Annotated in this window: 94 protein-coding genes, 2 tRNA genes, 2 pseudogenes and 1 riboswitch (2 of these 99 cut by a window edge); of the genes and pseudogenes, 68 read left to right on the forward strand and 30 right to left on the reverse strand. The window is 58.9% G+C overall.

The genetic code is table 11. From position 1 onward, the window contains the following. The 9 genes from QWJ34_RS02690 to QWJ34_RS02730 all read left to right on the forward strand — a co-directional run. On the forward strand, positions 1-185 hold the end of the coding sequence (locus QWJ34_RS02690; protein WP_302725498.1) for a type 2 periplasmic-binding domain-containing protein. The gene continues 1,426 nt to the left of window position 1, outside the view; only the last 185 of its 1,611 coding nucleotides appear in the window; its start codon lies off the left edge, out of view; its stop codon occupies positions 183-185. 342 nt (positions 186-527) lie between these two features. Further along, positions 528-2,699, forward strand: a complete 2,172-nt coding sequence (locus tag QWJ34_RS02695) for a glycoside hydrolase family 3 N-terminal domain-containing protein (protein WP_302725499.1) — start codon at positions 528-530, stop codon at positions 2,697-2,699. Between the two features lie 23 nt (positions 2,700-2,722). Continuing rightward, positions 2,723-6,076: a GH36-type glycosyl hydrolase domain-containing protein gene (locus QWJ34_RS02700; protein WP_302725500.1), complete on the forward strand. Its 3,354-nt coding sequence runs from the start codon at positions 2,723-2,725 to the stop codon at positions 6,074-6,076. 107 nt (positions 6,077-6,183) lie between these two features. Continuing rightward, positions 6,184-7,152 (forward strand): LacI family DNA-binding transcriptional regulator, encoded by a 969-nt coding sequence (locus tag QWJ34_RS02705; RefSeq protein WP_302725501.1) that lies wholly within the window; start codon positions 6,184-6,186, stop codon positions 7,150-7,152. A 172-nt stretch (positions 7,153-7,324) separates the two neighbouring features. Beyond that, the gene (locus QWJ34_RS02710; RefSeq protein WP_302725502.1) at positions 7,325-8,788 is read left to right on the forward strand and encodes a carboxylesterase/lipase family protein; all 1,464 of its coding nucleotides are present in this window, start codon (positions 7,325-7,327) and stop codon (positions 8,786-8,788) included. A 348-nt stretch (positions 8,789-9,136) separates the two neighbouring features. Then, positions 9,137-11,155, forward strand: coding sequence for a transketolase (gene tkt / locus QWJ34_RS02715; RefSeq protein WP_302725503.1), 2,019 nt, complete (start codon positions 9,137-9,139; stop codon positions 11,153-11,155). Positions 11,156-11,443: 288 nt separating this feature from the next. After that, positions 11,444-12,799 (forward strand): glucose-6-phosphate isomerase, encoded by a 1,356-nt coding sequence (locus QWJ34_RS02720; RefSeq protein WP_302725504.1) that lies wholly within the window; start codon positions 11,444-11,446, stop codon positions 12,797-12,799. Between the two features lie 201 nt (positions 12,800-13,000). Continuing rightward, a complete protein-coding gene (locus QWJ34_RS02725) occupies positions 13,001-13,633 on the forward strand; it encodes a YigZ family protein (RefSeq protein WP_302725836.1) in 633 nt (210 codons plus the stop codon). 5 nt (positions 13,634-13,638) lie between these two features. Beyond that, complete coding sequence (locus tag QWJ34_RS02730; protein WP_302725505.1) at positions 13,639-14,241, forward strand: TetR/AcrR family transcriptional regulator; 603 nt, start codon at positions 13,639-13,641, stop codon at positions 14,239-14,241. A 169-nt stretch (positions 14,242-14,410) separates the two neighbouring features. On the opposite strand, the gene QWJ34_RS02735 is transcribed toward QWJ34_RS02730, so the two are convergent. Continuing rightward, positions 14,411-15,436, reverse strand: coding sequence for an Rpn family recombination-promoting nuclease/putative transposase (locus QWJ34_RS02735; protein WP_483314234.1), 1,026 nt, complete (start codon positions 15,434-15,436; stop codon positions 14,411-14,413). A gap of 33 nt (positions 15,437-15,469) precedes the next feature. After that, on the reverse strand, positions 15,470-15,871 hold the full coding sequence (locus QWJ34_RS02740; protein ID WP_302725507.1) for a secondary thiamine-phosphate synthase enzyme YjbQ: 402 nt from the start codon (positions 15,869-15,871) through the stop codon (positions 15,470-15,472). A gap of 292 nt (positions 15,872-16,163) precedes the next feature. On the opposite strand from QWJ34_RS02740, the gene cysT reads away from it, so the two are divergent. The 4 genes from cysT to QWJ34_RS02760 all read left to right on the forward strand — a co-directional run bounded on the left by cysT (position 16,164) and on the right by QWJ34_RS02760 (position 20,095). Further along, complete coding sequence (gene cysT / locus QWJ34_RS02745; protein ID WP_302725508.1) at positions 16,164-16,997, forward strand: sulfate ABC transporter permease subunit CysT; 834 nt, start codon at positions 16,164-16,166, stop codon at positions 16,995-16,997. Between the two features lie 3 nt (positions 16,998-17,000). Then, positions 17,001-17,798: a sulfate ABC transporter permease subunit gene (locus QWJ34_RS02750; protein ID WP_302725509.1), complete on the forward strand. Its 798-nt coding sequence runs from the start codon at positions 17,001-17,003 to the stop codon at positions 17,796-17,798. 1 nt (position 17,799) lies between these two features. Then, positions 17,800-18,867: a sulfate/molybdate ABC transporter ATP-binding protein gene (locus QWJ34_RS02755; protein WP_302725510.1), complete on the forward strand. Its 1,068-nt coding sequence runs from the start codon at positions 17,800-17,802 to the stop codon at positions 18,865-18,867. A gap of 64 nt (positions 18,868-18,931) precedes the next feature. After that, entirely contained in the window at positions 18,932-20,095 is a 1,164-nt protein-coding gene (locus QWJ34_RS02760; RefSeq protein WP_302725511.1) for a sulfate ABC transporter substrate-binding protein, read from the forward strand. Positions 20,096-20,507: 412 nt separating this feature from the next. On the opposite strand, the gene QWJ34_RS02765 is transcribed toward QWJ34_RS02760, so the two are convergent. Then, a complete protein-coding gene (locus QWJ34_RS02765; RefSeq protein WP_302725512.1) occupies positions 20,508-20,717 on the reverse strand; it encodes a hypothetical protein in 210 nt (69 codons plus the stop codon). A 188-nt stretch (positions 20,718-20,905) separates the two neighbouring features. On the opposite strand from QWJ34_RS02765, the gene QWJ34_RS02770 reads away from it, so the two are divergent. The 8 genes from QWJ34_RS02770 to QWJ34_RS02805 all read left to right on the forward strand — a co-directional run bounded on the left by QWJ34_RS02770 (position 20,906) and on the right by QWJ34_RS02805 (position 31,006). Next, positions 20,906-21,706 carry an MBL fold metallo-hydrolase gene (locus QWJ34_RS02770; RefSeq protein ID WP_302725513.1) on the forward strand — a complete coding sequence of 267 codons (801 nt, stop codon included), beginning with the start codon at positions 20,906-20,908 and terminating at the stop codon, positions 21,704-21,706. A 142-nt stretch (positions 21,707-21,848) separates the two neighbouring features. Then, positions 21,849-22,169, forward strand: coding sequence for a hypothetical protein (locus QWJ34_RS02775; protein WP_302725514.1), 321 nt, complete (start codon positions 21,849-21,851; stop codon positions 22,167-22,169). Between the two features lie 225 nt (positions 22,170-22,394). Then, a complete protein-coding gene (locus QWJ34_RS02780) occupies positions 22,395-24,617 on the forward strand; it encodes a helix-turn-helix domain-containing protein (RefSeq protein WP_302725515.1) in 2,223 nt (740 codons plus the stop codon). Positions 24,618-24,901: 284 nt separating this feature from the next. After that, the gene (locus QWJ34_RS02785; protein ID WP_302725516.1) at positions 24,902-25,795 is read left to right on the forward strand and encodes an ABC transporter permease; all 894 of its coding nucleotides are present in this window, start codon (positions 24,902-24,904) and stop codon (positions 25,793-25,795) included. An 18-nt stretch (positions 25,796-25,813) separates the two neighbouring features. Further along, positions 25,814-26,689 (forward strand): carbohydrate ABC transporter permease, encoded by an 876-nt coding sequence (locus tag QWJ34_RS02790; RefSeq protein ID WP_302725517.1) that lies wholly within the window; start codon positions 25,814-25,816, stop codon positions 26,687-26,689. A gap of 24 nt (positions 26,690-26,713) precedes the next feature. Next, complete coding sequence (locus QWJ34_RS02795) at positions 26,714-28,339, forward strand: extracellular solute-binding protein (protein WP_302725518.1); 1,626 nt, start codon at positions 26,714-26,716, stop codon at positions 28,337-28,339. Between the two features lie 20 nt (positions 28,340-28,359). Next, the gene (locus tag QWJ34_RS02800; protein ID WP_302725519.1) at positions 28,360-29,268 is read left to right on the forward strand and encodes a family 43 glycosylhydrolase; all 909 of its coding nucleotides are present in this window, start codon (positions 28,360-28,362) and stop codon (positions 29,266-29,268) included. Between the two features lie 979 nt (positions 29,269-30,247). After that, entirely contained in the window at positions 30,248-31,006 is a 759-nt protein-coding gene (locus QWJ34_RS02805; RefSeq protein WP_302725520.1) for a hypothetical protein, read from the forward strand. 150 nt (positions 31,007-31,156) lie between these two features. Here QWJ34_RS02805 and QWJ34_RS02810 read toward each other — a convergent pair whose 3' ends face one another. Next, a complete protein-coding gene (locus QWJ34_RS02810) occupies positions 31,157-31,960 on the reverse strand; it encodes a Cof-type HAD-IIB family hydrolase (RefSeq protein ID WP_302725521.1) in 804 nt (267 codons plus the stop codon). Positions 31,961-32,005: 45 nt separating this feature from the next. Further along, positions 32,006-33,010, reverse strand: coding sequence for a lipoate--protein ligase (gene lplA, locus QWJ34_RS02815; RefSeq protein WP_302725522.1), 1,005 nt, complete (start codon positions 33,008-33,010; stop codon positions 32,006-32,008). A 261-nt stretch (positions 33,011-33,271) separates the two neighbouring features. Here lplA and QWJ34_RS02820 point away from each other — a divergent pair, with 261 nt between their 5' ends. From QWJ34_RS02820 to QWJ34_RS02835, 4 genes are all read left to right on the forward strand, one after another. Beyond that, on the forward strand, positions 33,272-33,460 hold the full coding sequence (locus tag QWJ34_RS02820; RefSeq protein ID WP_302725523.1) for a hypothetical protein: 189 nt from the start codon (positions 33,272-33,274) through the stop codon (positions 33,458-33,460). A gap of 343 nt (positions 33,461-33,803) precedes the next feature. After that, positions 33,804-33,989: riboswitch (cobalamin riboswitch) on the forward strand. A gap of 386 nt (positions 33,990-34,375) precedes the next feature. Further along, on the forward strand, positions 34,376-35,386 hold the full coding sequence (locus QWJ34_RS02825) for an ABC transporter substrate-binding protein (protein ID WP_483314239.1): 1,011 nt from the start codon (positions 34,376-34,378) through the stop codon (positions 35,384-35,386). Then, positions 35,383-36,426 (forward strand): FecCD family ABC transporter permease, encoded by a 1,044-nt coding sequence (locus tag QWJ34_RS02830; RefSeq protein ID WP_302725525.1) that lies wholly within the window; start codon positions 35,383-35,385, stop codon positions 36,424-36,426. Before QWJ34_RS02825 ends, QWJ34_RS02830 begins: the two co-directional genes overlap by 4 nt. Then, positions 36,423-37,469: an ABC transporter ATP-binding protein gene (locus QWJ34_RS02835; RefSeq protein WP_302725526.1), complete on the forward strand. Its 1,047-nt coding sequence runs from the start codon at positions 36,423-36,425 to the stop codon at positions 37,467-37,469. Before QWJ34_RS02830 ends, QWJ34_RS02835 begins: the two co-directional genes overlap by 4 nt. A 256-nt stretch (positions 37,470-37,725) precedes the next feature. Here QWJ34_RS02835 and QWJ34_RS02840 read toward each other — a convergent pair whose 3' ends face one another. Next, positions 37,726-39,411, reverse strand: coding sequence for a methyl-accepting chemotaxis protein (locus tag QWJ34_RS02840; protein ID WP_302725527.1), 1,686 nt, complete (start codon positions 39,409-39,411; stop codon positions 37,726-37,728). A gap of 484 nt (positions 39,412-39,895) precedes the next feature. Here QWJ34_RS02840 and QWJ34_RS02845 point away from each other — a divergent pair, with 484 nt between their 5' ends. From QWJ34_RS02845 to QWJ34_RS02855, 3 genes are all read left to right on the forward strand, one after another. Then, positions 39,896-41,290, forward strand: a complete 1,395-nt coding sequence (locus QWJ34_RS02845) for an L-cystine transporter (RefSeq protein WP_302725528.1) — start codon at positions 39,896-39,898, stop codon at positions 41,288-41,290. Positions 41,291-41,744: 454 nt separating this feature from the next. After that, positions 41,745-42,464: a queuosine precursor transporter gene (locus QWJ34_RS02850; RefSeq protein WP_302725529.1), complete on the forward strand. Its 720-nt coding sequence runs from the start codon at positions 41,745-41,747 to the stop codon at positions 42,462-42,464. Between the two features lie 33 nt (positions 42,465-42,497). Beyond that, positions 42,498-42,800, forward strand: coding sequence for a Dabb family protein (locus QWJ34_RS02855; protein ID WP_302725530.1), 303 nt, complete (start codon positions 42,498-42,500; stop codon positions 42,798-42,800). Between the two features lie 622 nt (positions 42,801-43,422). Here QWJ34_RS02855 and QWJ34_RS02860 read toward each other — a convergent pair. Continuing rightward, entirely contained in the window at positions 43,423-44,517 is a 1,095-nt protein-coding gene (locus QWJ34_RS02860; protein ID WP_302725531.1) for a M24 family metallopeptidase, read from the reverse strand. Continuing rightward, a complete protein-coding gene (locus tag QWJ34_RS02865) occupies positions 44,517-45,245 on the reverse strand; it encodes an MBL fold metallo-hydrolase (RefSeq protein ID WP_302725532.1) in 729 nt (242 codons plus the stop codon). Before QWJ34_RS02865 ends, QWJ34_RS02860 begins: the two co-directional genes overlap by 1 nt. A 548-nt stretch (positions 45,246-45,793) precedes the next feature. Between QWJ34_RS02865 and QWJ34_RS02870 the strand changes: the two genes are divergently transcribed. Together QWJ34_RS02870 and QWJ34_RS02875 are read left to right on the forward strand one after the other, a co-directional pair. Further along, complete coding sequence (locus QWJ34_RS02870; RefSeq protein WP_302725533.1) at positions 45,794-47,308, forward strand: RtcB family protein; 1,515 nt, start codon at positions 45,794-45,796, stop codon at positions 47,306-47,308. 106 nt (positions 47,309-47,414) lie between these two features. Beyond that, a complete protein-coding gene (locus tag QWJ34_RS02875) occupies positions 47,415-48,641 on the forward strand; it encodes an ATP-binding protein (RefSeq protein WP_302725837.1) in 1,227 nt (408 codons plus the stop codon). 83 nt (positions 48,642-48,724) lie between these two features. Here the strand turns inward: QWJ34_RS02875 and QWJ34_RS02880 are convergent, their stop codons facing one another. The 5 genes from QWJ34_RS02880 to QWJ34_RS02900 form a co-directional block, all read right to left on the reverse strand. Then, on the reverse strand, positions 48,725-49,279 hold the full coding sequence (locus QWJ34_RS02880; RefSeq protein ID WP_302725534.1) for an AAA family ATPase: 555 nt from the start codon (positions 49,277-49,279) through the stop codon (positions 48,725-48,727). A gap of 6 nt (positions 49,280-49,285) precedes the next feature. After that, positions 49,286-50,083, reverse strand: a complete 798-nt coding sequence (gene phnE, locus QWJ34_RS02885; protein ID WP_302725535.1) for a phosphonate ABC transporter, permease protein PhnE — start codon at positions 50,081-50,083, stop codon at positions 49,286-49,288. Then, positions 50,080-50,934 carry a phosphonate ABC transporter, permease protein PhnE gene (gene phnE, locus QWJ34_RS02890; RefSeq protein ID WP_302725536.1) on the reverse strand — a complete coding sequence of 285 codons (855 nt, stop codon included), beginning with the start codon at positions 50,932-50,934 and terminating at the stop codon, positions 50,080-50,082. Before phnE (QWJ34_RS02890) ends, phnE (QWJ34_RS02885) begins: the two co-directional genes overlap by 4 nt. After that, positions 50,931-51,722 (reverse strand): phosphonate ABC transporter ATP-binding protein, encoded by a 792-nt coding sequence (gene phnC / locus QWJ34_RS02895; protein WP_302725537.1) that lies wholly within the window; start codon positions 51,720-51,722, stop codon positions 50,931-50,933. Before phnC ends, phnE (QWJ34_RS02890) begins: the two co-directional genes overlap by 4 nt. Before the next feature lie 198 nt (positions 51,723-51,920). Beyond that, entirely contained in the window at positions 51,921-52,886 is a 966-nt protein-coding gene (locus tag QWJ34_RS02900) for a phosphate/phosphite/phosphonate ABC transporter substrate-binding protein (RefSeq protein WP_302725538.1), read from the reverse strand. A 413-nt stretch (positions 52,887-53,299) separates the two neighbouring features. Between QWJ34_RS02900 and QWJ34_RS02905 the strand changes: the two genes are divergently transcribed. From QWJ34_RS02905 to QWJ34_RS02920, 4 genes and pseudogenes are all read left to right on the forward strand, one after another. Next, the gene (locus QWJ34_RS02905) at positions 53,300-55,192 is read left to right on the forward strand and encodes a bifunctional 2',3'-cyclic-nucleotide 2'-phosphodiesterase/3'-nucleotidase (protein WP_302725539.1); all 1,893 of its coding nucleotides are present in this window, start codon (positions 53,300-53,302) and stop codon (positions 55,190-55,192) included. Between the two features lie 197 nt (positions 55,193-55,389). Further along, positions 55,390-56,071 (forward strand): annotated as a pseudogene (locus QWJ34_RS02910) (HAD family hydrolase). 20 nt (positions 56,072-56,091) lie between these two features. Beyond that, positions 56,092-57,600 carry a methyl-accepting chemotaxis protein gene (locus tag QWJ34_RS02915; protein WP_302725540.1) on the forward strand — a complete coding sequence of 503 codons (1,509 nt, stop codon included), beginning with the start codon at positions 56,092-56,094 and terminating at the stop codon, positions 57,598-57,600. A gap of 314 nt (positions 57,601-57,914) precedes the next feature. Beyond that, on the forward strand, positions 57,915-58,124 hold the full coding sequence (locus QWJ34_RS02920) for a hypothetical protein (RefSeq protein WP_302725541.1): 210 nt from the start codon (positions 57,915-57,917) through the stop codon (positions 58,122-58,124). Positions 58,125-58,237: 113 nt separating this feature from the next. Here QWJ34_RS02920 and QWJ34_RS02925 read toward each other — a convergent pair whose 3' ends face one another. Together QWJ34_RS02925 and QWJ34_RS02930 are read right to left on the reverse strand one after the other, a co-directional pair. Beyond that, positions 58,238-59,290 carry an FAD:protein FMN transferase gene (locus QWJ34_RS02925; RefSeq protein ID WP_302725542.1) on the reverse strand — a complete coding sequence of 351 codons (1,053 nt, stop codon included), beginning with the start codon at positions 59,288-59,290 and terminating at the stop codon, positions 58,238-58,240. 149 nt (positions 59,291-59,439) lie between these two features. Next, on the reverse strand, positions 59,440-60,438 hold the full coding sequence (locus QWJ34_RS02930) for a Gfo/Idh/MocA family protein (protein WP_302725543.1): 999 nt from the start codon (positions 60,436-60,438) through the stop codon (positions 59,440-59,442). A gap of 232 nt (positions 60,439-60,670) precedes the next feature. Here QWJ34_RS02930 and QWJ34_RS02935 point away from each other — a divergent pair, with 232 nt between their 5' ends. Together QWJ34_RS02935 and QWJ34_RS02940 are read left to right on the forward strand one after the other, a co-directional pair. Continuing rightward, entirely contained in the window at positions 60,671-62,086 is a 1,416-nt protein-coding gene (locus tag QWJ34_RS02935) for an MBOAT family O-acyltransferase (protein WP_302725544.1), read from the forward strand. Next, complete coding sequence (locus QWJ34_RS02940) at positions 62,061-63,164, forward strand: hypothetical protein (RefSeq protein WP_302725545.1); 1,104 nt, start codon at positions 62,061-62,063, stop codon at positions 63,162-63,164. The genes QWJ34_RS02935 and QWJ34_RS02940 overlap by 26 nt, the downstream gene beginning before the upstream one ends. A 48-nt stretch (positions 63,165-63,212) precedes the next feature. Here QWJ34_RS02940 and QWJ34_RS02945 read toward each other — a convergent pair whose 3' ends face one another. Further along, a complete protein-coding gene (locus tag QWJ34_RS02945) occupies positions 63,213-64,997 on the reverse strand; it encodes an ABC transporter substrate-binding protein (RefSeq protein WP_302725838.1) in 1,785 nt (594 codons plus the stop codon). Positions 64,998-65,157: 160 nt separating this feature from the next. On the opposite strand from QWJ34_RS02945, the gene QWJ34_RS02950 reads away from it, so the two are divergent. After that, on the forward strand, positions 65,158-66,093 hold the full coding sequence (locus QWJ34_RS02950) for a DMT family transporter (RefSeq protein ID WP_302725546.1): 936 nt from the start codon (positions 65,158-65,160) through the stop codon (positions 66,091-66,093). Here QWJ34_RS02950 and QWJ34_RS02955 read toward each other — a convergent pair. From QWJ34_RS02955 to QWJ34_RS02970, 4 genes are read right to left on the reverse strand one after another with little or no spacing between them, the layout of a single operon-like run. After that, positions 66,088-66,996 carry an ABC transporter permease gene (locus QWJ34_RS02955; RefSeq protein ID WP_302725547.1) on the reverse strand — a complete coding sequence of 303 codons (909 nt, stop codon included), beginning with the start codon at positions 66,994-66,996 and terminating at the stop codon, positions 66,088-66,090. The genes QWJ34_RS02950 and QWJ34_RS02955 overlap by 6 nt on opposite strands. A gap of 45 nt (positions 66,997-67,041) precedes the next feature. Further along, on the reverse strand, positions 67,042-67,941 hold the full coding sequence (locus QWJ34_RS02960) for an ABC transporter permease subunit (RefSeq protein WP_302725548.1): 900 nt from the start codon (positions 67,939-67,941) through the stop codon (positions 67,042-67,044). Between the two features lie 17 nt (positions 67,942-67,958). After that, positions 67,959-68,861 (reverse strand): ABC transporter permease, encoded by a 903-nt coding sequence (locus QWJ34_RS02965; protein ID WP_302725549.1) that lies wholly within the window; start codon positions 68,859-68,861, stop codon positions 67,959-67,961. A gap of 46 nt (positions 68,862-68,907) precedes the next feature. Continuing rightward, positions 68,908-69,852: an ABC transporter permease subunit gene (locus QWJ34_RS02970; RefSeq protein ID WP_302725550.1), complete on the reverse strand. Its 945-nt coding sequence runs from the start codon at positions 69,850-69,852 to the stop codon at positions 68,908-68,910. Between the two features lie 209 nt (positions 69,853-70,061). Here QWJ34_RS02970 and QWJ34_RS02975 point away from each other — a divergent pair, with 209 nt between their 5' ends. From QWJ34_RS02975 to QWJ34_RS02985, 3 genes are all read left to right on the forward strand, one after another. Then, complete coding sequence (locus QWJ34_RS02975) at positions 70,062-70,709, forward strand: cyclodeaminase/cyclohydrolase family protein (RefSeq protein ID WP_302725551.1); 648 nt, start codon at positions 70,062-70,064, stop codon at positions 70,707-70,709. A 177-nt stretch (positions 70,710-70,886) separates the two neighbouring features. Further along, the gene (locus tag QWJ34_RS02980) at positions 70,887-71,360 is read left to right on the forward strand and encodes a hypothetical protein (RefSeq protein ID WP_302725552.1); all 474 of its coding nucleotides are present in this window, start codon (positions 70,887-70,889) and stop codon (positions 71,358-71,360) included. A 22-nt stretch (positions 71,361-71,382) separates the two neighbouring features. Continuing rightward, positions 71,383-73,026 (forward strand): hypothetical protein, encoded by a 1,644-nt coding sequence (locus tag QWJ34_RS02985; RefSeq protein WP_302725553.1) that lies wholly within the window; start codon positions 71,383-71,385, stop codon positions 73,024-73,026. Between the two features lie 383 nt (positions 73,027-73,409). On the opposite strand, the gene QWJ34_RS02990 is transcribed toward QWJ34_RS02985, so the two are convergent. Beyond that, positions 73,410-74,393, reverse strand: coding sequence for an RluA family pseudouridine synthase (locus QWJ34_RS02990; RefSeq protein WP_302725554.1), 984 nt, complete (start codon positions 74,391-74,393; stop codon positions 73,410-73,412). A gap of 581 nt (positions 74,394-74,974) precedes the next feature. On the opposite strand from QWJ34_RS02990, the gene recQ reads away from it, so the two are divergent. Then, positions 74,975-76,921 (forward strand): DNA helicase RecQ, encoded by a 1,947-nt coding sequence (gene recQ, locus QWJ34_RS02995; protein ID WP_302725555.1) that lies wholly within the window; start codon positions 74,975-74,977, stop codon positions 76,919-76,921. Positions 76,922-77,703: 782 nt separating this feature from the next. On the opposite strand, the gene QWJ34_RS03000 is transcribed toward recQ, so the two are convergent. The 3 genes and pseudogenes from QWJ34_RS03000 to mnmL all read right to left on the reverse strand — a co-directional run bounded on the left by QWJ34_RS03000 (position 77,704) and on the right by mnmL (position 79,486). Beyond that, positions 77,704-78,138, reverse strand: coding sequence for a tRNA (mnm(5)s(2)U34)-methyltransferase (locus tag QWJ34_RS03000; RefSeq protein ID WP_302725839.1), 435 nt, complete (start codon positions 78,136-78,138; stop codon positions 77,704-77,706). A gap of 186 nt (positions 78,139-78,324) precedes the next feature. After that, positions 78,325-78,522, reverse strand: a pseudogene (locus tag QWJ34_RS03005) (SAM-dependent methyltransferase); the annotation flags it as partial. Positions 78,523-78,529: 7 nt separating this feature from the next. Beyond that, positions 78,530-79,486 (reverse strand): tRNA modification radical SAM protein MnmL/YtqA, encoded by a 957-nt coding sequence (mnmL, locus tag QWJ34_RS03010; protein ID WP_302725556.1) that lies wholly within the window; start codon positions 79,484-79,486, stop codon positions 78,530-78,532. Positions 79,487-79,831: 345 nt separating this feature from the next. On the opposite strand from mnmL, the gene QWJ34_RS03015 reads away from it, so the two are divergent. Together QWJ34_RS03015 and trmB are read left to right on the forward strand one after the other, a co-directional pair. Beyond that, positions 79,832-80,017 (forward strand): hypothetical protein, encoded by a 186-nt coding sequence (locus QWJ34_RS03015; protein WP_302725557.1) that lies wholly within the window; start codon positions 79,832-79,834, stop codon positions 80,015-80,017. Between the two features lie 360 nt (positions 80,018-80,377). After that, positions 80,378-81,148 carry a tRNA (guanosine(46)-N7)-methyltransferase TrmB gene (gene trmB / locus QWJ34_RS03020; RefSeq protein ID WP_302725558.1) on the forward strand — a complete coding sequence of 257 codons (771 nt, stop codon included), beginning with the start codon at positions 80,378-80,380 and terminating at the stop codon, positions 81,146-81,148. Positions 81,149-81,200: 52 nt separating this feature from the next. On the opposite strand, the gene QWJ34_RS03025 is transcribed toward trmB, so the two are convergent. Together QWJ34_RS03025 and QWJ34_RS03030 are read right to left on the reverse strand one after the other, a co-directional pair. Beyond that, positions 81,201-82,340, reverse strand: a complete 1,140-nt coding sequence (locus QWJ34_RS03025) for an MGDG synthase family glycosyltransferase (RefSeq protein WP_302725559.1) — start codon at positions 82,338-82,340, stop codon at positions 81,201-81,203. A gap of 141 nt (positions 82,341-82,481) precedes the next feature. Then, positions 82,482-83,009, reverse strand: a complete 528-nt coding sequence (locus QWJ34_RS03030) for a phosphatase PAP2 family protein (protein WP_302725560.1) — start codon at positions 83,007-83,009, stop codon at positions 82,482-82,484. Positions 83,010-83,627: 618 nt separating this feature from the next. Between QWJ34_RS03030 and QWJ34_RS03035 the strand changes: the two genes are divergently transcribed. The 12 genes from QWJ34_RS03035 (at position 83,628) to QWJ34_RS03090 (ending at position 97,197) form a co-directional block, all read left to right on the forward strand. Then, positions 83,628-84,866 carry a glycosyltransferase family 2 protein gene (locus QWJ34_RS03035; protein WP_302725561.1) on the forward strand — a complete coding sequence of 413 codons (1,239 nt, stop codon included), beginning with the start codon at positions 83,628-83,630 and terminating at the stop codon, positions 84,864-84,866. A gap of 301 nt (positions 84,867-85,167) precedes the next feature. Further along, on the forward strand, positions 85,168-85,665 hold the full coding sequence (infC, locus tag QWJ34_RS03040) for a translation initiation factor IF-3 (RefSeq protein ID WP_302725562.1): 498 nt from the start codon (positions 85,168-85,170) through the stop codon (positions 85,663-85,665). A gap of 12 nt (positions 85,666-85,677) precedes the next feature. Continuing rightward, positions 85,678-85,878 carry a 50S ribosomal protein L35 gene (rpmI, locus tag QWJ34_RS03045; protein ID WP_087799971.1) on the forward strand — a complete coding sequence of 67 codons (201 nt, stop codon included), beginning with the start codon at positions 85,678-85,680 and terminating at the stop codon, positions 85,876-85,878. A gap of 34 nt (positions 85,879-85,912) precedes the next feature. After that, a complete protein-coding gene (gene rplT / locus QWJ34_RS03050; RefSeq protein WP_302725563.1) occupies positions 85,913-86,272 on the forward strand; it encodes a 50S ribosomal protein L20 in 360 nt (119 codons plus the stop codon). Positions 86,273-86,659: 387 nt separating this feature from the next. Continuing rightward, positions 86,660-87,661, forward strand: a complete 1,002-nt coding sequence (locus QWJ34_RS03055) for a BMP family lipoprotein (RefSeq protein ID WP_302725565.1) — start codon at positions 86,660-86,662, stop codon at positions 87,659-87,661. A gap of 104 nt (positions 87,662-87,765) precedes the next feature. Next, the gene (locus QWJ34_RS03060; RefSeq protein WP_302725566.1) at positions 87,766-89,313 is read left to right on the forward strand and encodes an ABC transporter ATP-binding protein; all 1,548 of its coding nucleotides are present in this window, start codon (positions 87,766-87,768) and stop codon (positions 89,311-89,313) included. Beyond that, entirely contained in the window at positions 89,297-90,385 is a 1,089-nt protein-coding gene (locus tag QWJ34_RS03065; protein WP_302725567.1) for an ABC transporter permease, read from the forward strand. Before QWJ34_RS03060 ends, QWJ34_RS03065 begins: the two co-directional genes overlap by 17 nt. Further along, positions 90,386-91,360 (forward strand): ABC transporter permease, encoded by a 975-nt coding sequence (locus tag QWJ34_RS03070; RefSeq protein ID WP_302725568.1) that lies wholly within the window; start codon positions 90,386-90,388, stop codon positions 91,358-91,360. 731 nt (positions 91,361-92,091) lie between these two features. After that, the gene (gene ilvB / locus QWJ34_RS03075; RefSeq protein ID WP_302725569.1) at positions 92,092-93,852 is read left to right on the forward strand and encodes a biosynthetic-type acetolactate synthase large subunit; all 1,761 of its coding nucleotides are present in this window, start codon (positions 92,092-92,094) and stop codon (positions 93,850-93,852) included. Positions 93,853-93,854: 2 nt separating this feature from the next. Next, a complete protein-coding gene (ilvN, locus tag QWJ34_RS03080) occupies positions 93,855-94,352 on the forward strand; it encodes an acetolactate synthase small subunit (protein ID WP_302725570.1) in 498 nt (165 codons plus the stop codon). Positions 94,353-94,551: 199 nt separating this feature from the next. Then, positions 94,552-95,544, forward strand: a complete 993-nt coding sequence (gene ilvC / locus QWJ34_RS03085; RefSeq protein ID WP_302725571.1) for a ketol-acid reductoisomerase — start codon at positions 94,552-94,554, stop codon at positions 95,542-95,544. A gap of 105 nt (positions 95,545-95,649) precedes the next feature. After that, complete coding sequence (locus tag QWJ34_RS03090) at positions 95,650-97,197, forward strand: 2-isopropylmalate synthase (RefSeq protein ID WP_302725572.1); 1,548 nt, start codon at positions 95,650-95,652, stop codon at positions 97,195-97,197. Between the two features lie 121 nt (positions 97,198-97,318). Here the strand turns inward: QWJ34_RS03090 and QWJ34_RS03095 are convergent, their stop codons facing one another. After that, positions 97,319-98,299 carry an aldo/keto reductase gene (locus tag QWJ34_RS03095; RefSeq protein ID WP_302725573.1) on the reverse strand — a complete coding sequence of 327 codons (981 nt, stop codon included), beginning with the start codon at positions 98,297-98,299 and terminating at the stop codon, positions 97,319-97,321. Between the two features lie 301 nt (positions 98,300-98,600). Between QWJ34_RS03095 and leuB the strand changes: the two genes are divergently transcribed. The 8 genes from leuB to QWJ34_RS03135 all read left to right on the forward strand — a co-directional run bounded on the left by leuB (position 98,601) and on the right by QWJ34_RS03135 (position 107,297). Then, positions 98,601-99,680, forward strand: coding sequence for a 3-isopropylmalate dehydrogenase (gene leuB / locus QWJ34_RS03100; RefSeq protein ID WP_302725574.1), 1,080 nt, complete (start codon positions 98,601-98,603; stop codon positions 99,678-99,680). 140 nt (positions 99,681-99,820) lie between these two features. Then, positions 99,821-100,366 (forward strand): peroxiredoxin, encoded by a 546-nt coding sequence (locus QWJ34_RS03105; RefSeq protein WP_302725575.1) that lies wholly within the window; start codon positions 99,821-99,823, stop codon positions 100,364-100,366. A gap of 247 nt (positions 100,367-100,613) precedes the next feature. Continuing rightward, the gene (locus QWJ34_RS03110; RefSeq protein ID WP_302725577.1) at positions 100,614-101,036 is read left to right on the forward strand and encodes a hypothetical protein; all 423 of its coding nucleotides are present in this window, start codon (positions 100,614-100,616) and stop codon (positions 101,034-101,036) included. Between the two features lie 239 nt (positions 101,037-101,275). Then, complete coding sequence (locus tag QWJ34_RS03115) at positions 101,276-102,250, forward strand: AAA family ATPase (protein WP_302725578.1); 975 nt, start codon at positions 101,276-101,278, stop codon at positions 102,248-102,250. After that, entirely contained in the window at positions 102,251-103,402 is a 1,152-nt protein-coding gene (locus tag QWJ34_RS03120; RefSeq protein ID WP_302725579.1) for a DUF58 domain-containing protein, read from the forward strand. Further along, positions 103,399-104,742 (forward strand): DUF4129 domain-containing protein, encoded by a 1,344-nt coding sequence (locus tag QWJ34_RS03125; RefSeq protein WP_302725580.1) that lies wholly within the window; start codon positions 103,399-103,401, stop codon positions 104,740-104,742. Before QWJ34_RS03120 ends, QWJ34_RS03125 begins: the two co-directional genes overlap by 4 nt. Before the next feature lie 138 nt (positions 104,743-104,880). Then, positions 104,881-106,020: a DUF58 domain-containing protein gene (locus QWJ34_RS03130; RefSeq protein WP_302725581.1), complete on the forward strand. Its 1,140-nt coding sequence runs from the start codon at positions 104,881-104,883 to the stop codon at positions 106,018-106,020. Continuing rightward, complete coding sequence (locus QWJ34_RS03135; protein WP_302725582.1) at positions 106,017-107,297, forward strand: hypothetical protein; 1,281 nt, start codon at positions 106,017-106,019, stop codon at positions 107,295-107,297. Before QWJ34_RS03130 ends, QWJ34_RS03135 begins: the two co-directional genes overlap by 4 nt. Positions 107,298-107,492: 195 nt before the next feature. Here QWJ34_RS03135 and QWJ34_RS03140 read toward each other — a convergent pair whose 3' ends face one another. The 3 genes from QWJ34_RS03140 to QWJ34_RS03150 are packed head-to-tail and all read right to left on the reverse strand — an operon-like array spanning position 107,493 to position 110,029. After that, positions 107,493-107,714, reverse strand: coding sequence for a FeoB-associated Cys-rich membrane protein (locus QWJ34_RS03140; protein WP_302725583.1), 222 nt, complete (start codon positions 107,712-107,714; stop codon positions 107,493-107,495). Between the two features lie 36 nt (positions 107,715-107,750). Beyond that, positions 107,751-109,775, reverse strand: coding sequence for a ferrous iron transport protein B (gene feoB / locus QWJ34_RS03145; protein WP_302725584.1), 2,025 nt, complete (start codon positions 109,773-109,775; stop codon positions 107,751-107,753). Further along, positions 109,772-110,029, reverse strand: coding sequence for a FeoA family protein (locus QWJ34_RS03150; protein WP_302725585.1), 258 nt, complete (start codon positions 110,027-110,029; stop codon positions 109,772-109,774). Before QWJ34_RS03150 ends, feoB begins: the two co-directional genes overlap by 4 nt. Positions 110,030-110,411: 382 nt before the next feature. On the opposite strand from QWJ34_RS03150, the gene QWJ34_RS03155 reads away from it, so the two are divergent. The 5 genes from QWJ34_RS03155 to abc-f form a co-directional block, all read left to right on the forward strand. Then, positions 110,412-112,505 (forward strand): putative bifunctional diguanylate cyclase/phosphodiesterase, encoded by a 2,094-nt coding sequence (locus QWJ34_RS03155; RefSeq protein ID WP_302725586.1) that lies wholly within the window; start codon positions 110,412-110,414, stop codon positions 112,503-112,505. A gap of 129 nt (positions 112,506-112,634) precedes the next feature. Then, a tRNA-Pro gene (locus QWJ34_RS03160) sits at positions 112,635-112,711 on the forward strand. Positions 112,712-112,761: 50 nt separating this feature from the next. Then, positions 112,762-112,832 (forward strand) — tRNA-Gly (locus QWJ34_RS03165). A 249-nt stretch (positions 112,833-113,081) separates the two neighbouring features. Further along, positions 113,082-113,279 carry a hypothetical protein gene (locus QWJ34_RS03170; RefSeq protein WP_302725587.1) on the forward strand — a complete coding sequence of 66 codons (198 nt, stop codon included), beginning with the start codon at positions 113,082-113,084 and terminating at the stop codon, positions 113,277-113,279. 629 nt (positions 113,280-113,908) lie between these two features. After that, positions 113,909-115,343, forward strand: partial view of a ribosomal protection-like ABC-F family protein gene (abc-f, locus tag QWJ34_RS03175; protein WP_302725588.1) — the 5' portion only. Its footprint extends 461 nt past the window's final position; the window shows 1,435 of its 1,896 coding nt (coding positions 1-1,435); the start codon lies at positions 113,909-113,911; its stop codon lies beyond the right edge, outside the window.

Here is a 115,343-nt window from a genome sequence, read left to right on the forward strand (position 1 = left end):
ATTGGGATTTCCAACTGTACAGCTCCAAAGCGAAAGATCAGGCCAACTTCACGTACGAAACGGAATACGCCAACCTGATCCTGCAAAAAGGCGATCTCGAAACCAACTGGAAAAACTGGGTAGCCAGCAAACAGTCGATCGTGCAGCCGCTGATCGACGAGCTGAACAGCGAATTCGCTAAGTAACACAAGCGCAGGAACAAGAACAACCCGGGCCCGGACGGCACCTCGCCTATAGGTCCGGCCGCAATTCGAACCCGGTGCGCGCGGAACTTCCGCACGAACCGGGTTCTTCTCTTCCAACGGGCGAAGAAGGTTTTCGCCCGCATGAAGAGATTCGCTTCGATTATTTTTGCAAAAAACGTGAAAAACAAAGACTTGTCTCAAACGGTTGTATGGAAGCGAGGCAGGCTATTAAAGAAAGAGATTTGGCGGTTTCATGAATTTCGCCGGTTCCTCTTAGGCCGTACACGTCCTAAATAAAGCCGGGAAATTGGTGAAGTCCCTAAATGTCATGGAGGATTGGATATGGACAACCAGCAGCTCTTGGATCTGATCGACCGGATGACGCTTGAAGAGAAAATCGCGCAGCTGCTTCAGTTGGCTGCTCCTTTCTACGAAGGTGTGGAAGACGAAGGGCAGATTACGGGCCCGATGCAGGCGATGGGGATCACCGATCCCATGATCGCCAGCAGCGGCTCCATTCTGGGCTATGCAAGAGCGGCCGGCGCCGTTCGGGTGCAGGAAGCGCATTTGAAGAAAAATCCGCACGGCATTCCGCTGCTGTTCATGGCGGATATCGTGCACGGCTTCAAAACGATTTTTCCCGTGCCGCTCGCAATGGGCTGCTCCTGGGATATGGAACTGGCCGAACGCAGCGCGGAGATCGCGGCGCGCGAAGCGGCCGTATCGGGCGTGCACGTTACCTTTGCGCCGATGGTCGATCTGGTGCGCGATCCCCGCTGGGGCCGCGTCATGGAATCGACGGGCGAAGATCCGTACCTGAACAGTTTGTTCGCCAAAGCGTTCGTCCGAGGACTTCAAGGCGACAATCTGAAAGAAGAAACCGAGCGCGTAGCGGCGTGCGTGAAGCACTTCGCCGCTTACGGGGCGTCGGAAGCGGGCCGCGATTACAACACGGTCGACCTGTCGGAACGCCAACTGCGCGAATATTACCTGCCCGCTTACAAAGCGGCGCTGGACGAAGGCTGCGAGATGGTCATGACGTCGTTCAATACGATCGACGGGATTCCGGCCAGCGGCAACGAGAAGCTGATGCGCGGTCTGCTGCGCGAAGAATGGGGATTCGACGGCGTGCTGATCTCGGACTGGGGCGCGGTCAAAGAACTGATCCCGCACGGCGCGGCCGAAGACGAACGCGAAGCGGCTTACCGCGCGATCCGGGCGGGCGTCGATATCGAAATGATGACGTCGTGCTACGTGCACGGGCTGCCCGAACTGGTGCGCGAAGGCCGTGTGGACGAAGCGCTGATCGACGAATCCGTGCTGCGGATTCTCCAGCTCAAAGAAAAGCTGGGCCTGTTCGACAATCCGACCCGGGGAGCGAGCCCCGAGCGGGCGGCGGAAGTGATCTTCAGCCGGGAGCACCGCGACGCGGCGTACGAAGCGGCGATCAAGTCGATCGTGCTGCTCAAGAACGAAGGCGGCGTGCTGCCGCTTTCTCCCGAAGCGAAAGTCGCTTTGATCGGACCTTTTGCAAGCAGCGGCGATATTCTCGGCCCGTGGTCGTGGGACGGCTCGACGGAAGATGCGGTGAAGCTGGACGCGGCGCTGTCCGAACGTCTGGGCAAGGACCGTCTGATCGTCGCCGAAGGCTGCGGAATCGAGCGCGGCACGGACGAACACCTTCTGGCGGCGCTCAAAGCGGCGGCCGAAGCCGACGTGATCGTGCTCGCGCTCGGCGAAGCGTCCGAGATGAGCGGGGAAGCCGGCAGCCGCAGCGATATCCGGCTGCCGCAGGCCCAGCTTGAACTCATCGACAGCATCGCAGGCCTGCGCAAGCCGACGGCCGCCGTACTGTTCAACGGCCGTCCGCTCGATCTGCACGGCGTGTACGACAAGACCGGCGCGGTCGTCGAAGCCTGGTTCCCGGGCAGCGAAGGCGGAGCCGCCGTCGCCGATATTCTGCTCGGCGCGGTCGATCCGTCCGCGCGGCTGACCATGTCGTTCCCGCACTCCGTCGGCCAGGTGCCGGTATACTACAACCATTTCAACACCGGACGCCCGCTCGGCGCCGCGGACGCCCAGGTCCGCTATGTGTCGCAGTACCTGGACGCTCCGAACGACCCGCTGCTGCCGTTCGGCTTCGGCTTGTCGTACACGACGTTCGGCTACGACGGACTCAAGCTGTCCTCGGACGAGATGACGGCGGACCGCCCGATTACGGTCAGCGTGAACGTGACCAATACCGGCGCGCGCGCCGGCACGGAAACCGTCCAGCTTTACGTCCGCGATATCGCGGGCGAGGTGGTTCGTCCGGTGCGCGAGCTCAAAGGCTTTGTCAAGCTGGAACTTGCTCCGGGCGAACGCGGCACGGCCGTGTTTACGCTGGGCGAAGAGCAGCTTCGCTATCATCATTCGGATCTGAGCTTCGGCAGCGATCCGGGCCGGTTCGAAGTGTTTGTCGGACGCAGCAGTCTCGATACGCTTAAATCCTCGTTTATTTTGAAGGAAAACTGATTGAAATAGGAGTGATTGCAAGCATGACCACTATCGCCAACCCCAATTCGAAATTCAGCGTTCAGGCGGGAGACCTGAACTTTACATTCTGGCCGAGCGGAGACTTGTATCAGGCGCTCGGCGGCCAAACGATGCTGAACCAGCTGCTGTCTTCTCCGCTGGACGGCTCGCTGAACAATCTGTATCTGCGCATCCACCAGGAATCGGGCATTTCGTTCTTCCCGCTGCTCGGCATCCGCTCGGCAAGCAAAGTCCGCTTCGGCGCCAAGCGCGTCGTCTGGGAAGGCAGCGCGGCCGGTGTCGATTACAGCGTGACTTTCGCGGTAACGGACCGCGGCGTCTGGTTCTGGGACGTGACAGCGCGCGGCGAAGGCGTCAATATCGATCTGATCTACGGCCAGGACGTCGGCGATGCCGATCCGGGCGCGGTGCGCAGCAACGAAGCGTATCTGTCGCAGTATATCGACCATACCGTGTTCGACGACGGTGACAAAGGCTATGTGGTCTGCTCCCGTCAGAACCAGCCGCAGGGCGGAATGTTCCCGTACATGCAGCAGGGTTCGCTGACGCGCGCGGCCGGCTACTCGACGGACGGCTTCCAGTTCTTCGGCCAGTCGTACAAAGAAACGAACGTGCCGGAATCGCTGACACGCGGGCAGCTGGCCAACGAAGTGTACCAGTACGAATTCGCGTACACCGCGCTGCAATCGCAGTTGGTCGCGCTGAGCGGCGAAGAGCGTTTCGTATTCTACGGCTTGTACCGCGCGGATCATCCGTCGGCGATCGCCGAACTGGAATTCGCAAGCGACGTGCAGGCGGCGTGGGAAGCTTACGAAGCCGAAGAAGCGGGCGAGCTGCGCGAACTGCCGCAGGTATCGCTTAAACCGGCAATCGGCGAACCGCTGCAAACGCTGGACCTGACGGACGAAGAAGTGGCGGAGCTGTTCCCGGTCCGTCATCAGGAAGAGTATGCGAACGGCAGGCTGCTGGCCTTTTTCACGGAAACGTACGAACATATCGTATTGAAGGAAAAAGAACGCCTCGTCGAGCGGCCGCACGGCCATATCCTGATGAGCGGAGGGAACGTCGAGTTCGGCGTGCCGGTGCTGGCGACCACTTCCTATATGTACGGCATTTTCAACTCGCAGCTCGTCGTGGGCAACACCAACCTCAACAAAATGATGAGCAATGCGCGCAGCGCGCTCAACGTGCCGAAAACGGCCGGTCAGCGCATCTATATCGAAATCGAAGGGCAGTACCGTCTGCTGACGCTGCCGTCGCTGTTCGAGATCGGCTTCAACTACGCGCGCTGGATCTACAAAACGGAAACCGATACGATCGTCGTCACCAACTTTACGACCGTCGATACGCCGGAAGTCCGGCTGAACGTGCGCTCGGCGAGCGGACGGGCTTACCGCTACCTGGTCACGACGCAGGTGACGATGGATGTGAACGAGTACGCTTTCCCGCTCCATATGACGGAAGAAAACGGAACGCTGACGTTCCGCGCGGACCCGGCTTCGCCGACCGTCGGCGCTTATCCGGAACTTTCTTACCGGATGCGGGTGGACGGCGCGCAAACCGAGACCGGCGGCGAATCGGCGCTTGCGGACGGGGTGAACGACGGCGACGCGTCGCTGGTGGCGCTGACGCTTGCGTCCTCGCCGGAATGGACGATGACGCTGCAGGGGCTGCTCGGCGGCGGAGATCTTCCTTTTGCCGAACGTTCCGTCGAACAAGAAGCCGGCAGATACCGCGAATTCTATAAAGAAGTCATGAACGGATTCCGGTTGTCGCTCGGCGGCAGCGCCTCGGACGCCAAATTGTTCAAAGTCAACGCGCTGTCCTGGTGGTACACGCACAACATGCTGGTTCATTACTCGTCCCCGCACGGTCTGGAGCAGTACGGCGGCGCGGCGTGGGGAACGCGCGACGTCTCCCAGGGACCGGTCGAATACTTCATGGCGACGCAGAAATACGATCAGGTCAAAGACATTATCAAAACGGTATATTCGCACCAGTACGAAGACGACGGCAACTGGCCGCAGTGGTTTATGTTCGACAACTATTTCAAGATCCAGCAGGAAGAAAGTCACGGCGATATCATCGTTTGGCCGCTGAAAGTACTGGGCGATTACCTGACGGCGACGCGCGATTACGGCATCCTGAGCGAAACGGCGCCGTATACGATCAAGCACGAATTCGGCTTTACGCCGGAAGAAAGCACGATCCTCGACCACGCGAAAAAAGAAATCGAATATATCAAAACCCATTTCCTGCACGATACGTTCCTGTCTTCGTACGGCGACGGCGACTGGGACGATACGCTCCAGCCGGCGAACGCGCAGCTCAAGCAGTACATGGTGAGCAGTTGGACCGTGGCGCTGACGTACCAGACCGTAAACGTGCTGTCGGCGGCGCTTGAAGAAGCGGACTCGGCATTCGCGCAGGAATTGGCCGGACTTGCGGACGGCATTCGCGCCGACTTCGGCCGTTATATGCTGAACACGGACGTGATCCCGGGCTTCGTGTATATGGAAGAAGCCGACAAGCCGAAGCCGATGCTGCACCCGAGCGACAGCGAGACGGGCATCAACTACCGTCTCCTGCCGATGACGCGCAGCATGATCGGGGAACTGCTGACGCCGGAACAGGCCAAGTCGCATTACGAGCTGATCAAACGCGAGTTCTTCTGCCCGGACGGCGTGCGCCTGATGAACCGTCCCGCGCAGTACGCGGGCGGCGTAAGCACGCACTTCAAGCGCGCCGAGCAGGCGTCGAACTTCGGCCGCGAGATCGGGCTCCAGTACGTGCACGCCCATATCCGCTACGTCGAAGCGATGGCGAAGCTGGGCCTGACGGACGAAACGTGGAACGGACTGGCGATCATCAATCCGGTCGGTATCCAGGATGTGGTGCCGAACGCGGAACTGCGCCAAAGCAACTCGTACTTCAGCAGCTCGGACGGCAAGTTCAACGACCGTTATGAAGCGCAGGAGCGCTTCGGCGAGCTGAAAAGCGGCGATGTGGCGGTCAAAGGCGGATGGAGAATCTATTCCAGCGGCCCGGGGATCTATATGAACCAACTGATCGGCAACGTGCTCGGCATCCGTCAGGAAGGCGGAGACCTGATCGTCGATCCGGTGCTGCCTGCGGAACTGGACGGACTGAATCTGGACTTCGAGTACGACGGCATTCCGGTGACGTTCGTCTACCGCCTCGGCGGAGAGGCCCGCGGCGTCGTCAAATTGAACGGCGAAGACATTGGCGAGCGGACCGGCGGCAACCGGTACCGGGACGGCGGCGTGCGCGTGAAACGGACCGATTTTGAGGCCCGGGCCGCGAAACAAAGCAACACAATCGAAGTTTTCGTATAAAATTCACCGAAAATCACCAAAAAACGAAAGGCGATCTTGACGGATCGCCTTTTTTGTCTGTTAGATGTAGATATAGAAAAGGGCAACCAGACAGGGGAGCGAGTGGATTGGTAAGTATTAAGGATATCGCCAAGAAGGCGGGGGTGTCGATTTCGACGGTTTCCTACGCGCTAAACGGCAGCAGCAAAGTGACGGACGAGACGAGTTCGAGGATTCTGGCGATCGCCGAGGAACTGAATTATGTGCCGAACGCCGCGGCGCGCACGCTGAAGAAGCGGGAGTCCCGCATTATCGGCGTATTCCTGACCAGTTTTCGCGGCGACGTCTACGGCGATCTGCTGGACGGCGTGAAAGATGTGCTGAACCGCAGCGGCTACGATTTGATCGTATGCAGCGGCATTCAGTCGCACCGGATGCTGCCGGAGCGAATGATCGACGGGGCCGTCATTTTGGATTCGGGCTTCGACAGCGAAGAAATTCTGCGTTACGCCGACCGGGGACACCGGATCGTCGTGCTGGACCGGGAACTGATTCATCCGAATATCAACCGGGTGCTGCTCGACAACCAGGCGGGCGCGGCGGCGGCGGCGAATTATGCGCTGGACCGCGGCCATCGCAAACTGTACGTGGTGACGGGGCCGGAAGATTCTTACGATTCCAACCAGCGGCTGGCGGCGGCGCGGCAGGTCGCGCAGGAACGCGGCGGAGTCGAACTGATCGAGATTCCCAGCAATTTCGAAAAGAAAGGCGGCGCCGCGGCGGCGAAGCAAATCGTCGACGAATACGACGGTCCGGCCGCCGTGTTCTGCCTCAACGACGAGATGGCCGTCGGCATCCACGACGCGCTGTCGGGCACGGAGCTTAAAGTCGGCGAGCATATTCATCTGCTCGGCTTCGACAATATCGAACTGACCAAATATTTGCAGCCGCGTCTGGCTACCGTCGATTACTCCCGCGCCAGGTGGGGAGCGGTCGCGGCCGAGCATCTGCTCAAGATTTTGGCCGGCGAGCCGGTCGAACACGAACGCCTCCAGGTCAAGCTGATCGAAGGCGGATCGGTCGGAAGCGCAGAATAATCTTTACGTTGACTTTGAAACCTCGGCGCCCGCCGAATACGCGGGTACCGAGGTTTTTTGCCGCGCGATCCCGCCGCCGGCCAGCGCGGATTTGAATCCCGTCTCGGCGATATGTTTAAATAGAAATATCGAAAAAGATCACACAAGCGTGCCGAAGCGGAGGTAAAAAACGATGGAGCAAACCATAATCGAAACGAAACAGGGAACGCTGCGCGGAGCGGAAGGCAACGGCGTCTTGTCCTGGAAAGGCGTGCCTTACGCGCAGCCGCCGACCGGCGATCTGCGTTTTCGCGCCCCGCAGCCGCCGGAAAAATGGACGGGAATCCGGGACGCGCTGGCATTCGGGCCGATCTGTCCGCAGCCGCTGTACGGAGAAGCTTCGATGTTCGGCTCGGAAGCGCCTCCCATGTCCGAAGACTGTCTGTATTTGAACGTCTGGGCGCCCGAAGGCGAGCGTTCGAAGCTGCCCGTGACGGTCTGGATTCACGGAGGCGCTTTCGTGACCGGCGCGGCCAGTATTCCGCTGTACGAAGGCACCCAGTTCTCGCTGCGCGGAGACTGCATCGTCGTGTCCGTCAACTATCGGCTGGGCCCGTTCGGGTTCCTGCACCTGTCCCCGCTGGGCCAGGGATTCGCCTCGAATACGGGACTGCTCGACCAGGTGCTCGCGCTGGAGTGGGTGCGGAGCAATATCGCCGCGTTCGGCGGCGATCCGGAGAATGTGACCGTATTCGGCGAATCCGCCGGAGCGATGAGCATCGCCGCGCTCTTGGCCATGCCGGCCGCGCGCGGATTGTTTCGCCGGGCCGTGATGCAGAGCGGAGCGGCGCAGTCCATGAGCGCCGCGCAGGCCGAAAGCGTGGCGGCTTCGTTTATCCGCCTGCTCGGCGTGGACGGCGGCAATCTGGAACGGTTGAACGAACTGCGGGCGTCCGAACTGCTCGCGGCGGCGGACGGCGTGAGCCGCGAAAGCGAAGGCGGATTTCTGGCGCTGCCGTTCCAGCCGGTCGTCGAGCCGGGCAGTCTGCCGGCCGATCCGCTTGCGGCGGTGTCCGGCGGTTCGGCGGCGGGCATTCCGCTGCTGATCGGCACCAACAAAGACGAAGGCGCATTCTTTTTCCGCGACGAAGCCCACTTGATGGGCCCGGAGGAAATGGACGCCGCGCTGCGCAGCATGACGGGCTCGGAAGACACCGGTGCCTGGCTGGATCTGTACCCGGCTACGCTCGAAGGCCAGGGGCGGATGATGACCGAGCTGTACTTCTGGCGCTCCGCGCTGGCGTTCGCCGAAGCGCAGTCGCGGCACGCGCCGGTCTGGATGTACCGGTTCGACTGGAGTCTGCCGGGACATCCGTTCTTCGGACAGGCCGTGCACAGCGCGGAGATCGCGTTCGTGTTCGGCAACCTGGTGCTGCTGCCGAGAATGGGCGTACGCATCGAACCGGCGATGCAGAATCTGTCGGATGCCATGCGCAGAGCCTGGCAGACCTTCGCCCGCTCCGGCAGCCCGGACACGCCGGAACTTTCGTGGCCGGCTTACGGGGCGCAGGACCGGACGACGATGATCTTCGGCGCGGACACGCTGCCCGAGCACGATCCCGAGCGCGAGAAACGGGAGCGGCTGTCCGCTCCGTGAAGGTCCGGAACGTCCGCTTCTTGAGGTACAAGGCTTTTAGCGAAGTCTAAACTTTTCCCGCCTGTCCTCCGCCGGGTTTCGCCCCGCCGATTCGCATGCGGCCGACACAAATCGGCCCGCGCGCGAATCGGCGGGGCTTTTTGCGGGTAAAGGTCTCTGTAGGCCGCGGCTGCGGCTCGCTTTCGACGAGTCGGCGCGCGGTTCGCGCTCGGCGGCAGCAAATTTCCGCCATTGTTCCGAAGCCTATGGAAATGAATGTTTCAAAATGATATACTGGATGATAGGAGTCTTCACAATCCGGTTCAAGCATTGATGTATGCCGGAACCGACCGAGGAGGATATTTGAACATGGCTAACAATATCAAGATCGACGATCTGTCGATTGCTACAATCCGTACCCTTTCGATCGACGCGATCGAGAAAGCGAATTCCGGTCACCCGGGCATGCCGATGGGTTCGGCGCCAATGGGCTACCAGCTTTTCGCCAAAACGATGAATCATAACCCGTCGAACCCGACCTGGGTCAACCGGGACCGCTTCGTGCTGTCCGCGGGACACGGTTCGATGCTGCTTTACAGCCTGCTGCACCTGACGGGCTACGATCTGCCGATGGAAGAACTCAAGCAGTTCCGCCAATGGGGCAGCAAAACGCCGGGCCACCCGGAATTCGGCCATACGGCCGGCGTGGACGCGACGACCGGACCGCTCGGCCAGGGGATCGCGATGGCGGTCGGCATGGCGATCGCGGAAGCGCACACGGCGTCCGTGTACAACCAGGGCGACTTTAACCTGATCGACCACTATACCTATGCCATCTGCGGCGACGGCGACCTGATGGAAGGCGTTTCGCACGAAGCGGCTTCGATGGCCGGCCATATGCAGCTCGGCAAGCTGATCATGCTGTACGATTCCAACGATATTACGCTCGACGGCGAAGCTTCCCTGTCGTTTACCGACAGCGTGATGAAGAGATTCGAAGGCTACGGCTGGCAGGTGCTGCGCGTCGAAGACGGCAACGACCTGGACGCCATCTCCAAAGCGATCGAAGAAGCGAAGCTCGACACCGGCCGTCCGACGCTGATCGAAGTCAAAACGATCATCGGTTACGGCAGCCCGAACAAACAGGGTAAAGGCGGACACGCGGGTCCTCACGGCTCCCCGCTGGGTTCCGACGAAGTCAAGCTGACCAAAGAATTCTATAAATGGGTCTACGAAGAAAACTTCTACGTACCGGACGAAGTCCGCGAGCATTTCTCCACAGTCAAAGAAAAAGGCGAACTGGCCAACAAACTGTGGGATGCCGAATTCGATAAATTCCAGTCCGCCAACCCGGAACTGGCCGCTCAATTCCTGATGGCGTTTAACAGCGACCTGCCGGTAGGCTGGGACAAAGAACTGCCGAAGTACAAGGCGGAAGACAAAGACGTGTCGACCCGCGTCGCTTCCGGCAAAGCGCTGAACGGCGTCGTGCACAACGTGCCTCAATTGTTCGGCGGATCGGCCGACCTGGAAAGTTCGACCATGACGCACCTGAACGATATCACGGTATTTACGCCGAGCGACCGCAAAGGCCGCAATATTTATTACGGCGTGCGCGAATTCGGCATGGCCGGCGCCATGAACGGCATCGCGCTGCACGGCGGCGTCAAAGTATTCGGCGGCACGTTCTTCGTGTTCACCGACTACCTGCGTCCGGCCGTTCGCCTGGCTTCGATCATGAAGCTGCCGGTCACTTACGTGCTGACGCACGACAGCATCGCCGTCGGCGAAGACGGACCGACGCACGAGCCGATCGAACAGCTGGCTTCCGTGCGCATCATCCCGGGACTGACGGTTATCCGTCCGGCGGATGCGAACGAAACGTCCGCGGCCTGGTCTTACTCGCTGCAAAATAAAGAAAATCCGGTCGCGCTGGTACTGACCCGTCAGAACCTGCCGATTCTCGAAGGTTCGGTAGAAGGCGCCTGGGAAGGCGTGGCGCGCGGCGCTTACGTCGTATCCGACGCCAAAGACGGCAAACCGGCCGCGCAAATCCTGGCGACGGGTTCCGAAGTTCAGCTGGCCGTCAAAGCGCAGGCCAAACTGGCCGAAGAAGGCATCCAGGTTCGCGTGATCAGCTTCCCGAGCTGGGATCTGTTCGACAAGCAGGATCAGGAATATAAAGATTCCGTAATCCTGCCGGACGTCAAAGCCCGTCTGGCCGTCGAAATGGCGCATCCGTTCGGCTGGCACCGTTATGTCGGCGACGGCGGATCCGTGCTGGGCATCGAAACGTTCGGCGCTTCCGCTCCGGGCGGCAAAGTGATCGAAGAGTACGGCTTCACGCCGGAAAACGTCGTTTCCAAAGTCAAAGAACTGCTTAAATAATAAAAGAGCGCGGGTGTAAAGCCCGTTTCTTCGCCCCTGCGGCGTCCGTGCACAAGAGAGCATCCGGTGAGGAACTCCGGCCGGGCGGCGTCAGGGGCGTTTTCAATAGGGTTCGGCGGTTCGACGGGCGCCTGCCGACGCGGCTTTGAGCCGGATTTTTTCTCTTCGCAGTGTGACCGACCAAGCTTGTCAGTAACCCCGAAATCCAGTATGCTGGTTCTGGATGTTTGACAGCAATACGCATGAGTAGGCACCGCAAGCCGCAAATTTAGAGGAGGCTTTTCCATTATGTCCAAAAACGTTCATTTCGATTACAGCAAAGCGCTCGGATTCGTCGCGCAGCACGAAGTCGACTACTTCGCGGAACCGATCAAACTCGCGCACGAGCAGCTTCATAACAAGACCGGCGTAGGCTCGGATTTCCTGGGCTGGATCGATCTGCCGAAAGAATACGACAAAGAAGAATTCGCCCGCATCAAGAAAGCGGCGGAGAAGATTCAAAGCGACTCCGAAGTGCTGATCGTAATCGGTATCGGCGGTTCGTACCTCGGCGCGCGCGCCGCGATCGAAATGCTGACAAACTCGTTCTACAATACGCAGGATAAATCCCAACGCAAGACCCCGCAGGTCTTTTTCGCCGGCAACAGCATCAGCTCGACGTATATCGCGCATCTGCTGCAGCTGATCGAAGGCAAAGACTTCTCCGTAAACGTCATTTCCAAATCCGGCACGACGACGGAACCGGCGATCGCCTTCCGTATTTTCCGCGCCGCTCTGGAGAAGAAATACGGCAAAGAAGAAGCCCGCAAACGCATCTACGCGACAACGGACAAAGCCCGCGGCGCGCTGAAAAAGCTGGCGACCGAAGAAGGCTACGAATCGTTCGTGATTCCGGACGACGTGGGCGGACGCTACTCCGTGCTGACGGCTGTCGGCCTGCTGCCGATCGCGGCTGCCGGCGTGGACATCGACGCCATGATGCAGGGCGCGGCCGACGCGTCGGACGAATTCTCGAATCCGAACGTGGCCGAGAACGAAGCGTACCAGTACGCCGCCGTCCGCAACGCGCTGTACCGCAAAGGCAAAGGCACGGAAATCCTCGTGAACTACGAGCCGTCGCTGCACTTCGTATCGGAATGGTGGAAACAGCTGTTCGGCGAAAGCGAAGGCAAAGACTTCAAAGGCATCTACCCGTCTTCCGTGGACTTTTCGACCGACCTGCACTCCATGGGCCAATTTATCCAGGAAGGCAGCCGGAACATTTTCGAAACGGTCATCCAGGTTGAAAATGTAGCCGAGCAGATCACGATCGAAGAAGATGCGGACGATCTGGACGGTCTGAACTTCCTTGCCGGCAAAACGATGGACTTCGTCAACAAAAAAGCGTTCCAGGGCACGATGCTGGCGCACACCGACGGCCAGGTGCCGAACCTGATCGTCAATATCAAAGACTTCAGCCCGTACACCTTCGGCTATCTGGTCTACTTCTTCGAGAAAGCGGTCGGCATCAGCGGCTACCTGCTGGGCGTCAACCCGTTTGACCAGCCGGGCGTCGAAGCGTACAAGAAGAACATGTTCGCGCTGCTCGGCAAACCGGGCTTCGAGAAAGAAAAAGCCGAACTGGAGTCGCGCCTGTCCGAATAATTCTGCGGAATAATTCTGACATGAATCTTTACGGAAACGTGAATTCCTGTTTTAATAAGAGAATAACCACCGGTTAATTCGTTTTCGGACGAGCTGCCGGACCAAACAGAGGAAAGCAGTTCACCCATCCGAATCGCGGATTTATCGCGCATGCGGACCAGGGGAACTGCTTTCTACTATAAGGAAAGGTTCGAGTCGTTTATGCTGGAACGTTACAAGACTGTCAGGCAGGAAGGGCAGCGGGAGATTGTGATTCGCAAGTCGCGCTTTATCGGTCACATCCGGCCGGTGCAGACGGAAGAAGAAGCCGCAGCTTTTATCGAACAAATCAAGAAACGCCATCGCGACGCTACTCACAACTGTTCGGCTTATCTGCTCGGCGAGCGCGATGAAATCCAGAAACAGTCGGACGACGGGGAACCGAGCGGCACGGCCGGCAAGCCGATTCTGGAGGTCTTAAAGAACCGGGAACTCAAAAATGTGGCGGTCGTCGTTACCCGGTATTTCGGCGGGATTATGCTCGGCGCGGGAGGATTGATCCGGGCTTATGCGGACGGAGCCGTGGCGGCGGTCGAAGCCGGCGGTGAGATTGCGAGAGTGCTGCATACCGAAGTATTCGTTACGATCGATTATACGTGGCACGGCAAAGTGGAAAACGAGCTGCGCAGCCGCGAAGTCCGTACGGGAGAGACGCAGTTTACCGATAAAGTGACACTGCTCTGCCTGCCGCTTGCGGCGGAGACGGACCGCTTCGTTTCCTGGATCACGGATATTACCCAGGGACAGGCCGACGTATCGAAGGGAGAACCGGTTTACTACATCGAAGGGGAATAACGACTATGGCGAGAAGAGCAGTGGAGCAGGAATTGTCGCGTGAGCGAATCTTGGAAGCGGCCAGGCATTTGTTCATCACCAAAGGGTACCGTGCCATCTCCATGCGCAGTATCGGTCAGCATCTGGGATACAGCCATGGTTCGCTCTACTATCATTTCAAAGAAAAAGCGGAGCTGTTTTACGCCATCGTCGTCGAGGATTTCGGTTATTTGTCCAGCTGTCTAAACAGCGTCGTGACGGGACCGGAAACCGGAGGGTTTACACGCACGGAGCTGCTGCTGCTGGAATTTATCCGTTTCGGGTTGGACCGGCCGCATCAGTACGAGATTATGTTTATGACGCGCGACGAAGAGCTGCTGGCATACTGCCGCAGCGAACAGGGCCGATGTCTGGAGCTGTTTGCTTCGATCGTACGCGGACATCTGGACCCCGGCCTGCATACGGAAGAATCGCTCAAGAGCGTTCCGCTGAGTCTGTTTTTGTCCGCGCACGGTTTTATCTCGTATTACATTCAGGAAAAAGCAACCTTTGAAGAAGTCCGTTCCGCCGCCGTGACGCATGTGCGCATTTTATGCGAAAGTCTGCATCTGGCCGCTTCAAGGCGTTGAAAGGTTAATCTGGAAACGCTTTGCTGCGTTCTTGTGCGGGTGTGCACGATCTTCGCTGTGCCGTTCCGCAGGAACTATTGCAAAAAGCCGCTTTCCCGTATCCGGTTCTAAAACCGGGTAACGCGGAAAACGGCTTTTTGCGCGCGCGGTTTGCGTAAAGGGCCAAAGGTCAGTCTTCGGCTTGCAGCTGTTCGATTCGCTCCAGCGGCAGTCCCGAAGCTTCGGCGGCTTCCTGCGGAGTCATGCCCATTTTCAGCAGACGGCGCGCCGTATCTTCAATCCCTTTTTGAATGCCCCGTTCGATGCCCTGTTCGATGCCCTGTTCGATGCCCTGTTCGATGCCCTGCTCAATGCCCCGTTCAATGCCTTGCTCAATGCCCTGGCGAACCCCTTGCTCCAGTCCGGTTTTGAATCCGTAGATCTCTGCGTTTTTGGCCGCGTTCATTAAGGAAGCCTGATCGCGAAGAAACTTTTGCCGGGCTTCGTACTCCATTCGCAGCTGTTTATCCTGGCTCAGAAATTCCAGAGTCGTCATCACCTTTTTCAGTTTCGGTTCGTTCATCGTAAGCACCTCCCATTGATCATGATCGACGCCTTTCAGAAATAAAAGCCAGTTGGATAGTCCACCTTCTTCCAAAACAATCTGCCGTTCTTCAAGCTTGGGAAGTTCCAAAAAGTGAATCTCGATATCATCGGTCAACGAAATATCCGAACGATCTTCGCGCAGATGAAATACACTGTGGTACAGATCGTTAGGCAGCATTGTGAAATCCACGATATTGATCGTTACGCAGCGTTTGAGCGAATCGTAAGACTGACCTTCAACCAGCTGCCCGCCGTACTGCTTGCTCCAATAGAAGAGCGTTCTTTTCTCCATATCGTAACGGTTAAACAGCTGCATTTCAACATTAATCAATTCGCCTTCCGTCGTGCGGGCTCGGATGTCGAGAATCGATTGTTTATCGCTCGGCGAATCTTTGTCCGTATAAGGGTTCAGCAGGATAATTTCGCTTAGAGGAGGCTGCCCCGATTCCGTAAAAGTCCGATTTAGGAAAGCCAACAGGACATCCCGATTCTCTTCGCTGCCGAAAATACGTTTAAACAAAAAGTCGTTGCGCGGATCGAGCAGTTCCAACTTAATCAGCTCCGTTTTCTTTTTATTATAAAAGAAAAGCGGTGAAAAGGGAACATTCATTCGTATTTTTTGGTTTGTATCTATATTCGAAATCTACCCCTCCACAATCTTCACCTGAAACGTCCGCGAGCGCGGCCCGTCGAACTCGCAGAAGTAAATGCCCTGCCAGCGTCCGAGCAGCAGCCTTCCGTTCTCGATGATAACCGTCTGCGACGAACCGCAGGTGATTGCTTTGAGGTGGGAAGCGGTGTTGCCTTCGGCGTGGCGGTACTTCGGGTGCTCCCATGGATAAACCTCGTCCAGGATCATCAAGATATCGCGCTTGACGTCCGGATCGGCATTCTCGTTGATCGCGATCCCGGCGGTGGTATGCGGACAGTACACGACGGCGAGGCCGCTTTTTACGCCGCTCTGGCGCACCAGATTCGAGACCTGGGGCGTAATATCCAGAATCTCGTCGCGGCGGGAAGTCGAAAGTTCCAGCTTATGCAGCATAATAAATTCCTCCTTTTCGGACTCTTGTATTGCTTTGCTTCTTTATCTATACCCGCCAGCCGGGAACCTGTTTCGAACCGAAACGCAGATCGAAACAGACTTCCGGCTCCCGCAATCGTTTGCGTTCCCGCCGCAATGTTTATTCCTTTTTGAAAAAAAGTGTTTGACGCCCGATGGTTAACCCTGATACATTATGCAATAAGTTAAACCGACTAGACTAATGGGAATAATGAAAAGAAATCAGGCAAACGATTGCGGAACCGGCGGATGCCGAATTTCGGCTCGTTTCCAAATGGAGGAGTATCCGGTGCAAACGTCATGGCTGCGTCACAAAGGCTGGACCTACGGTTTCCGTACGACGGTCCTGCTGTACTTTGTTATTCTGATCGTGCTGCCTATCGCTGGCGTGTACGTGTATTCCTTTTCGGAAGGCTGGGGACCGTTCTGGGAAAATGTCTCCGACCCCATCGCCTGGAAAGCGGTGCTGCTGACGATCAAACTTGCGCTTATCGCCACCGTAATCAATATTTTGCTCGGGACGATGATCGGCTGGGTGCTGGTGCGCTACCGGTTCGCCGGGCGGGCGGTGCTGAACAGCCTGGTCGATCTGCCGTTCGCGCTGCCGACGGCTGTCGGCGGGCTGATGATCCTGCTGCTGCTCGGTCCGAACAGTTGGGCGGGAAGCGTCGCCGAGCGGCTCGGCTTCGATATCGTGTTCCACCAGCCGGCGATCGTGATCGCGATGGTGTTCGTCACGTTTCCGTTTGTAATCCGCGCGATTCAGCCGCTGCTGGAGGAGATGGACGCGTCGGCGGAAGAAGCTTCGTATACGCTGGGCGCTTCGCGGGCGGCGACTTTTTGGCGCGTTATCCTGCCGCAGATCGCGCCGGGCATCGCGGGCGGCGGCATGCTGGCGTTCTCGCGGGCGCTGGCGGAATTCGGGGCCGTCGTGCTGGTCGCGGGCAATATTCCGGCCAAAACGCTTACCGCGTCCGTGTTTATCTACGGCGAGGTCGAGAGCGACAACAATCTGGGCGCGGCCGCCGTATCGGTGCTGCTGCTGACTTTGTCGCTGCTGATCCTTTGGCTCATTAACCGGGTGCAGCGCAGAGGAGGTCGGGCGTAAACGATGAAAAAACTGTGGATTGTGCTGACTTACCTCGTATTCGCCGTTCTGCTGGTTGCGCCGCTGGTCAAAATGACGCAAAGCGCGTTCGCGGAAGGATGGAGAGGCTTCGTAGAAGCCGCGACCCGTCCCGAAGCGCTGCACGCGCTGATGATGACGGGATTCGTTGTCGTATGCGTAACGCTGCTCAACGGCATTTTCGGTATTATGACGGCGCTCTATCTAGTGCGCGGCAAATGGCTCGGACGCCGTCTGCGCGCGATGATGAACAGCATCGTCGATCTGCCGTATGCGGTCTCGCCGGTGATCGGGGGGCTGATGATCGTGCTGCTGGTCGGACCGGATACGGCGATCGGCGCTTTTTTCGAAGGGATCGGTTTCAAGATCGTCTACGCTTTTCCGGGCATGGTGATCGCGACGCTGTTCGTGACGTTTCCGCTGATGGTGCGCGAGATTATGCCGGTGCTCGAAGAAATCGGCGACGATCAGGAGCAGGCTTCGGCCACGCTCGGCGCGTACGGCTGGACGACGTTTCGCCGCGTGACGTGGCCGTCGATCCGCTGGGGCGTCGCCTACGGGACGGTGCTGACGGTGGCGCGTTCGATGGGCGAATTCGGCGCGGTGCTGGTCGTGTCGGGCAACATCATCAACCGGACGCAGACCGCGACGACGCTGGTGTACCAGGACGTGGAGAACTTCGATATCGCGGCGGCCGGAGGCATCGCGCTCATCCTGGCGGCGTTCTCGGCGGGTCTGCTGCTGCTGATGGAATGGACGAAGAAAAGAAGGGAAGTGCACTGAGATGCAGCATGTGGAGGTACGCGGTCTCGATAAACATTTCGGCGGGTTCCATGCGGTCAAGGACGTGTCGTTCGATATTCAAAAAGGACATCTGATCGGCCTGCTCGGCCCGAGCGGCGGCGGCAAAACGTCGATCCTGCGCATGCTGGCGGGACTGGAAAGTCCGGACGCCGGCGAGATTCTGTTCCACGGCACAAAGGTCAACGATCTGCCGCCGCAGGAACGGGGCATCGGATTCGTATTCCAGAATTACGCGCTGTTCAAGCATATGACGGTATTCGAGAATATCGCGTACGGATTGAAAGTCAAAAAAGCGCCGAAAGCGCAGATTCGCGAGCGGGTGGCGGAACTGGTCGAACTGACCGGCTTGAAAGGCTTCGAGCAGCGCTATCCGCAGCAGCTTTCCGGCGGACAGCGGCAGCGGGTGGCGTTCGCCCGGGCGCTCGCGCCGGAGCCGCAGCTGCTGCTGCTCGACGAGCCGTTCGCGGCGATCGACGCCAAGATCCGCCAGGAGCTGCGTTCCTGGCTGCGCGAATTGATCGAGCGGGTGGGCATCACCTCGATCTTCGTCACGCACGACCAGGACGAAGCGATCGAAGTCGCCGACGAGATCATGGTGATCGGTCAGGGCCGGGTCGAGCAGAAAGGCACGCCGTGGGATATCTACAAAGAACCGGCGACGCCGTTCGTCGCTTCGTTCATCGGCGAATCGACACGGATCGAGCACGCCGCGGAGCTGCACGGATTCGACCGGGCGGCGGCCGCGCCGGGCACGCAGGCGCTGATTCGCCCCGAATACGTCGAAGTCGGACGGCCGAGCGAGTTCAGCCTGCTGTCGGCGACGGAAGAAGGCACGGTGCGGCACCTGCATTTCCGCGGCAGCCAGTGGCTGGTCGAGGTGCAGGTCGGGCAGCAAAGCCTGATTACGTACCGCTCGCTGGAGAAAGAAGCGCTTCAAGTCGGCGATCCGGTTCGCGTCATGGTGCACCGGGCTTATCTGTACAACGACGAGCGAAGCTGGATCGCCGAGAACCGGTTCAAAGCCGATCCGATGTCGATGATGATCTGACATGCCGGGATTATATTCGCAGGACGCGGGGCCAGGAACCACTTTAAACAAGGGTGTGAAGCGGATGACACGCAAAGATATACAGCAAAAAGTCAAAGCGGGGCTGCGTGCGGACCGCGATAATTCCGCCGCGGCGTTTGCGCAAAAAACGCGGGAATCCGGACGCGCTCTGCCGCTCAAGCGCCTGCCGACGCTGCTGGGCGTGCTGGCGCTGCTCGGCTCGCTGCTCGCGGGCTGCGCCGGTTCGGGATCGGCCGAAGAAGACGGCAGCGGCGCGCAGGCGCCCAAAGGCGATGTGACGCTCGTCGTCGGCGCCTACAGCGTGGTGAAAGATTCGGTGCAGGATATCATTCCGCTGTTCCAGCAAAAATGGAAAGAAGAAACCGGCCAAACCGTCGTATTCCAGGAATCGTACGAAGCGTCCGGCACGCAGGCGCGGGCGATCGTCGGCGGCTTCGAAGCCGATGTGACTCTGCTGTCGCTCGAAGGCGATATCGACAAGCTGACCAAAGCGAAGCTGGTAAACGAAGACTGGAAAAATAAACCCGACAGCGGCATGATTACCCGCTCCGTCGCTGTGATCGGCACGCGAGAAGGCAATCCGCTGGGCATCAGAAGTTTCGCCGATCTGGCGAAGCCGGGCGTCAAAGTGCTGTACCCGAATCCCAAAACGTCGGGCGGGGCCCAGTGGGACATCAACGCTATCTACGGCGCAGGATTGAAGGAATCGGAACGCGAAACCGGCCGAAAAGACCCGGCGTTCGCCAAAAACTTTCTGAAGGCTGTGCACGCCAATATCGAGTCGCTGGACAAAAGCGGCCGCGCTTCGATGGCCGCGTTCGAATACGGCGTGGGCGACGCGCTGGTCACGTACGAGAACGAGCTGCTGGCGCGCATCGCCAAAGGCGCGAAATACGAAGTCGTCGTGCCGGACGATACGATCCTGATCGAGAATCCGGCCGCGGTGGTCGACGCCAACGTGGACAAGCACGGCACGCGCGAAGTCGCGGAAGCGTTCCTCGATTTCCTCTGGTCCGCCGAAGCGCAGCGGGTATTCGCCGAGAACGGGTTCCGGCCGGTGGACCCGGAGGTTTATAAAGAGTTTGCTAAAAATTACCCGAACCCGAAAGGGATGTTCGATATTGAGTATCTTGGGGGTTGGGGGGAAGTGCGGGAAGAGTTGTATTCGAAGCGGGGGGTATGGTATCAGGTGTTGGCGGGGGTCTGAGGGGCGCTCGCTGATTCCGCTTTGTCACTCCGGCTCGTTTTCCTCCCCCTTGATTGGAATAAGAGATTTAGAGGAAGGGGAGGAAAGCCGAAAGTCGTTCCAAATCGGAATCAGCTCGCTGCGCAGTCCCCGCGAGGAGGGGCGGGGAAGGCAGGCACGCTCTATCCGCTCCGCCGGCAAGGACGTGGGCTCGCGTGCCGCATTGCCGAGATCAAGGGCAAGGACGTGGGCTCGCGTGCCGCATTGCCGAGATCAAGGGCAAGGGCAAGGGCAAGGGCAAGGGCAAGGGCAAGGGCAAGGGCAAGGGCAAGGGCAAGAGCGTGGGCTCGCGTACGCATCGCCGAGATCAAGGGCAAGGCAAGGATCAAGACATGGGCTCGCGTACGCATCGCCTGGAGAGAAGGCGATGCGTTTATTTTCTGCGTTTACCGCCGTTGAGGGCCAGGGTTAGGTAGATAATACCGCCGATGATCGCGCCGGCGATCAGGGCAGCGACGAGGGAAGAGGTAAGGATGCTCAAGAATCCGGCAATTCCGGGGTGTTTGGCAATTTCGGTCAAGCCCAGGAAGAAGACGAGTACGGTCGGGATCAGGAAAGATTTGGACTTCAGGAAATTTTTCATGCGGGCTCCTTTCGAGCGGCGGGAATTCGGATGATGCGGCGAAAGCCGCTTTTTCCATTATAGCGTAGAGAGGGAAGTTCGTCTGAGGGAGTTTTTCGGGCGGGAAAAGGTGGGGTATAATCGGGGGATGATACAATGGAAAGAAGATAAGAGTCCTAACAGTATAAGTTTGGGAAGGTGAAGGGTAGATGACGGGAGAACGGCTGGTATTCTGGGGGACCGGGGACGCGATGGGCGTGCCGAGGGTATACTGCGGCTGCGGGGTTTGCGAAGAAGCGAGAAGCGGAGGCGTCAACCGGAGGATGAGATCGCTGGTGCGTGTGGAGAACGGGGAAGGAGGCTTTCTGATCGACTGCGGGCCGGACTGGAAAGCACAGATGGAGATGAACGGGCTCCGGACGGTGGATACGATTCTGGTGACGCATGCCCATTTCGATCATATCGGCGGGCTGCCGGAGTGGGCGGATCAATGCAGATGGACGGGAATGCGCGGGAAGCTGTTTGCGCCGGCGGAAGTGCTGGAAGCGATCCGGGAGCGCAATCCGTGGCTGGACCGGAATCTGGAGCTGAAAGAAACGGAGCCGGGGTTGAATTTGGGCGGTTGGAGCGTGTTTGGCTGGAAAGTCAATCACGGGCAGAACGGTTACTCATATGCGTACCGGCTGGAGAAAAGGAACTTCGTCTGGGCGTACTGTTCGGATTCGATCGGGCTGTCCGAAGAAGAGATCGAGCCGCTGCGCGGACTGGATCTGCTGGTGCTGGGGACGAGCTTTGTTCGGGAAGACGCAGAGTACGCCACGCGTTCGGTGTACGATATGCGCGAAGCGGCGGAACTGCTGGCGGAGATCCGGCCGAAGCGGGCGCTTTATACGCATATGTCGCACGACGTGGACCTGACGAATCCGCCGGAGCTGCCCGGAGGAGCGGCGCTGGCCCGGGCGGGGCTGGAGGTTGGGCTGGAACGGCATGATCGCAAGGAAGGGCAGTAAGAACAATGGTGGCCGGACGCCTCGTGCGGGTAAATAACCGTATATCCCCGCGGAGCAGGCGGATACGACGCAGGGCACGAAGCCGCTAAAGCGGCCCGACGCCCGCGCCGCCTGCTTCGCTTTGCAAAAAGGAGGGCCGATCATGTGGCTCGTTAATCCGGCGGAAACTTTTTCCGATCCGACCTTCCGCTTTGTCTGGCTGCTTGAGTTGATCGTTTTACTGGCTTTGATCGTAACGGCGATGCGCTTTACCCGCCGCGCCTGGATCAGCGCCGCCGTTCTGCTCGGTATCGGGCTGCTCGCGACGCTGCCCGGCTTGGTCTACCGGCTGTTCAATCCCGATCCGCAAGGGGCGTTGATCGATATTCCGCTGCTGTTCATGTTTCCGCTGATGGCGGTAAGCCTTGTATGGGCGATTGCCGCCTGGGCGGTTCGATTGTCGAGAAAAAGAACGGCGCATTAAAAAGATCCCAACGAAAGCCCGCTTCGAACGGGAAGGCGCAAAGCCGAATCGAAGCGGGCTTTTTTTGCGTATTCGCAAGTTCAGCCCCGCCGGCGGATGGTATAATGTTTCCAACAGTATACGGCGGTACGGCCCGCGCGCCGACCGGCACGGCTGCGCGCCGCCGCCGGCTTTCGGTGCCCAAACAGAAGCTGCCGGCCGCGAAAGGGGTTCGTCCGATCCGGAATGAAAAGAAAATGGTTTTACCGCCTGCTGCTGTCCTACGCGCCGATTCTGCTGCTGATCGTTCTGGCGCTGATTGTGTTCTTCTATTTGAAATGGAACGCCGAAACCAAAGTGCGCATGCAGAATACGAACGAGCTGTTCGCTTCCCATGTAGTCAGCGTGCTGGATTCGCCGATGAAAACGATCGAGCGTTTCGTGGTCCAGCAGATGCTGACCGACGAGCGGGTCCAGGAGTATCTGTACAGCACCGATCCGGCGACGCCTTACGAAGTATCGCAAATTTCCGAGCGTTTGACGAATATGAAAACGCTCTTTCCGATCACCGGCGACGTCTATTTGTATAAAACGTCCGCGGACGAAGTCATTACGACCAGCGCGCTGTTCAAATCCGGGACTGCGTTCGCGGATCGCGAATTTCTCCGCCGGGCTATGGACGGCGGCGGAGCGCGCTGGTCCGCGCCGCGTTCTTTCCGCCAGTTCGAAGCGGAAGCGCCGACCGAAGTCGTATCGCTGGTCAAACGCGTGCCCGTGACTTCGGCTGCGGGCAAAGGGCTGATCGTCGTCAACGTGCAGATCGACGCGGTCCGGCGTTCGCTGCAAACGATCAATCGGGACGCGCCCGGCTATCTGGCGCTGAGCGGCGCGCTGGAAGAACCGATTTACGCCGCGGACGAGCCGATGCCGGAAGAATGGGAGCTCAGCGGGGCGGAATCTTCGTATACCGGCTGGCATCTGTCCGCCGGTATTCCCCAGTCCGATGCGCGCCTGGCTTCGATCTTTCTCAACACCTGGGCGCTGCCGACGCTGGCCGTGATCCTGCTCGGCATTCTCGTCCTGACTTACGTCACCCATCGCAACTACAAGCCGATCGAACAGATCATGATGCAGCTCGACCGGTATACGCTGAAGCGCAGCCTGCAGATCGGGCGAAGCGACAGCCATAACGAATTTCATTTTATTTCGACCGCGCTCGACAATCTGATGGAGCGCTCGAACGAATTCGAAGCCCGGCACCGCGACGATCTGATGATCCGCAAACGCTACTGGTTCTACGAGCTGCTGGACGGAAACTTCTCCCTGTCCGGCGCGGAATGGAAGCGGGAAGCGCAGGAACTCGGGCTGCCGGACGCGTTTGACTCCACTCTCGTCGCCGTTACGGTGCTGGATAACCGCGAACGGTTCGATTCCGCCTACAGCAAACGCGACCAGACGCTGCTGAAGTTCGTCGTGCAGGGCGTCTGGGACGAGATTTGCGGCAATCACGGCATGAAAGCCTGGTCGGAGTGGAAAGAAGACGAGCAGCTGTGCTCCATCTTGTATCTCGGCGAACGAAGCGACGCGGCGTCGGTGCTGCGGGTGGCCGGCGAACTGAAAGACTGGGTGGAAAACAACCTCCAATTCACCGTTTCGCTGTACCTCGGCACAACCGCCGAAGGCAGCGAAGAGATTCCGCGTTCGTACCTGGCCGCTTTGCAGGCGGGACAGTACCGGACGGTGCACGGGTACAACCGGATCTATCCGGCTTCGGAATGGCGGCTGGCCGCCAAAGGCGATCTGCACGCGCATCTCACGGCGGTCAAGCGGCTCGTCCAGGCGATCCGCGCCGCCGACGCGGGCTGGACGGAGCTGCTGCACAGTTTGTTTGCGAATATCAAGCGAGACGAGCTGCCGCGCGAGCGGCGGGGCGAGATCATCGGCTACTTGTTTTATTTGCTGGACAAAGAAAGCGAAGAACTGCCGGAGAAACTGCGGACCGGCTGGACGGAAGCGCTCGGCCGCTACCCGTCCGCCGCGATTCAAAGCCGGGAGCTGAACGACGATATGGAGCACAGTCTGCTTCCGCTGCTGCGCGATCTGGCGGATGCGGTGCGTCGGTGGCGCGAAGCAGACAGCGGATCGGCGCCCGTGGAGCAGATCGTCGATTACCTGAACCGCGAATTCGCCAACTCGGCGCTTTCGCTCGATCATCTCGGCGATGTGTTCGGCATGTCTCCGCGCGCGGTGAGCAAGCTGTTCAAAGCGGGGACGGGCATCCGCTTCGTGGATTACGTCATGGAACTGCGGATGAAGAAAGCGGAGCTGCTGCTGCGGGAAACGGGACTGCCCGTCCAGACCGTCGGCGAGCAGGTGGGCTATCCCCAGGTGATTTCGTTTATCCGCACGTTCAAACGCTATGCGGGAGTGACGCCGGGCGAGTACCGCAAGCTTCCGGAGCGCCCGTGACGCAAAAGTTTAGCGGGGAGAAATGTTTATCGGCCGGCGAAAGGCGCGCAAAGACGGGGCGCGCCCGCCGGCTTTTTAACGTCTTTTTTCAGGAAGAAACCGCGCCGCGTAAGCGTATGAACGCAAATGCTTATCCCGGGAAAATTGAAAATTGTTCCTCCGGCCGCCTTCCCCTATAGTCAAAGTGTGCCCGGAACGATCCTGCAGGAGTCCGCACATTTCCGATACTTATCCGGCGAGGGAGCGTATGCGCCCCGCTTGCCGCGATCGAAGGAGGCGGTTCCATGAGCCGGACCTGGAGGCGGAATCTTCCCCTCTTGCTGATGTTCGTGCCCGTTATTTTATTTTTCGTCGTATTCAAGTACGTACCGATCGGCGGAGCGATTATCGCATTCAAGAAATACAATCTGATGGAAGGCGTTCTGCACAGCCCGTGGGTAGGCATGGACAATTTCCGCATGCTGTTCAGCACGCCGACGACGCTGGAGATCATCCGCAATACGCTGATGCTGAGTCTGCTGTCGATCGTGGTCGGGTTTCCGTTTCCGATCGTTCTGGCGATTCTGCTCAACGAAGTGGGCCGCATGTGGTTCAAACGGATCGTCCAAACGCTGGTATATCTGCCGCACTTTTTCTCCTGGATTATTGTAAGCGGCATCATCGTGACGGTATTCTCGCAGCAAAACGGGCTGGTGAACGGAATCTGGGAAAGCCTGACCGGCCAATCGTATCCGTTTCTGTACCGCGAAGGCTCGTGGCTGTCGATCTTCGTCGGCTCGGGCGTCTGGAAAGAAGCCGGCTTCAGCGCCATTATTTATCTGGCCGCGCTCAGCGGCATCGATCCCACGCTGTACGAAGCGGCCGAGATGGACGGAGCGTCCAGATGGAGGCAGATGTGGCATGTGACGCTTCCCGGTCTTCGGGTAACGATCGTGCTGATGCTGATTCTGTCGCTCGGACGAGTGATGGAAGTCGGTTTCGACCAGGTGTATATGCTGCAAAACTCGTCGGTGTCGGACATCTCCGAGGTCATCAGCACCTATATTTACAAAGTCGGTCTGATGGGCTCGCAGTTCAGCCTGACCGCCGCGATCGGACTGTTCGAGTCGCTGGTGGGTCTGGTGCTGGTGCTCGGCGCCAACGCCGTCGCCAAGAAGTTCGGCAGTGGATTATGGTAAAAGAAAGGAGCGGCCGCTATGAGAAAATCGCTCGGTGAGCGTATCGGCCAGGCGGGTGTCTACATCGTATTGAGCGCGGCCGGGCTGCTGTGCCTGCTGCCGCTTGTGCATATCGCGTCGATGTCCCTCAGTTCGCTGCAGGCCGTATCGGCGGGCAAAGTTACCCTGTACCCGGTGGACTTCTCTTTCTCGGCGTACCGGCAGCTGTTCGAAGGAACCTCGATCGTGAACGCTTTCGTCAACAGCGTGGTCATCACGGTGGTCGGCGTCGCGCTCAGCATGCTGTTTACGATCCTGGCGGCTTATCCGCTGACCCGGTCTTACTTCTGGGGCCGCCAGGCGTTTACGATGGGCATCGTATTCACGATGCTGTTCGGCGGCGGGTTGATCCCGACTTACTTGACCGTGCGCAATCTGGGTCTGATCGACAGCTACTGGGCGTTATGGCTGCCGGGTCTGGTCAGCGTGTTCAATCTGTTGGTGCTGCGCAGTTTTATGCAAAATATCCCGGAAGAAGTCGACGACGCCGCCCGGATCGACGGGTGCGGAGAATGGCGCTATCTGCTGCGGATCGTGCTTCCTCTGTCAACTCCCGTGCTTGCGACGCTGGCTTTGTTCTACGGCGTGGGCTACTGGAACTCGTTTTTCAACGTGCTGATGTATATCAATACGCCGGACAAATACAATATCGCCGTGCTGGTCCAGCAGATGATCCAGAGTCAGATGATGCTGGCGCAGATGAGCACGTCGAGTTCGTCGGAGAATCTGGTCCTGTCGCCGGACATGGTCAATTCGGCCGCCATTATCGTGATGGTCCTGCCGATGCTGGTCGTTTACCCGTTTTTGCAAAAGCATTTTGTCAAAGGTGTCATGATCGGCGCCGTGAAAGGATAATTGATAATCGGGGAGGCATATGCGATGAAAATGGCGAAGTCCGCAAAAGCCGCGGCATTGGCCGCGGCGCTGCTGACAGTGACGGTGCTGTCGGCATGCAGTAAAGACGAAGTAACGGCCGACAAAGCGGCTAAGGAAGGCGAGAAGCCGAATCTGACCGTATCGATGTACGACCGGGGCAATGTGCCGAAAGAGATGGGCACGATCGACAATAACCGCTGGACGAAATGGCTAAACGAAAACGTTCCGGTCAATGCGCAGTATATCCCGATCCCGCGCGGCGAATCGGTACAGAAACTGAATCTGCTGTTCGCGTCGGGGGACGCGCCGGACGTGGTATTCGAATTCGATACGGGCTTTCGCAACCAGCTCTATCAGCAGAAGCAGCTGCTGCCCGTGGACGACCTGATCGAGAAATACAGTACCAACTACAAAGAACTGATGGAGAAATATCCGGTCATGAAGAAAGCCGCCGTCAAACCGGACGGGAAAATGTACGAATTCGGCCGCGTCGGCTACCTGACAGGCTTCCAGGCGCTGTTTATCCGGCAGGACTGGCTGGACAATCTGGGTTTGAAAGCGCCGGAAACGGCGGAGGAATTTTTTGAAGTCGCCAAAGCGTTTACCGAGCAGGACCCGGACGGCAACGGCGTGAACGATACCTTCGGCACCGCGCTGAGCGGCGAGACCGGCGGCACGATCGGCACCATGTTCCAGAGTGTCGGCTGGGTGCTGCAGGACGGCAAACTGGTGCGCGCCTGGGACCAGGCGAACGCCGCCAACGACTTCAAGAAGCGTTTATACGACGCCGGCACGGTGGACAAAGACTTCCTCGCCGACAAGAACGGGCAGAAAGCGCAGCAGGACTGGAACAACGGCAAGATTGGCATCTTCGTCGGCCGCACCATCGATCTGGCGAACGTCGGCCAGTACTATGAGCAGCTGAAGAAAAACGTGCCGGAAGCCGAAGTCAAAGCGATCAAACTGCCGAGCTCCGAATTCGGCCGCTTTGCGATCGGGGTCAACAATCCGGTGCAGATGACGACCGTGATCAACGCCAACGCCAAAAACCCGGAAGCCGCTATGCAGTATATCGACTTTATGGCTTCGAAAGAAGCCGTGGACATGCTTCGCTTCGGCGAAGAAGGCGTCGATTCGGTCAAAGGCGAAAACGGCTGTCTGCGCCCGATCGACGGCGAGAAATTCAATCAGGAAGTCGCCTGGAATCTCGACTTTCAGCTGCTGCTTTCCCGGGTCGAAATGGGCGAATGCGGCAGCATCCTGAGCCAACTGGACCCTTCCAAGCCGCTGGAGAAAGAATTTATGGAGCTGGTCAAAGAAAACGACGAAGCCAACCTGAGCCCGGATGTGGAATATGCGTCGATCACGCACGGCGAGCATATGCCGACGCTGCCGGACGATCTGAGCGTCATCAACGCCAACGTGTCCAAGATCGACGATATTTACAATAAGGCGATCACGTCCGGCTCCGCTTATACGGTGGACCAGGCGTATGCGGATGCGCTGAATTTGTGGAAGAAGTCCGGGGGCGAACAGCTTGAGACGTTCTACGCCGACTGGTACGACACCAATAAAGACACGGCTTTCCTGGCCAAAGACATGTGGGAATTTATCGAACCGAAGAAATAAGCGAAACGAGGAGGAACGGCATGAAGTTTACGGATACCGACCGCGGGCACGCGCACGCCAAAGACCCCGCGGTCGTCAGGCTGAACGACGTTTATTATCTCTACTATACGCTGATCCTGCACGATTCCGCCGGCGAATGGTCAGGCCGGGGAATCGGGATCGCGCGCAGCGGCAATCTGCAAGATTGGGTCAAGATCGGCGAGGTGCCGATCGAACAGGAATGCGAGCGAAACGGCATCTGCGCGCCCGGCGCCATCGTGCTGGACGGCCGCGTGCACCTATTCTACCAGAGCTACGGCAACGGGCCCAAAGACGCGATCTGCCACGCGATTTCCGAAGACGGCGTTCATTTTGCCAAAGACGCTTCGAATCCCGTATTCTCCCCGCACGGAGACTGGAATAACGGCCGGGCGATCGACGCGGACGTGATCGTCCGGGAAGACCGGCTGCTGCTTTATTTCGCCACGCGCGATCCGCTGGGCAAAGTACAGATGCAGGGCGTGGCCGGCGCGGCGCTGGATTCCGGCTTCGGACGAGCAGCCTGGACGCAGCTGTGCTCGGAATCGATCCTGAAGCCCGAGCTTGCATGGGAACAGGATTGTATCGAAGCGGCGGCCCTGTGCGAGCACGGCGGCAAATTGTATATGTTCTACGGAGGCGCCTACAATAACGCTCCGCAGCAGATCGGCTGCGCGGTCAGCGAAGACGGCGTGCGCTGGGAGCGGATTTCCGACGAGCCGTTTCTGCGAAGCGGCGAGCCGGGCAGCTGGAACTCCAGCGAATCGGGCCATCCGTTCGTATTCGCGGACGACGACGGCCGGACGTATCTGTTCTTCCAGGGCAACAACGACGGAGGACGCTCCTGGTATTTGTCGATGGCGGAGATCGGGTGGGAGAATGGGCTGCCGTACATAAAACCGGCTGCTTGATTGTAGAGAAAGTCCTATTCGTAAAAAAAGCATGGGGTCTGTGGGAGAGATTCGTTCGCATGTACTTTCGATATGTCTTTCTTCGAAAGTCTTGACTGCATTGAATTTCTCTCTTCGCTTAACGGCTTTACTTTAAATCGTACTTCCTCAGCACCGAAACAGCCGGATATAAGTCCGGCTGTTTTGGTGCTGTCAGATTGTCGAGAACGATTGGATGTAAACCTGATTAGACAATACTTTGTCGACTCTTGATCCGCGGTTTATGTTCGCCTGAAACGCACACGCTTTAGGTGCGATTCCATCCTGAGACTTCGTACACGGATTGGGTACGAATCTCAGGCGAATATAGCCTTACCTTTGGCGCTGACAAGGCAGCAGGTTCGATTGGAAGGAAAGGCCGGGGAATAGGCTGGAGCAATAAAGCGAGCGGCAGGGCGAATCCAAATAGCTGCGTATAGGCCCTTATTCCGGCTTAATCTTACGTTTTTGAGAAAATAACTGCGCTGATACAATTATTTCGAGCATTTCCGCTTCGATTCGGCTTTTGGCTCCCGAATAGCTGCACCAGCGTCGCTATTTGAAAAAATCGAAGAGTTTCGCCCAAAATAAGTGTACCTGTGCCGCTATTTTCCGTTTGGGACACCGGCTGTTTTGGTGTTGGGGTAGGCCGTGCATGCAAACGCAGCGACGTGCATCTTTACCTGCCTTTTCGGCCTCTAATGAACCGTACCTAAAGCGTGTACGCTTCATTCAACGAATGAACCGTACCTAAAGCGTGTACGCTTCATTCAAAGGCGGGGTCTCTTTCCCTAGACGTGTCCCGGCCCGCCTTCGGAAAAGTTCCTTGCCGAAAACCAAAATTCAACTAAATCTGCATCTTTCGAAGTTTGAAGACACTCCCTGGAAAGCGAAAAGAACATCCTTAATGTATAATATGGAAGATACATAAAAGATTGAAAGAAGGAGAGTGAGTTCGACGATGAATATCTATTCGCATCTTGAAGAGAAGAAGGATAAACGGAAAAATCGTTTTCGAGGCGGGGTTGGGAGATTGGCGGGGCTGCTGCTGGTTCTATTGCTTCTGGGCACGGCCGTGCTGCCGGCCGGAAGGTCGGAGGCCGCGGAAACGGAGATCGATGCCGCCAAGGCGAAGTCGATCAGCCGGCTTTCGTTTCCGATACGGGACGACAAGAAGCATCTTTACAGGATTTATATTTTTGCGTCCGACGAGAAGAAAAGCGTAACGACGCAGGACGATGCCTGGGCGGGGGCTTCGCCGGGAGACGTGATCTATTCCGGTTCTTATCGGGCGGCGCTGGTGAAAAACGGCCGGAAGACCGGCGTCGTGCAGAAAGTGAATTTGAATCTCCGCACAATCAATACGACAAGAAACGAAAGCTTCCGCCTGCAGGGCGACGGGAAAAGCCGGCCGGATCTACTGTTTCTTTCGCAGGCGGCCGCTTCCAATGTCAATGAAATTTACGGTTTTGTCATTACCGGCGGCACACTGCATTCGCTCGACTTTGCCAGCGAGACCGGCGTCAGCCGGGGCAGGGACGGTTACGCGGCGCCTAAAGAAGCAATGCGAGGACTCAGCGGGAACCGGATACAAACCCGTTTTTACAACAATGCGACGTGGAATTACTCTTTCGATACGTACAAGCTCGATATAAAGTCGCTGCAGCTGCGGCATGTAGGCAGTGTGAGTCGTCCCGATTACGAATGGCCGAACGTCTAGGCGACGCGGGCGCAGCCGGATACGCATTGAAAAAAAGCTGCAACGATATACAAATACGCAAATACAAAAATAAGCAAAAGCCCGGAAGCCGATAGGCTCCCGGGCTTGTTTCGTTATAGGCGTTTATTTCCGGCAAGCCGCCGCTCCGGCTCAGTTCTTGCCCAGCACGAACTTGTCGATGACCACTTTCACGCCGTCGTCGTTGTTGCCCAGCGTGATATAATCGGCGATCGCTTTGAGTGGTTCGATCGCGTTGCCCATGGCGACGCCGAGGCCGGCGGCTTCGAGCATTTCGTGGTCGTTCCACGAGTCGCCGATGGCGATCGTTTCTTCGAGTGTGCAGCCGAAATAGTCGGCCAGGAACGCCAGCGCGTGTCCCTTCGTGCCTTCATGGTGCATGATTTCGAGAAAATGCGGCTTGGACTTGGTGATATGCACCTGGTCGCCGAGCAGTTCGCGCAGCTTCGGCGCCAGCTCGTCGAGGAATGCCGGATCGTCGATAATGAGCATTTTCGGCGTCGGCTGCGAGAACAATTTTTCAAAGTCCGGTTCGATGTAGTAGCGCGTGTTGTTGAGCTGCGAGTAAGCGGTCAGCCGCTCGTTCTCTTCGCGCGCGTACAGTTTGTCGTCGATATACGTTTGCAGATGCAGATTGTGGTCCAGGCAGTATTTGCCCAGCTTCAGCGCGGCTTCGACCGGCACATGGCGCTCCAGCAGCACTTTGCCGTCGAGCAGATTCTTGACCAGCGCGCCCTGGTAGGTGATGATCGGGACGTTGAGGCCCGTTTGCGCGGCGAGCTGTTTGGCGGAAGCGTAAGCGCGGCCGGTGGCCAGCGTTACGACCGCACCGGCTTCGACCGCCTGCTCCAAAGCGGCCTGGGTCGCCGGCGTGACCTGTTTGTCGTCGTTGATGAGCGTGTCGTCGATGTCGATGGCAATCAGTTTATAAGTCATGGTTTCTCTCCCGTTCTATGTCTGTGTCTTGGTTGGTTCCGACGTTCAGTCTTCCAGGAATACCAGGCCGACGAAGTCGTCCGTTTCGATACTGCCGAAGTAATGCTTGAGGTTGACGCCTTCCAGCGCCGCGCGGATCTCCGACTCTTCATAGCGCTTGCCGCGCAGCAGGTCCGCTACTTCCGACGCGTCGCCCACGCCGAAGAAATCGCCGAAGATGGTGATATCCTCGATGCGGCCGTTTTTGACGTCCATGCGCAGATCGATGATGCCCACCGGGAACTTCTTGGCGTGCTTGACGTTGTATTCCGGCGACTGGCCGTAGTTCCAATCCCAGTTTTTGTAGCGTTCCTCGGAGATTTCATGGATTTTTTTCCAATCGTCTTCGGTCAGCTTGTACTGCGGCACTTGATCCGGCTCGGTCTTGAAAATATGCCGCAGGATGCTGCCTCGGAATTGCTCCAGCGTCATCGGCTGGTTCAGGAATTCGGAGATGTTGGCGACGCGGCTGCGGACCGATTTGGTGCTTTTGGATTTGAATTTTTCCGGGTTCGCTTTGAGCGCCGAATGCACGTTGTCCAGCTCCGAGTCGAACATCAGGGTGCCGTGGCTGAACATGCGTCCGCGCGTGGAGAACTGGGCGTTGCCCGAGATCTTCTGTTCGCCGACCTGCAGGTCGTTGCGGCCCGACAGCTGGGCGTCGACGCCCAGTTCGCGCAGCGCTTCGACCATCGGCTCGGTGAATTTGCGGAAGTTATGAAAAGATTGTCCGTCGTCCTGGGTCAGGAAGCTGAAATTCAGGTTGCCCAGATCGTGGTAAACCGCGCCGCCGCCCGATAAACGACGCACGACGTGGATATGGTTGTCTTTGACGTACTCCGCATTGATCTCCTCGACCGTGTTCTGGTGCTTGCCGATAATGATCGACGGTTCGTTGATATAGAACAGCAGATAGCTGTCGCCGTCCATCGGCAGATGGCGCAGTACGAACTCTTCGATGGCCAGGTTGATCCGCGGATCGTGAATGCCCTGATTGTCGATAAAAAGCATGATTTTGCCTCCCGTTTCGTTTTCTTGCCTGCTTATTGCCTCATTCTATTGTAAACCAAACAAATTGCCGAACACCAGCAAAGAACGCCGGCCGCGGCATAAAAATGCAGGACGATCGGCCGCGAAGCGCGGACGGAAGCGGGCAAAAGGGGCTTTTTTTCGTTTAACGGGCCCGGAAGGCGGGTAAAGCATAACTATCCTCACCAACACCAATAAGCGAAGCGCCGGAAACGGCGGCTGGCGAATAGGAGGTTGAACACGATGGACGAGAAAGCCAAAGCGCTGCTGGATCAGAAGAAAGAACACGACCAGGGCGGACAGCTGAGAAATTTCGTGGAGAATCAGGTGGAAGGCACGGGCAAGTCGGTTCCGGAAGGAATCGAGGCGACCAAAGACCAGCACCAGGATCAGCAGAACCGGCTCAAAGACCAGCAGAACATGCGGAAATAAAGCGCAGCTGTAGGATTCGGGCCATTAGGGCATCATCGACAAAGACAACGACGTTTGGATATGAAAACACACGACAAAAACCGTTTTGCGGGACTCCGTTGCAGGAGAGGCGCAGAACGGTTTTTTATATGGACGAAAAATGCGGCGGAGCGGAAAGGTATACCCAAAAGCGGAGCGTGCCGGCGCGCCGTTTCGCGTTTGCGGGGCGGGCTCGGCTGTTGTGCGGTCCGGCGCGATCCTCTATAATCGGGAAGAGCGGGTTTCGCCGAGGCGAAGCTCCCGAACCCAACCCTATCCAGTACAGCTGCCGAGGTCCCGCACGGCGGCGGATGCGGCCGACCGGCGGAACCGGCCGGAGCCGCGCCGCTCTGCGGGTGAAAAGGGAAGCCGGTGCAAATCCGGCGCGGTCCCGCCACTGTAACACGGAAGGAATCCACGATGCCATTGCGTAAACGCGAGAAGGCGGGTTCCGTCGTCTGATGCCGGACGTTCCGTGAGCCAGGAGACCTGCCCGGCAGCCCCGATGTCGGATTCCGTTCTTCGAGGAAAGAGCGTCCGTGCACGTATGCCTGTTTTGAAGCGGTCCTCCCGCCGATTTTTTTCGATGCGGGTCGGGGCTCTCTTGGCGTGCGTCCCGAACGAAGCCCTTCCCGACGCTTACGGTGCGGACAAGGGCTGTTCGGTCTGCCTGGGACGCGAGCTGTACGCTGGAGACGGAAGCGGTCAACGTACTAGAGGGGGAAACGAAAGATGAACGAAAGCGGTACAATCCGCGGCATGCGGGAAACAGAAGCGGCAAAAAAAGAAACGGAAACGATCGGACGCGTCCAAGCCGGCGGAAACGCGCGGCTTGAAGCGCCGATGCGCGTAGATGAAAACTCGGCCGGTCCGGCGCAAAGCGGCGGACTGCGCCGCATGCTGCTGACCGGAGCGTCCGCGCTTCTGCTGTCGCTCGGCCTTGCCGCGTGCGGCGGACAAAGCCCGACCGCGGAAGCGCCGGCGCCGTCGGTATCCGAAAGCCAATCCGCGCAGGAAGGGCCGGCCGATTCGGACGCGGCGGAGAAGGCTGCGGACGCAAACTCGGCGGACGCCGGCGAAGAAGCGGCGCACACCGTTTACCCGCTGACGCTCAAAGACGCGACGGGCGAAGAAATCGCGTTCGACGCCGCGCCGACGAAGATCGTATCGCTGGCGCCGTCGGAGACCGAAGCGCTGTTTGCGCTCGGTCTGGACGAGCAGATCGTCGGCGTGTCGGACAACGACGATTATCCGGAGGAAGCGAAAAACAAGCCGAAGATGGGCGGCTTCGAATTGAACACCGAAGCGATCGTGGCTGCGCAGCCGGATGTGGTCTTCGTCGCCGACGTCACCGACGACGCGACGGTCGAGTCGCTGCGCGGGCTGGGGCTGAACGTGTTCAAGTTCAATCCGGACACGCTGGAAGACGTGATGGACGATATCGCCGTGTACGGCGAAATCACCGACCGGCAGGCCGAAGCGAAGACCGTGACCGACAAGATGCGGGCGGATATCGAGCAGGTGCGCACGGCCGCCGCCGCGATCGACGAAGCCGACAAGCAGACGGTCTACCTGGAGTTCTCGCCCGGCTGGACGGTCGGCGGCGGCGAATTCATGAACGAGCTGATCGAAACGTCGGGCGCGGTCAACGCGGCCGCCGATACGCAGGGATGGAGCGAAGTGGATTCCGAAGCGATCATCGGGAAAAATCCCGACGTGATTCTGTACAGCAAGCTGTCGGTCGATCCGCAGACGATCAAAGACCGCAGCGGCTGGGCCAATCTGAAAGCGATCCAAAACGACCGGCTGGTCGCGCTCAACGACAACCTGGTCAGCCGCCCCGGACCGCGCATTACCGACGGCCTGATCGAAGTCTTCAACGCGGTTTATCCGGATAAACTGAAGTGATCCGCAGACTGGGCGGTTACGGGGCGGCGGGGATTCTTCTTCTGCTGCTCAGCCTGGTGCTGACGCTGCGGATCGGTTCCGTCCCGCTTCCGGCCGGCCGGATCGCCGCCATTCTGCTGCACGAACTGCCGGGCTTGGGGCGGCTTATCGCGCAGAGCTGGGACGATTCGGCGGCGCAGATCGTGCTGCGCGTGCGGCTGCCGCGCATCGTGCTGGCGGCGCTGGTCGGCGCGGCGCTGGCAGTGGCCGGCGCGGCTTTCCAGGGCGTGCTGCGCAACCCGCTGGCCGATCCGTTTACGCTCGGCGTCTCGTCCGGCTCCTCGCTGGGCGCCGCGGTGCTGATCTTCTTCGGGCTGCGCACCGCGTGGATCGGGCAGTGGACGCTGCCGCTGACGGCGTTCGTCACCGGCGCGCTGACCCTGCTGGCCGTGCTTGCGCTTGCCCGCGACCGCGGCAGGCTGCCCGTGCACGGCCTGATTCTGGCCGGCGTGGTGATGCAGTCGTTTCTCGGCGCCTGCGTCACGTTCCTGTCGGCGATGTCCGACCGCCCGGTCAACGAAATCCTGTTCTGGACGATGGGCAGCCTGAACCTGCGGGGCTGGGGCTACTCCGGCCTGCTGCTGCCGTATCTGGCGGTCGGCGGCGTTTTTCTCTGGGCGAATGCCGGCGCGATGAATCTGTTCGCGCTCGGCGAGCGCCGGGCCGGGCAGCTCGGGCTCGATACCGAGCGGACCAAGACCGCGGTGCTGCTGGTCGCGACGCTGGTTGCGGCGGCGGCCGTGTCGGTCTCCGGCGTGATCGGCTTCGTCGGCCTGGTGGTGCCGCATATGATCCGGCTCGTCATCGGGCCGGATTACCGGCTGCTGGTGCCGCTGTCCGCGCTCGGCGGCGCGCTGTTCCTGATGTGGGCCGACACATTGGCCCGCTCGCTGGTCGTCGGAACGGAGATTCCGCTCGGCGTGGTCACGGCTTTCGTCGGCGCTCCGTTTTTCGCGCTGCTGCTCTACCGCAGCAAGAAAGGGAAGGGGGCGCTGCTGTGAAGTGGTGGAAGCCGGGAAGCGGGGGAAAAGCCGCCCGGGGTTGGAAGGCCGGACGAATCGTCGGCGGTAAAGAGACTGGCGGAGGCGGAGCGGACAGCCGAAGCGAAGCCGCCGGGGAGCGGAAGGCCGGACGAACAGCCGGCCGGGAGAAGCCGGGTGAATACGGCGGAGACGCGCCGGAAAGCGGCGGAGCGCGAATCGTCGGCCGGACTTCGGCCGACGATTCGCCCGCGATCGAGCTGCGCGGCGCGGTCTGCCGTTACGGCGGCTTCCGCGCCGTCGGCCCGCTGGACTGGACCGTGCGGCGCGGCGAGTTCTGGGCCGTGCTCGGGCCCAACGGCAGCGGGAAATCCAGCCTGCTCGGGCTGGTGTCCGGCGCAGAGCGCCTGGCCGCCGGCGAAGTCCGGCTGCTGGGCCGGCCCGCGGCCGGTTACGGCCGCCGCGAGCTGGCGCGGCGGCTGGCCGTGCTGCCGCAGGAAGGCCTGCCGCCGCTCGGCGTTACCGTACGGGACGCGCTGGAGCTGGGGCGCTTCCCGTACCGGGACCGGTTCGGCCGCGAGCGGAATCCCGCGGCCGCCGAAGAACTGCTCGCCCGCATCGCCGGGCGATTGGAACTGACGGCGCTGCTTGAGCGCCGCCTCGACGAACTGAGCGGTGGACAGCGGCAGCGCGCCGCGCTCGGCCAGGTCATGGCGCAGCAGCCGGAGATCCTGCTGCTGGACGAGCCGACGGCTTATCTGGATATTTATTATCAGCTCGATGTGATGGAGCTGGTGCGGGAATGGCGCGCGGAAGCGGGTCTTACGGTCGTGGCGGTGCTGCACGACCCGAACCTGGCCGCCCAGTACGCCGAGCGGCTGCTCCTGCTGCGCGAAGGCCGGGCCGCCGGTTCCGGTCCGGCGCAAAGCGTGCTGACCGCCGAAGCCGTCGGCGCCCTGTACGGCGTAGCGCCGCCGATCGTTGTGCGGCGCGAAGACATCGGCGCGCCGCAGCTGCTGTTCCGAGCGGCGCGCCGGCCAGGCGCGGAGCCGCCGCGGGAATAGCGGTACCCGCAGCGTTGGAGCGCTTGCGCGGAAAAGCTTTTTGCGGTCCGCACGACGCCGCCCGGAATGCCGAAAAAACCGGCTTTTGCATCTCTAACGGATACGATAACCGCCGGCCGCCCGTAACGCGCGCATAAGCGGCGTAACAAAAAGCCGAAGGCAGAAGCCTTCGGCTTTTTTTCGCATATTCGTTTCTGTATTCCCGCATCCATACGGCGAAGCCTCGGTTCCCGGCCGGGCTCCGCCTGCATCTTGGTCAGATCTTGAACTGCCGAACCGCTTGTTCCAGTTCGTCGGCCTGGCGGCTCAGTTCGCCGACGGTGCGGGCGTAGGATTCCATTTCTTCCATTTGCCGCGCGCTGTTGCCGGAAACGTCCTGAATGCGATCCTGCACATTTTGCGTGATATAGGCGGTCTGTTCGACCGAAGCGCTGACCTGCTGGCTGCCGGCCGATACCTGCTGGGTCGAAGCCGAGACTTCTTGTACGGAAATATTGACCTTCTGGATCAAACCCATCAGCTGTCCGAAAGCGCCCCCGGCGCTGCGCACCACTTCGGCGCCCGACATGATTTCGTGGTGCACCTTGCCGATCGCCTGCACCGAACGCTCGGAATCTTCGCGCAGCGCGCCGAGCGAATCTTCGATGCGTCCGGTCGCTTCGCGCGATTGGTCCGACAGCTTGCGCACCTCGTCGGCGACGACCGCGAAGCCTTTGCCGTGCTCGCCCGCGCGGGCCGCTTCGATCGAAGCGTTCAGCGACAGCATTTGAATCTGCTTGGAGATGTTGGTGATCGCCTGAAGCACTTCGGCGATCTCGCTCGACCGCGAGCCCATCGTTTCGATACGGCGGCGGGCTTCCACCGACATTTCCTGGACGCGGTTCATCTGCTCGACCGCCTGCTGCGCCAGCTCGTTGCCGGAAGTCGCTTCGCGCGACGCCAGGCCGATTTGTTCGTTTACTTCCGCCGCGGAAACGGCGATATGCTGAATTCCGCCGCTGATTTCTTCCATCGCTTTCGCGTTTTCGGAAGCGCCGGCCGCCACCGTTTCGCTGTTCGAAGCGATCTCGGCCGCCGAAGAAGCCGACTGCTCGCTGATCTCGCTCAGCATGCCGATGCCCCGGGACAGCTCGACGGAGTCGCTTTTGACTCGGTCCGTCGCTTCGCGCACATGCCCGACCATGCCACGCAGATTGGCTGTCATCTGACGGAACGCGTCGGCGAGCTGCGCGATTTCGTCGCGGCCTTTCACCTGGATATCCTGCTGCAGATCGCCTTCCGCCACCAGCTTGACGTGCTTGACGAGACGCGACAGCGGTTTGGTCATGCGTCTGCTGACAATCGCCGCGGCGAGCGAACCGATCACGATGACGACAAGCGCGACCGCCGCGCTGGAGACCAGGATGCTTTGTTTGACGACGTTGACGAAGCCCGCGTCCATCGTAACGGCCATAAGCAGCGTGCCGCCCTGAATCGGCATGTAACCGCTCATGTGCGTCCCGCTGTCGTCGGTATAGAGCGGAGTGACGACGGCGTCTTTGCCTTTCAGCGCTTTAGTCATATCCGGACTGACGGATGATCGGTCGCCGACTTTGACCGATGCGCCGTTATTGGCCAGCACAACCGTGGCGCCGTCTTCTTTGACATTGAGCAGATACACATTTTCGAGCCGGAATTCTTTGGTCGAATCGTCGAGATAGGTTTGCAGTTTCATTGAAGCGGCTTTGTTGCCGCTGGCCGCCATGCCCGCCTGAGCCGTATCGAGACCGCCCTTGATCTCGGAAACGCTCAAATCGAGTGTTTTGTGGAATTCCGGCACGATCCGCTGCTGAAGGGTTCGGTCGAAGATGAAGAAAAAGATCCCGCAGAGCAGCACGCTCGCCGCCAGGATGATCGTGCCCGCCAGAGCGATAATTTTGTGACTGATAGAACGGTTGAACATGAGGCATTCTCCCCTTTGCGTGGTTAAAAAATAGAAGCGATGATTATGTGGAACTTCATTTCACACCAATTCGGCCCGCAAACGAAACACCCGGCAAGCAAAAAACGCGCGAGAGCTTCAATTTCCGATTCCGCAGAGTATATGTAGGGAAGAGGTTGCGGTCAAACGGAGATTAGCGTAGGTCTAAAGATGTATGTTCGAGCTTTGGACTGGAAGTGCTGCGCTTGTACCCCCATATCATACATGAATTTAGGCAATATTGACCAGATTTATGTCAGCTGTTTTTTTAAATTTCATGATTTTTTCGTAAGTTCTTTACATTTTCCGAAAAGGGTTTATAAAAAAAGAAATTAAGTATACCAAAATGATCGGAATAATGTTATTATGATTTGCGGATACGAAAGCTCTTACATACAAAGAGGCGTTGACGGGACCGGCGGCAGCCGAAACCGGGAATTACTTTAGAGAAAAGAGGGATTGTGAAATGGAAACCTTTTTCGTCATTCTGAATATCGCCGTGCTGGCGGGGCTGGCCGTGCTGCTCTACGTGATGCAGAAGCGCCATGTATCGTTCAGCAAACGCGTATTCACCGCGCTGGGACTGGGCATTGTGCTCGGCGCTATTTTGCAGTGGATTTACACGGCCGATTCGGAAGTGATTTCGAAGTCGATGGATTGGTACAGCCTGCTCGGCAGCGGTTATGTGCATCTGCTGCAAATGATCGTTATTCCGCTCGTCATGGTGTCGATCATTACCGCGATCATGAACATCAAAGGCGGCAAGAAGCTCGGCAAGATCAGCGTATCGATCCTGCTGACGCTCGTACTGACCACGGCGATCGCCGCGGCGGTCGGCATTTCGTCCGCGCTGGCGTTTGGATTGAACGCCGAAGACCTCCAGCTCGGCGAAGCGGAGCAGGCGCGCGGAGAATCGCTGGAATCGCGTCTCGGCGACGTTGAAGGCGTATCGCTGCCGCAGCAGATTCTGTCGTTTATCCCGACCAATCCGTTCGAAGACATGACCGGAGCGCGTCCTTCGTCGACGCTGGCCGTCGTGATCTTTTCCGCCTTTATCGGCGTCGCCGTGCTGGGCCTCGACCGCAAGAACGCCCAGCAGGCCGAAACGTTCCGCGGCATCGTCAATGCGGTGCACGGCGTCGTGATGCGCATCGTTACGCTGATTCTGCGCCTGACGCCGTACGGCATCCTGGCGCTGATTGCGAAGATGGTCGCGACCACCAAGCCGGAAGGCATACTGAGGCTGGGCGAATTCGTGATCGCTTCTTATGTGGCGCTGATCGTCATGTTCGTGATCCATTTGGTGATCCTGGTGCTGTTCGGATTCAACCCGGTCACTTACGCCAAAAAAGCGCTGTCGACGCTGGTCTTCGCTTTTACGTCCCGTTCGAGCGCGGCAACCATTCCGCTTAACATCGAGACGCAAACGAAAAAGCTCGGCGTATCCGAAGGCGTAGCCAACCTGTCCGCAAGCTTCGGCGCCACGATCGGCCAGAACGGCTGCGCGGGTATCTACCCGGCCATGCTGGCGATTATGATCGCTCCGGCCGCAGGCGTCGAGATCAACTTCTCGTTTATCCTGACTCTGATCGCCGTTGTCGCCATCAGCTCGTTCGGCGTAGCCGGCGTAGGCGGCGGCGCAACGTTCGCGGCGCTGATCGTCCTGTCCACCATGAACCTCCCGGTCGCGCTGGCCGGCCTGCTGATCGCGGTCGAACCGCTGATCGACATGGGCCGTACCGCCCTGAACGTCAACGACTCCATGGTCGCGGGCGTCGTGACCGGCAAAGTCACCGGCGAGATCGACAAGAACGTTTACGATTCTCCCGAGACTCCGGAACTCGAAGCGGCTCGCGCCTAACCGAAACAAACCGGACGCGTACCGCGCATTCCGTAAGCAGACGGCCTCCGGGCCGTCTTTGCTTTTGTAGAGAGGGTTCGGTTTGTGAAAAGGCGAAAAAGGCATAGAGGAAATTCCAGTGGAGGAGTGATAACGTTCGCCTTTGAAACCGGGAAGATTCCATAGAATCCAATCCAAGCTTCCTGGTTTCAACACGCGGCCGCAACGGAATTTTCTCGGAGCCCTTCAGGCCTTTACAGCGCACAGGACCTTTTCTGCAAAAGGACGGCCCGCAGGCCGTCCTTCGCTTATGGAGAAGCGCTCGAGCGTCCGGCAAAAAACAATGGAACATTTGCCGTCCCTATGGTAAAGTGAGACGGGATTTCAAGTCGGGCTCCGCCGCCTTAATGCGGCCGCCCGGGCGGTTTACGCGGTTCGCAACCCTCCCGCGATATCAAAACTAGGAGGCTATCACTTGTTCAACTTTACTTGGGGCGTTTTTTTCGTCCTGGTCAATTTTGCGTTCTTCCTGCTTTGCTTCAAGTTTTTCGGCAAAAAAGGTCTGTACGCCTGGGTCGGCGTCGCGACCGTCGTCGCCAATATCCAGGTTGCCAAAACGATCGACATGCTCGGCATTACCATGACGCTCGGCAACACCATGTACGTCAGCGTGTATATGACGACCGATCTGCTCAACGAGCGCTACGGCGTCAAAGCCGCGCGCAGAGCGGTCTGGTTCGGCTTTTTTATGCTGATTATGACGACCGTCATCATGCAGATGGTACTGAATTTCCGGCCTTCGGAAGTCGACTTCGCGCAGGGGCCGATGCAGGATCTGTTCGGGCTGCTGCCGCGCCTTGCGCTCGGAAGCCTGGCCGCTTATCTCATCAGCCAACTGCTCGACGTTTATCTGTACGCCGGTATCCGCCGCCGGTTCTCCAGCGCCAACCAGCTGTGGATTCGCAATAACGGCAGCGGCATCGTCAGTTCGTTTATCGATACGCTGATTTTCTGCTCGATCGCGTTTACCGGTCCGGAATATTCGCTGTCCACCTGGATTCAGCTGCTGCTCTCGACCTATGTCTTCAAATTCATCCTGACCGCCGCCGGCACCCCGGTGCTGTATCTGGCGCGAGGCATGAAAGTACCGGTCGAAGAAGCCGATTCCGGACTGCCGACCATCGCTTCCAAATAAAAAGAAGTTCCAGCAAAAGGAGGAGTATTGTCCATGAGTTCGATCCAGCATATGGTGACCTTTTCCCTGCACGCCGGCAAAGACAACGAGGAAGCGGAACGCTTTCTGCGTTCCAGCCTCGAAGAACTGTCCGCCATCCCGGGCGTGCAGCAGTTCCAAGTCTTCCGCCAGGTCAGCGCCAAAAACGAATACGACTACGGATTCTCGATGGTCTTCGCCGACCAGTCGGCCTATGACGCCTACAACAACCATCCCGTGCACGTGAATTACGTCCGCGAGACTTGGGACACCCGGGTCAGGGCTTTCCAGGAAATCGACTTGATCGCGTATAGCTAAAGCCGTCCAAAGTCCGTCGCAGCTTCCCCGCAGGCGGCTTCGTTCCCTGCGTATTTTCGTTTATCGCTATTATTCAATATCTTTTGCGCAAAAGAACCTTCAATCCCGAGCCGAAAGCAGGGGAGAAGGTTCTTTTTAATCGTGCCGCGAATCAAAACGGATATTTTCAAATACCAAGTCCACCTAACCTACTACGCTAACCGTGTTAAATCCTCAAGTTGACCGGAAGAAACTTTCTTATGCGCGTAAAAGGTTCGATTCGAACGCGCTCAACCTACTATTTAAGTCAGACAAGCTGCTATGTGCAGACTTTTCTGCCGCTTCTTTTTCTTCTTTCTTTTTCGTCTCCATCCACAAAGAAGCTGCCCATTGAATCGGGCAGCTCTCAACTTGTCGAGAATGGTTTATTCCAAGCGAAGCGAATAGCAGAGGGAGAAATTCAGTGAAGGAACGATAGTGTTCGCCTTTGAAATCGGGAAAATACCTCCTATAATCTAATCGGTTTTTCCCGATTTCAACACGCGACCGCAACGAATTTCTCCCGCAGCGTTCACGCTTCTTATGCGAATAGGACTTTTCTCGACATCCGAGCCGCCCTTTTCAAAAGGACAGCTCTTTCCAATCAACCAATCACCCGCAGCTCCTTCGGATAGCTCGTCAATACATCGACCCCGTCCTTGGTCACGATAATATCGTCCTCGATCCGCACCCCGCACTCGCCGGCGACATACACGCCCGGCTCGACGGTAAAGCAAAGGCCTTCCGTCACGAGTTCCTCGTTGGCGCCGTGCACCGACGGATATTCGTGCACGTCCATGCCGAGCCCGTGGCCCAGCCGGTGCATAAAGTACGGGCCGTAGCCGGCTTCTTCGATCACGCGCCGCGCGGCGGCGTCGACCGAAGACAGCGTCACGCCCGGACGGATCCGGGCGATCGCCGCCAGGTTGGCGGCCAGCACCGTTTCGTAGATCTTGACCGATTCGCCGCTCGGACGTTCGGCCACGGCGAAAGTGCGGGTAATATCCGAAGCGTAGCCGTCCAGATACACGCCCATATCGAACATGAGCATATCGCCGGCAGCGATCTTGCGATTGCCGGGATTGCCGTGCGGCAGCGCCGTATTGTCGCCGGTCAGCACCATCGTATCGAACGACGGGCCTTCCGCGCCGAGCTTTTTCATCTGGTATTCCAGCTCGGCCACGATCTCGATTTCCGTCGCGCCGACCCGCACATGCTTCAATCCTTCATCGAGCACCGCTTCGATCAGGCGGACGGCCGCGCGCAGTTTCTCGATTTCTTCCGGCGTTTTGGCCGCGCGCAGCGAACTCAGCACGCCGCCGACGTCGGCATAGCCGGAAGCGCCGAGCGCCGCGTTCAGGCGTTCGAACCGCGAGACCGACAGATGGTCTTTTTCGATGCCGATTGTGCCGCGGCCGCCGCCGAGCCAGCCGCGCAGCAGGTCGTAAGCATCGTCGGTATCGCCATGGGTATGGATCGTCGGCACCGACGAAGAAGACTTCGCCGCTTCCAGATCGAGGGCGGGCACGACGAGAAACGGATCGTTTTCTTTCGGGACGGCAAGGCCGAGAAAGCGTTCGTGCGGGTTGGACACAAAGCCGGTCAGATAGCCGACATGCTTCGGATCGGTAATCAGCAGGCAGTCGAGCGCATGCTCGTTCATATGGGTTCTGAGTTGAGTCCAGCGTTGATCGTTCATTAAGATTTCACTCCCGTTATTTTTTGCAGCGCGCCGCGCACGTCGCCTTCGTACAGTCCGCCGTGGTAGCAGAGCACCCGGTCGATCTCGAGTTCCGCCAGCTGCTCCAGCGAGCGGAGCGCCTGATTCATGTCCGGCGTATAAGGCTCGGAAGGCCCCGCCAGCGCGCCGTTTTCCACGCGCAGGGCGTCGCCGGCCAGCAGCAGTTTCTCGCCCGGAACGTAGAGGCTGATATGTCCGGGGGTATGTCCCGGCGTATGCAGAATCCGCAGGCCGCCCTGGAGCGGCAGCTCTTCGCCGTGTTGGAGCACGCGCGTAACGCGTCCCGGCACAAGCGACGCCAGCATCTGCTCCGCCAGCCGACGCAGGCCGTCCGGCATCGATTGCAGGCGTTCCGCCGGCATTTTGATCAGCGCTTGTTCGCCCTCGAGATAAGGACGCTCGTCCGCATGCACCAGAATCTCCACGCCCGGCAGCCGTTCGAGCAGCTGCGCCAGCGCGCCGATATGGTCGACGTCCTGGTGCGTGAACACAATCCGCCTGACGTCGTCCGGATTGTAGCCGGCCGCCCGAATCTTTTCTTCGATCTGGCCGAGCATGCCCGGCAGGCCGGCGTCGATCAGGGTCAGCCCGTCGTCGTCCGCCAGCAGCGCCGCATGGTAAACGTTCGGTGTGCCGCCCTGCAGGACCGTCAATTCCAGATCCGTTATTCCCGTTGTCATCTTCATCAAGTTCCGCCGGAATTCCGGCCGACACCTCCCGTTTTTCGTTTATCGCCGCATCGCCTGAACGTGTTCCGCCGCGATGCGCTCACGCTGTCTATTATAGACCAATCGCGCCGCAATGAACAAAAAAACGAAGAGCCCTTCCAGTATCAGGGTTGACACGCGCCATTTATACGGGCTATGATAAGTTTACTATTTGGCAAAGGAGGATGGCAGCAATGATCGTCGTTAACCGTTTGACCGCTCATTCGACAACCGAACACTCGCCTTTCGTTCTGCCTGTCCTCGACGGGTACGGTTTGGCCTGAACAGCCCTGGCGCCGTTTGCGTATTTATGAAAGTTTCTGCTTTCATTGCGAAAACGACGACGCCGTCGGCCGCTTTTATTTGTTTTCGTGAATCCCGCAGTGCTGTGGAATTTACGGAATAATCAAGCGGACGATTCTGTTCGGTTTAAACCGGCATAGCCGCGGACGAGATGTCCGCGGCTTTTTGTTATGCTTTTTTACTACCCTGATTTGTTCAAATAGAAAGGAATGGATTTTTCATTTATGTTAAACGACAACCCCAACTTTAAATCGGACTTTTTCCAACCTGATCCTGCCTCGAATTCTGCCGAACCGCCCGAAGTTTCCCCGACGGCGGCCGGCTCCTGTTATCACGAAGTACGGCTTCCCGCCGGCAGCGTCCACGTCTATGCGGACGACGAGCTGTTTGCGGGATTGGATACGCGCATTTACGATATGGCCGGCCGCAATCTGCAAATTCCCGGCATCCGCTACATGGGCTATACGCCGGATGTGCATCCGGGCGTCGGAACGTGCATCGGCACGACGGCGGTCTGGAACATGCAGAAGGGCATGGTATCGCCGTCGATCGTCGGCAGCGATATCGGCTGCGGCATGCGGGTCCACCTGACGAATCTGCACCGCAGCGATTTGCAGGATCTGCGTTTGCGGCGCAAGCTGGTCAACCGGATCGAAAAATACCTGCCGATGGAGAGTCATAAACGCGGCGCTTTCTCCGATCTGCGGATGGACCATATTGTGCAAAAAGGGCTGAAAGGACTGCCGGGCAAATATTTGCCGGACAGCGTTTCGGCCAAACGTTCCCCGTCGCTGAGCCATGTGGAACGCGCCCGGTTCGCTTTCGATCCGGAAGAATTGAACGCGGTAACGGAATCTTCGTGGATCAAAGGACTGCGGCAGCTGGGCACGCTCGGCGGCGGCAATCATTTTGCGGAAATCCAATATATCGAAATTGCGGAAGAAAACCGGGCGATCGCCGAGCGGTGGGGCATGACCGACGGGCAGGTGGTCGTGATGGTCCATTCCGGCTCCCGCGCCTGGGGCGCGATGGTCAGCCAGAACTACACGCCGATGGCGGCGCGCGCGATGAAACGGCTCGGCCTCGGCACCGACGATCCGAAGCTGATCTTCGCCCCGCTGGATTCGCCCGAAGGACGCCGTTATACGGATATGATGGCTTCGGCGCTGAATGTGGCCGTGGTCAACCGCCACCTGATCGCTTATGCGATCCGCGAAGCGTTTATCGACGTATTCGGCCCGAAGTTCGAGATGAATATTTTGTACGACTTGATGCACAATTACGCCTGGGAAGAGCAGCACGGCGGACAGGACTGGTTCGTGCACCGCAAAGGCGCGACCCGCGCGCTGCCGGCCGGCCATCCCGATAATCCCGACGTCTATATGGGCACCGGTCATCCGGCGCTGATCCCCGGCTCGATGGGCACGGCGTCGTACATCATGGCCGGTCTGCCGAGCGGAGCCGCCAATTATCACTCGATCTGTCACGGCGCGGGCCGCGCGCGTTCTCGCAGCGCGACCAAACGCCTGGTGACGGTCGATCAGTTCGCCGCGGCGCTCAAGGTCGGAACCGAAGAAGAAGTGATCGTTAACCATAACTCGCTTGGCGTGATTCTGGACGAATCGCCCCAGGCTTACAAAGACGTCGATCGGATCATAGGCAGCGTGACGGGAGCGGGACTGGCTTCCGTCGTTGCCAAATGCAAGCCGCTTGCGGCAGTGAAAGGAGCAAAATCTTAATATGGAACACAAATTACAGCCGGATAACGGCCTGCGGATCGCGGCGGTTAACGCGCAGTCCGGCGAAGAACGGACGATTGTCGCTTATGAACCGGGCAATCCGAATATGGCGGAATACGAATCGTACGCCCGCGTAACGAGAGGAATCGAAGCGCTGCTGGAGGAGCGTTACGGCGTGGCGTACGCGCTCTACGCAAGCGACGACGGCAACAGCGATTACTGGGATCTGCTTGAAGAAGATGTGAAAAGCGGCTCCGAAGAAGTGGAATGCGCCGGCCGTATCTACGAAGGCATCGAAGGGCGGACGTTTGCATACGACGAAGACAGCAGCACGCCGGAATACACGATCCATCCGGCCATCCGAAACAATGTGTTCGTGTACCCGCAGCAAGGCGTAGCGCTCGCGCGCATCCCGATGTTCCGGCAGCACGGCATTTACAGCGAAGATTTCGTGTTTGCGACCGGGGACGAAGCCATCAGCCGCTTCCTGAGCGGCGTGCGCACCCGTCAGCGGAACCGGGACAAGAACCAGATCACGGTCTTTACGGATACCAACAATGGCATTCACCGCGAGAGCGAGCCGATTACGCGCGCCGTGTCGCGGGGCGACGTGATCCTGCCTGAGCCGCTCAAAAAAGAAATTTACCGGTCGCTCGATCAATTTTTCGAATCGGACCGTACGTTTTACCATAAACACAATCTGCCGTTCAAACGGGGCATCCTGCTCTACGGACGTCCCGGCAACGGCAAAACGACGCTCGTCAAATCGATCGCGGGCAGCGTTCCCGGACCGGCCGCTTACTGGCAGATCACCGAATACACATCGAGCGGCTCCGTTCAGGAAGTATTCGAAACGGCGGCGCGCCTCGCGCCGATGGTGCTGGTGATCGAAGATATCGACTCCATGCCGCAGGGCGTGCGCTCGTTCTTCCTGAATACGCTGGACGGCGCGACGTCGAAAGAAGGCATTTTCCTGATCGGCACGACCAACTATCCGGAGAAGATCGATCCGGGCCTGATGAACCGCGCCGGACGCTTCGACCGCTCCTACGAGATTTCGCTGCCGGACGCCGATCTGCGCCGGATGTTCCTGGAGCGCCGAGGGCTGCTGGAGTTCGTGCCGCCGGAAGAGCTGGACCGCGCGATTTCGCTGACCAAAGGCTTCAGCATGGCGCAGCTCGGCGAGCTGTACGTCTCGGCCGCGCTGGAATGGAACGAACGCGGCGAAGCCGATATCGCGGCGATCGTGAAGTCGATGGGCGGCGAGATGAGCAAGGAGAAGAAAGGCAGCTGGCTGGACGTGAAAGGCAGCGGGATCGGGTTTCAACTGTAGCTTGTATAAAGGAAAGAAAAAAGCGTTCCGAAAGATTTCGGAACGCTTTTTTGCGTATAAGTTTGCGGGTACGCGGATACGATTCAAGAATTCCGTTTCTCGGACCGCGCGATAGTAATAAAGCGATCAAGTTCTTCGGCGGCGTAGGGAAGATTGGCATCGATCCGAACTGCCCGATGTCGACCGGTCATGAAACGCTCGAACTCTGCATGGACCGAGATCATGGGATGTTCGAGTTCGCCTTCGACCCCGCTTTGTTGAAACGTCGCTCGCAAGCTAAACCGGTTCGCGGCCGTCTCGTGTTCAATAAGCAGCGCGCACTCTACAAAAGCAGCATTCGCATACCGGGCTGTTTCCTCCAGTTCCCCGATGAAATCGGCTTTACGAAGATACTGCGGCACAATCACATCGCGACCTGAACAAAGATGAGCCCGGACTGCGGCGACCGCTATCGTTCTCGCGGCTTTTCCAGCTTCGAGCGGATTCGTTTTCCAACCGCCGATCATCGCTCTGATCTTGTCGATGTCTAGAGCAAGAGGAAGGCTTTCCGCTTGCAGTTCGCACCATACGCGCGCAAGGGTGGATTTTCCGCTTGCGGGAATACCATTAAGAAGAACAAGCACCGGCCGTTCTGTCATGAACGGTCAGATAATCCGGCGGCGGAGCCAGCCGGAGATCAGGTCGATGATAATGACCAGGATCACGATGCCGAGCAGGATAATGCCTACGCGGCTCCAGTCGCGGGTTTGCAGCGCGAAGATCAACGGGGTGCCGATGCCGCCGGCGCCGACGAGGCCCAGGACGGTCGCGGAACGGATATTGATCTCGAAGCGGTACAGCGCGTACGACAGGAACTGCGGGATGACCTGCGGCAGGATCGCGAAGCGCAGCACCTGCATTTTGCTCGCGCCGCAGGCCAGCAGCGCTTCGCGCGGACCTTCGTCGACGGCTTCGATCGTTTCGGAGTAGAGCTTGGCGAGCATACCGATCGAGTGGACGCCGAGCGCCAGGACGCCGGCGAACGCGCCGGGACCGACAGCGACGATAAACAGGATCGCCATAATGATCTCCGGAAATACCCGGATTACGGTCAGGACGAATTTGCCGCTGGCCGATACGGCACGGATCCGGCTCATGTTGGCCGAAGCCCAGAAGGCGAACGGAATGCACAGGAACGCGGAGATGAATGTGCCCAGAATGGAGATAACCAGCGTCTCCAGCAGGTTGCGCAGCAAATCTTCGCCTTCCGGCATATAAACGTAGCCCCAGTCGGGATGGGTGAAGCCTTCCCAGATAGAGCCCATGACCTGCGCGCCGTATTCCTGAATGCCTTCAAAATGCAGGCCGGACAGCGCCCAGATAAACAGAACGATCAAAGCCGCGCCGATCAGCCAGTTGCGAATAATCGGGCCGCGCGTTTTGGAAGGAAGGGTTTGGTTCATAGCAGTTTCCTCCGTAAGTAAGTACTGGCGTAATCGATCAGCAGCACGATCACGAGCGTCAGCAGGATGATCGTCGAAGCGCGGTCGTAGCGCAGCGAGTTAAGCTGCTGGTCGAGATGCAGACCGATACCGCCGGCGCCGACGAAGCCGAGCACCGCCGCCGCGCGCACGTTAACCTCGAACGTGTACAGCACGTACGAGAAGAAGTAAGGCAGCGCCTGCGGGATAACGCCGAACACGATCAGCTGGATTTTGTTCGCGCCCACGGCCGTCATCGCTTCGAGCGGACCCGGATCGATCGCTTCGATCGCTTCGTAGGTCAGCTTGGCCACGAGGCCGAAAGAAAAGAAGACGAGCGCGAGCATACCGGCGAACGCGCCGATGCCGAATACGGCAACGAAGATTGCCGCGAACAGCAGATCGGGAACCGTCCGCACCAGATTCAGGACCATCCGTACCGGAATGGTCACGATCTTCTTCGGAATAACGTTGGTTGCCGACAGCAGTGCTACCGGCACGGCCAGGACCGAACCGATTACCGTACCGACAATCGCGATCTGGACCGTTTCGATCATCGGTTTCCAGATGTGCGAAGCGTAGCTCCAGTCCGGACGGAGCATCTCGCCGAGAATCCGGCTCATGTTGTCGCGCGCGCCCTGGCTGAACAGATCGAGGATATTGGCGTCGATCCGGATAAAGCAGGCGACGAGCAGCAGGATGAACAGCAGCCAGGTACCCAACGTTTTGTACCGCTGCGGGCCTTTCGAATCCAGGGTCGGCGCCGGTTTCTTGGACGGCGGAGGAGGCGGGGCCCCGACCTCCGCCGTTTCCGGCGTAGGAGCGGGCGTCATACGGGAGCGCCTCCTTTCGCGGCCTCGGCCGCCAGCAGCTCGTCTTCATGGATCGGACGGCCGTAAATTTCGGCGAATTTGGCGTCGGTCGCTTCGGCGACGGGGCCGTCGAACACGACTTCGCCGGCGCGCAGGCCGATAATCCGCGTTGCGTACTCGCGGGCCAGATCGATAAAGTGCAGGTTGACGATGGTTGTGATCTTCAGCTCGCGGTTGATGCGCTGAAGGTCGTCCATAACCTGACGGGTCGTCAGCGGGTCGAGCGAAGCGACCGGTTCGTCGGCCAGAATCACTTTCGGCTTCTGCGCCAGCGCGCGGGCGATCGAGACGCGCTGCTGCTGACCGCCGGACAATTGGTCCGCGCGGCTGTACGCTTTCTCGCGGATATTGACGCGGCTGAGCGCGTCGAGAGCGATTTCGGTATCTTCCTTGGGGAAGTAGCCGAACATGGTGCTGAACGTGGAGTGATAGCCGACGCGGCCGGACAGCACGTTGCGCAGCACGGTGGCCCGCTTCACCAGGTTGAAGCTCTGGAAGATCATGCCGATATCGCGGCGGATACGGCGCAGCTGCTTGCCGTTCGCTTTGGTCACGGACTTGCCGTCGACGGTGATCTCGCCGGAGCTGATGTCGTGCAGCCGGTTGATGGAGCGCAGCAGCGTCGACTTGCCTGCGCCGGACAAGCCGACGATAACGATAAATTCGCCTTCGCCGATCGTCAGGTTGATATTGTTCAGACCGAGGGTCCCGTTCGGATACTGCTTGACTACATTCTTGAATTCGATCATGGTTGCCCGCTTTCTCCGGCGAAATCCCCCGCGCGGGAGGGAATATACCGGTTGGATTCACGCTTTCTCCAAACGCCGCACAGCGCCGCTTACGGTTGTGAGACCGCAAGCGGCGCTGCATGGAGAACACGGATCGGCGTGTTCAGATAGGTTTGCCCAAATTATAGCATAAGCCCGTTGGACGGTGAAGACTTAAAACTACTCGATTTTCTGGCCGACGGCTTCAGCGGATTCGCGAACGATCTTGAAGTTGGCGTCGTCGCCTTTTACATAACCTACGTGGGTGTAGACGTCGTTGATGATTTTTTGGCCTTCCGGATCTTCGCCCAGCGCGATGAACGCATCGGCAATCTTGTCTTTCCATTCCTGCGTCATGTCGCTGCGCACGCTGATGGTATCGTTCGGAATCTTGTCGGTGAAGTACAGGACTTTCGTTTTGTCGAATACATCCGGAACGTCGCCTTTGACCGTGTTGCGCGCGTCCTGGAAGACGGCGACCGCGTCAACCTGTCCGTTCAGCAGCGCCAGTACCGCCTGGTCGTGGCCTTTCAGCGTTACGCCTTGAACGTCCGTTGCCGGGTCCATGCCTTCTTTGATCATGGCAGCCGCCGGGAATACGTAGCCCGCGGAAGACGTTACGTCCTGCCAGCCCATTTTCTTGCCTTTGAGATCCTGCAGCGTGTTGATGCCGGAATCTTTTTTAACGATGATCATGGATTTGTAGAAGTCTACTTTTTCATCCGTGTTTTCGCCCGTTTCGTCGTTCAGACCGTAGCGCTGAGCCTGCAGCAGCAGGTCGGCCGATTTTCTGACGTCGTGCGCCAGCACGTAAGCGTTCGGAGGCAGGAAGCCTACATCGACCTGCTTCGCGGACATCGCCTCGATAATCGTGTTATAGTTAGGAGATACGCTGACTTTTACCGGAATGCCCAGTTTGTCGCCGAGCAGTTTTTCCAGCGGTTTCGCTTTGGCTTCCAGTGTTCCCGCGTTCTGCGAAGGTACGAATTGCACAGTGAGCTCTTTAGGAACGTAACCTGCTGCGGTTTCCGTTTTCTCGCCGCCCGCGGATGTGTTGTCCGAGGCATTGTTGCTGCTGTTTCCACATGCTGCCAGACCCGCCGTAAGCGCCAGAGACATGCAGACCGTAAGTACTTTCTTGAACAAAATCTTTTCCCCCTTGAGATCGGTTTATGGACTTATTTTTTTGCGTTCGCGGCCCGAAGCCGGCAAAAAGAAGTGTACCAGCATTTTCCTCGGAATGAGTAAATTTCTTGTGCGATCTTTGTTAAATGTGTGTAAAAATCGTTTGTTCTCTCTTGCGGAAAACGCGCACAAATGTCATTCTAGTCAAGCCGGGAAAACGTGAAACCTTCAAATTCGACGTTTCAGAAAACGAACGTTACAGCCCCCTGTGTCAGTTAATGTTGTGTTTTTCTCACTAACTACCACCGGTAAATTAATCTTCATTAAAGATAGTAACACAAAAAACGAAAATTGCACGAGTTTTATCTAAAAAAGTTCTAGAAAAAGATAAAAAAACTGTGTAGCTTAAAAAGAGCGTAATCTAAGCTGACATAATGGAGGAGAGTAAACTGAGTATTAAAGCAAGCGTGCGGGTGCTGGAGACAACCGATCTCCATGTGCATATGACGAACTACGATTATTACGGCGACCGGCCGGTGCTGGAATACGGATTCGCGCAGACGGCGACCTTGATCCGGCAGGCCCGAGCGGAGAAAAAGAACGTGTTCCTGTTCGACAACGGGGATCTGCTGCAGGGCAATCCGATGGGCGACTACATGGCCGCGGAAGGGCTGAACGGCAGCGCGAAGATTCATCCGGTATACCGGGCCATGAACGCGCTGGGCTACGACGCGGGCACGCTCGGCAATCACGAATTCAACTACGGGCTGGACTATCTGGACCGGACGCTGGAAGGAGCCGCGTTTCCTTATACGGTCGCCAATTTGTATCTGGACGGAGAAGGCGTGCCGAAGCATTCGCATTATCTGCCTCCGTATCTGCTGCTCGACCGGACGATCGAAGACGAAGCGGGCGGGGTTCATCCGCTGCGCATCGGCGTGATCGGGCTCGTGACGCCGCAGATCATGAACTGGGACAAAGGCAATCTCGAAGGACGGCTGACGGCCGCGGACATGGTGGAGACGGCGAACACGTACGTGCCCAAAATGAAAGAAGAAGGCGCCGACCTGATCGTGATGCTGGCGCACTGCGGTTACGAGGACGTGCCGGAAGCGCCGATGACGGAAAACGCCGTGCTGCATCTGAGCCGCGTGCCGGGCGTGGACGCGCTGCTGTTCGGCCATGCGCACAAAGTCTTCCCGGGCCCGGCGTTCGAAGGCAGAAGCGGCGTCGACCTGATACACGGAACGATCAACGGAATTCCGGCGGTCGAAGCGGGGTATGCGGGCGATCACCTGGGCGTGATCGATCTGGAGCTGGAACTTGCGGAAGGCGGCTGGAAAGTCGTCGCGGCTTCCGCCGAAGCGCGGCCGGTGTACGATACGGCCAAAGCCGCGCCGCTTGTGCGCACCGACGAAGAAGTAACGGAGGCGGTGCGCGAGGCGCACGAAGGCACGCTTGCCTATATCCGGACGCCGGTGGGCGAAACGACGGAGCCGATCGACAGCTACTTCGCGCTGGCAAGCGACAGTGCTTCGGTGCAGATCGTCAACGATGCGCAGCGCTGGTATCTGCGGCGCGAGCTGGCGGGCACGCCGTATGCCGGGCTGCCGATGCTGGCGGCGGGCGCGCCGTTCAAAACGGGCGGGCGCTACGGCCCTTCCTATTATACAAGCGTTCCCGCGGGACCGCTGGCGGTCAAACACATCGCGGATTTGTATAATTATCCGAATACGCTGTGCGCGGTGCTGCTGAACGGCGCCGAGCTGGCCGAGTGGCTGGAATGGGCGGCCGGGCTGTTCAATACGATCGATCCGCTGGGCGGAGACGGCCAGGATCTGGTCAATCCGGATTTCCCGTCGTTCAACTTCGATATTATCGACGGCGTCAGTTATACGATCGACGTCACGAAACCGGCTAAATATTCGGTTTCCTGCGAACGGCTGCACGAAGGCCCGGGCCGGATCGGCGATCTGGCCTACGAAGGCGCGCCGGTTGATCCCGCAGACAAGTTCGTCATCGCGACCAACAATTACCGGGCGTTCTCGACGCCGATCGCCAACCCCGACGGGCAGCGGATCGTTTTGGCCGCGCCGGACGAGAACCGTCAGATCCTGACGGATTATATCCGCAGTTCGGGCCGGCTGGCTCCGAAAGCCGACGGCAACTGGAGCCTGACCGGAGTACCGGCGGGCATGAAAGTCAGCCTGCTGTCGTCGCCCGACGCGCGGGGCTCCGAACTTCCGGCCGGCATCGAATTCGCCGGTATGGCGGACGGCGGATTCGCCCGCTTCGAAGTGGAAGCGTCGGCGCTCGGGCGCCGCTAAAAGCGGCGAACGGCGGTTCCTGCCGGTCTGCGGTCTGCGCGGCCTACGGCGCGTCGGCGGCCAAAAGGGCGCGGCTGCGCACAGCTGCGCGGACATGGCGCACGGAAAAGGGAAGGACGGCGTTCGCCGAAGCGAACGCCGTCCTTCCCTTTGAACGCAGGCGGGAGCGAAGCGACAAATAGAAAGGGGGAAATAGGATGCAATCGGCTGTTTTTTTCGACTTGGACGATACGCTGTACGATCATTTGCAGCCGCTGGAACTGGGAGTGCGCGCCGTGCTGGGCACGGGAGACGACTTTCCTTACGAAGCGCTGTATCATCGGGTCCGCTATTACAGCGATCTGCTGTCGGCGACGCGAGCGCTTCCGGCTGGCGCTGGCCGAATTCGGGTTCGAACCGGACGGCGAGTCGGCGGAGCGGGTGCAGCAGGCTTATCTGGAGCGGCAGTACGCCATTTCGATGCGCGAAGGCGCGCGCGAATTGATCGAGGAGCTGAACGGCCTGGGTCTGACGGTCGGCATCGTGACGAACGGCCCGACGGAGCATCAGCGGCGCAAAGTGGAAGCGCTTGGCCTGGATAAGCTGATCGCGCCGGAGCGAATCTTCGTTTCGGGCGCGGTGCAGTTCGCCAAGCCGGACGTACGGCTGTTCCGCCATGTCAACGAAGCGACGGGCACGAAGCCGGAGGAATGCTTCTATATCGGCGATTCCTGGCGCAACGATATGGTCGGGGCGGTGGACGCCGGCTGGACGGCGCTCTGGTTCAATCCGCGCGGAGCGGAGCGCGAATCGGAGCACGAACCGCATTATACCGCGGATAGCTTTGCGGAGGTCCGGCGCATTCTGCTGGAAAGCCGGACTCGAAATAACGGAAATTGATTTTAATCGGAGGATAAGAAATGAGCAGCGCAACGGAAATGATTTGGAAACGCAACAAAGTGATTGTTTGGATTCTGTGGTCGGTGCTCGCCATCGCGACCGTGCAGGCTTTTTTCGACCCTTCATTATGGGTAACGAATATCGCCGGCGCGCTGCTGTGTGCAGCGATCGACGCGCTGAACCGTCGGAAGAAAGGCGTGCTGGTGATTCCCTGGATCATTACGGGACTTCTGGCCGCGTTCAGCATTTATTTCAACTTCGGCAAGATCGAAACGTCGACCGCATTGATCTTCTGCATCGTGCTGCTGATTTATCCGCATTACAAATACTTCGCCGCCGCTTTCGGGCTGGTGGTAATCAATATGCCGCTTCAGATCATGAACGGCGCGACCGTGGCGGCGGAGACGTCGGCCGCGGATTTGTACGCCGATGTGTTCGCCATGTTCCTGCTGACGGGCATCGCGCTGACCAGCGTAGCGTTTTTGAATCGGCGCACGTACCGAAGCAGCGAACAGCGGCGCGAAGAAAGCGAAGAAACGGGTCGGCGGGTCGAGTATCTGCTTGAGCGCGTGCAGGCGTCGGCCGAATCGCTGCGCCGGTTCTCGGAGCAAACGAAGCGGGAAGTCCGCGACGTGGGCACGATTACGAACGAAGTCGTCGCGGCGTTCCAGGAAGTGGCGCGGGGCGTCGAAGACCAGGCGGGCAGCGTGACGCGCATTACCGACGCCCTGTCGGTATCGGACAGCCATATCGCGAATGTGACGGAATACGCGGGAGAGATGAAGCGATTGTCCGAAGAGACCGCCGCCGCGGGCGACGAAGGCGGCTCGCATATGGAGCAGCTGGCCCGCCGGATCGGCGAACTCGACAAGACGATGACCCGCACTTCGCGGCAGATGGAGAACTTTACGGAAGCAAGCCGTTCGATGTCCGATATCCTGACGCAGATCGACCAGATCTCGCGGCAGACCAATCTGCTGTCGCTGAACGCGGCGATCGAAGCGGCGCGCGCCGGCGAGCACGGCAAAGGCTTCGCAGTCGTGGCGGGCGAAGTCGGCGCGCTGGCCAAGCACTCCGGCGAAGCGGCCGGGCAGATCGGCGAGATTCTGTCCGGATTGAGGGAGCGCATCGACGGTCTTGCCGGGCAGCTGGCCGCGGGGATGCGGATGCTCGAAGAAGGCAAGACTTCGGCCGACCGGACGGAGCAGGTCTTCGCCGCGGTCCGAAGCAGCGCCCACAGCGTACTGGAACAGGCGCAGCGGGTTCAGGAAAGTTCGTCCGGGCTGCGCGCTTTCTCCGGACGCATGGTCAAGGAGATGTCCGAAGTCGCGGGCATCACGGAACAGTCCAGCGCCGCTTCGCAGCAGATTCTGGCGAGCATGGAAGAGCAGCGCAGCGTAACGACGCATATGACGGACAGCTTCGGCGAACTGGAGCAGCTGATTATCGAATTGAACGGATTGGTGGCAGATTCGCGGCGGGCGGATACAGAGAAAGTCGCCGCCGCGGGCGATCGGAGAACGAAATAGCAAGCGCTTGTGCGCCTTGATCGGACGGCGCGGAAGCAAGCGAAGGCCCGGCTGCTTACGCAGCCGGTCTTTTTTTGAGAAAACACTTACCAGGCATTTAAGTTTTGGGGAAATCCGCATTTTGGCGGCGGTACTGGTGGTGGCGCTGGGGATTATGATTTTCGAACCCGGGATCTGGGCGTCGAATGTGTTTGTGGCGCTGTTTTGCGCGACCGTCTGGGCTTTTAACCGTAAACGAAAAGGCGTTCGCGTGATTCCGTGGGTCATCACCGCGATAATGTCTTTGATCGGAGTGTCGGCGGGTCTCAATTCGCTTGAAATACCCACGATGCTGCTGTTTTGTGCCGTTCTGCTGCTGTATCCGCGGAAGCTTCGGGCGAGCGCGTGGAGTATTTGCTGCACCGGGTCCGGGAATCGGCGGCTTCGGCAGACTGGAATCGCTGATCGTCGGTTTGAACGAACTGGTGACGGAACGCGGCGCCGACGGGGAACGCACCGAAAAGGAAGTGCGCGTATCGGAGTGAGCGGATCGGAATGCGCATAACAAAGGCCCGGAATCTCTTCGAAGAGATTCCGGGCCTTTGTTGGATTCGTCGCCTCGCTCCGACTTGAATCGGTCCCGCGGCGCAAAGTCTTATCAGTCCGCCAATTTGTACACGGACGAACTCAGGTTGATCCGGTCTTTGAGGCCGCTGGTCGCATAGATCTTGTTGTCGTCCATCACGAAGAACGCTTCGACGCCTTTCTTTTTCTCGATATAAGCCATGCCGTCTTCCAGCCCCATCACGAACGCCGCCGTGGACAGCGCGTCGGCGTCGGTCGCGTTGTCGCTGACGATCGTGATGCTCATCACGCCGTTCTGGGTCGGATAACCGGTGCGCGGATCGAGAATATGATGATAGCGCACGCCGTCTTGCATAAAGAAGCGTTCGTATACGCCCGAGGAATCGATGGTCTCATCGTTGATCTTGATCGTGCCGAGCTGGCTGCCGCGGCTCTGGTCCGGGTCCTGCAGACCGACGTTCCAGTCTTTGCCGCCCGGCTTGCTGCCGACGGCGATAATGCTGCTGCCGCCGAGGTTGATCAGGGCGCTGCTCAGATCGTGCTCGCGCATATAGGCCGACACCTGGTCCGCCGCGTAGCCTTTGCCGATCGAGCCCAGATCGAGCACCATGCCCGGTTCTTCGAGCTTGATCGTAAGATTGGCTTCGTCGAGCGCGACTTTGCGGTAATCGGTCAGCTTGCGCGCCGCTTCGAGCTTGGCCTTGTCGGGAACTTTGGCGCCTTCGTGCCCGATGTCCCACAGATTGATCAGCGGTCCGATCGAAGGATCGAGCAGTCCGTTCGTTTCTTTCGCGTAATCCAGCGCAAGCTTGACCACGTCGAACGTGCCCTGCGATACTTTGACCGCTTCTTTGCCCGAAGCCGCGTTGACTTTATACAGATCGCTGTCTTCGTTCGTCCGGCTGAGTTCCCGGTCGATCTTGCCCAGCAGATCGCGGATTTCGTCGATATTTTTCTCTGTTGCTTTCTCGTCGTAGATCTTGATCGTGGCGACCGTATCGTACACGTAAAACGTCGCCGATACCGGATCGTTTTGCTGCGCCGTTTCCGCCGCCGGTTTGCTGTCGTCTTTGCCGCAGCCGCTCAGCGCCGCGCCGAGCAGAATCGCCGACAAAGCCAATTTCATCGTTTTTCCCGTATGTTTCCGCATGGTTGAGATTCACCGTCCCGTCAAAATGGGTTTTCCCCGCCGCCGTGGATTCCGGTCGTGCAAACAGGCGAAAACCGCATCCTTATCATACAACGAACGGGTGCTTCGACGACCGAGGAAATTAGTCAAATTTTTGAGTATTTTTGATCGGCGGGAAAGGCCAGCCCGAACTGGCGCCGCGCTTCTTCCATGACTTCGGCGGCGGCGAGCGAACAATCGCGGGAATTGACCGACGATTCGGTCCGGCCCGAGCGCACGACGTCGACGAATTCCTGGATTTCGTAGCTCATGACCGGCTTGCCGGCGGGTTCGCTCAAATCTTCCGTGCTGCCGTCCCGGTAGCGGATCTGCACGCTGCGCGGCTCGCTGATCTTGTCGATCAGGATGCTGCCGAGCTCGCCCTGGATTTCCGAAGGCACATGCGAATCGGTGATCTTGGAAAAAGTGACGACGGCGTCCATTTCCGCGTAGCGGGCGATCAGGCTGCCTTCGCCGTCCACGCCGGATTCCAGCATATAGGCCGACGCTTTGACTTCTTCCGGTCTGCCGAACAGCAGCACCAGCGGATAAATGCAGTACAAACCGAGATCCATCAGCGCGCCGTTGGAAAACTCGGGCCGGAACGCGTTGAGCACCGTGCCTTCCTTATAGGCGTCGTAACGGGACGAATACTGGCCGTAATTGGCGAAGTAACGGCGGATCGGCCCGATCTTGTGCAGATTCTCACGCAGCAGGGAGAAGGAAGGAAGCAGCGTCGTTTTGACCGCTTCCATCAGCACGGCGCCGCCCGCTTCGGCGGCCGCGAACATCTCCTGGATTTCGCCGGTGTTGGAAGCCAGCGGCTTCTCGCACAGCACGTGGATGCCTTTGCTCAGAAACAGGACGGCCTGCTGCGCGTGCAGGGAGTTGGGACTGGCGATGTACACGGCGTCGATCCGGTCCGAAGCGGCCATTTCATCCAGATCCGTAAATGTGAGCCCGATCCCGTACCTGCCCGCGAATTCGCGCGCGCGGCTTTCGGTGCGCGAGTAGACGGCGGCCAGCTCCAGGCCTTCCGTTTGCCGCGCGGCGTCGATAAAACGTTCCGTAATAAAATTCGTGCCGATCATTCCGAATCGAATCATGAATAAATCCACTCCCAGGTCATAGAAATTAAAACTGCCGATGACGTTCCTGTCCATCATAACACGATTCGTCAAGTTTGGAAGCGGACGTTTCTGTCCCTACTTGGGAAGTGAACCGGCAGTCGCCTTGAAGAGAAATCGGCGGTATAATAAACTCTTGCGGCTTCCCAACTTTTGCGGATCGGCCCGCGTTTACCAAGAGACAGTCATCTTACCGACGGAGGCACATACTGTGGTTTTTCATTCTCCCAATTTTTTTGTGTTTTTTTTACTGCTGCTGCTTCCTTATTTCTTGTGGCGCTCCAAACGCAACGCGCTGCTGGCCGTCGCCAACGTGATCTTCTACGCGGCTTCGGGTCTGGGCATGCTGGCGCTGTTTCTCGCCGTTACGCTGATCGTATTCGGCTGCGTGCACCTGATGCGAAGACCGGGTTTCGGCTGGGTGTACCAGGCGGCGCTCGTATTTTGTATCGTAAATCTGTGCGTGTTCAAATATTCGCTGTTCCTGCTTTCCAGCATCAGCGGCGTTTTTTCCGTACATACGGCTTTGCAGGGATGGGCGGCCGAGCATATCTTTTTGCCGGTGGGCATTTCTTTCTATACGTTTCACCTGATCTCCTACCTGGTGGACGTACGGCGCGGCACAACGGTCCCCACGCCTTCTTTTATCAAATTCTGGATCTACGTGGCGCTGTTCCCGCAGCTGGTCGCCGGTCCGATCATGCGCGGCAACGAACTGATTCCGCAGCTGGACGAGATCGAGAAGAAGCGCATCAAGTGGGACGAGATCAAATTCGGGATTTACTTGTTCGGAGTCGGCCTGGTCAAAAAAGTGATCTTCGCCGATCCGCTCGCGGGCATCGCCAATCCGCTGTTCGCCCGCGCTTACGAGCTGACGCCCGTGGAAAGCTGGATGGCGGCGTATACGTTCGGGTTCCAGATTTACTTCGACTTCTCGGCCTACAGCGACATGGCGCTCGGCATCGGCTATATCCTGGGCATCAAGCTGGTGCAGAATTTCAACCTGCCGTATATCAGCGGAAGCCCGAGCGAGTTCTGGAAAAGGTGGCATATCTCGCTCTCGCGCTGGATTCGCGATTATATTTATATCGGTCTCGGCGGCAGCCGCCGCTCTCCGGCCCGCACGCAGTTCAATCTGTTCGCCGCGATGATGCTGTCCGGCCTGTGGCACGGCGCGATGTGGACGTTCGTGATCTGGGGGGCGCTGCACGGCCTGCTGCAGGCGATTCACCGGATTATGCGCGGACTGGACCGCTGGCCCCGGATCAAGCGGCTGCGACAGTCCAAAGCTTACCGGATCGCCGCCGTCTCCGTCTTTTTTCATATCGTGATATGGACCTGGGTCTTCTTCCGGGCGCAGTCGTTCGGCGAAGCCTGGCACATGACGACGCAGATGGCGCAGGTGAATTGGATCGCGCTGTTTACCGATTCGGGCATGGCGCTGATCGTCGCCCTGTATGCCCTGCACTTGTTCGAATACGTGCTGCGCCGTCGCCAGGCCGAGGCCGCGCGCTGGTGGCATGTCGTTCCTTTCCCGGTGCGGGGGCTGCTTTACGCGGCTTTGCTGCTCGTTTTATTTTATTATATGGAGGGCGACGCTTATGACTTCATCTACTTCCAATTCTAGCGTCGGTCCTGAAAAGGAAGCGGGCGGTTCGGACAGTCCGGACGGGTTCGTAAACAGGGCGGACGGAAGCCGGCAGGCGCGTTCGCGCAGGCGTGGACCGCTGCGGCGGATCGGACTCGGCCTGCTGGTATTCGCGCTGCTGGTGACGGGACTGGAGATATTCGTGTTCCGCAGCGCTGCTTTCTACGCGCACGCGCCCGGTTTTGTCGGGCAGATCGGCGAGGTGGAAGCCACGTTCGACGCGGAGGACGAAGCGAAGATCCATACGATTATTCTCGGGGATTCGATGAGCCGCGACGGTTTGCGTCCGACTCTCTTGGCGAAAGCTTCCGGCGAACCGGCCGACGCTTTCTTCAACTTCTCGCTCAGCGGCGGCAGCGCGTTCGATATGGCGCATATGTACGCTTCCGTGGAAGACCGGCTGCCGAACCTGCAAACGGCGATCGTGGCGGTGCAGGAGCATCAGTTCAACAACGACGACGCCGGCACCGACAGCAAGTTCCGGTATTACGCAAATTTGCAGGAACGTTTCCAGGCGATGAACGCGCACAATTACGGCGAACTGCTGATGGGATGGACGCTGAAGTCGTACGATCTGCGCGGCGAATGGAGAAAAATGGTCGACAAATACGGGACCGGCGATCTGTACGACCGGGTGCGTGTGTACAAAGACGAGCACGGCCTGCCGGCCGACCCGACCTACCCGCCGAAAGGCAAAACGAAAAGGTACGCCGAAGCGACCGCGGAGCGCTGGTTCGCGGATTACGAACCGGACGGGGTGCGCACGAAAGCGTTCGAGCAGATGCTGCGCAAGCTGCATAAACGCGGCGTCCGCATCGTGATGGTGCAGCTGCCGCGCTCGGATTATTTCGAGCAGGCGGTCGGCTCCGGCTACGCCGCCGACGAGCGGGAGTTCCAGGACTTGATGGGGCGTCTTGCGAAGCGGTACGAAGCGGAGTACGCCCGTATTCCGAACGACTCGCTGGACTTTGAAAGGGAGTTTCGCGATACGAACCATGTGAATCCCGAAGGCGCGCAGTGGGTGGGCGATTATGTGGCGCGGACTTATTTGAACTAGACACCAGGCACTGGACAGACACAGCACGCTTTGCGGGCTGTGTCTTTTTTATTTGCGCATCCATAAGTCGCGGTATTCCGGAAAAGCGTAAGGATCGAGCCGCATATTCTCCAGCCGCGCGTCGTAGCCCGTCCGCTGAAACGTCGTATACAGCGGAATCCATAGAAACCGCTCGCGCAGTTCCGCCAGGATGCGGTCCAGACGGCCGCGTCTGGCCGCCGGCTCCGGATCGCTTCGCAGCCCGGCAATTTCGGCGTCGACCGCATCGCGCTGACCGTCGGTTAAGCAAGCGCGCAGAGCGCTCGACGACTCCGCGAACAAAGCCAGTTCGGACAGTTCGGAAGAAGGATGCAGGACCAGGCTGCCGAGCAGAAGATCGGCCGGTTCCGCGAATTCCGTCCAACGCTCGAACGCAAGCGCGGCGGGCGCGCAGCCGATTCCGTCTTGGCCGAGCCGCCCGGCGATCCAGCGCATGTCTTCGAGATGCAGCGGCATCTCGTAAGAGCGGAGGCGAAGCGGCGTTTCGCCTGTCGAACAACCGTCTTCGGCCGCGCCGGCGGCTTCCGGAAGCCGGAAAGCGGCAGAGTTTGAGCCGGCTCCGTTTTCCCGGCTCGTCCGCCATTCTTCGGCCGCGGCGCGATTGGCGCCCAGTTCGCCCGCGATGTCCGCGGACGCGATTGTTCGCGCGACCGCGGATCGAAAAGATCGGCTGCGCTGCGGGCCGGCTCCGCGCATATTGAAAACAAGATATTTGAGCTCCAGCCGCTCCCGTACCCGAATACGCTCGGGTTCCCGATCCGCCGGCTCGGCAGGCGCAGCCGCCGTGTCCGCCGCGTCCGAAGCAAAAGGGACGAAGCGGATTCGCGGCTCTGCGCTTTCCCCGCTGTTTGCCGGCTCCGGCAGAACCCACATCGCGACCTCGTCCAGATGCGGGCGTCCGAGAAAATAAGAGTCGAATGCTTCCAAAACCGCGCCGTTCCGATCGCTGCGAATCAAGCGGTACGGACCCGTGCCGGCCGGAGCAGCCGAATCTTTGGATACGGCGGAAACGATAGACGAAGAAGGCATCGCCAGAATCTCCGCCAGCAGCGGTTCCGGTCCGTGCGTTTCGATCGACAAACGGTAAGGCCCGTCCGGCTCGATCGCGCCCAGATTCCGGTACAGATGACGATGCGGCGATCCCAAGCGTGGATCGACCAGCCGCTTCAATGTTCGAACGGCATCTTCCGAAGTAAACGACCGGCTGTCGTGGAAGCGTACGCCTTTGCGCAGATAGAACGTCCAGCGGGTATGCGAATCGTTCTTCTCCCAGGCATGGCAAAGATGCGGCCGCGCTTCTCCGGCTGTTCCGGGCAGCAGCAGCGTATCGAACAGCTGGCGGATGAAGTGGTATTCGGTTTGCCGCACGGCGAAAGCCGGATCGACGGTTTGAAGCGACCGGTAAAAAGGGAAATGCAGCGATTCGCGCTGCGTCTGCCCGTGCTCCGCGGGTTGAACGCGGTAGCCCATTCGCTGCGACAGCCAGGAAGCGAACAGAGCTTCCGCCGCGCGGTCGTCCGCAAGCAGAGCAAAAGCCCGATCGGCTTTTTGTTCGCCGAACAGCTTTTGCGCTTGTTCGAACAGTACGTTCTCCGGCGGCGCCAGCAGACGGAGCGTCGAACGATGATTTCTGCCGCTGCCCGGCTTCCAGGAGATCCATCCGTTCGCTTCCCATTTGCGCAGCAAAAAAACGGCGTTGCGGGTGGTGCAGCACAACAGGTCGGCAACCGCTTCGAGCGCAACAGGGAAGCCGCCGCCGCGATGTTCGGGCGGCAGAGCGCGGTACAGGCGAATATAATGTTCCTCCGGCTACATAGACTTCACTCCTTTCCCAAAAAGGATGAAAAACAATTGGAAATGTTCTTCGCTTTTTCTTCACCCTTCTTTCGCTAAAAATAAAAATACGGATTCCGCATGACGGGTCCGCGGCGAAAAAAAGGAGACAGAGAAAGGAATGAACGTCATGATAAAGCGGTCGACTGCCGTATCGGCAGCCGTTCTGGTCACCTTGATGTGGTCGTCTTCTTATTTTCTCAATAAAGCTGCTTTTGAACAGGGGATCGGGCCTTTTACTTTAGCGGGTCTGCGGTTTCTGATCGGCGCAGCCGCACTGTCCGTATGCCTGCTTCCGGGCCGAACCGGCGCAGCCGGGAAAAGAAGCGGCGTCGCCTGGCAGCGGGAGGAAGCCGGCAGGTCCGGACGAATCCCTGTTTATCTCTGGATACTGCTCGGCCTGACCGGATACGCGGCTGCCCAGGGGCTTCAGTACGCGGGGCAGAAGCTGCTTGCTCCGACGCAGGTGTCGCTGCTGCTGAGCGCCGCCAATACGCTGCTTGTGCTGGGAATCGACAGACTGGGCGCAAAAGAAGCGGGCGACCACGCAACGCGGCTCGGCTCGCTTGCGATGATTGCGGGAATCGCCCTGTTTTACTTTCCGTGGAGATTGAGCGCGGAAGACGGCTTCGGCATAGGGCTGGTGCTGCTGTCGTCCGCCGGTTATGCGATTCATTTGTCGTTGAACCGCAGCCTGCTCGGCCGCCGGCGGCTGTCTCCGCTGCCGCTGACGCTGATTCCGATGGCGATCGGAGGCTGCGCGCTGCTGGCGGTCGGCCTGTCGCTGGAAGATCTGCCCAAGCTCGGACCGGCGCTGCTGACGATTATAGTCTGGCTGGGCGTCGTTAACGGCGCGGGCGCTTTTATCCTGTGGACATGGAGCCAGAAGTTCCTGTCGGCCGCCGACAGCAGTTTGATCAACAATCTGATGCTGGTCGAGATCGCGCTGCTGGAAGTCCTGCTGCTGCATCGCAAGTTCGAAGTTTACCGGTGGGCCGCCATAGCTCTTGTGCTGGGCGCGGTGCTGTTTACGCAGCTGCGCCGCCGGCGCTTATGATCCCGCTCGGCCCACCGCGTTGAATTTGCGTCTCAGCCCTTCGCCCAGCACATTGAAGGTCAGCACGACGTAGAGGATGGCGAACGACGGGATCAGCACATAGCGGAATTTGCTGACGAACAGGTCGTACAGATGGTCGGAGATCATCGCGCCCCAGTCGCTGCCGGTATACCCGCGTCCGAATTGGCCGACGGTACCCAGCTGTTCCGGGGAGACGTTGAGATAGATCCCGAGCAGGCCGAGCTGTCCGAGCAGCATCATGACTTTGCCGAGATCGAGACAGAAGTTGACCGCAAGTTCCGGCAGCAGGGCGGGCAGGTAGTAAGCGCGAAACAGCCGCCACGGCTTCAAGCCGAGCGCATTGCCCGCTTCCACATAGGATTCGGCGGCGATCGCCGCGGTCTGACGCTGGACGATATAGCCGACGCGCCCGATCTCGACGAGCGTCATAAACAGGATCATCCAGAATAATCGGCTGGACGAGTATACGACGAGCGGAAGGCCGGCCAGCATGGCGATCATCAGGAGCGGCGGCATATACGCAAACAGGCGGTTCATCCCGGTCAGCAGCGTATGGACGGGGCCGCGCCGGGCGCGCGCCATCAGCCCGAGCGGGATGCCGATCGCATAGCGCAGCGCGGAAACACACAGTACGATGCCGAGCGTCGGCCTGGCGCCGACCACGACGCGGCTGAGGTTGTCGACGCCCTGTTTGTTGGAGCCGAGCAGGTTCTGCGAACTGTAGTCGTAAGGAGGCAGAATCAGGTGTTTGTCGGCGCTCCAGCGGTGCGAAACGGCCGTCAGGTGACGATCGATAAACGGCAGGTAAGGCCCGGCAAATACAAGGATCAGCAGCACGGCGAACATGCCGGCTCCGATCCGGAGAATCGGATTTTTTCTCACGGGCTCAACCTCCGGGTTTTCGGGAAATACGCTTGATGCGGGTTGTCAGCGCGACGCATAGCGTTTCTTGGCCAGGTATCCGATCAGCTCGAATATATGCACCAGAACCATAAAGCAGACGGCCAGGCCGATAATCAGGGCCGGCTCGTAATTGTCGCCCGTGCCCATCATCTTCTGATAATCGAACGCCTGGAACATGCGCAGCGGCGCGCCGACGAAATTACGCAGGTATTCGATCAGCAGCAGACTGGACAGGATATAGACGCCGAGCGGCGCAAAGTGCGTCAGAACGCGCGGCATGCTGTTGCTCAGGATATGCCGGTAGAACACGATCCGGTTCGGCATGCCTTTGGCCTGCGCCGTCCGGATATACATCCGTCCGTCTTCGGTCGCGATCGAAGCGGCGGTGATGCGGGCGACATAGAAGACCGGGTAGATCGACGCCAGAATAAAAGGCACGATAAACGCGTAAATGCCTTCGTGCGCGTAGAAGCGGATATGGTTGGCGTGATGGATAATGAACCACTGGGCGAGCAGCAGCACGAGGAAATCGGGCGCCGACTGGATCAGCCAGGTGCTTCCGCCGCCCAGAAAATTCAGGCGGCCGCGCGACATTTTATAATCGAAAATGCCTTTGAGCGTGCCGAGCAGGAATCCCGCGAGCAGCGCGGCGAACAGGACGAGCAGGCTTTTGCGCAGCGCGGCCCAGATGACCGGCAGCAGCGGCTCGTCGTAACGGGTGCGAAACGGCGGGCCGTCTCCCAGCAGCGAATGCGCGAAAGCGGACACGCCGGCGCGGTAGGCGGGCCAGTCGAACCAGCCGGCCGGAATCAGCCCGCTTCCGGGCACGACGCCCGCCGGCTGCCTCGGGATCAGCACGATCAGGCAGATGACGATAAGAACCGACAGGCTGATCGCCAGCGATTTGAGCAGCGATTTGAACACGGGAGGACCTCCTTGGATCATTTGACGCGGCCGATGCCGTTAAAATGCCTGCGCAGCCCTTCGCCGAGAAAGTTGAACGCCAGCACGGCATACACGATCGCGAACACGGGGACAAGAATCGAGCCGAACCGGCCTACGTTCAGGTCGGGGATTTGATCGGAGATCATGGAGCCCCAATCGTGCGCCGTATTGACGAACTCGAACTCGTTGTTCAGCCCGGCTTCCGCGGAACCCGGGTTCAGGTAAACGGTCAGTACGCCGAGCTGCCCGATCAGAATCAGTACTTTGCCCAGATCGAGACAGAAGTTGACGATCAGATCCGGCAGCAGCGCCGGTATGTAGTAGGCTTTGAACATGCGCAGCCGTCGAAGACCCAGAGCGCGGCCCGCTTCCATGTAAGACTCCTGCGACAGCGCCGCCGTGTGCTGCTGGACGATATAGCCGACGCGGCCCGTTTCCACCAGCGCCATAATGCCGATCATCCAGTACAGACGCCCCGGCGAGAACAGGAAAAAGGGAACGGCGGCGAGCAGCACGGTCATCAGCAGCGCGGGCATGGACGAGAACAGCCGGTTCAGCCAGACAAGCAGCAGATGCGAGAAGCCTTTGCGGCGCCCGGCCAGCAGTCCCAGCGGAACGCCCAGCGCATACCGCAGCAGCGAGACGCCGAATACGATCGCCAGCGTTTCCCGCGCGCCGACTACGATGCGGCTGAGATTGTCCACGCCGAACTTGCTCGATCCGAGCGGACTGCGCCAGGAGATCTCGTAAGGCGCTTTGATCAGATGCCCGTTTTCCATCCGGAAGCGGACTTCTTCGAGATTGCGGTCGATAAAAGGCAGATACGGACCGGCCGCAGCGGCAAGCAGCAGAAACGCCAGCAGGGCGGCGCCGGTCCACAGCAGGATATTCTTTTTCACAAACCGGCTCCTCCTCTACATTAATAAACAACTGACCGCAACATCGTTATCGGGCCGACACGCGCCGGCGGGCGAGATAGCCGACGGCCTGGAAGACCAGGACAAGCAGCATGAAGCAGAAAGCCGTTCCGATCAGCACGCCGGGTTCGACGTTTCCGCCGGAAGCCGTCACTTTGTTATAGTCGATCGCCTGAAACGCGCGGTACGAAGCTCCGGGAACGTTGCGCAGGTACTCGATCAGCAGCAGGCTGGACAGGATATACACGCCGAGCGGCATAATATGCGTAAATACGCGGGCGAGGCTGTTGCTCATAATATGCCGGCCGAACACGATCGACTCCGGCATTCCTTTGGCGCGGGCGGTCTTGACGTACATCAGCCCTTCCTGGCCGGCGATCGAAGACGAGGTGACGCGCGCCACGTAGAAGATCGGATAGATCGACGCCAGCACGGTCGGAATCACAAACGATTCCCAGCCGGTCTGCGCGAAGAACCGGATATGGCTGCCCTGATAGTGGATCACGTACCAGCGGGCGAGCAGCAGCAGGAAAAAGTCCGGCAGCGCCTGCATCAGCCAGGTCGTTCCGCCGCCCAGCAGAGCGAATCGGGTGCGCGACAGGGCGTAATCCAGCATGCCTTTGGGAATGCCGAGTACGAACCCGGCCAGCAGCGCGCCCAAAATAACGGGCAGGCTGATCTTGAACGCCGCCCACACGACGGGCTCGGCCGGTTCGCCGTAGCGGGTAACGCCCAGCGTGCGATGCTCGATCGCGCTGTGCACATAGCCGCGGATATTCTCGCCATAAGCCTGCCAGTTCAAACTTCCGTCCGGCACGATCCAGTATTGCGGCGTAACCGATACGGTGAAGTCGCGCGGAATCAAGACGACAAGCGCCACAACGACAAACACGGACAAAGCGATCAAAAAAGACCGGAACATGGATTTGAGCAGAATCGGCGGACTCCTTTCGTCGAGCGCGATAATAGACATCGGGTTAAGTACAAAGGCTGGAAAAATTGAACAGCGGAATATTCGATATTCTATTCCAAGATTACTTGCTTTACAAGCGAAAATTTTCCGAGATGTAAATGTACCTTACATGCGAATCGAAAGACGCCGTTCGTGCGTCTATAGGAGTTAAGGGTAATAAAAGAGCGGAAGAATACACCATGCGGATTAAGCCGGAGGAGGAGACGATAATGAACCAACAATCGCCATGGGATTCGACGATCCGCGAATTCGTCGAGCGCGCGGGCAGCGCAAAACCGACGCCCGGGGGCGGCAGCACGTCCGCGCTGGCCGCGGCGCTCGGCTCCGCCATGACGTCGATGGCCGCAAGTCTCTCGCACAGGGACCGTACTCCCGAGCAGCGGGAAGAGATCGACAAAGCGGAGCGCGGCATGAAAGAAATCGCCGAGCGCTGCGAGGAGCTGCTGAACGAAGACATGCGCAGTTTCGCCGCTTATCTGGAAGCGAGCGAAGCCGCGGGCGGGGAAAAAGAAAACGAAGCGCTGGCCGAAGCGTCGCTTCGCACCATCGAGGTGCCGCTGTCGCTGATGGAGGTCTGTATCCGGGGCCTGGAAAGCGCGCGCGGAATCGCCGGCGCGACCCGGCCTCACGTCCTGTCCGACCTCGGCATCGGGGTCGTGATGTTCGAAGCGGCGGCCCGGTCGGCTTATCTGACCGTGCGCATCAATCTGCCGGCCTGCCGGGACGGCGCCAGGCGCGAAGCCTGCGCCGACCGCGCGGACGTGCTGCTGCATCAGGCCGAGCGGCTGCGCGATCTGGCGCTGAACGAAGTCACGCGCGCGATCGAAGACGAAGCGGAGCGCGGGCGGCAGGCGTAGCGGCGCAGCGCCCGCCGCATGCGAAGCGGGAACGCGCCGCGTTTCTCGCGGCGCCGGAATATGGCATAATAAGAAAGCGTAAGACAAGGAACGAGCGGCGGGCCGCAAGCAGCGGGCCGCCGGTTTGCGGCGGCCTGCATAAAGCGCCGCCGCACGGATAAGGAGATGAAAGAACCTATGGAGGGCGGACAGCCTGAAGAAGTGATATGGAGCGGCCAGACCCGCGAACAATGGATTCGGCGGCGGGCCGAACTGGAACGGTGGACGCTGCGCGAGAAGATCGGACGCGCGCCCAAGCGCACCGCCCTGCTGGAAGGCGTCGAGGTCGACGCCGAACTGCTGGACTCGCTCAAGCTGCTTAACGGGGCCGGCGTGCGAACGGAATTCTCCTGCGCCGGCGTCAGTCCGCTGGACGAGCCGGAAGACCATTCGCTGTATGCGTATGTAACGCTGATCGAAAGCGGCCCGGCCCGCGCGTTTGTGGATTACGCGCTGCGGCGTATGGGCCGCCGGCTGCTGGTCTCGTACGAGCCGGAGCGGAGCCGATACGATCTGTCGTCTTTCAGGCTCGGCCAGAACCGATCCTTCTGCTGTTTGCTGGAAGCCTGCGCCCGCGAATTTGCGCGCGGCGAAGACCGGGCAATACGATAATCGAGGAGTTGAACGCATCCCTATGCTGACCGTCGAGAAAAGAAGCCGGCAGATTGTCGGAAAAATGGCCGCCCAGGCCGCCGCCCGGGAGCTGCTGCCGAGCGGATTGTGGTTCCACGACGATATTCGAAACAACTTTTATTACGCTTCGTATCTGCATGCGGCCGCTTCCGATCCGGAGATCCGGGTCCGGTTCGACCGCGACGAAGCGAAAACGGCGGCGGCCGCGGTGCTGGGCCGCGTGCTGGAGCTGCAGGACCGCCGCGAAGGCAGCGGGACTTACGGCCATTGGCCGCTGGGTCTCGGCGAAGACCCGCGGGCGGCGGAGCCGCATCCGCTGCCGGTCGAGCTGATGGGCAGCCTTATGCTGTACTTCTTCGAGCGCTGCGGCGAATCGCTGCCGCAGGAGCTGCAGGCCGCGTTCGAGGCGGCGCTCAAAGCGGTATACGACAGCCGGTTCTACGACCGGCCGCTGAAGGAATACGGCCATCACGAAGCCAAGTACACCGCGGCGAAACTGCTGTTCGGCGCGTTCTACGGCGACGGTGAACTGCTGGAAGACGGGCGGCGCTCGCTCAAAGCGCTGCTGGAGCGGCTGAACGCGCGCGGCATGCACGAATACGGCTCGCAGCCGTGGTTCTGGCACTGGGTGCAGGCGTTCACCTGCGCGCGCCTGCTGCTGGACGACGCCGAGGTCACGGAGGACCTGAACGCCATACTGGATTTCCTGTGGCGGGAGCGCTCGCTGCACTATCTCGGCGGCGCCTGGGCCGGCCCGCACGCCCGCGCGCTGGCGTCGGACTCGCCGAAAGACCGGAACGTGGCGTTCGATTATTTGCAGTTCGGCGATTTCCGGCTGCCGAAAGAATTGGTCCGCGCCGAATACGCGGGCTTTCTGTACTACGAAGCGCCGGAAGAAGCGCGCATCGCGGCGATGGACCGCTTCGTGCCTGCCGAAGTGAAGAAAACGATTCTCAAACCGGACGGAAACGGCGGCGGCCGGACGCTGCACAGCTACGCGTATTTGACCGACAGCTACGCGGCCGGCGGCATGTGGGAGCGCTCGGAGGAGTTCGACAACGAGCAGCATCGCTGGGACGTTACGCTGCCTTTGACGCCGGAGCTTGGCGACAGCGTAAGCCAGGCGTACTTTTTCCATCCGGGACAAGGATATGCCGCAGGCGATCCGCGCCACGAAAGCCGTTATGCGGAAATCCTGCCGGACCGGGGCGTCGTACTAGCGCTGTATCCGGTGCCGGAAAACGAAGATTCCTCGATCGTCGGCGTGCTGCCCAAAGGCGAATGGATTCGCGAAGAACGCGCGCTGTTCGGACTGGCGGGCGGCGTCTATCTCGCGGTGTACCTGCGCCATCCGTACGAAGCGGAAGAAGCCGAAGACCGCTTGAACGTGCGCAGCGCGGGAGAACTCGGCGGCGTGGTGATCGAAGCGGCCGGACCGGAAGAAGCGGAAAGCCTCGACGCGGACGATCTGGAAAGCTTCGCCGAACTGATGCGCGGCCGCGCGCCGGTGTTCGCCGCGGACGGCCGCGGCGTCGGCTACCGCAGCCTGCAAAGCCGCCGGCTGGAGCTGACACTGTCGGAAGAAGGCGCGGCGGAAGCGAAGATCGACGGACAGGCGCCGGATTTTAAGGAGTACGGGCTGTAAAAAGAAAGAGGTCGTGTTTTCCCAAACGGGAAGCACGACCTTTCTTTATAAACGGACAGCGGATGATTTACATCCTCGGCGCCTCGTCGCCAGCTTCGTTGACTTTTCGACAACGTAGAACGGCTAAAGGCCATTTCCGGCAGACTACGTTGCTTTTTATGCCACGTACAGCGCCGTTGAAACCTATTTTCACTTCGAAACGGCTTTTACATTGCTTATTCATCAACGTAACTCCGAACTCAGCGTTTAACTTGACGGCTGCGTTGACTTTTAAGCAGTATAAGCAAGCGTATAACTTCCCGGCGCTTACGATCAAGGTCAGGGCGTGTTTGAAAACTCAACTTGATGTGCTCCGGCATGCCTTCGGAGTTGTCAAACATCCCCTAATCGTTTTCTTTAAACGGCGCCAGGAAATTCTTCGGCACTTCCGTTTCGAACGTCATTTTCTTGCCGCTCGTCGGATGGACGAACGTCAGCTCGCGCACATGCAGGCCGAGGCGGCCGAGCACGCGCAGGGTCGAGCCGTACTTTTTGTCGCCCACGACCGGGTGTCCGATGTCTTCGAACTGCGCGCGGAGCTGGTTTTTGCGGTTGGTTTCCAGCGTGACGTCGAGCAGCGACACCTGGCTGGCCGCGCGTACGAGCTTGTAACGCAGCACGGCGTGCAGACCGTCGCCCGGTTTGCGGCTGGCGTACATTTTAAGCGTCTTCGTTTCGTGCAGCCACGATTCGATTTTGTCTTCCGCTTTTTTTATTTTTCCTTCGACGAGCACGGTATACACCTGCTTCGCCGCACCTTCGCTCCACTGTTCGTGCAGCGCGGTTTGCGCCGCTTCGGTCTTGGCCAGCAGCATCACGCCGGACGCGTCCTTCTCCAGCAGCTGCAGCGCAAACAGGCGGCCGTTCGGATCGTTCAGGCGGATATGGCCCATGAGCTGGCGGTAGACCGTGTTTTCTTCGTCGCGCGAAGAAGACATGGACAGCAGGCCGGATTCTTTGCGCACCACGATCACGTCTTCGTCTTCGTGCAGAATGCGCAGGCCGGTCAGCGACAGCTTGGGCTTGGCGCGCTCTTTGCCCACGACGACCGTCTGGCCGGGCTTCAGTTCATGGTTGTGGCGCGTCACCGGCACGCCGTCCACCCGCACCTGTCCGTGCGAAAGCACGGACTTCACGGAATTGCGGCCCATGCTGGGCAGATGCTCCAGCAGGAACGGCAGCAGTTCCGCCGGCTGCGTAATCGTAAAGCTGCGTTCCTGCGCTTCGGTCTTGACGCGGCGCGCTTCGGCGCGGGCGGCGTAGGAACGGTCGGTACGGGCGCTCGGAGGACGCTTTTTGCCGCCCGGGCGTTTATTGGTATAAGCCATAATTTGATGGACTCCATTCTTGTAAAAAAAGATTTTGGGACGAACAGACCGGAAACGCTCGTTTCGGCGCAGCCGTTCCGTGCGGAAATATGCTGCGCCGCTCCGCTGGAAAAAGCGGAGATTCGCCGAATCCACTATACCAGAGCGGGCGTCAAAAGGCCAGGAGAACCGCAGCGCCGCGGCGGCGAAAAAGGCCGTGCGGCTGCTCGATCCGATTCGAGCTTTTTTGACGGCTGTGTGCGTTTTGCGAAATAAAAGAATATTTGTTCGCCTTTCGCGGTTGCCCGATCCGTCAAAGCCCGGTAAAATATAGAAAGAACGCATCCTATTATCTTGTCAGCTCTTAATCGGAGGTTTACGTTCGCCTGAACGGCACACGCTTTAGGTGCGATTCCGTCGGAGACTTCGTACACGGGTCAGGTACGAAGCTCAAGGGAGCGTAACCTTACCTTTAGCGTTGACAAGGTACCAGCCGAAGTTTCCGAAGCGAAGAAAAGCACGGACTTCCCGCCGGGTGCCTGGATGAACAGCGAATACACGGGGAATGCCGCGGCGGCATTCCCTTTAAGGAGTTTTGCATAATGGCTATTGAAGAAACGCAGTTGATGGAACAGGCGGGCGAACTGCTGCAGAAATACTACGGCTACCCCGACTTCCGGGAAGGCCAGAAAAAGATCGTCGAAAGTCTGCTGACGCGCAGCGATACGCTGGGCATCATGCCGACGGGCGGCGGTAAATCGATCTGCTACCAGATTCCCGCGCTGATGATGGACGGGCTGACGCTGGTCGTGTCCCCGCTGATTTCCTTGATGAAAGACCAGGTGGACGCGCTCGTGACCAACGGGATCGCGGCCGCTTACATCAACAGTACGCTGAGCGGACGCGAGGTCAACGACCGGATTCGCGCCGCGCAGCGCGGCGAACTGAAGCTGCTGTATGTCGCGCCGGAGCGTCTGGAGCTGGACTGGTTCCGCGGCGAGATGGCGAATCTGCGCATCGACTGCGTGGCGGTTGACGAAGCGCACTGCGTGTCGCAGTGGGGGCACGATTTCCGGACGAGTTATCTCGCGGTCGCGCCGTTCGTCGATTCTCTGCCGCAGCGCCCGACCGTGGCCGCGTTTACCGCGACGGCGACGCCGCAGGTCATGGACGATATCGTGACGCTGCTGCACCTCCAGGAAGCCAATACGTTCGTTACCGGACTTGGCCGCGACAACCTGGCGTTTTCCGTGCTGCGCGGCGAGAGCAAGAAAGAATACATTTTCGATTACGCCAAAAGTCACGCAAGCGAAGCGGGGATCGTATACGCCTCGACGCGCAAAGAAGTGGACGACCTCTATTCGAAACTGTCGATGCAGGGCATGGCTGCCGGCCGCTATCACGCGGGCATGAGCGACGAAGAAAGAGAAAGCGCGCAGGAAGCGTTTCTGTACGACGACGTGCGGGTGATGGTGGCGACCAACGCGTTCGGGATGGGGATCGACAAATCGAACGTGCGCTACGTCATCCATTACAATATGCCCAAAAATATGGAAGCGTACGTGCAGGAAGCGGGCCGCGCGGGCCGGGACGGCGAGCCGAGCGAGTGCATCCTGCTGTTCAGCGCCCAGGACATCGTGGTGCAGAAATTCCTGATCGAGCAAAACGGGCAGGAAGAAGAACGGCGGCACAACGAGTATCGCAAACTGCAGCAGATGGTTGATTACTGTTACACGACGAGATGTTTGCGCAGCGCGCAGCTCGATTATTTCGGCGAAGAACACAGCGACGAGCCGTGCGGCACGTGCAGCTCCTGCCGGGACGACCGCGAGATTATCGATATCACCGTGGATGCGCAAAAAATCTTCTCCTGTATCTACCGGATGAGAGAGCGTTTCGGCGCTTCGATGGTGGCGGGCGTGCTCAAAGGATCGCGCAACAAAAAAGTGCTTCAATACAAATTCGACCAGCTTTCGACGTACGGCATGATGAACGGCAAAACGGAAAAAGAAATCGTCGATATGATTAACGTGCTCGCTTCTGAAGGGTATCTGGAGCTGACCGAAGGGCAGTATCCGGTCTTGAAGCTGCGCCCGCTCGCAAGCGAGGTGCTCAAAGGCGGCCGGCAGGTGCATCAGCGCGAAGCGCGCAAAGCGTCGTTCGCCGCTTCGAGCGGATCGCGCAGCAGCCGTCCGCGCGCGGACGAGAAGCTGTCGGCGGTCGAAGTGACCATCTTCGAACAGCTGCGGCTGATCCGGCGCGAGCTGGCGGAGAAAGAGCATGTGCCTTCGTATATCATTTTCAACGACGCGACGCTGAGCGAGATGAGCATCCACAAGCCGAGAACGGAGTTCGAGATGCTGCGCATCAAAGGCGTGGGCGAAGTGAAATACCGCAAATACGGGCGTCCGTTCCTGGAGTTTTTCCAGAACCGGGAAGGGGACGCCGGCGGAAGCGGCGGCGGGTCGGACGAGAGCTATTACGATATGGAAGCTCCGCCCGAGGACGACGCGGGGATGTTCGCTTATTACGAGGACTACGATAACTGAGGCCCGGATAGCGCGAATAAGAGCAGAAGTGAAAAATCGAAAAACCGGTTTTCCCCGCAGTGGGAAAGCCGGTTTTTTTGCGCGGTTTATGTGCGGAATCGTACATCCGATCGTTACATAGTCGTTTGCCTGCGGAACGCTCGGGCATGGAACCCGGTTTTGAGGGTTCAGGCTGTACGCCCGCGCCGGCGAGCGTAAAGCGGCTGCGCATAAAGGCTGTTCCTCCTTTACGATGACTTTTATTTTTGCCAAAGGCTTCTATTCGATGTATGCCCGTTTTTGCGGGCGTCCGATTGAAAAAACGCGAAAAACCGGAAGCGGCAGACCGAGGCCGCGCTTCCGGTTTTTCGATTTGGTTTGATTTGCGGATTGCAGGACTAGGGGTTCCTGCTGCCGGTTCGACCGCAGCTTCGGCCGCGGACTCCAGCATTCCCGATCAAACTATCCTTTCCCGGCGTTCAATGTTGCATAAGTGCATCATTCAACGCCGGGAGCAGCACAAAAACGGGAAATGTTGCACAGGTGCATCAAATTTCTCGATTTATCGAGTTAACGGCCGATATTCGGCGAAAATAATGCACATTCGCAACATTTCCGGATTTTAAGCCGAATTCGAGCGAAAATGATGCATTCTCGCAACATTCCACTCCTCAATCGGTCAAAAAGCGATTTGAAGCAAGAATAAAGAACTACGACTGCTTCAAGCAGCAAAGAAAAGCGGCTCTAACCTTTTTTGAAGCCGCTTATTCGCCAGGGCGGCCGTTACCGCCTGCCTGAATCGCTTAAACCTTCTCCACCGCCAGCAGATACGGCGCTTCCGGCCGCTGCGGCTGGCGGTATAGAATCACCCGCGCCTCCGACACGGGAAGTGCGCCCGCCCAGCGCTCGACCGCGAGCGCCTCGGCGCCTCCCCCTTCATGGCCGGGGTACAGCACCGCGGTCAGGATGCCTTTGGGCCGAAGCAGCGACAGCGCGGCTTCAAGCGCGGGCAGCGTCGACGCCGGAGCCGTCATCACGCCGAGATCCTCGGCTCCCGGCAGATAGCCGAGGTTGAACATCGCGGCCCCGACCCGGCCGCGATGCTCCGCCGGCAGCGCCTCCGCCATCTCGGCGTGGCTGCGCAGCAGCAGCTCCACGGAAGCGAGCCGCGCGCCCGCTTCCCGGGCGTGCAGCTTCCGCTTTGCGGAACCGGCTTCGCCCCGGCGCGCCGCGCCCAAATAAGCTTCGGCTTTGCCGCTTGCTCGCGCGTCCGCATTGCTTTCGGCGGCTCCGCTTTTGCCGGCTCCGCTTTCAAAGGCCTCGCTCTCGCCCGCTTTGAACTCGGCGTTTTTACCGCCGCCGCCCTCGCCTTCACCTGCCGCGCTTTCAACGCGGCTATCGCGCCCGCCGCTTTCGCCGGCCCGCTCCAGCCGCTCCCGCGTCCGGTCCAGCGCGGCCTGCTGGATATCGAACCCGTACACCCGGCCGCGCGCTCCGGCCAGGCGGGCGAGGAACAGGGTGTCCGCGCCGGTGCCGACCGTGGCGTCGATCGCGATCTCGCCCGGCTGCAGGCGCTTTTGGATCAGCTGCTGCGCAAAGTTCAATACCGATACGAATCCCATCTGCGCCTCAGCCCCTCCAGTACTTGCCCTGCCAGGCGCGGCGGTTCTCCAGCTCGGCGTCGATGCCGTTCAGCACTTCCCATTTCTTCAGACTCCACATCGGGCCGACCAGCAGGTCGCGCGGCGCGTCGCCGGTCAGCCGGTGCACGATCATTTCGGGCGGGAGGATCTCCAGCGTATCCACAATCAGCTTGATATACTCGTCGCGTTCGAGGAAGCGCAGCAGGCCCGCTTCGTACTGCTTGACCATCGGCGTTTTGCGCATCAGGTGGAGCAGGTGGATCTTGATGCCCTGCACATCCATATTCGCCACGGCGCGGCCGGTGTCCAGCATCATTTCGTGCGTTTCCTGCGGCAGGCCGTAGATGATATGCGCGCAGACCCGGATGCCGCGGGCGCGCAGCCTGGCGACCGCTTCTTCGTAGCAGGCGGTGTCGTGCGCGCGGTTGATCAGCGTGGACGTCGATTCGTGAATCGTTTGCAGACCCATTTCGACCCACAGATACGTGCGCTCGTTCAGCTCGGCCAGATAATCGACCACATCGTCCGGCAGGCAGTCCGGCCGCGTGGCGATTGCAAGTCCGACCACGCCGGGCTGTTTGAGGATTTCTTCGTAATATTCGCGCAGCGTTTCCAGCGGGGCGTACGTATTCGTATAAGCCTGGAAATAACCGATATACTGCGCGTTCGGCCATTTGATATGCTGCCGGTCGCGGATATTGTTGAACTGGGTCACGAGATCGTCGCGGCGGCTGCCGGCGAAATCGCCCGAGCCCCGTGCGCTGCAGAACGTGCAGCCGCCTTTGGCGATCGAGCCGTCGCGGTTGGGGCAGCTGAAGCCGGCGTCGAGCATGACTTTAAACACTTTTTCGCCGAATTGATCGTGCATTTCGGTATTCCAGGTGTGGAATCGCTTGCCGCTCCAGAGCAAAGGCGTTTCCGGGGAAGCGGTATAGGAAGACATAGGTCGAGCTCCTTTCGATGGGAAAACACGGATTTCGTATGGAAGACCGGCCCGCGCGTCCGCAAAGCGTTCGGAACACAGCCGGTCGATCTTTCGTATTCAGTCAATCCTTAATTCTAGCAAATGCAAGCCGGCGTGAACAGGGTAATCTTGTAAAAGGAATTTTGAAACGTCAAAAAGATTGCTAAAAAAATTAAATTTTGTGCTTGATATATCTTACATGAATGTGTTATATTTATCTTGAAATCGGATAGAGGGAAAACGGCGGTGCACCGGCAATGGTAGCGCTCTCCAAGCTTCCCCGAGCACGCCGATTAATCTATAGAATCGAAGAGGTGATTGAGAATGACGACTCAATTTGCAGCGAACCGTTCCGAGGAGAAAATTTCGGTCGAACTGACTCGCGAAGAAGCCCTGGCATTGACAGGCGTACGCTTCCGCGACGGTCACGATATCGAAGTGGGCGCCCGCAAGAAAATTCGCACCGCATTTGAAAAGACATTTAATTTTGCCGCGGATCGCACGGAGTAAACGAGACCAGGGCGCTTTTGCGCACTTTCGCTTAACCGGACTGAATGTTCCCCGGCATAGATCGCGGCTTCCCCGGATGATCGATCCGGCGGGCCGCACAGGAAGCTCCCCTTCGAAGGGGAGCTTCTTTTTTGCGCGTTGATCCGCCGCCGGGCCGATCGGAAAATTTTTGCCGTGTCCGCAGCGCCTCTATACTTTACTTTTCGCGGGAACTTGGGCACAATAAGGCGGAGGCTCGCCCGGACGGATGCGCGTATGCAGCAGGACGGCGGCCGAGCGGATCGTCAAGGAGCGGCAGTATGCCGGACCGGCGCGAATCCGGTCGCAGCCGAGCCGAGATTTTGACAGCGGAGGAATGACATGCGTTTACGCGGAAGAAAAGGAATCCGGGAGAACCTGGAAGCGCAGCCGGAACTGGTTGTGCTCGAACCGGAACAGTATAAGGGACGCTGGGCCGAATTGTTCGGCAACGACCGTCCGATTTATGTGGAGCTCGGAATGGGCAAAGGACGCTTTATCAGCGGCACGAGCGTGCGAAACCCGGAAGCGAACTTTATCGGGGTGGATATGTACGACGAACTGGTGCGCCGGGCCAGCGAGAAAGCGCGGGACGCCTGGGCCGAACAGGGACACGAAACGCCGCCGAGCCTGATGCTTGCGCGCGCCAACGTCGAGAAGCTGGAAGATATTTTCGCGCCGGGAGAGCTGGAACGGATTTACCTCAATTTCAGCGACCCGTGGCCGAAGAAAAAGCATGCCCGCCGCAGATTGACGCATCCGCGCTTTCTGGATATGTACAAGCGCGTGCTGAATGCGAACGGCCAGATCCATTTCAAAACCGATTCGGAGACGCTGTTCGAATTTTCGCTGAATTCGTTCGCGGATTCGGGTCTTCAGATGACCAATATCAGCCTGAATCTGCACCGCGACGGCATCAACGAAGAACACGTCATGACGGAATACGAGCATAAATTCATGGGCAAAGGCATGAATATCCATCGCTGCGAAGTGGTGATCGGGGAGAAAGCGCTCGAACGCTACGAGGAGACTCGAATGGAGCCTTACCGCATTTCGTCGGACGAGCGGGCCGCGGCTTCGGCCGGCGGGGACGCGGACGAAACGGAAGAATAATCGCCCGGCACGATCGGGGTCACAAACAAATAAAGTGCCTTTCCGAGTTCGCTCAGAAAGGCACTTTATTTGTTTCCAGAATTTCGATAATCCGCCTTGCGCTGTGCATCGGCCGCAGCTTCTCGATGTTCGAGCGGCTTTCGGCGCGTTTACGGGCAAGTTCGGCGTACTGTTTTTCGTCGGTCAGCCTCGACATCCATTTGCCGACCACTTCAAGCGACGAAAGACGTTCGCCCCAGCCTTTGCTTGTGAAATACACGCAGTTTTCTTCTTCCTGTCCGGGCAGCGGATTGTGGAACAGCATCGGGATCGCTTTGGCGAGTCCCTCGGTGCAGGTCATGCCGCCCGGCTTCGTAATCAGCAGGTCGGCCGCTTCCATCAGTTTGTCGATCTCGCTGGTGTACCCGATCACATGCACGTTCTCGTGCTGGAATCTGGGGTCCCGCTTCAGCTTGCGCATGCCTTTTTCGTTGCTGCCGACGCAGAAGATCAGCTGCACGTCCTGCCGCCAGCGGGTGAGGAACGGATTGAGCACGTCGCCGTTCATCAGTCCCCAGCCGCCGCTCATCACGAGCACCGTCGGCATATCCTTGAGCCCCATCTCCTGCAAAATTCCCGCTTTGACGGGATGATCCCAGAAGCTCGGGTGGACCGGGATGCCGGTGACGTCGATGCGAAAAGGCGAAATGCCGCGCAGCATCACTTTACTTTTGACCTCTTCGGTCGAAACGAGGTAATGGTCGACGCCGGAACTGATCCAGGTGCCGTGCGCGTCGTAATCGGTAATCACCGTGCACAGCGGAACGCGCAATCCCAGCCGCTTCAGCCGCGAGATCACGGCGCTCGGAATCGGATGCGTGCAGACGACCAGATCGGGCCGGAGCTGCTCGATCACTTCGCGCGCATGGGCGTAGAAGATCCGGTGCAGCGCAAGCGTCGTCAGGCGATTGAGCGATTTCTTGTACTGCTGCTTGTACATCATGCGCACAAAACGCGGCTGCGTGACGACCGTTTTCTTGTAAGCGTTGATGAACAGCGGCGCGACTTTGGGATTGAGGAAGCTCCCGAGTTCGAGCACTCTGGTCCGGACGTGGGGAGAAAGCTTGCGGAGACTGCCGGACAGGGCGTAAGCGGCCCGCGTATGTCCGGCGCCGAAGCCCTCCGACAGGATCAACACTCTGTATTTGGACACGATTTTCGTCACCTTTTTTCGGGAGGGGCCGCCGCCGGTCGCGAGCCGGAAGGCGCGGTCCCCGTTTTTCTTTTCGCCTGGCGCGCCGGCCGGGACCGGGCCGAGCCGCCGCAGGCTGCATACAAATCTACGATAGCCGCTTTAAGGCCATAATGCAACCGTCAGCCAGGCGGTCAGCGAGCCGATAACGGCGCCCGCGAGCACATCGGACGGATAGTGCAGTCCCAGGTACATCCGCGAAGTTCCTACAATTAAGGCGACGGGAATCAGAAACGCCGCGGTCCACGGAATCAGAATCATGATCGGCATCGTCACCGAGAAGATCGCCGTGGTGTGTCCCGACGGGAACGAATGGTCGACGAGCGGATTGCGGAACGTGTTCGTTTCCGGCAGGGCCAGGTGCGGCCGCACGCGCGGATACAGCTTCTTGGCGATCGCGACCGGCACGTGGCTCACGGCCAGCGCGACGAGCGAGTGCAGGGCCGCAGAATTCCACGGAGCGGGAGCGAGCCAGGATACGAGCACCGTCGTCGTGATCGTGAACGTCGCGCCGCCCAGATGGGTCAGGTAATAAACCACGATACTGGCGACGCGGTGGTGCAGACGTCCGTTGACCCATTTGAAGATACGCTGGTCCAGCAGGGCCAGTCTAGTCAGCAAGCTACGCATAACATCCCTCCGGATAAGAGCCCGGGCGTCTGAAGCCGTGCTTCGCCGGCCCGGTCGAGCAGGCGGTCGAAGCGGCTTTCGGGCACTCCATATCATACGGGTTTGCCGAACTTTCGATCAAGCGGGAAAGCAAGGGCCCGTACGTGTTTATCTCTTTCTGGCGCTTTTGACTCTATCAACCCCGAATTATACAATGATTCAAGGCAATTATAATAGGGTTAAAAAAAATTAACCGAATTTGCCCAACTTTTATCAGCGTTGGCGCGTTTATTTAAGAAGGCGGCAGGGCAAAAGGAGGGTATAAGGCAGAAGACCGGAGCTTAAGAAAGGGCGAAAGCGGCGCAAAGCGGCGATAAAAGCAATAAATCGAAGCTGCGCAAGCGAATTAGCGGGAAGCCGCGGCGAATTTGAAGCTCAGGACTTCTTTTTTTGCTGCGCACGGCCTTTTCAGCGTTTTGACAAATGCCCGCAAAATGTCCAGAATCGTAAAGAACGATTCGCGCCACCATACAAAAAGGTCATTCGAGGTCGTCCAATCTTAAAAATCGAAGACACAGAAAAACAAAAACAAACCGTTCTGTGTGCATAGGGGTCAAACAAAAGGGGGTCAAACCAACCATGCTGCAAGCAATATTCATCACGCTCCAGGCGCTGCTGGCCGTTATCGGAGTGTATCAGTTCGGCTTTGCGCTGTTCGGACTGTACAAGAAAAAAAGGCAACCGTCGTTCGATCCGCAAAAGTCGTTCGCCATTCTGGTCGCCGCGCACAACGAAGAGCAGGTTATCGGCGCTCTGATGGAAAACATGAAGCATCTGCGCTATCCGAGAGAACTGTACGACGTGTTCGTCATCTGCGATAACTGCACGGACAAGACGGCGGACATCGTACGCGAGCACGGCTGGAACGCCTGCGTCCGCGTCAACCCGAATCTGCGCGGCAAAGGCTACGCGATCGAGTGGATGCTCGAAGAACTCTGGAAGCTGGACCGCGAGTACGACGGCATCGTCATGTTGGACGCCGACAATCTGGCGCATCCGGATTTCCTGATCGGCATGAACGACGATCTGTGCCGCGGCGCGAAAGTCATCCAGGGTTATATCGACACGAAGAACCCGAACGATTCCTGGGTTACGGCCGCTTACGGGATTTCGTACTGGTATATCAACCGTCTGTGGCAGCTGTCCCGCCACAACCTGAACATGGCCAACTTCCTCGGCGGCACGGGCATGTGCTTCGACAACAGCCTGCTCAAGGAAATGGGCTGGGGCGCGACGAGCCTTGTGGAAGATCTGGAGTTCACGATGCGCTGCGTCAAACGCGGCGTGTATCCGAAATTCAATTACCATGCGAAGATCTTCGACGAGAAGCCGCTGACGTTCAAAGCTTCTTCCGTACAGCGCCTGCGCTGGATGCAGGGCCACTTCACCGTCGCGCGGAAATACTTTTTCCCTCTGCTCTGGCAGAGCATCAAGGACCGCAGCCTGATTAAGTTCGACCTGGCGCTGTACGCGGTCAACGTATACATCGTGCTGCTGACGCTGCTGCTGACGGTGGTCCTTTACGGAGACATCGCGCTGTTCAACGGACCGCATATCATGACCGTATACGACTATATGCCTCTGTGGGTTGCCGCATCGGCGATCCTGGCGCAGGTGGCCATCTTCTTCGTCGCCATGATCCTGGAAAAAGTGAAATCGTGGAAAGTATACGCTTATATGCTGCTTTTCCCGATCTACATGCTTTCCTGGTTCCCGATTACGTTCTACGCGTTCTTCACGCAGAACAACAAACAGTGGAGCCATACGAAGCATACCCGGGTCGTGCGTCTGGAAGAAGTGCACAGCAAGCAGGGGTAAGCCAATATGCAGAGCGGTGGGCCGTAAAACTTTTTTTCGAAAAAGTATTTACAGCTCGCCGCTTTTCTGTTAAAGTTGTAAGAGTGCTGTTTAACAATTAGGATTCAAAAGCAGAAGCTCCGCTTCTCACCTGTCCGGCAAAAAGCTGGCTGGTTCCCGATCCGATCGTTTATGAAGATTTTTTCTCATGAAGATTGAAGATCACCGGGATGCGGACTGTCTGTCCGTATCCCTTTTATTTTGGGCAAATGCCCTTGCAATGAACTCGATTTGGAGGTGGACAGTTATTAGTAAGGACCATATGATCAATGACGAAATCCGGGCGCGCGAAGTACGCCTGGTAGGCGCAGAAGGCGAACAGATCGGGATCAAGCCGATTCGGGAAGCTCTTCAAATGGCGATGGACTTGAACCTGGATCTGGTAAACATGGCTCCGCAAGCGAAACCGCCGGTTTGCCGCATCATGGATTATGGCAAGTTCCGTTACGAGCAGCAAAAGAAAGACAAAGAAGCGCGCAAAAATCAGAAGATCGTCGAGCTCAAAGAAGTCCGCTTCAGCGCCAACATCGAAGAGCACGACTACAATACGAAATTGCGCAATGTAATCAAGTTCCTCGAAGCCGGCGACAAAGTGAAATGCTCCGTGCGTTTCCGCGGCCGGGAGATTACACACGCTTCGCTGGGCCAAAAAGTGCTGGAACGGGTACGGAACGAAGTGGCGGAAATTTCCGCTGTCGACCGTCAGCCGAAGCTTGAAGGCCGCAGCATGATTATGATTTTGGCTCCGAAAAACCAATAGGGGGAAAGTACAATGCCTAAAATGAAAACACACAGCAGTTTGAAAGGCCGTTTCAAAATCACGGGTACCGGTAAAGTGACGCGCTACAGCTCGCACAAAAACCACCTGCTCTCGCACAAATCCAAACGCGCCAAGCGCAACCTGAAAGCCGATCATCTGATGGCTCCGGGCGACGTTAGACGTCTGGCACAAGGACTCAAGCAACTCAAATAGTTTTAACACATAATCGACTGGGAGGTCTTTAGATATGGCAAGAGTGAAGGGCGGATTCGTAACGCGTCGTCGTCATAAGAAAGTACTGAAGCTGGCAAAAGGTTATTTCGGTTCCAAACACCGCATTTTTAAAACGGCAAAAGAGCAGGTCAACAAATCGATGCTCTACGCTTACCGCGACCGTCGTCAAACGAAACGCAACTTCCGCAAACTGTGGATCGTACGTATCAATGCGGCAGCGCGCCAAAGCGGCCTGTCCTACAGCAAGCTGATGCACGGCCTGAAACTGGCGGGTATCGACGTGAACCGCAAAATGCTGGCCGATCTGGCTGTGAACGATCTGAACGCGTTCAACTCGCTGGCATCCGCGGCAAAAGAAAAAATCAACGCTTAATTGAATTAAGCGCAGCAAAGTCCCTTGTTAAACGGCGTGCCGTTCGAAACAAGGGACTTTTTTTGCCAATTGGAGGAAGTTTATGCACGGCTTTTGTTTATCGCTTTAAAGCGTTTTCCCGACATTTCCTTAAACGAAAAAAGCGATTGTTCGTTATTAAGTCACAGCACATGTTATATATGGCGAAGTTAAGCGGTTGCAATTCAAAAAATACGAATTTTATTCGGGAAAATCATTTTATATAGTAGATTTTGTTTCAAGCTGAATGTATAATCTGAAAAGCGAAAGCAAACCTGCGGCGGAGACGCTTCCGATGTCAGTCAGCGCATGTCCAAAACGTCAAGCGCTCGTGCCTGCGGGAAAGATCCTAAGGGGGAACTATCCATAATGAAAAAAGCTGTAAAACTCTCGCTTTTCATGCTGCTGGCTTTCTCGCTCGTCCTGGCTGCTTGCGGCAACAAGAATAGCGCCGGCGGCGTCAAAGTCGGTATGGTTACCGACACCGGCGGCGTGAACGACAAATCGTTCAACCAGACCTCGTGGGAAGCGCTCGAAGCTTTGAAAAAGGACGGAAAAGTCGGAGATATCAAGTACCTGCAAAGCAAAAGCAATGCGGATTACGAGCCGAACCTGAACGAATTCATTAAAGGCGGATACGACCTGACTTGGGGCATCGGCTTCGCACTGGCGGAAGCGGTCCAAAAAGTAGCCGGTCAAAACCCGGACGCGAAACTTGCCATCATCGACGGCGCGGTCGACGCTCCGAACGTCGAATCGGTTCTGTTCGCGGAAAACGAAGGCGCGTTCCTGGTGGGCGTTGTTGCGGGTCTGACAACGAAAACCAATAAAATCGGATTTGTGGGCGGCATGGAAGTACCGACGATCCAGAAGTTCGAAGTCGGCTTCAAAGCCGGTATCGAAGCGGTCAATCCGGACGCTAAATTCACTCCGATCTACGCGAGCGGATTCGACAAGCCGGATGAAGGCAAAGCGGCTGCGGCTACCCTGTACGACAGCGGCGCGGACATCGTGTTCCAGGCTGCCGGCGGTACGGGCACGGGCGTATTCAACGAAGCGCTGGACCGTTTCAAAACAGGCAAAAAAGTATGGGTTATCGGCGTCGACAAAGACCAATCGCTGGAGTTCGGCAACGACGTTACGCTGACTTCCATGATCAAACGCGTAGACGTTGCGATCAAAACGGTTTCCGAGCAGGTTGTGGACGGAACGTTCAAAGGCGGACAAACGACGACTTTGAGCCTCAAAGACGACGGCGTGGGCATCGCCGACACTTCGAAGGCCAACGTTCCGCAGGACGTACTCGACAAAGTCGAAGATTACAAAGCGAAAATTGTCAGCGGCGAAATCAAGGTTCCTACTGTAGAATAATCGCTGGGCACGATATAATATTTGTGACAAGGCCGGTTCCTTGAACCGGCCTTGTCGTTACGTTTAGCGCCAATTCCCATTACGAAAGGATAAAGGGTGATCCTATGGCTGCGGAAACTCCTGTTGTCGAGTTAAAGCAAATTACAAAGCGTTTCCCCGGAATCGTCGCCAACGATTCGATCAGTATCAAGCTGCACAAGGGCGAGATCCATGCCCTGCTCGGTGAGAACGGCGCCGGTAAATCGACGCTGATGAACATCCTGTTCGGCCTGTACCAGCCGGACGAAGGGCATATCGAGATCAACGGCGCGCCCGTGGCGATCGATAGTCCGAACAAAGCCAACGAATTGGGAATCGGAATGGTGCACCAGCATTTTAAGCTGGTCCAGCCTTTTACCGTGACCGAGAATATTATTCTGGGTATGGAACCGTCCAAAGCCGGCGGGCAAATCGATTACAAGACCGCTTCGGAAAAAGTCAAAAAGCTGTCCGATCAGTACGGATTCCATATCAACCCGAATGCCCGGATCGAAGATATATCCGTCGGCATGCAGCAGCGTGTCGAGATTCTCAAAACGCTTTACCGCGGCGCGAATATTCTCATCTTCGACGAGCCGACCGCCGTATTGACTCCGCAGGAAATATTGGAACTGATCGAAATTATGCGCCGGCTGGTAGCCGAAGGCAAATCGATTATTCTGATTACCCATAAACTGAAAGAAATCATGTCCGTATCCGATACGGTCACGATCATCCGCCGCGGCAAAGTGATCGATACGGTCAAAACCGCCGAGACCAGCCCGTTCGAACTGGCGGAGAAAATGGTCGGCCGCAACGTATCGTTCAAAGTCGACAAGAAGCCGGCGGCGCCCGGCGAAAAAGTCGTCGAAATCAGCGGCGTAACGGTCAAAAACAAAGACGGTATCGCGATGCTGGACGGCATGACTTTCGATGTGCGGCGCGGCGAGATCGTAGGCGTGGCCGGCGTGGACGGCAACGGACAGACCGAGCTGATCGAAGCGCTGTCGGGACTGCGCAAGATCGACTCCGGTTCGATCAAGCTCGGCGGCCGGGAAATCGGCGGCCAGACTCCGCGCAAGATCTTCGAAGCGGGCGTCGGCCATATTCCCGAAGACCGGCACAAGCATGGACTGGTGCTCGATTTCTCCGTCAGCGAGAATATGGTGCTGGAAAGCTATTACAAAGAGCCGTATACCAAGCGGGGCTTCCTGAACTTCCGCGCGATCAACGAGCTGGCTTCCCGCTTGGTCAGCAGCTTCGACGTGCGCACGCCGAGCATCCAGACCAAAGCGCGCTCGCTGTCGGGCGGCAATCAGCAGAAAGCGATTATCGCGCGCGAAATCAACAAAAATCCCGACTTCCTGATCGCCGCTCAGCCGACGCGGGGGCTCGACGTGGGCGCGATCGAATTCGTGCAGTCGCAGCTGATTCAGCAGCGCGACCAGGGCAAAGCCGTTCTGCTCGTTTCGTTCGAGCTGGACGAAATCTTGAACGTGTCCGACCGGATCGTCGTCGTATACGAAGGCAAAGTCATCGGCGAAGTGCGTCCGGAAGAAACGAACGACCAGGAACTCGGCTTGATGATGGCCGGCAGCAAGCAGGGAGGACATATGCATGAATCAAGCAAATAAGATCCTGAAGTGGTTCGTCAGCGATTCCTTTATCGTTTCGCTTGCGGCGATCGTACTGGGCCTGCTGCTCGGCGCCGTCGTGATGCTGGTGGGCGGCTACAATCCTATCGAAGCTTACGCCGCGCTGGTTACGCGCGTATTCGGCAGCGCGTACGGCATCGGCGAGATGCTGCGGGAAACGGCGCCGCTGCTGTTGACCGGCCTTGCCGTCGCATTCGCTTTCCGCGCGGGCATGTTCAATATCGGCGCGGAAGGACAGGTGCTGATGGGCATGACCGGCGCTTCGATTATCGCGATCACGCTTCCCGGCATTCCGACCGGCCTGCACATGATCCTGGCCGTGATCTTCGGCGCGCTGTTCGGCGGCGTGTGGGCGGGCATCGCCGGCTTCCTCAAAGCCAAGCGCGGAGTCAACGAAGTCATCACCACGATCATGCTGAACTGGATCGCCCTGTTCCTCAGCAACTATATCGTGCGCACTTTCCTGCTGCTCAAAGGCGATCAGCGCTCGGAAAACATTCCCGCGTCGGCGTCGGCTTCGATCGACTGGCTGTCGTCGGCGATGAACAACGCGCGCGTTCACTGGGGAATCCCGGTCGCGTTCCTGGCCGCGGTCTTCTTCTATTACTTCCTGTGGAAAACCAAACAGGGCTTCGAACTGCGCGCGGTCGGCAGCAATGCCGACGCGGCTCATTACGCGGGTATTAACGTCGGGAGGAATATCGTGAAAGCGATGTTTATCAGCGGCGTGTTCGCGGGTCTTGCCGGCGCGTTCGAAGTGCTGGGCGTATTCCATTATCAGGCGATCTACTCGGCGTCGCCGGGCTACGGCTTCAACGGCATTGCGGTCGCGCTGCTCGGTATGAACCATCCGTTCGGCGTTATGGCGGGCGCGGCTTTGTTCGGTACGCTGTCCTACGGCTCCGGAGGAATGAGCTTCGAAGCGGGCGTGCCGCCGGAAATTATCCAGATCGTGATCGGCTCGATCATTTTCTTTATCGCGGCTCAGGGAATCGTGCGCTTCGTTATCAAACCGTTCTACGGTAAGCGCAAGAAAGAGAAGGTGTTGTAGATGGTAGATCTTCTGACACTTGGCAATTTGATCAATACGACGCTCGTATTCTCGACCGCGCTGATCTTCGCCGCGCTCGGCGGCGTATTCTCGGAACGTTCGGGTATCGTCAATATCGGCATCGAAGGCCTGATGGTGTTCGGCGCTTTCGCCGCGGCCGTCGGTACGCACTTTGCGGAAGAAGCCGGCATGGGCGGAGCTTCGCCCTGGGTCGGACTGCTGACCGGACTGATCGTCGGCGTGCTGGGCTCGCTGATTCACGCCGTGGCGACGATTACGTTCAAAGCCGATCAGACGATCAGCGGCGTCGTCATCAACTTTCTGGCGACCGGCATTACGCTGTATCTGGTCAAGCTGCTGTTCGACGGCGCCGGCGAAACGCCGCTGCTGCTTGAGACGTTCAGCAAAGTCAACTGGGAGTGGTTCGCCGGCATTCCGGTGATCGGACCGATTCTGGGCGTCGGAATCATCAACTCCTACCCGACGACTTACGTGGCGATCATTCTGGTTGCCGTGGTGTACTATGTCATGTATAAAACGAAATTCGGGCTGCGTCTGCGCTCGGTCGGCGAACATCCCAGCGCGGCGGACACGATGGGCATCAACGTCAAGCGTATGCGCTATATCGGCGTCATGCTGAGCGGCGCGCTGGCCGGTTTGGGCGGCGCGACGGTTACGCTGACAACGACCAGCCTGTTCTCGCATACGACGATCTCCGGCCAGGGCTTTATCGCCATCGCGGCGATGATCTTCGGCAAATGGAATCCGCTCGGCGTGTTCGGGGCGGCTGTGTTCTTCGGCTTTTCGCAGGCGATCCGCAACTATGTGCAGCTGTTCGCCTGGTCGGCGAGCATTCCGCAGGATTTTATCCTCATGCTGCCGTATGTGCTGACGATTCTCGTCCTTGTCGTGGCGATCGGCAAATCCCGCGCTCCGGCCGCTCTGGGCGAAGCGTACGATCCCGGCAAGCGCTGAGCGAAGAACGAAACCGGCTTTTCCACCGGGTCTTTGCCAGGCCGGAGCAGATCTGTTCCCAACTTCCCAAAACCGCTTCTCCGCTGCTTTTTTCGAGCGGGCGAAGCGGTTTTTTTGTCTTTTTGGCACGGACAAAGTGTGCGTCCCTGACGCATTTTACGCGCCGGATTTTTATTTTTGTTGAAAATAGGTGTTGACTTCATCAAAACTTAAGTCATATAATAACCCTAACATTCAGCACGACGCAGTTTGAATAATTGATCGGCTATGAAGAGGACGAAGTTTTAAGGGCCCTTTTGACCAGAGAGCGGGGAGAGCAGTACGCTGGAATCCACCGCCAAAATCCCTTATATACGAGCTCACCTCGGAGCTGTTTTCCTGAAAAGCGAATGAAATTCCGGTTTGTATCTGCGGAAGTTTACTCGGTTATTAGGGGGAATCGTGAGGTTCACGTTACGAACCGCGCGTTTGAAGTCGCAGCCGCGATTTCTTACCCGCTTGAGGTCGAGCATCGCGAGATGCCGGCAAATCTGGGTGGTACCACGTGAGGAATAACAACCTTTCGTCCCTCGAAGCAGAATTTCTGCTTTGCGGGGCGGAAGGTTTTTTGCTTTCGTTGCAGTCCCGCGCAAGGCATTACGATTCGCCGAAGAACGGAAGTTATTCGGTTTCGAGGCCTTTTGCAAACCGGCGATGTGAGATTGATGTAATCTTTGGAAGGAGGAATAACGATGAGTGCGCAAATGCCAGAAGCAAAGTCGACGGAAGAATTGAAAGAAAAATGGGTGGATAAACAAGAAGTGCTGACGGGCTCCGAAATTCTGCTCCGCAGCCTGGTGCTCGAAGGAGTCAAATGCGTGTTCGGTTATCCGGGAGGCGCGGTGCTGTATATCTACGACGCCATGTACGGCTTCGAAGATTTCCACCATCTGCTGACCCGGCACGAACAGGGCGCGATCCACGCGGCCGACGGTTACGCCCGGGCATCCGGGGAAGTCGGCGTCTGTATCGCGACATCCGGACCGGGGGCGACCAATCTGGTCACCGGGATTGCCACGGCTTACATGGATTCCACGCCGCTCGTCGTCATCACCGGCAACGTCGCTTCCACGCTGATCGGAACCGACGCCTTCCAGGAAGCCGATATTACCGGCATCACGCTGCCGATCACGAAGCACAGCTACCTGGTCCGCAGCGTCGACGAACTGCCGCGGATTATCCACGAAGCGTTCCATATCGCCAACACGGGCCGCAAAGGCCCGGTACTGATCGATATCCCGAAAGACGTATCGGCGGCGATGACGCTGTTCCAGCCGCATACGGAGCCGGTGGCGCTGAGAGGGTACAACCCGCGCATGACGCCGAACAAACTCCAGGTGGAGCGTCTGGCCGAAGCCATCTCGCAGGCGGAGCGTCCGCTGATCCTGGCCGGCGGCGGCGTCGTTTACTCCGGCGGGCACGAAGCGCTGCTGGAACTGGTCGAGAAAACGCAGGTGCCGATCACGACCACGCTGCTCGGTCTCGGCGGATTCCCGAGCGGTCACGATCTCTGGCTCGGCATGCCGGGCATGCACGGAACGTTCGCGTCGAATATGGCGATTCAGGAATCGGATCTGCTCATCAGCATCGGGGCCCGGTTCGACGACCGGGTAACAGGCAAACTGAACGGCTTCGCGCCGAAAGCGAAGATTGCGCACATCGATATCGACCCGGCGGAGATCGGCAAGAACGTCAAGACCGATATTCCGATCGTCGGCGACGTCAAGACGGTGCTGGAGCTGCTGAACAAATCGGTCAAACCGGCGCAGTCGGCGGACGAATGGCGCTCGCAGCTTCAACAATGGAAAGCGGAGAAGCCGTTTCGCTATAAAGACGATTACGGCGATACCGATACCGGCCTCAAGCCGCAGTGGGTCGTGGAGCTGCTGAACGAGACGACCAAAGGCGAAGCGATCGTGACCACGGACGTCGGCCAGCACCAGATGTGGGCGGCGCAGTATTACAAGTTCAACCAGCCGCGCTCCTGGATCACTTCCGGCGGCCTGGGCACGATGGGCTTCGGACTTCCGTCGGCGATCGGCGCGCAGATGGCGCAGCCGGACCGTCTGGTCATTTCGATCAACGGCGACGGCGGCATGCAGATGTGTTCCCAGGAACTCGCGATCTGCGCCATTAACAATATTCCGGTCAAAGTCGTGATCCTGAACAACCAGGTGCTCGGCATGGTGCGCCAGTGGCAGGAGCTGATCTACGAGAACCGCTACAGCCATATCGACCTGGCCGGCAGCCCGGACTTCGTCAAACTGGCGGAAGCCTACGGCGTCAAAGGCCTGCGGGCGACCAACAAGGAAGAAGCGCGCGCCGTCTGGCAGGAAGCCCTGGATACGCCGGGGCCGGTCGTCATCGACTTTGTGGTCGAGAAAGGCGAGAACGTGTATCCGATGGTGCAGCAGGGCATGACGCTGGATCAAATGCTGATGGGGGACGAGTAACGATGACGAATACGACGCAGACCAAACATACCATCGCCATCCTGGTGAACGACCAGCCGGGCGTGCTGCAGCGGGTGTCCGGATTGTTCGGGCGCCGGGGGTTCAACATCGAGAGCATTACCGTGGGGCAATCGGAAGAGCAGGGATTGTCGCGGATGGTGATCGTAACCAGCGGCGACGACAAAACGATCGAGCAGATCGAGAAGCAGCTGTACAAGATTATCGATGTCATCAAAGTCGTCGACCTCAGCGCCAATCCGATGGTCGGCCGGGAACTGGCTTTGATCAAGGTCAAATCCGAACCGGCCGCGCGGCCGGAAATCATGGGCCTGGTCGAGACGTTCCGCGCGGCCGTCGTCGATATCGGCACGCACAGCCTGATGGTGCAGGTGGTCGGCGATACCGAGAAGATCGATGCGATGATCGAGCTGCTGACGCCTTACGGTATCCGCGAGCTGTCACGCACCGGGGTGACCGCGATGGTCCGGGGCAACGTTTAAAACAAACCACATACGAAACCGGCGCGCCGTGAAAAACCTGCGAAGACATTTTCCGGCCGCACGGTATTCGAGGAAAGCCGCCCGAACGGGCGGGGAGTTGAACGGAACCGGTCCGGTTGCCGGCAGAATTTCCGGTTCCGCTGAACTACCCGCTTGTTTGGGCAGGGTTGAGGCTTTATACACAAAGGAGGAAATAAGAATGGCAGTTACCACGTACTATGAAAATGATGCAGACCTGAGCGTACTTCAAGGCAAAACGATCGCGATTATCGGCTACGGCAGCCAGGGCCACGCCCATGCGCAGAATCTGCGCGACAGCGGCCTGCAGGTCGTCGTCGGACTTCGCGAAGGCAAATCCGCGGACAAAGCGAGAGAAGACGGCTTCGAAGTGCTGTCGGTTGCCGATGCGACCAAGCGCGCGGACATCGTTCAGATTCTGATGCCGGACGAAACGCAAGCCTCCGTGTATAAAAGCGAAATCGAACCGAACCTCAAAGCCGACGCGGCGCTGCTGTTCGCGCACGGTTTCAACGTGCACTTCGGCCAGATCGTAGCCAAAGAAGGCAACGACGTACTGCTCGTCGCTCCGAAATCGCCGGGCCACATGGTTCGCAGAACGTATGAAGAAGGCTTCGGCGTACCGGGCCTGATCGCGATCCACCAGAACGCGACCGGCAAAGCGCAGGAGATCGGCCTGGCTTACGCCAAAGGCATCGGCTGTACGCGCGCCGGGGTTATCGAGACTTCGTTCCGCGAAGAAACCGAAACCGACCTGTTCGGCGAACAAGCCGTGCTGTGCGGCGGCGTGAGCGCGCTGGTCAAAGCCGGATTCGAAACGCTGACCGAAGCCGGTTACGCGCCGGAAATGGCATACTTCGAGTGCCTGCACGAGCTGAAGCTGATCGTCGACCTGATGTATGAAGGCGGCCTGGCGACCATGCGCGATTCCATCAGCAACACGGCCGAATACGGCGACTACGTCACGGGTCCTCGCATCGTGACCGAAGACACGAAGAAAGCGATGAAGGAAGTGCTGACGGATATCCAACAGGGTAAATTCGCCCGCGACTTCATCCTGGAGAACCAATCCGGACGCGCGTTCCTGACCGCGACCCGCCGCAACGAATCCGAGCACCAGCTCGAAGTCGTGGGCTCGCAGCTGCGCGAAATGATGCACTGGATCAAAAAGTAAGTTTTTCTTAACCAAGGAATCGGGGCTATTCCGGGCCGCATCGAAAGCGGCGCCGGGAGGCCCCTTTCCGCATCAAACCCCAAAATAAACGAGGAGGCGTAAACCGTGCGGAAAATTTATATTTTCGATACGACGCTGCGCGACGGCGAGCAGTCGCCGGGCGTCAACCTGAATACGCGAGAGAAAGTCGAAATCGCCCATCAGCTTGAAAAGCTGGGCGTCGACCGGATGGAAGCGGGATTCCCCGCCGCGTCGCCCGGCGATCTGGCCGCGGTCAACGCGGTGGCCCGCGCGGTCAAGAACGCAAGCGTAATCGGCCTGTCCCGTTCCCGCGAGGGCGATATCGACGCGGTGCGCGAAGCGTTGAAAGGAGCGGCCGATCCGTGCCTGCACGTTTTTCTCGCCACTTCGCCGATCCACCGCAAATACAAGCTGAAAATGGAAAAGCATCAGGTGCTGGAAGCGGCGCAGTCCGCGATCCGCTACGCCAAAAAATACTTTTCCAAAATCGAATTCTCGCTTGAAGACGCCGGACGCACCGAACCGGATTTCCGCGCCGAAATGGTTGCGATGGCCGTGCGCGAAGGCGCTTACGTCGTCAATATCCCGGATACCGTCGGCTATCTGAACCCGGCCGAATACGGCGCAATCTTCAAGCACCTCAAAGAGACCGTGCCGGATATCGAGAAAGTGCAGCTCAGCGCGCACTGCCACGACGACCTCGGCATGGCGACGGCCAACACGCTGGCCGCGATCCTCAACGGCGCCGACCAGATCGAAGGGACGATCAACGGCATCGGCGAGCGGGCCGGCAATACCGCCATCGAGGAGATCGCGCTGGCGCTGGAGACCCGCGCCGATTACTTCGGCGCGAAGACCGGGCTGACGCTGAATGAGATCGCCAGAACGAGCCGGCTCGTCAGCAAGCTCACCGGCATGAACGTGCCGGGCAACAAAGCGATCGTCGGCGCGAACGCGTTCGCGCACGAGTCGGGCATCCATCAGGACGGGATGCTCAAGGAGAAGACGACGTACGAGATCATGTCGCCGGAGACGGTCGGCTTCAAAGAAAGCAAGCTCGTGCTCGGCAAGCACTCCGGCCGGCACGCATTCCGCGAGCAGCTGCTTGAGATGGGCTACGCGCTGGAAGACGCGCAGCTGAACGAAGCGTTCGCCAAGTTCAAAGAGCTGGCGGACAAAAAGAAAGAAATCACCGACGACGACCTGCTGGCGCTGCTCGAAGAACGCCTGCCGGACGCGCCGGAGCTGTACGGCCTGGAGTCGCTGAGCTTCTCGTTCGCCACGGAAGCGGCGCCGACGGCGACCGTGAAGATTTCCGTCGCCGGCGAAGACAGCCGCACGGCCGAGTCGGGCGGCAACGGCACCGTCGATTCGATCTACAACGCGATCGACAGCGCCGTCGGCGAAGAAGTGACGCTGGTCGATTATTCGATCCAGGCGGTCACGCTCGGCAAGGACGCGCTCGGCGAAGTGCACGTCACGCTGCGCCAGGGCGAAGCGGAAGTTCGCGGCCGCGGCGTCAGCACGGACGTGCTCGAAGCGAGCGCACGCGCTTATGTCGACGCGCTGAACCGTCTCGCGGAGAACCGCCGCGTGCCGAGCGGCCGCAAAGGCGCGGAGAAAGACTGGTAAGGCGGCGGGCGACCCTGCGGGTACCTGTTTTGATCGTTCGAATTCGCAGGCGCCGGCCTTTGCCCGCAAAAATAAAGCGGACCCCCTAGCCGCGGGGTCCGCTTTTTGCATTGGATATGGTTTACCAGGCGTAGGCGTTCGGCGCCGATCCGCCCGGTCCCGGGAAGATCTCGTCGAGACGCTTGAGCTCGGCTTCGCCCAGCTTCACGTCCACGATGCGCAGCGCGTCTTCGAGCTGCTCCAGCGTGCGCGGTCCGATAATCGGCGCGGTCACGGCCGGATTGGCCAGCAGCCAGGCCAGCGCGATCGTATCCTGCTGCTCGCCCAGCTCTTCGCTGAACGACTTGAATTGTTCCAGCTGCTCTTTGTGCTTCTCCACGCGTTCGGCGTTGCCGCCGCTGCGCGAGCCTTCGATCTTCTTCAGCGCGTTGCGGCCGAGCAGTCCGCCGTCGAGCGGGCTCCACGGAATCACGCCCAGGCCGAGCGCCTGCGAAGCGGGCAGCACTTCAAGCTCCGGCTGACGGGTCAGCAGGCTGTACTTGTGCTGCTCGGAGATCAGGCCGAGGAAGCCGCGTTTTTCCGCTTCTTTTTGCGCGACCGCGATATCCCAGCCGGCAAAGTTGCTGGAGCCGACATAACCGATCTTGCCCTGGTTGACGGCGACTTCGAACGCGCCCCACAGCTCGTCCCAGCTTGCGTTGCGGTCGATATGGTGCATCTGGTACAGCTCGACGTGATCGGTTTGCAGACGTTTGAGCGAGCCTTCCAGGTGACGGCGGATCTTGTACGCGGACAATCCGCGCTCTCCGTTCGGGCCGTCGTTTTCGTCGCCCATGCCGCCGTAGACTTTGGTCGCCAGGACGACTTTTTCTCGGCGTCCGCCGCCCTGCTTGAACCAGCGGCCCAGGATTTCTTCCGTCAGGCCGGAATTGTCTTTGCCTCCGTAAACGTTTGCAGTATCGAAGAAGTTAATTCCGGCTTCGAGCGCGGCGTCCATGATGCGGAACGATTCCTGCTCGTCGGTCTGGCCGCCGAAATTCATCGTGCCCAGACAGATCCGGCTGACTTTGAGTCCCGATTTTCCCAAATACGTGTATTCCATGTTCTTCGCTCAGCTCCTCGGTGGATGTTTTGGCGAATCACGTGCCCCTTTACCATTACCCATTAATTGTAACAATCCGCTGAAGCGGAAGCAAATTTCTTTATGTAAGCAGCGACAGGGCAAGCATAAAAGGGTACCGCCCTCTTTATAGGATTAACCTATCAAGCTGATAGTTTCTATATCTTGGTCAATCCCTGACGGAGTATGTTACTGTTTTTCAATAGAGGTTTCAACCCGGAAGCGGTGGCGGAGCACCCGGCATTTCACCGACCCGAATTTTATGGAATAGGGAGTGCGACAGATGGCTGAGACGAAAAAGATTGCGGTAATCGCGGGAGACGGCATCGGACCGGAAGTAGTGGCGGAAGCGGAAAAAGTATTGAGAAAAATCGAGGACGTGTTCGGTTATTCGTTCGAAACGGAGCATGCGCTGTTCGGCGGAATCGCGATCGACGAGAAAGGCACGCCGCTGCCGGACGAGACGCTCGACGTTTGTAAGCGCGCCGACGCCGTGCTGCTGGGCGCCGTCGGCGGACCGAAATGGGACAACAATCCCAAAGAGCTGCGTCCGGAAACCGGGCTGCTCGGCATTCGCAAAGCGCTCGGATTGTTCTCGAACCTGCGCCCGGCCGTCGTATTCGACTGCCTGAAAGACGCGTCGACGCTCAAGCCGGAAGTGCTGGAAGGCACCGACCTGATGGTCGTGCGCGAACTGACCGGCGGCATCTACTTCGGGGAGAAATTCCGGCGCGAAACGGAGCAGGGGCAGGAAGCGGTCGATACGTGCGCGTACAATGTGACCGAAGTAGAGCGCATCGCGCGCCAGGCGTTCGAGATCGCGCTGAAGCGCCGCAAAAAGCTGGCCTCCGTCGATAAAGCGAACGTGCTGGAGACGTCGCGCCTGTGGCGGGAAACGGTCATTCGCGTCTCGGCGGATTATCCGGAAGTGGAGCTGGAGCACGTGCTGGTCGACAACTGCGCGATGCAGCTGCTGCGCCGCCCGTCGAGCTTCGACGTTATCGTGACGGAGAACATGTTCGGCGATATCCTGAGCGACGAAGCGGCGATGCTGACCGGTTCGATCGGCATGCTGGCGTCGGCTTCGCTCGGCGAAGGCAGCTACGGATTGTACGAGCCGGTGCACGGCTCCGCGCCGGACATCGCCGGGCAGGGACTGGCCAATCCGATCGCGACCATTCTGTCGTCGGCCTTGATGCTGCGGCTGACGTTCGGCTACGAAGACGCGGCGGACGCGATCGAGCGCGCCGTGGCCGAAGTACTGGACGCCGGACACCGTACGAGCGATATTGCCGCGGGCCGCGCCGAAGCGCTGTCCACCGGGCAAATGGGCGACCTCATTCTCAACGCGATTCGCAAATAATAATTATTATAAAAAAACAAGTATTACAATCTTGACTTCAAAAAATCCCGGTGATAACATGATGATATTGCAATCGAAGTTTCAGAATATTCAGAAAACGCCCTTCACCGGGCCTCATTTTGAAGGAGGATTTTATACTCATGGCAGAACGTTTGGTAGGTAAACCGGCTCCGGCATTCACAATGGAAACCGTATCCGGAGACGGACAGGATTTCGGCAAAGCATCGCTCGAAGATTACCGCGGCAAATGGCTGGTATTCTTCTTCTACCCGCTCGATTTCACGTTCGTATGCCCGACTGAAATCACCGCCCTGAGCGACGCTTACGGCGATTTCCAAACGCTGGACACCGAAGTTCTCGGCGTCAGCATCGACTCCGTGCACAGCCACAAAGCATGGATCGCGGCTCCGACCGAAATCGGCGGCCTCGGCAAGATCAACTTCCCGCTCGCTTCGGACATCACGAAGAAAGTGGCAAGCGACTACGGCGTCCTGATCGAAGAAGAAGGCGTAGCTCTGCGCGGCCTGTTCATCATCGATCCGGAAGGCGAGCTGAAATACCAGGTCGTTAACCACAACGACGTGGGCCGCAGCGTGGAAGAAACGCTGCGCGTGCTTCAAGCGCTGCAATCTGGCGGCCTGTGCCCGATGAACTGGAAACCGGGCGACAAGAACCTGCAAGGTTAATTTGCCCCGGATGTACGGCGTTTTATAAGCAGAGCCTTCTTTTCGGCATGATGCCGAAAAGGGGGCTTTTTTGCACCCCTTTGCGCTGGCGGGACGGTGCTTTCCGTGCTAAGATGGGGCTGTGTCCCGGCCGCCGACAGGCGATCGGAACAAGCCGCCAAAATTAAAGCGAAAATGGCGTATTCAAAATCCCGCCGGCGGTTTGATATTAACATAAAGGATAAGCAAACAAGGGAGGACGACCACCATGAGTTTCTGCTGCGGAGCAAGCATGATCGGAACCAAAGGAACGCTGAAGCATTACCGGACCGAGGTTCATAACGTTCCTCTATTGTATTGTCCGGTATGTCAAAGAATCGAAGTGCATTACAAAGTCGAAAGCGAATACGAAGTGCTGGCCGAATACGCGCACGGCGACGGCGAATCGGAGATCGATTTTCAGGATTATATGCTGGAAGACGACGAAGAAATCTTCGCCAACTGCGTCAGCGTAGAAGCGGAAGACCGCCTGTCGGCCGTCCGCAACCAGATCGACCTCTCGCTCGACCTGCTCGGCGTCGCCAAGCAGATGGGCGACAAGCGCTGGCAGACCGAGCTGAAGCGGCGGCTTGCGGTCATGAGCCAGAAGCTGGAGAAATTGCAGCGCCGCAACAGCAAAGGAACGGCATAAGTCATTTCGGTATGATCGGGCACAGCCGTCCGCGCATACTCACAAATAAAAAACCGGAAGCGATCGCACCCGATCCTTCCGGTTTTGTTTTATAGCCGTCTATCGAGTTTGGAAAACGTTATCACCTCTGTTAGAATAAAATTGAGGAAGAAACAGGAAAGCAATAAGCTAAAGCTTCAATACATAATCCGGAATCCATCATTCCAACTTGTACGGAAGCCGCCGCAAAAGACGGAGGAATGTTCATGCAAAAAATAAGGGATCTGGCCGCGGGACTCAAACAAAATATCGGACAAATCATCGTCGGCAAAGACGCGGAGGTCGATCTGCTGCTGACCGCGCTGCTCGCTTCCGGCCACGTGCTGCTCGAAGACGTGCCGGGCACGGGCAAAACGATGCTGGCCAAAAGTCTGGCGTCTTCGCTCAGCCTGACGTTTCAGCGGATTCAGTTTACGCCGGATCTGCTGCCGTCGGACCTGACCGGCATTCATTTCTACAACCAAAAAGACGGCGAGTTCCATTTCCGTCCGGGGCCGCTGTTTGCTCGCATCGTGCTGGCCGACGAGATCAACCGGGCGACGCCGCGCACCCAGTCGAGTCTGCTCGAATGCATGGAAGAGCGCCAGATCAGCGTGGACGGGCAAACGATGAAGCTGGAGCAGCCGTTTATGGTACTGGCGACGCAGAACCCGGTAGACAACCAGGGAACGTTCCCGCTGCCGGAAGCGCAGATGGACCGGTTTATGATCCGCATGAAGCTGGGTTATCCGTCGGCGGCCGAAGGCCGGGAGATCCTGCGCCGGACCGTTCAGGCGGGCGGGCTGACGGCGGAATCGGCAGCATCGACCGCGACGGCGGAAGAAGTGCTGGAAGCCCAGCGGCTGTGCCGCCTCGTGACGATCGCCGACGATTTGCTCGACTATATCGTGGCGCTGGCGGACGCGTCGAGAAAACACCCGGAGCTTGCGCTCGGCATCAGCCCGCGGGGCACCCAGGCGCTGCTGCGGGCCTGCCAGGCTTACGCCGCGCTCAAAGGCCGCGATTATATTTTGCCCGACGATGTCAAAGAACTGCTTGTGCCGGTCTGCGCGCATCGCCTGGTGCTGAACAACCGTTACGATCTGCAGGACAATCCCGCCGAACGCATTCTGCACGAGCTGATGGACCGCGTTCCCGTGCCGAGCGAAGAGGGACTGGAAAGCGAAGTGAGATAAATGGCGCTGCTGGGGTTTCTGATCGTTGTCGGATTAATCGTCTATTTGCAGGGACTGGTGCTGGGCAAACCGGCGCTGTCCCGAATCGATTATGAGCGTACTTTCAGCAAAACCGTCTGCCGCGTGGGCGAATCGATCGAAATGGTGGAAACGATCGCCAACCGCAAACCGCTGCCCGTCCCCTGGCTGCGGCTCGAAGCGATGCTGCCTTCCGCGCTTTCTTTCGCCCGCAGCGGGGACACGAACGTCAGCGAGGGTGCCATTTACCAGAATCATACGAGTCTGTTCACGCTGCCGCCGCTGACGCGGATTACCCGCACGCACCGCATACTCTGCGGGTCGCGCGGCATTTTCCCGATCGAAACGGCTACGATGACCGGCGGCGACTTGTTCGGGCTGTATGCGTCTTCCCGGCAGGTTCACCTCCAAATGCGCATGGTGATCCAGCCGAAGATGCTGGGCGACGGCGAACTGCCGATGTCCTGGAAAACGTGGCAGGGCGAGCTTGCGGTGCGGCGCTGGATCGTCGAAGATCCTTTTCTGATGAACGGGGTGCGCGAATACGCCCAGGGCGATCCGATGAACCGGATTCACTGGAAAGCCAGCGCGCGCACCGGACAGCTGCAGGTACACAAAAGCGGCTATTCCGCCGATCCGCGCGTAATTATTCTGCTCAACGTCGAAGATTCGGAAACGATGTGGAGCGTCGTGACGCGGCCGGCGCTGATCGAGCGCCAGCTGTCGCTCGCGGCGACCTGCGCGGCAACGCTGATCGGACAGGGCATGAGCGCGGGCTTCGCGCACAACGCCGATTCGCAGCTGGGCGGCGAAGGACAGCGGCTGGAGCCGGATTACGGTCCGGTTCATCTGAACCGGCTGCTCGAAGCGATGGCGGCGTTCGAGATGAAGTCGAGGCTGCCGTTCCACGAGCTGCTGCATCTGGAAGCGGGCCGCGAATTTCGCGAGCCGGTCGATTATCTGCTGATTACGACCCATCGTTCGGCCAAGGTCGAAGAAGGGATCGCCGAGCTGGAGAAGCTGGGGCACCGCGTCGGCGTTACCGGCCTGTCCGGCGATTCGGCGGCTCGGCGTCCGGGCGGCCCGTTCGAAGACCGGCGGGCTTCGGCCCGGCGCGAGGAGGCGGTATTATGAGCACGGTAAAAGAAACGCGGAAGCGCGCGAAAACTTCACAGGCGGAAACGGCCGCCGAGACAAGCGGTGGAAAAAGCGGAAAAACGGGCGGTAAAGCAGCTCTGCGCGGATTGGGCCGCCCGGCGGCTTATTCGGTGCTGGAGGCGCTGTCCGCCTACGCGCCGATCGTGCTGCTGTCTCATTACGTATTGAAGCTGCCGGACCTGCTGCCGCTGCTGATCGTGTTTGCCCTGCACGCCTGCACTTCGCTGATCGGGCTGCGCCAGGCGGAGCACCGTCTGCCGCGCTGGCTGACCGTGCCGCCGTTCGCCGCCGCGCTGGCTGCGGCGCTCCTTATTCCGGGCGCGTGGTTTGTCCGCGCGGCGGCCGCTTTGCTGCTGCTGGCGGTCGCAGTGCGCGGACTGCTGGTCGGCCGCCGCCAGTACTGGGACAATATGCAGCTTCGCGTTCCGCTGATCGGACTCGGGGCTTCGCTGGTCGTTTACGTCGTTGCCGGACGGACGGCGGAATTGGCCGGATACCGGGGCACGCTGTATATCGCGGCGGTGCTGCTGCTTGTGCTGACGCTGCTGCTGCTGAACGCCGACAAAGTGCGTTTCGCCGCCGGCGAACAAACGTCGGCGCTGGCCGGCATCCTGACGGCGAACCGACGACTGACCTGGGCCGTGGCGGCGCTGGTCGTGATCGCGGGCATCGTCGGCGGTCCGACCGGCATCCTGGGCGCGATTCGCGACTGGTGGGCGTCGATCTTCAGCGGCTCCGCGACCGGACCGCCGCTGCCTTCCGATCCGCTGCCGAGCGCCGATTATTCGCAGCTCGGCAAACTGGCGGGAGAAGCCAAGGAAGCGCCTTTGTGGCTTAAAGTCGTCGGTTATATTTTTCTTATTTTGTTCTATGCCGCCGCGGCCGCCGGAGTGCTCTGGCTGCTGTACCGCATATTCGGCCGCTGGCTGCCAAGCGGAATCCGCAATCTGATCCGCCGTATTGCCGCGCAGCTAGGACTGATGCGCACTCTCCGCGCATCCGGCGATCCGTCGGATTACACGGACAAAGCGGAGAAGCTTTCCGCCAAAGAAACGGGAAACAGACGTCGCTTATTCGGTTTCGGCCGCCGGGAACCGGCTTATTCCGGCAGCGATCCGAGGCTGCGCTACCGCAGCGTCGTGCTGCAGGCGGCGCGCAAAGGTTTCCCGCTGCGCGCCAGCCGGACGCCGTTCGAGACCGGCGCGGAATTGACCCGGGGAGACGGCTATACCGAATTGTCGGCTCAAGAACTGCGCGAGCTGGTCGAGCGCTACAATTCGACCCGCTACGGCGGCGAAAGCGGGCCGCGCCAATAAAAGGCTTGTCCATGAAAAGGAGCGGGCGGAGAGAAGTTGGCCGCCGCTTCTCTTTTTTCTTTCTCTTTCATTTATTGAATCCGATATTGAATCCGACAAGAACCGGGCGGTATTCCGTCCGCGGAAAGGAGGCCTCTATTGACTTTATTTTGGATGATAACGATCGGCGTGCTGCTGGCGGTGATTCAGGCGCAGGTGATCGGGCGTTCTTCGCTGCGCGGCATCCGGTACAGCCGGAGCTTCGACCGCCGCGAATGCTGCGCCGGCGACGAGATCGAACTGGTCGAAGTTATCGCCAACGAGAAAAGACTGCCCGTGCCGCTGCTCAAGCTGGAAGCGGAATTTCCGACGGCGTTCGTTTTTCGCGGAAGCCCTTCGATCAAGGTCGGCAAAGGCAGCGTTTATCAAACGCATACAAGCGGCTTTGCGCTGCTGCCGATGCGGCGCGTGAAGCGCAGGCACTTCGTGACTTGCGCGCAGCGCGGCATTTTCCGGCTGTCGACCGTGTTTATGACGTCCGGCGATCTGCTGGGCTTCGTGCTTCGCTCGCGTTTGCTCACGATCGAAAGTCCGCTGATCGTGTATCCGCGGCTGCTGGACGAAGCCGAGGTGCCGCACGATTGGAAAAGCTGGCAGGGCGATTTTGCGGTCCGGCGCTGGATTCTCGCAGATCCGTTCGTGATCGAAGGCTCGCGGGAGTATTCGTCCGGGGATCCGATGAACCGGATACACTGGAAAGCGAGCGCGCGAACCGGCGGACTTCAGGTCTACCGGCAGGGATATACCGCCGATCCCCAGGTGATGATTGTGCTGGATATCGGCCGGGTCGTGCTCGGCCTCGCCGACAACGAAGCCGAGCGGCTTGCGGAGTATGCCGTATCGCTGGCGGCCACCTGCGCGGACCGGCTGCTGTGCACGGGGGTACAGACCGGATTTGCGCATAATGCGCATACGGTATCTTTGCCGCGCATCCCGCCGGGCGCAGGCAGGGCGCAGCGGGCGGCCTTGATGGAAGCGATGGCCGGGATCAAACTCAAAGAACGCATAACGCTGGAAGAGTATCTGCTTGAAGAAGCTCGGGGCGGAGAGAACGCGCGCGATTACATCGTCGTCAGCGCTTCCGATCCGGCCGATGCGCGCAGAGCCGTTCAGGCGCTGGAAAGCCGGGGACACCGGATCAGCTTTATCGATCCCCGTCGGGGGATGGCGGGAGCGTCTTTCCCGGCGGAATCCGGCGGAAGCGATCGCCGGAGCGGAGAAACGGGGGCGAGCACATGAAGCGCAAAATACTCGGGGCGGCCGGAACGGCCGTGCGCGAAACGGCGTTCGCTTATCCGCTGCTCGTCTTGTTCGCCCTGTTTGTCGTCGAATTGTCTCCGTATTACGCCGCGGCGCTGTTCGCGCTGGGCCTGCTGGGCGGCGGCACGGCCGGTCTGTATGTCAAGCGCGGCGGCGCCTATGCGCTGGCGCTGTCCGCTTCGATCGTCTTGACGGCGGCGATCGGCATAAGCGGCGGCATGGGCAGCCGCGCGATTCCTCTTTTTGCCCTGCTGGCGGTGGCGGCCTGCCGGGGCGTCTACCGGGAATTCAGCCCGGCCGCTTCCGGGCGCTTGTCCACGCTGTGGGCGGTGTTGGGACTGTGCGCCGCGCTGGGCGTTTATTTCCTGGCGCTGCGGCACGGCCTTGTGCGTCCGTACGCATTCTCGATTCTGGTCGGCGCGTTGACGGCGCTGTTTGCGCTGATGCTGCGGTGGAATGCGGCCCGGGTGCGCGATACGCTCGGAATCGGAGCGGACGATCCGATTCCGAGCGGGCGCCTGCTCCGGGTGAATCTGGTCTTCATGGCGGGACTGCTGCTGCTGATTCTGATTGTCGGCGGCGCGACGCAGATCGCGTCCGTACTGGAATGGCTGTATCGGGTGTGGGCGTACCTGCTGGGAGGAGACGTCGGCGGAACAAGAACGCCGCCGCCCGATGTTCCGATCGACACAACGCCGGTGCTCAAAGAATACTGCAGCCAGCCGGTCCATAACACCGAAGAGTTCAAAAGACTGTGCAGTCCGCCGGGCGATGAATCGAACAGCGATTGGGGACGAGCGGTGATCTGGATCGTGGCCGGCGCGGCCGGACTGGTCGTGCTTGCGGTCGTATACGCGGTACTGAATCTGCTGTACGGCATACTGGCCGATTGGCTGCCCGGCTGGCTCAAACGATTTCTGGAAATGCTGCGTCTGGTGCGCCCGCCCGCGGAGCAGGAAGGACGCGAAACTTATATCGACACCACCGAGAAGCTGACCGGCAGGCCCGAACGCGCGGCCCGTTCCGTACGCCGCGCGTATGCCGAGCCCGAAGACGCGCCGCGCCGCGCTTATTGGAGACTGGTCAGGGAAGCGATCGCGCGGGGATACAAGTTTCGTCCGCAGCTGACCCCGGCCGAGACGGGACGCGAGATCGCCGGCAATCCCGACTACGCGGAGCGGGGCGAAGAAGAAATCCACCGGGTAATCGAGGGTTACAACCGCAGCCGCTACGACAACGAAAGCGATCGACGCTGATCATTTTGAACGATGCAGGCGGAGTTTACAACGAATGCAAAGAACCTTCAACTCCGCTTTGAGCGCGGATTCGAAGGTTCTTTTTGTATGCCGGCGGCATCCTGCGGACGCAGCCGGTTTCCGGAGAAAAGCGGCCGCCTGAACGTTTTAGTTCGGCGATCCGGCCGGGCCGGGGACCGACCGCCGGTTTTGCGGCTAGCGTTTTTTGCTGCTTCCCGCCGCTCCGCGCTGCTTCAGCGAAGCGTAGGCTTCGGGCGGAAGCTGCGCCGACGAACAGCCCGGACAGCCGGGCGGGGTCGTTCCGTCTGCCTGCACGGAGCAGCCGGCGCAGGCGCCTTTTTTGCTTTTGTTCCAGAACCGGTACAGCACATACCCCGAGTAGCCCAGCAGCAGTGCGATAATGATCCAGTTAATCACGATCGTTCCTCCTTCGTTGAATGTGACGGCGCCGATTCAGACAAAGCCCAGCAGATGTCCGCCCTGGTAAAGAAGGAGCGATACCAGATAAGCGAGCGCGAGCGAGTACCCCATCGAGAAAAAGGTCCAGCGCCACGAAGACGTTTCTTTGCGGATAACGCCCACCGTCGCCAGGCACGGAATATACAGCAGGATAAACACGACAAAGCTGAATGCCTGCAAAGGCGTAAACGCCAGCGCAACCTGGTGCTCAAGTCCGGCCATGTCCGGCGCCTGGTAAATGATATTCATGGTGGACACGACGATTTCTTTCGCCATAAAGCCGGTAATCAGCGCCGCTCCGGCCTGCCACGTTCCGAAGCCGAGCGGAATCAGCAGCGTGGACAGCGCGCCGCCGATGTAAGCGAGAAAGCTGTCGTTCATGTCGACGCCGAAGCCGCCGGGACCGGTATTCGACAGAAACCAGATCACGACCGAGCCGGCCAGGATAATCGTTCCCGCTTTGCGCAGAAAGCCTTTGACTTTTTCCCATGTCATGCGCAGCAGCGACAGCAGTTGGGGCATCCGGTAAGGCGGAAGCTCGACGACGAAGACGGACGGTTCGCTTTTGAGCAGCGTGCGGGAGAACAGCTTGGCCAGCGCCAGCGCGAGCACCATGCCGAGCACGTAGAGACCCATCACCACGGAAGCGCGGTTGGAGACGAAGAACACGCCCGCGAACAGCGCGTACACCGGCAGCCGCGCTGAACAGGACATCAGCGGAACGAGCAGCGTCGTCAGCAGCCGGTCTTTGCGCTGCTCCATCGTCCGCGCGGCCATGATCGCGGGCACATTGCAGCCGAAGCCGATAATAAACGGAATAAACGCTTTGCCGCTGAGTCCCACCGCTTCCATCGTCCGGTCCATCAGCAGCGTGATGCGCGACATATAGCCGGAATCCTCGATAAACGAAATCAGCAGGAACAGGATAAAAATCTGCGGCAGGAATACGAGCACGCCGCCGACGCCGCCCACGATCCCGTCGACCACCAGCGCCTGCGTAAACGGAGCCGCGCCGAGCGAGGTCAGCGCGTAAGAGATCCATTGACTCAGCGGACCGGAGATAAAGCCGTCCAGCACATCCGACAGCACGCTGCCCAGCCAGTCGAACGTCAGCTTGAAGATCAGGTACATCAGCGCGAGAAACAGCGGAATGCCGAGCAGCCGGTGCGTCACGATCGAGTCGATGCGTTCGGTCGCCGTATGGTCGTGCTGCGCCGAGCGGTCGACGACAGCGCCGCAGATCTCCGCGATCCGCTGCCGGCGGACCTGACGGATATGGGCGGCGGAATCCGCGCCGCCCGTTTCCCGTTCCAGTTCCGGCGCGGCCCGGCGAATCCGTTCGTCGATCGCCGCAAGATCCGCCGTCTGCGGCAGCGCGCTCCGCACCGCGGGATTGCCTTCAAGCAGCTGCAGCGCCGTCCAGCGGGGATCGGCTTTCGACGTCGCGCCGGCAGCGGCTGCCGCGCCGACCATTCCGGCTATATCGGCCGCCGCCGCTTCCAGCGCCGGCCCGTAGTCCAGCCGGAAGGAAGCGGGAGCGCGGCCGAGTTCGCCCAGTCCCCGTAGAACCTCGGAGCAGCCGGTGCCTTTGCGCGCCACGATCGGCACGACCGGCACGCCGAGTTCGCGCCGGAGCGCTTGGGCGTCGACGTCGATCCCGCGGGCACGCGCCACATCGACCATATTCAGCCCGATCATGACCGGTTTGCCGTACTCCAGCAGCTGCATCGTCAAATACAGATTGCGTTCGAGCTGCGAAGCGTCCACGATGTTGAGGATCGGGCCGTCCGCTTCTTCCATCAGAAAACGCGCGGCGACGCCTTCGTCTTCGGTGAGCGGCAGCAGCGAGTACAGTCCGGGCAGATCGACGATCCGGCCCGCTTTGCCGCGCAGCGTACCGATTCTTTTCTCGACGGTAACGCCCGACCAGTTGCCGACCGTTTCGTAGGAACGGGTCAGCATATTGAACAGCGAAGTCTTGCCGGTGTTGGGATTGCCGAGCAGCGCATAATCGCTCATGTCCGCGCAACCTCCAGGCGCGACGCTTCGAACCGCCGGATGCCGACAAGCTGTCCGGCGCATTCGAACGTCAGCGGCCCGCCGAACGGCCCGAACCGGCGGACCGTCAGCCGGCTGCCTTCCGCAACGCCCAGATCGTTCAGCCTGCGGCGCAGCAGCGGATCGATCCGGTGGAGCGCCGTGACGACGGCCGCTCCGCCGGGGCGGATATCGGCCAGTACCGCGGCCGTTTGGAATTCCGTGCTTTTACGCATAAAAGTTCTCCTTCATCTCTATGACTTGGAATGATAATCAATATCAATTAGCTTTTTTTGTAATGTACCACCAAGAATTTGCCGCGACTGTGACCGATGTCATAAAAATGCGGATTTTCACTTTACATTGCTCGCTTCCTTAAGTATGATAAAAAAGCCAAAATTGGCCGGACGGTACTTTATGGATTAATGTCCGCCTATCATGGACAATTTGGAAGAGGTCCGAGCAGAAAGGGCCTTTTTTCTTGCAGTTGACCAAGAAAATTGTCTGATTTTGACGAAGCCCGGCAGGATAAAGCAAGCCGGCGTAGAATGTAAAGCCAAGATGAGAAACCGATCCGATTTTATGACATCCCAGCAGGACGGAAGTGAACGTGAACGAATGAACCGAACTTCGGCGTTACGCCAATTGTCTTTTTACCTCTGTTCCGTCTTTTTTCTTCTTATTGTATGCGAAGCGGTCGAGCGGCTCTGGACGGACGGCTCCGGCAGCCGCTGGATTCCAGCCCTGGCCCTGCTGACCGGAAGCTTTTCGGTAACGGCGTGCATGACCGTGTATTTCCACGCCACCCCGCTGTTCGACCGCAGAATCGGAAGCTACAGCAAGCGGATGGTCAAGCTGATGGGAGCCGCCGGGCTGGTGGAGCTGCTGCATCTGCTGCTGGACTTTTTTTATTTTATTTCGCCGCCTCTGCTGGAACGGGACGTGCACGGCTGGCTGTTTGCGCTGGCGACTCTGGTGTATGCGATCGGGCTTCCCGTGCTGTTTACCCTCCCGAACCGGCCGAGCGTTGTGCCGGGGCGCATGCTGTATCTGGGAATTCCGCTCTCGGCCGCCGCGCTGGCGGGACTGCTTCTGGTGCTGCATCGCAGCCTGCCCGGCTTTGCCGCGGCGCGTCTCGATCTGATCCTGAACGGACTGGCGTTCCTGGCGGCGGTATCGGCTTTCGTTTATTTGTTTGTCCGCTACCGGCGCAGAGGCGCGCAGGCGCTGTGGATCGCGGCGCAGTCGCTCGGGCTGGCCGCCGCCGCCCAGGTACTGATTCTGCTGGCGGGCGACGGCGTGGGTTTTTACTTTCTGGGCGCTTCGGCGCTGCATGCTTTGTCGTACGGCATTCTGGTCGGGCACGGACTGCGGCTCGCCATCGCGGAACCGCTGCGCGAGCGGCGCGAAGCGGAAGAACGCATCGAGTTTCTGGCGTATAACGACGATCTGACCGGACTGCCGAACCGCCGCAGCCTGCATACCCGGCTCAACTCGCGTTTCGAGCAGGCTTACTCCGGCAAAACGGCCCTTATGGTGCTGAATATCAACCGGTTCAAAACGATTAACGATTCGCTCGGTTACGAAGCGGGAGACCGTCTGCTCGGCATCGTGTCGGAACTGCTGCAAAGTCATGTGGAGAACCCCGAAGAAGTCTTCCGCACGGGCGGGGACGAATTTGCGGTCGTGCTGCCGGAAAGCGGCGGCGAAGAAGCGCTGAAGCGCGCCCATGCGCTGCTTGAAGAATTCGAGCGTCCGGTCAGCGTGGGCGGCATGGAGCACTATGTGGCGCTGTCGGCCGGCATCGCGGTGTATCCGGAAGACGGACTGGCCGCGGACGGCCTGCTGCAAAGCGCGGACGCGGCGGTCCATCTGGCGAAGGAGCAGGGAGCGGAAGTCAAGCGTTTCTCGCGCGGCATGACGACCGTGGCGCGCGAGAAGCTGATCCTGGAAAGCGATCTGCGCAAAGGATTGGATCGCGGCGAATTCTATCTGGAGTATCAGCCGAAGATGTCCGTGGAGACCGGGCGCATTCTCGGGATGGAGGCGCTGGTGCGCTGGAACCACCCGCTGCGCGGACCGGTTTCGCCGGCGGAATTTATTCCGCTGGCCGAGGAAAGCGGATTGATCGTGCCGCTCGGCGAATGGGTGCTGCAGGAGGCGTGCCGGCAGAACAAACAGTGGCAGGACAAAGGCTACGAGCCGCTGTGCATGTCCATCAATCTGTCGATCCGCCAGTTCCGCCAGGCCGGCCTGGCCGATCAGATCGGCGAAATGCTGGAAGAGATCGGACTCGACCCGCAGTATGTGGAGCTGGAGATTACCGAGAGTATGACCGTGGACAAAGACGCCGCGTTCGAGCAGCTCAAACGCTTCAAGCAGATCGGCCTGCATATCAGCATCGACGATTTCGGAACGGGCTACAGCTCGCTGCATTATTTGAAAAACATGCCGATCGACCGCCTCAAGATCGACCGTTCGTTCGTCAGCGAAGTGATGAGCGGCCAGAGCGACGCGGCCATCGTATCGACGATCGCGTCGATGGCGCATCACCTCAAGCTCAAAGTAACGGCCGAAGGCGTGGAGAACGAAGAGCAGCTCGAATTTCTGCGCAGCCAGAAATGCCACGAAGCGCAGGGTTTCCTGTTCAGCCGCCCGGTGCCGGCCGGCCGCTTCGAACGGATGTTTTTACAGCAGCAAAAGCTGGGTTAATCCAAGATTTCGCGGCCTGTTCATGGCGGCGGAATCTTTTTTTGAAAATAAAGCTTGCCATTCGGCATTGAACGTGGTATATTATTTCTTGTCCTCAAGAGGACGCTTGATCCAAAAGGTAACATTCGTCGGGACGTAGCTCAGCTTGGTAGAGCACCTGGTTTGGGACCAGGGGGTCGCATGTTCAAATCGTGTCGTCCCGACCATATTTATTTTTAGAATATTGAATGAATTTGCGCAATCAAGCTTTATCCGCGCGGGTGTAGTTCAATGGTAGAACTTCAGCCTTCCAAGCTGATAGCGTGGGTTCGATTCCCATCACCCGCTTATAGCGTTACAGGTAAAAGCTCCTGCTTGCAGGGGCTTTTTTGCTGCTTCAACCTACGAAATGCAGTATCAAAATGACCAAACCGTGAACACGTTCCTTTTTTCGGAAATAAGGGGCGTTTTTTTGTGCGATGGGCTTTTTTAAAACATGCAGGCTGCCGATATAAAGAAAGGAGTGTCCATTATATGGCGGGCGGCGCAGCGGATCGGGGGAGATCCGGTCGTCCATCAGCGGGAGGTCGGCAGGATATGAGCAAGAAGCACGCGGCGCCGGAAGCGCTGCACCTGGAACGGGACAAAGAAACGGCAGAGCGCAAAAACGGCGGCGGAGTCGGCATCGCCCTGATCGCCGGACTGGGACTGCTGGTCTATCTCGCCGTCATCGGCGGATTTCTGTTCCTGGCCGGAACGGGATTGGTTACGCTGCTGAACTGGCTGCTGGGCTGATTGCCGGCCAATCTTCGGAAGCAGGAAAAGCTTGCACATCGCGCGAAAGCCGGGTTATACTGACCCTATCGGTGCAGAGACTTGTCTCGCTTGAACGACAGCCGACCTATCCTACAGATCGAGAGGTACCTCCCATACGATGAAGAACAGACTGCAAGACCTCATCTAACTCCATGTTTCCGTATTCGCGGTATACGATCCGGCTTTATGCGCCGGGCATGCCGCGGGCGGAAAACGCGCTGCCGGATTCGGCGGCGTGGGCCTTCTGCGGCCCGGGTTTGAGGAGGAGTCTGTCCATCGTCGGGGCGAGGCGCCTCTTTTTGCATACCGTTTTTCGGATATGCGTTTGAAGCGTCCGGAGAAGAAGAGCGGAGTTTCGTCCGCTTTATCTTTGTCCGCACCCTGCGGGTAATTCGCAATCGGCGCAGCATCGAACTTTCCGTTTCGTCGGATGCGGTTCGACGCTTGCGCTTTCTGCGACAGATCCCCGGACCGATGGCCGATTCTTTTTATACTCGAAATTCATCCGAAATCCGCAGCGGCCCTCGCCGTCTGCGGATTTTCTGCGTCCAGGCGGCCGGTACCGCACGCAGCGGCGAAATTCGACTCGACGAGAGGATGACGGCATTATGCAACAAACGACATTGATGATGGCAAGAGGGCTTGCCAAAGACTGGGAAGGACGCAGGATTTTCGAGGGGATCGACCTGGAAGTGACGGCGGGAGAACGGCTGGCGCTGTTCGGACGCAACGGCTGCGGCAAAACGACGCTGCTGCGAATTCTGGCCGGTCTGGACGAAGCGACGGAAGGACGGATCGACCGTATTCTGCCGCTGGAGCAGTGGGGCATGATGAAGCAGCACGAAGAGCTGCCGGAAGATACGACGGCTTTGGAGCGGGCTTACCGCGAGAACGACAGGCTGTGGAAACTCAAGCACGAACTGGCGGAGCTGACGCTGCGCATGAGCGGTTCGGAAGCCGAGTCGGCGTCTGCGCTGGAGCAATACGGAGCGGCGCTCGAAACTTATGAAACAATGAACGGATTCGAATGGGAAAACGAAGTGGAACGGCAGCTTCAGCGGATCGGGGTGCCGAAGGAAGCGTGGAGCCTGCCTTACGCTTCGCTCAGCGGCGGACAGAAAACCCGCGTGCGGCTGGCCGCCCTGCTGGCGAAAGCGCCGCAGCTTCTTATTCTCGACGAACCGACCAATCATCTGGACGAGGAGAGCTTGCGCTGGCTGGAAGAGCAGCTCCAAAGCTATGCCGGCACGCTGCTGTTTGTTTCCCACGACCGGCAGTTTATCGACGAGGTGGCGACCGCGGTCTGCGAACTGAATCCGGGCGGAATCGTCAAGTACCGCGGGGGTTATACCGATTACAAGGGGCATAAAGAGCGGGAGCTGCGGGAACACGAAGCGCTGCACAAAAAGCAGGAGCAGCAGCGCAAAGCGTTGGAGGAATCGATTCGGAACTATCAGCGGTGGTTCCATCAGGCGCACAATGCGGCGGCGCATCAAAGCGAAGTCAAGATTACTGCGAGCTATTACAAAGCCAGAGCCAAAAAGAACGTTTCCCGCTACCACGCCAAGCAGAAGCAGCTCGAACGGCTGGACGCGGAAAGCGTCGGCAGCGTACGCAAAGCGGCGCAGCTTAATATGACGCTGGAAAACGAAGGCTTCGAGGCGCAGACGCTGGCGCGGTTCGAGCATGCGGACTTTGCTTACGGCGGCAGAATCGTCCTCCGCGGCGTCCATTTCGGTCTTCGGCGCGGCGATCGGCTCGCCGTGCGCGGTCCCAACGGCAGCGGCAAGACCACGCTGCTGCGGCTGGCCGTCGGCAAGCTGCATCCGACAAGCGGTTCGGTGTCGCTGCATCCCGGCGTAAAGATCGGCTATTTCTCGCAGGAGCTCGAAGGGCTGCCGACGGATAAAACGCTGCTGGACAGCCTGCTGGAACTGCCGCGCATGACGCAGACCGAAGCGCGCACCATCCTCGGCTGCTTCCTGTTTCCCAAAGAAGACGCGTTCAAAAAAATCGGCGATCTCAGCATGGGCGAGAAATGCC

Origin of the sequence: Saccharibacillus sp. CPCC 101409 (genome assembly GCF_030518235.1) — a bacterium.
In the GTDB taxonomy this organism is placed as follows: domain Bacteria; phylum Bacillota; class Bacilli; order Paenibacillales; family Paenibacillaceae; genus Saccharibacillus.

Excerpts from the sequence above, each read along its gene's own strand:
- QWJ34_RS02810 (WP_302725521.1), bottom strand. The coding sequence starts at position 31,960 with ATGACTTATAAACTGATTGCCATCGACATCGACGACACGCTCATCAAC.
- QWJ34_RS02740 (WP_302725507.1), bottom strand. The coding sequence starts at position 15,871 with ATGCTGCATAAGCTGGAACTTTCGACTTCCCGCCGCGACGAGATTCTG.
- QWJ34_RS02695 (WP_302725499.1), top strand. The coding sequence starts at position 528 with ATGGACAACCAGCAGCTCTTGGATCTGATCGACCGGATGACGCTTGAA.
- rplT (WP_302725563.1), top strand. The coding sequence starts at position 85,913 with ATGGCAAGAGTGAAGGGCGGATTCGTAACGCGTCGTCGTCATAAGAAA.
- QWJ34_RS02930 (WP_302725543.1), bottom strand. The coding sequence starts at position 60,438 with ATGATTCGATTCGGAATGATCGGCACGAATTTTATTACGGAACGTTTT.
- QWJ34_RS02710 (WP_302725502.1), top strand. The coding sequence starts at position 7,325 with ATGGAGCAAACCATAATCGAAACGAAACAGGGAACGCTGCGCGGAGCG.
- QWJ34_RS02720 (WP_302725504.1), top strand. The coding sequence starts at position 11,444 with ATGTCCAAAAACGTTCATTTCGATTACAGCAAAGCGCTCGGATTCGTC.
- QWJ34_RS03030 (WP_302725560.1), bottom strand. The coding sequence starts at position 83,009 with ATGCGTAGCTTGCTGACTAGACTGGCCCTGCTGGACCAGCGTATCTTC.
- QWJ34_RS02765 (WP_302725512.1), bottom strand. The coding sequence starts at position 20,717 with ATGAAAAATTTCCTGAAGTCCAAATCTTTCCTGATCCCGACCGTACTC.
- QWJ34_RS03135 (WP_302725582.1), top strand. The coding sequence starts at position 106,017 with ATGAAGCGCAAAATACTCGGGGCGGCCGGAACGGCCGTGCGCGAAACG.
- tkt (WP_302725503.1), top strand. The coding sequence starts at position 9,137 with ATGGCTAACAATATCAAGATCGACGATCTGTCGATTGCTACAATCCGT.
- mnmL (WP_302725556.1), bottom strand. The coding sequence starts at position 79,486 with ATGTCTTCCTATACCGCTTCCCCGGAAACGCCTTTGCTCTGGAGCGGC.
- QWJ34_RS02860 (WP_302725531.1), bottom strand. The coding sequence starts at position 44,517 with ATGAACGATCAACGCTGGACTCAACTCAGAACCCATATGAACGAGCAT.
- QWJ34_RS03060 (WP_302725566.1), top strand. The coding sequence starts at position 87,766 with ATGGCTGCGGAAACTCCTGTTGTCGAGTTAAAGCAAATTACAAAGCGT.
- QWJ34_RS02780 (WP_302725515.1), top strand. The coding sequence starts at position 22,395 with ATGAAAAGAAAATGGTTTTACCGCCTGCTGCTGTCCTACGCGCCGATT.
- QWJ34_RS02775 (WP_302725514.1), top strand. The coding sequence starts at position 21,849 with ATGTGGCTCGTTAATCCGGCGGAAACTTTTTCCGATCCGACCTTCCGC.
- QWJ34_RS02790 (WP_302725517.1), top strand. The coding sequence starts at position 25,814 with ATGAGAAAATCGCTCGGTGAGCGTATCGGCCAGGCGGGTGTCTACATC.
- cysT (WP_302725508.1), top strand. The coding sequence starts at position 16,164 with ATGGAGGAGTATCCGGTGCAAACGTCATGGCTGCGTCACAAAGGCTGG.
- QWJ34_RS03105 (WP_302725575.1), top strand. The coding sequence starts at position 99,821 with ATGGCAGAACGTTTGGTAGGTAAACCGGCTCCGGCATTCACAATGGAA.
- phnE (WP_302725536.1), bottom strand. The coding sequence starts at position 50,934 with ATGACGCCCGCTCCTACGCCGGAAACGGCGGAGGTCGGGGCCCCGCCT.
- QWJ34_RS02820 (WP_302725523.1), top strand. The coding sequence starts at position 33,272 with ATGGACGAGAAAGCCAAAGCGCTGCTGGATCAGAAGAAAGAACACGAC.
- QWJ34_RS02785 (WP_302725516.1), top strand. The coding sequence starts at position 24,902 with ATGAGCCGGACCTGGAGGCGGAATCTTCCCCTCTTGCTGATGTTCGTG.
- QWJ34_RS02865 (WP_302725532.1), bottom strand. The coding sequence starts at position 45,245 with ATGAAGATGACAACGGGAATAACGGATCTGGAATTGACGGTCCTGCAG.
- QWJ34_RS02905 (WP_302725539.1), top strand. The coding sequence starts at position 53,300 with ATGGAGGAGAGTAAACTGAGTATTAAAGCAAGCGTGCGGGTGCTGGAG.
- QWJ34_RS02985 (WP_302725553.1), top strand. The coding sequence starts at position 71,383 with ATGCTGACCGTCGAGAAAAGAAGCCGGCAGATTGTCGGAAAAATGGCC.
- QWJ34_RS02950 (WP_302725546.1), top strand. The coding sequence starts at position 65,158 with ATGAACGTCATGATAAAGCGGTCGACTGCCGTATCGGCAGCCGTTCTG.
- ilvN (WP_302725570.1), top strand. The coding sequence starts at position 93,855 with ATGACGAATACGACGCAGACCAAACATACCATCGCCATCCTGGTGAAC.
- QWJ34_RS02975 (WP_302725551.1), top strand. The coding sequence starts at position 70,062 with ATGAACCAACAATCGCCATGGGATTCGACGATCCGCGAATTCGTCGAG.
- QWJ34_RS02980 (WP_302725552.1), top strand. The coding sequence starts at position 70,887 with ATGGAGGGCGGACAGCCTGAAGAAGTGATATGGAGCGGCCAGACCCGC.
- ilvB (WP_302725569.1), top strand. The coding sequence starts at position 92,092 with ATGAGTGCGCAAATGCCAGAAGCAAAGTCGACGGAAGAATTGAAAGAA.
- QWJ34_RS03065 (WP_302725567.1), top strand. The coding sequence starts at position 89,297 with ATGAATCAAGCAAATAAGATCCTGAAGTGGTTCGTCAGCGATTCCTTT.
- QWJ34_RS02725 (WP_302725836.1), top strand. The coding sequence starts at position 13,001 with ATGCTGGAACGTTACAAGACTGTCAGGCAGGAAGGGCAGCGGGAGATT.
- QWJ34_RS03095 (WP_302725573.1), bottom strand. The coding sequence starts at position 98,299 with ATGGAATACACGTATTTGGGAAAATCGGGACTCAAAGTCAGCCGGATC.
- QWJ34_RS03120 (WP_302725579.1), top strand. The coding sequence starts at position 102,251 with ATGGCGCTGCTGGGGTTTCTGATCGTTGTCGGATTAATCGTCTATTTG.
- rpmI (WP_087799971.1), top strand. The coding sequence starts at position 85,678 with ATGCCTAAAATGAAAACACACAGCAGTTTGAAAGGCCGTTTCAAAATC.
- QWJ34_RS02940 (WP_302725545.1), top strand. The coding sequence starts at position 62,061 with ATGACTTCATCTACTTCCAATTCTAGCGTCGGTCCTGAAAAGGAAGCG.
- QWJ34_RS02875 (WP_302725837.1), top strand. The coding sequence starts at position 47,415 with ATGGCGGAATACGAATCGTACGCCCGCGTAACGAGAGGAATCGAAGCG.
- QWJ34_RS03125 (WP_302725580.1), top strand. The coding sequence starts at position 103,399 with ATGAGCACGGTAAAAGAAACGCGGAAGCGCGCGAAAACTTCACAGGCG.
- QWJ34_RS03035 (WP_302725561.1), top strand. The coding sequence starts at position 83,628 with ATGCTGCAAGCAATATTCATCACGCTCCAGGCGCTGCTGGCCGTTATC.
- QWJ34_RS02845 (WP_302725528.1), top strand. The coding sequence starts at position 39,896 with ATGGAAACCTTTTTCGTCATTCTGAATATCGCCGTGCTGGCGGGGCTG.
- QWJ34_RS02750 (WP_302725509.1), top strand. The coding sequence starts at position 17,001 with ATGAAAAAACTGTGGATTGTGCTGACTTACCTCGTATTCGCCGTTCTG.
- QWJ34_RS03170 (WP_302725587.1), top strand. The coding sequence starts at position 113,082 with ATGAGCAAGAAGCACGCGGCGCCGGAAGCGCTGCACCTGGAACGGGAC.
- QWJ34_RS02700 (WP_302725500.1), top strand. The coding sequence starts at position 2,723 with ATGACCACTATCGCCAACCCCAATTCGAAATTCAGCGTTCAGGCGGGA.
- QWJ34_RS03155 (WP_302725586.1), top strand. The coding sequence starts at position 110,412 with ATGAACCGAACTTCGGCGTTACGCCAATTGTCTTTTTACCTCTGTTCC.
- trmB (WP_302725558.1), top strand. The coding sequence starts at position 80,378 with ATGCGTTTACGCGGAAGAAAAGGAATCCGGGAGAACCTGGAAGCGCAG.
- QWJ34_RS03015 (WP_302725557.1), top strand. The coding sequence starts at position 79,832 with ATGACGACTCAATTTGCAGCGAACCGTTCCGAGGAGAAAATTTCGGTC.
- feoB (WP_302725584.1), bottom strand. The coding sequence starts at position 109,775 with ATGAGCGATTATGCGCTGCTCGGCAATCCCAACACCGGCAAGACTTCG.
- QWJ34_RS02805 (WP_302725520.1), top strand. The coding sequence starts at position 30,248 with ATGAATATCTATTCGCATCTTGAAGAGAAGAAGGATAAACGGAAAAAT.
- phnE (WP_302725535.1), bottom strand. The coding sequence starts at position 50,083 with ATGAACCAAACCCTTCCTTCCAAAACGCGCGGCCCGATTATTCGCAAC.
- QWJ34_RS02825 (WP_483314239.1), top strand. The coding sequence starts at position 34,376 with ATGCTGCTGACCGGAGCGTCCGCGCTTCTGCTGTCGCTCGGCCTTGCC.
- QWJ34_RS02840 (WP_302725527.1), bottom strand. The coding sequence starts at position 39,411 with ATGTTCAACCGTTCTATCAGTCACAAAATTATCGCTCTGGCGGGCACG.
- QWJ34_RS02915 (WP_302725540.1), top strand. The coding sequence starts at position 56,092 with ATGAGCAGCGCAACGGAAATGATTTGGAAACGCAACAAAGTGATTGTT.
- QWJ34_RS02760 (WP_302725511.1), top strand. The coding sequence starts at position 18,932 with ATGACACGCAAAGATATACAGCAAAAAGTCAAAGCGGGGCTGCGTGCG.
- QWJ34_RS02925 (WP_302725542.1), bottom strand. The coding sequence starts at position 59,290 with ATGAAATTGGCTTTGTCGGCGATTCTGCTCGGCGCGGCGCTGAGCGGC.
- ilvC (WP_302725571.1), top strand. The coding sequence starts at position 94,552 with ATGGCAGTTACCACGTACTATGAAAATGATGCAGACCTGAGCGTACTT.
- QWJ34_RS02730 (WP_302725505.1), top strand. The coding sequence starts at position 13,639 with ATGGCGAGAAGAGCAGTGGAGCAGGAATTGTCGCGTGAGCGAATCTTG.
- QWJ34_RS02970 (WP_302725550.1), bottom strand. The coding sequence starts at position 69,852 with ATGTCTATTATCGCGCTCGACGAAAGGAGTCCGCCGATTCTGCTCAAA.
- QWJ34_RS02755 (WP_302725510.1), top strand. The coding sequence starts at position 17,800 with ATGCAGCATGTGGAGGTACGCGGTCTCGATAAACATTTCGGCGGGTTC.
- QWJ34_RS02855 (WP_302725530.1), top strand. The coding sequence starts at position 42,498 with ATGAGTTCGATCCAGCATATGGTGACCTTTTCCCTGCACGCCGGCAAA.
- QWJ34_RS02795 (WP_302725518.1), top strand. The coding sequence starts at position 26,714 with ATGAAAATGGCGAAGTCCGCAAAAGCCGCGGCATTGGCCGCGGCGCTG.
- QWJ34_RS02770 (WP_302725513.1), top strand. The coding sequence starts at position 20,906 with ATGACGGGAGAACGGCTGGTATTCTGGGGGACCGGGGACGCGATGGGC.
- QWJ34_RS03150 (WP_302725585.1), bottom strand. The coding sequence starts at position 110,029 with ATGCGTAAAAGCACGGAATTCCAAACGGCCGCGGTACTGGCCGATATC.
- phnC (WP_302725537.1), bottom strand. The coding sequence starts at position 51,722 with ATGATCGAATTCAAGAATGTAGTCAAGCAGTATCCGAACGGGACCCTC.
- QWJ34_RS03055 (WP_302725565.1), top strand. The coding sequence starts at position 86,660 with ATGAAAAAAGCTGTAAAACTCTCGCTTTTCATGCTGCTGGCTTTCTCG.
- infC (WP_302725562.1), top strand. The coding sequence starts at position 85,168 with ATGATCAATGACGAAATCCGGGCGCGCGAAGTACGCCTGGTAGGCGCA.
- QWJ34_RS03070 (WP_302725568.1), top strand. The coding sequence starts at position 90,386 with ATGGTAGATCTTCTGACACTTGGCAATTTGATCAATACGACGCTCGTA.
- QWJ34_RS03115 (WP_302725578.1), top strand. The coding sequence starts at position 101,276 with ATGTTCATGCAAAAAATAAGGGATCTGGCCGCGGGACTCAAACAAAAT.
- leuB (WP_302725574.1), top strand. The coding sequence starts at position 98,601 with ATGGCTGAGACGAAAAAGATTGCGGTAATCGCGGGAGACGGCATCGGA.
- recQ (WP_302725555.1), top strand. The coding sequence starts at position 74,975 with ATGGCTATTGAAGAAACGCAGTTGATGGAACAGGCGGGCGAACTGCTG.
- QWJ34_RS02800 (WP_302725519.1), top strand. The coding sequence starts at position 28,360 with ATGAAGTTTACGGATACCGACCGCGGGCACGCGCACGCCAAAGACCCC.
- lplA (WP_302725522.1), bottom strand. The coding sequence starts at position 33,010 with ATGCTTTTTATCGACAATCAGGGCATTCACGATCCGCGGATCAACCTG.
- QWJ34_RS02880 (WP_302725534.1), bottom strand. The coding sequence starts at position 49,279 with ATGACAGAACGGCCGGTGCTTGTTCTTCTTAATGGTATTCCCGCAAGC.
- QWJ34_RS03110 (WP_302725577.1), top strand. The coding sequence starts at position 100,614 with ATGAGTTTCTGCTGCGGAGCAAGCATGATCGGAACCAAAGGAACGCTG.
- QWJ34_RS02735 (WP_483314234.1), bottom strand. The coding sequence starts at position 15,436 with ATGAATGTTCCCTTTTCACCGCTTTTCTTTTATAATAAAAAGAAAACG.
- QWJ34_RS02990 (WP_302725554.1), bottom strand. The coding sequence starts at position 74,393 with ATGGCTTATACCAATAAACGCCCGGGCGGCAAAAAGCGTCCTCCGAGC.
- QWJ34_RS02870 (WP_302725533.1), top strand. The coding sequence starts at position 45,794 with ATGTTAAACGACAACCCCAACTTTAAATCGGACTTTTTCCAACCTGAT.